This window comes from Roseateles sp. P4_D2 (genome assembly GCF_056401875.1).
In genome coordinates this window covers 1-110,596 of sequence record NZ_JBFUIM010000014.1, presented here as the reverse complement: position 1 = coordinate 110,596, position 110,596 = coordinate 1, and the positions used below count along the sequence as shown (strand labels likewise).

Genomic DNA, 110,596 nt, shown 5'->3' with positions numbered 1-110,596 from the left:
GACGGCGGCAACGCGGTGGATGCGGCCGTGGCGGTGGGGTATGCGCTGGCGGTGGTCTACCCCGCGGCGGGCAACCTTGGCGGCGGCGGCTTCATGACCGTGCAGCTGGCCGATGGCCGCAAGACCTTCCTGGACTTCCGCGAGAAGGCACCGCTGGCTGCCACGGCCAATATGTACCTCGACAAGGACGGCAACGTCATCAAGGGCCTGAGCACGCTGGGCCATTTGGCGGTGGGCGTGCCGGGCAGCGTGTCGGGGCTGGAGTACGCACTGGGCAAGTACGGCACGATGAAGCGCGCCGCGGTCATCGCGCCGGCCATCCATTACGCGGAGCTGGGCTTCGTGCTCGACCAGGGCGACATCGACATGCTGCACGCCGCCACCGACGATTTCCGCAAGGACCCGGCCACCGCGGCCATCTTCCTGAACAAGGGCGAGCCTTTCCAGGTCGGCCAGAAGCTGGTGCAAAAGGACCTGGCCACCACGCTCAAGGCCATTCGAGACAAGGGCGAGGCGGGCTTTTACAAAGGCCCTGTGGCCGCCGCCATCGTCGCCTCCAGCCAGGCGGGCAAGGGCATCCTGAGCGCCGCCGACCTCGACCAGTACAAGACGCGCGAACTGCCGCCTGTGGAATGCAATTACCGGGGCTATCACGTCGTCTCAGCGCCGCCACCCAGTTCGGGCGGCGTCATCATCTGCGAGATCCTGAACATCCTGGAGGGCTACCCGCTCAAGGAACTGGGCTTTCGCTCCGCGCAGGCGGTGCACTACCAGATCGAGGCGATGCGCCACGCCTACGTGGACCGCAACAGTTACCTGGGCGACCCGGATTTCGTCAAGAACCCGCTGGACCGGTTGCTCAGCAAGGACTACGCGGCCCAGCTGCGCGCCGTCATCGCGCCGAACAAGGCCGGCGTCTCCAAGGACATCAAGCCCGGCGTGTCGCCGCACGAGGGCAGCAACACCACGCACTACTCCATCGTCGACAAGTGGGGCAATGCCGTGTCGGTGACCTACACCTTGAACGACTGGTTCGGTGCCCGAGTCACCGCGGCCGGGACCGGCGTGCTGCTGAACGACGAGATGGACGACTTCACCGCCAAGGTGGGCGTGCCCAACCTCTACGGCCTGGTGCAGGGCGAGGCCAACCGCATCGAGCCGGGCAAACGGCCGCTGTCGTCCATGAGCCCCACCGTCGTCACCAAGGACGGCAAGACGGTGATGGTGGTCGGCACGCCGGGCGGCAGCCGCATCATCACCGCGGTGCTGCACACGATGATCAACGTCATCGACTACGGCATGGACGTGCAGGAGGCGACGGACGCGCCGCGCTTCCACCAGCAGTGGCTGCCCGAAGCGACCAACGTCGAGGCCTTCGCGCTGTCGCCAGACACGCGCAAGATCCTCGAGGGCTGGGGCCAGAAGTTCGCCGACCCGCAACCCGCCAACCACCTCGCCAGCATCCTGGTTGGCGCGCCCAAGCTGGGCGGCAAGCCGGTGGGCAAGAACCGCTACTACGGGGCCAACGATCCGCGGCGCAATTCCGGGCTGGCGGCGGGCTACTGAAGGGCCCTCACCGGCCCGCCCGACCCGCCGATACTTCCGGCTCCAAGAAGCCGCCCAAGCCCAAGCGTTGAAGCCTGCCGACACCACCACCCCCGCGCCCGCGCCTCAGCGCTGGCGCTGGCTGGCGGTTCTGCTTTTCGTGGTGCTGCTCTGGGGCGTCGTCGAGGTCACCGGCCTGCGCCAGCAGATCAGCCTGCAGGCCGTGCGCGAGGGTTTCGCCCAGCACCGGCTCTGGGGCTTTGCAGCCTTCACGGCGATGTTCGTGCTGGCCAACCTGGCACACATTCCCGGCGCCTTCTTCCTCGCCGCGGCGGTGCTGGCCCTTGGGCCGGCGTGGGGCGCGTTGACGACCTATGTCGCGGCCTGCATCGCCTGCACGGTGACGTTTGTCGTCGTGCGCGCCCTGGGTGCCGACGCGCTGCGTGAGCTGGACAACCGGCTGGCGCGCCGCCTGTTCGCGAAGCTGGACGCCCATCCCGTGCGCAGTGTCGTGCTGCTGCGCACGGTCTTCCACTCGGTGCCGGCGCTGAACTACACGCTGGCGCTGTCCGGCGTGCGGCTGCGCGACTATGTCATCGGCACGCTGCTGGGCCTGCCCCTGCCCATCCTGGTCATCACGACGCTGTTCGACACGCTCGCCGTCTGGATGGGGTGGGCCGCGCATTGACCCCGGCCTGGCAGGGCCTCGCGGCGCTGGCGATGATGGAGTGATGACCTCGTCCACCTCCCGCCAGCTCTGGCTGCTGGCCCTGGCCAATTTCGCCATCGGCATGGGCGCCTTCGTGGTCGTCGGCGTGCTGTCGCCGGTGGCGCTGGCCTTCGGCGTCGACCGGGCGCAAGCCGGTGCGCTGATGAGCGTCTATGCCGGCACCTATGCGGTCGCCTCGCCGCTGCTGGTGGCGGCCACTGGGAGGCTGGACCGAAGGCGGCTGATGTCCATCGGCCTGGCATTGTTTGCGCTGGGTGCCGTGATGGCCGCGCTGGCGCCCAGCTTTGCGCTGCTGCTGGCGGCACGCGCCGTGATGGCCCTGGGCGGCGGCCTGGTCACGCCGGTGGCCGCCTCGGTCGGCGTCGCGTTGGCCGGGCCGGGCCAGCAGGGCCGGGCCCTGGCTATCGTCTTCGGCGGGTTGACGCTGGCCCAGGTGCTGGGCATTCCGGCCGGCGCCTGGCTGGGCTATGCGCTGGGCTGGCAGGCGGCCTTTGTCGTCGTTGCCGTGCTGACCTTGCTGAGCCTCGCCGCTATGGTGGTGGCCCTGCCGGCCGGCATCGCGGTGCCGGTGGCCAGCCTGAAGAGCCTGGGCGCCGTGCTGCGCAGCGGCCGGCTGATGGGGGCAGTGGCCTTCACGGCACTCTTCATCGGCGCGCTCTATGTTTGCTACACCTTTGTGGCGCCGCTGCTGGAGTCCGTCTACGGTCTCAGCCGCGACGGCGTGACCGGCATGCTGCTGCTGTTCGGCCTGGGCGCCGTCGCCGGCAATGCGATGGGCGGCCGACTGACCGACCGCATCGGGTCGCGCCGCACGCTGGTGCTGCTGTGCCTGGCACAGTGCCTGCTGATGCCGGCGCTGACCCTGCCGACCTGGCCGCTGGCGGTGATGGGGGCGCTGGTCTTCACCTGGAGCGTGTTCGGCTGGAGCTTCATGGTGCCGCAGCAGGCGCGGCTGGCGGCGCTGGACCCAGCCCAGCTGCCGGTGCTGTTCGCGTTGAACGCCTCGGCCATTTATGTCGGTGCGACGCTGGGCGCCAGCGTGGGCGGCATGGTGCTGAAGGGGCTCGGCCTGCATGCGCTGGGCCTGTTTGGCGCCGCGCTGGCCCTGCTTGGTCTGGCGTCTTTGGCATTCCGTCGCTGACCTTGGACAGGGGCCGACGAGCACCGGATACTGGCTGTTCCACAAGGAGACACTCCCTATGAAGACTTGGCTGATCGCCACTCTCGCCACTTCCGCCATGTTTGCTGCTGCGGGCGCACAAGCTCACGACGCCGACCCGCTGAAGGCCGCCGTTGCCGCCGACAACCGCTTGGTGGGCAATGTCGCCCGCGATGCACAACGTCACCCCTACGAAACGCTGAGCTTCTTCGGCATCAAGCCGACCGACACCGTCGTCGAACTCGCCCCGGGCGGTGGTTGGTTCACCGAGATCCTTGCCCCCTATCTGCGCGAAGGAGGTCAGCTCTATGCGGCCGACGGCGGCAGCGCGCGCTTCAAGGCCAAGATGGATTCGATGGGCGTCTACGGCAAGGTCAAGATCACGACCTTCGACCCGGCCAAGGGCGTGTTTGACATCGCCCCGGCCGGCAGCGCCGATGCGGTGCTGACCTTCCGCAATGTGCACAACTGGATGAACGGTGGCACGGCCCAGGCCGTCTTCGACGCCGCTTTCAAGGCGCTGAAGCCTGGCGGCACGCTGGGGGTCGAGGAGCACCGCCTGCCGGTCTCGCGCACCCAGGACCCCAAGGCCCCGAGCGGCTATGTGCAGGAGGCCACCGTCATCAAGTTCGCCGAGAACGCGGGTTTCAAGCTTGCCGGCAGGAGCGAGGTCAACGCCAACCCCAAGGACACGGCCGACCACCCCGACGGCGTCTGGACGCTGCCGCCGACCTATGCGCTGAAGGACAAGGATCGCGCGAAGTACCAGGCCATCGGTGAGAGCGACCGCATGACGCTGAAGTTCGTCAAGCCCTGAGAAGGCATTCGCACCTTCTTCGCCCGCGCGTCCACTCATGAGACATGCCGTGATCGGATACGGCCGGCTGGCCAGGGCGCTGGTGCCGGCGTTCCGAGCGGCGGGCGAGGAGGTTGTCGTTGGTCGGCGCTCGCCGGGTGAAGGCGAGTTCGCAATGGCCGATGCCGCCCAGGCGGCCGACTGGGTCTGGCTGACAGTCCCCGACGATCAGATCGCCACGACCGCCGCCGCCTTGCCGTGGCGCGCCGGCCAACTGGGCCTGCATTGCAGTGGCGCGACGCCGCTGGCCGCGCTGGGCCCGGCGCCGGCCGCGGCAGGCTTTCACCCGTTGAAGTTGCTGGCGGGCGACGTGGGCCTTGCCGGCGTGCATGTCGGTATCGAGGCGGATGCAGCACACCGGCCAGCGCTGGAAGCACTCGCTCACGCGCTGGGCCTGGTGCCACTGGCGTTGCCGTCGCCGATGACAGCCCAGGCGCGGGCTGCCTATCACGCGGCGGCCAACCTGGCCGCCAGCGGCGTGCTGGCCGTGCTGGCCGAAGCCCAAACGCTGTGGGCGGCCGCTGGACTGGCGCGGGCCCAAGCCCTGCCGGCTCTGGTGCCGTTGACCCGCGGCGCGTTGGACACGGCTCTGGACCGTGGCCTGGCCGGTGCCGTCTCGGGGCCTGTCGCGCGCGGCGATACCGGCGTGCTGGGCCGCCATCTGCAGGCGCTGGCGTCTGCCGGGCTGGACGCCGACCTGCTGCTGGCCCTGGGCCGGCGCCAGCTCCTGCTGGCCGAGCAAGCCGGCCGCATGGACGTGACGCAGGCCGCGGCTTTGCGCGCACTGCTCGCGGCGCCCTGAATTGCAACCCGCGTGACAAAGGCCGCGTTCGGCCACCGACCGCGCAGTTGCGCACTGGGGAGGCGCTTCTAAACTGGTTGTAGCCCCGTCGCTGCTGCCGGGCCCATTCAGGGAGTTCCACATGTCCGACGCGTCCATCCAGGCCATGATCCGGGCCGACGCCGCCCAGATCCTGCATGACGTGGTTGACGAGTTGCCCGATGCGCGCGAGCGCCTGGCCTATGTGCGCAGCATGACCGAGCAGGCGGCCACCAAGGTGCTCAACCTGGTGGAAGCCGCCCAGGACGACGCCGAGGCCGTGCGCAAGAAGGGCCGCGAGCTGTCCGACGCGCTGAACCGCCTGGCCCTGTCCAGCAACATCAGCGCCGACCGCGCCCGCGCGCTGATGAAGCTGTGCGCCGCCTACGCCGCCGATGCCGCAAGCTTCGCCGCGCGCGAGAAGTCGCTGCACACCGAGATCATGATGTCGCAGGACTTCCAGGATCTCTCGGGCCAGGTCATCAACAAGGTCAGCAAGATGCTGGAGCGCGCCGAGCCGCCGCTCAAGGATCTTGTCCAGTCCCTGCCCGCACCGGCCGCTGCTGCCGTGTCCGCCGAGCTCGGTGGCGTGCAGACGCCCGACAAGGCGCTCAAGCAGGACGACGTGGACGATCTACTCGCCAGCCTCGGCTTCTAGTTCCAGCTCGCCGGGTCCAGCCGGTAGTAGCCACTGAGCTCGCTGTACAGCGCCGGGTGACCTGCGGCCAGCTCGATCGGCCGCTCGAAGAACAGCTCGCTGATCACCGCGAAGAATTCCGCCGGGTCGGTCGCACCATAGGCGTCGATGAGCCCCGGCTCGCCGCGGGCCAGCCGCCAGCGCAGTGCATCGAACTCGTTTTGCATCACCGTCGACCAGCGCCGGTAGGCCTCGGCTGACGGCAGTGCCGGCGCGCCATTGGCCGGGCCGCCCGCCTGGTCGAGCTGATGCGCGAACTCGTGGATGACGACGTTGTGCCCATCGCCCGGCGTGGCCGCACCACGCTTGACTTCATCCCAGGCCAGCAGCACCTGGCCCTGGCTCCAGCTCTCGCCGGCCAGCACGCGGCGCTGGTCTGACAGCACGCCGCCCGATTCGGTCACCGGCCGGTCGACGACGAAGGCGCCGGGGTAGACCAGCACCTGGCGCAGCTCCGGGTAGACGCCGCGCGCCGCACCCAGCAGCGGCAGGCAGGCCAGGGCCGCGACGGTGACGCGGATCTCGTCCGTCACGCGCAGGCCACGGCAGCCGAGGATGGGTTTCTCGGCGAGGAAGACCTGCATCAACCCTTTCAGGCGCAGTTGCTGGCGCGCCGGTAGCCGGGACACCAGCGGCACATGGCGGCGCAGCAGGCGCCGCCACGACTGCGGGAAGGGGCGGCTGGCGATGCGCTCGCGGCGGCGGCGCACCCACAGCGGCCACATCGCGATACCGGCGGCGGCGAGCAGGACGAGGCAAAAGCAGATGAACAGCGGCATGCTGGGCAACTGGGCCCGGCCGCACGCTTTGCAAGCCCCCCAGCGCCTGGGGTATGCCCGGCTCGCTTAACCTGCGGCCATGGCCGAGCCCGAATTCCGTCTGCGCGCCTGGCAGGTGCTGCTGGGTGGCATCTGTGCGCTGGTGCTGACCATCGGCCTCGCGCGCTTCGCCTACACGCCGCTGTTGCCGCAGATGCAGGCCCAGGCGGGCCTGGGCGTCGCCGACGGCGGGCTGCTTGCGGCCATCAACTACGCGGGCTATATGAGCGGCGCGCTGCTGGCGGCCTGGATCGAGAGCCCGACCTGGCGCCAGCGCCTGTACAGCTGGGGCCTGCCGACGGCTTTGGTCATCACCGCGCTGATGGGTTGGAGCACGAGCTTCGGCGCCTGGGCGTTGTCGCGCTATGTCGGTGGCCTGTGCGGCGCGGCCGGCATGCTGCTGGGCTCGGGCTTGGTGCAGGGCTGGTTGATCCGGTCGGGGCACCGGCCCGAGCTGGGTATCTACTTCATCGGCCTGGGGCTGGGCATCGTCGTGTCGGCCCTGGGTGCGATGGGCATGACGCAGTGGAATCTGAACTGGGCCCTGCAATGGCAGGGCTATGCCTTGCTCGGCTTGGTCTTCCTGATCCCGGCCTGGGCCTGGCGCCCGCCGGTGCCGCCGCCGGCCGCGAAAGCCGCGTCCGATGCAGCACCCAGCCGGCGTTGGATGGCGCTGATGGTGGCGGCCTATTTCTGCGCGGGCTGGGGCTTCGTCGTCAACGCGACCTTCACTGTCGCCATCGTCGAGGCTCAGCCGCTGCTGGCCGGACAGGGGCCTTGGGCCTGGCTGCTGGTGGGCTTGTCGGCGACGCCGGCTGTGTTCGTCTGGGATCGCATTGCGCGCCGCACGGGCGACGTTGGCGCGCTGCTGATCGCTTTCGGCGTGCAGATCTTCGCCGTGTTGCTGCCGATATTGGCCAGCGGTCTGGTGGCCGCGTTGGCGGGCGCGCTGCTGTATGGCGCGACCTTCATCGGTATCGTCAGCCTGACGCTGGCTCTGGTTGGCCGGCATTCACCCGCCAATCCAGGCAAGGCGATGGCCCGGCTGACGCTGAGCTATGGCATGGCACAGATCAGCGCGCCTGCGCTGACCGGTCGGATGGTCGAGGCCGGCGGCGGCTTCGATGTCGCGCTGTGGCTGACGGCAGCCGTGATGGCGGCCGGCATGGCCTGCCTGGCCGCGCTGCTGCGGGAATCGCGCTGAGCCTTTGCCTCAGCTGCCCTTGCCGGGAGGGGCGGAGCGTTGGTTGCGCACGGCCTCGCTGACGGCCTGGGTGCTGCGCTGCGCCGCCTCGCGTTCAGCGGCGGTGGTGCAGCGCGTCTTGGGCAGCATGCTGCCGGTGGGTGAGTCGCGCTCGCAGATGGTGCCGTTGTCGGCCGCAGCCTGGGCGCCGCTTTGGGCGGGCGGTGCTGTCGAAGCGCAGGCGGCCAGTGCGAGCGGCAGCAGCGTCAGGAAGATTCGTTTCATGTCGAAAGTCGGTTCGGGTGAAGCGCCGCAGAATACCGCGGGCCAGACCTCCTGATTCCCTCGTGATCCCGTGACATCAAGGCCGCTGTCAGCGATGCCGGCAGCGGCAACCCGCTCAGCAGGTTCGGCACCGACCAACACGCCGTGCAGTACGAACACGAGATGGGCCGGCCCAGGGTGCAGCGCGACCGAGACGCGTTTCATCGCCGGGATGGACTGCTATCTGAAGCCGCAGCAACAGTCCGCCACGGAGTAACTCTGTGTGACGCCGTCATCCGCCACGGGCTCGTGGCGGTTAGTGGGGCACGGCCGCGTATTTCGTGGCCTGGAGATCCTCATGAAACGACTGGCCCTGGCCATTGCCCTGATTTCTACCGCCCTGCTGTCGGGCTGCATCATCGTGCCGGCCCGCCACGGCGGTTACCACAGGGACGGCTATTACCGGGATGGCGGCCACCAACGTGACGGCGGTTACTACCGCGGCAGCGTCTACGTTCAGCCTGGCTCGAGGTAACCGAATGGGCCGTCTCCCTGAGGCGGCCTGGAGATTCCGATGAAACGACTCACTCTGGCGTTCGCCCTGGCTTCATCTGCACTGCTGTCGGCCTGCGTGGTCGTGCCTGCCCACCGGGCCGGCTACTACGACGGTGGCTCGGCCGTCGTGGTCGACGCGCCGCCTCCCGCACCCTATGCCGAGGTCGTGCCCGTCACGCCCTATACGGGCGCAGTCTGGGTCAATGGCTACTGGGGCTGGAACGGCGGCCGTCACCACTGGGTGCCCGGCTACTACGAGCGCCCGCGTGCCGGCTATCGCTATGAGCCTCACCGCTGGGAGAGCCGCGGTGGCCGCTGGCATTTGCGTGCCGGCGGCTGGATCAGGCTCTAGACGCGTTCGATGATGGTGGCGATGCCCATGCCGCCGCCGACGCACAGCGTCACGGCGCCGGTCTGGAGATCGCGTCGCTCCAACTCATCGAGCAAGGTGCCCAGCAGCATGGCGCCGGTTGCGCCCAACGGGTGGCCGAGCGCAATTGAACCGCCGTTCACGTTGACGCGATCCAGGTCCAGGCCCAGATCGCGCGCCGTCTTCATCGGCACCGCGGCGAAGGCCTCGTTGATTTCCCACAGGTCGATATCGGACGCCTGCATGCCGGCCTGGCGCAGTGCCTTCTGACAGGCTGGTGTCGTGCCGGTCAACATGATGGTCGGCTCGCTGCCGACGACGGCGGCCGCACGGATGCGCGCGCGGGGCTTGACTCCCGCCGCTTCGCCGCCGGCCTTGGAGCCCACCAGCACCAGGGCTGCGCCATCAACGATGCCCGATGAATTGCCGGCATGGTGGCGGTGTTCGATCACCGACGCCTGCGGGTATTTGCGCAATGCCAGGCCGTCGAACTTCGCGCCCAGCTTGATGAAGCTGGGGTTCAGCGCAGCCAGCGTGTCGATGGATGTCTGTGGGCGGATGGTTTCGTCCTCGGCCAGCAGCAGGGCGCCGGCTTCGTCATGCACCGGCACCAGCGCGCTCGCGAAGCGTCCTTCGGCACGCGCCGCGGTGGCTCGCTGATGGGAGCGCGCCGCGTAGGCGTCGAGCTCGTCGCGCGTGAAGCCCTCCAGCGTCGCGATCAGATCAGCGCTGATGCCCTGCGGCACGAAACCGATGGCGCTGACGACGCGCTCGTCCAGCATCCAGGCGCCGCCGTCGCTGCCCATGGGCACGCGGCTCATGCTCTCGACACCGCCGGCCACGACCAGGCGTTCGAAGCCGCTGGCCACCTTGGCCGCTGCGAGGTTGACGCTCTCCAGCCCCGAGGCGCAGAAGCGTGACTGCGTGACGCCGCCCACCGACTGCGCCCAGCCGGCGTCCAGCACGGCGATGCGGGCGATGTCGCCACCCTGCTCGGCGATGGGTGTCACGCAGCCAAGGATGACGTCGTCGACCAACGACGTGTCGAGCCGGGTGCGCTGCTGCAGGGCCTGCAGCACGCTGCGCACCAGCCAGATCGGCGTGGCCGCGTGCAGCGAACCGTCGGGCTTGCCCTTGCCGCGCGGCGTGCGGCAATGGCCGTAGAGATAGGCGTCGAACATGGGGGTCTCCAGGGGCCTCACATGGATCGCGAAGCCAGCTCTTTCATGATTTCATTGGTGCCGCCGTAGATGCGCGTCACGCGGGCGTCGGCCCACAGTTCGGCAATCGGCGTCTCCAGCATGTAGCCATAACCGCCGAAGAGCTGCAGGCAGGCGTCGGTCAGCCGCGAGGCGAGGTCGCTGCACCAGGCCTTCACCAGCGCCGCGCGGGCGGCGTCGAGCTCACCTTTCAGATGGGCCGAGATGGCGGCATCGAGCAGCGCGCGGGCGGCGAGCACGTCGCTCTGCGCCTGGGCCAGCACGAAACGGGTGTTCTGGAAGTTCCAGATCGGCTGGCCGAAGGCCTCGCGCTGCTTGGCGTAGGCCACCGTGTCGTCCAGCGCGCGTTCCGTCATCGCGACGGCCTGGCATGCGATGACGAGGCGTTCCTGCGGCAGTTCGCCCATCAACTGGCCAAAGGCCAGGCCCTCGCTTGACCCAAGCAGGTTGGCGGCCGGCACGCGCAGCTCATCAAAGAAAAGCTCGCTGGTGTCCTGGGCGTGCAGGCCGATCTTGTCCAGGCGACGGCGCGTCAGGCCCGTCGTGCCGGCATCGATCTCCGCGACGACCAACGACAAGCCCTTGGCACCCGGTGCGTCCCCGGTGCGGCAGACGATGACGATGAGGTCGGCGTTCTGTCCATTGGTGATGAAGGTCTTCTGCCCGTTGATGACGTAGTGGTCGCCCTTTTCGTCAGTGACGCGGCGTGCGCGGGTGCGGATGGCCTGCAGGTCAGAGCCCGTGCCCGGTTCCGTCATCGCGATGGCGCCAACGCGCTCGCCGGTGGCCATCGCTGGCAGCCAGCGCGCCTTCTGCCCGTCATTGCCGTGGCGCAGCAGATAGGGCGCGACGATGGCCGAGTGCACGCTGCCGCCGAAGCCGCCCAGGTTGGCCCGTGCAGCCGCCATGACGATGACGGCCTCATGGCCGAAGTCGCCGCCGCTGCCGCCGAAGGCTTCCGGCACGGCCGCGCACAGCAGGCCCTGGGCACCGGCTTCGTGCCAGGTGTCGCGCTCCATCAGGCCCGCCGCGCGCCAGCCAGCGGCGCGCGGTACCCAGCGCTCGCTGAAGAAGCGCGCGGCGCTGTCCTGAAGCAGGCGGTGCTCCTCGGTCATCCAGTTCGAGGGGAAGAGCGGAAGACTCATGAAATGCCGACGGCTTCTTCCAGCGTCGCGATCTCTTCCTCCACATAGGCCGCCAGCCGGCCCAGGTTGGGCAGGGCGTCGGTTGCAATCAGGCCGAAGTAAAGAGTGCCGGCATAGCTGAACAACGTGATGTTGAGCAGATGGGTGGCCGGCAGTGTCGACATGGGGTGCATCTCCAGCAACGGTGCGCCCTTGATGTACAGGCGCTCGGCCGGCCCGGGCACGTTGGACACCAGCGTGTTGCCCATGGGCGTGACAACATCGGCCAGCTTGAGCATGCCGGCGATCTGGCCGAGCAGGCCGGTCAGGATGGTGTAGGTCTCGACCGCCTCGGGCGCGACGGCGTCGATCATCGTGCGCACATTGCGCAGCGAATAGCCGACATTGCGCAGCCGCACATAGGCGTCGTCGGTGGGCGGCGACAGGTCGACCAGGATGATGCCGATCTTGTTGCCGCCGCTCTTTTCGCCTTCGCGGCGCAGGTTCACCGGCATCTGGATGGTGATGGGCCGGTCCAGCTCGATGCCCTCGTCGGCCAGGTAGCGGTGCATGGCGCCGTCCAGGCAGGTCAGGGCCACGTGGTTGAGTGTGGCGCGTGACACCTTGCGGATGGCGTCGATGCGCGCCATGGGCACGGCGGCGGTGGCGAACTGGCGGCCTGGCGTGGCATTGCCGGTGAAGGGTGTACCGCGGCTGGCCATGAAGGGCAGGGCGATGGCGTTCTTGGTCAGCTTGATGGCTTCCAGCGCCAGCATGGCCGTGAGCCGGCCGATGCCGACGGCGCGTTTGCTGTTGGCGGTGAGCTGCTTCCAGACGGTGCCGGCGACGGCCTGATCCAGCCGCTTCTTGCGCGACAGGCCGCTGGCGCGGCGCGCGTGCGACAAGGTCCAGACCGGCGTGACCGTGTCGTCGTCGGGCGTCGCGCGCAGGGACTCGACGCCCCAGCGCGTCATCGTGATGCCGTCGGCCACGGCATGGTGCATCTTGTAGTAGATGGCGAACTGCTTGTCCCACAGGCCGGCGATGACATGCACCTCCCACAGCGGCCGGCTGCGGTCCAGCACCGGTTCGTGCAACTCCGCGGCAAAGGCATAGAGGGCCTCGCGGTCGTTCTGGCCGGCCTTGAGCTTGTGGAAGAAGACGTGTTGCGCCAGGTCCACCGATTCGGCCGTGCTCCAGCTCGGCATCAGCGTGGGCGAGACGAAGTTGATGACGGCATCGAAGGGCGCTTGCACGTCGGTGTGGGTCAGGAACTCCTCATAGAGCTGCTTGGCGAAGTTGGCGCCGCCACCCTTGGGAATCTGGTGGATGTGCAGGCCCGCCACATGCTTGGGACTGGCCTCGCTTTCGGCGATGAAGAAGGCGAGGTCGAGCAGGGAGAGTCGGCTCATGATGTCTCGTGTCGTTCCGGGCGGCCCAGCATAGGCGCGCCGGTGAGACGGTCAAGGCCGGGAATTTACGCGCTTGTTTCCGCGTCCCCGCTGGAGGACTTTCGCTTGCCGCTGCGGCGTTCCTTGTCGGCCAGACGCGCGGCCTCTGCCTCGGCGGCCTTGCGCTCTTCCTCCTCTGCAGCGGCCCGGCGCCAGGCCGTCATCTCGTCAGGGGTTTCCAGCGTGATGCAGCCCAGCGCCCCGCCGCGGAAGTCCATCAGCAACGCTTCGGCGGCCTTGTGCATCAGCACGCCGCCGCCGCGCACCTTGGCGCCGCGTTTGGTGCCGATGGCCTCCAGCACGGCGTCGTCGGCGCCAAGCTCGGTGAGGCCGTAGCGCTGCTGCAGGCGCTCGGGGTAGTGGCGCTTGAGCACCGCAATCAGCTCCAGCGCCACCTCCTCCTCGTCGAAGGCATTGCGGCCGATGGCGCCGCTGGCGGCCAGGTTGTAGCCGCTCTGCTCGATGGCGATGCGCGGCCACAGCATGCCTGGCGTGTCGAACAGGTAGAAGCCGTTCTCCAGCACGAACTTCTGCTCGATCTTGGTGATGCCGGGCTCGTCGCCCGTCTTAGCGGCGCGCTTGCCGACCAGGGTATTGATCAGCGTGCTCTTGCCAACGTTGGGAATGCCGCAGATCAGCACGCGCAGCGGCTTGTGCATGTCGCCGCGCAGCGGTGCGAGCTCGCGGCAGGCCTTGATGAGGGCGCGCGCCGGCGCCTTGTCGCCGGCATCCAGCGGGATGGCGCGGGTGTGCGGCTGGGCGTTGTAGTAGTCCAGCCAGGCGGCGGTCTGGGCCGGGTCGGCCAGGTCCTGCTTGTTCAGTACCTTCAGCGACGGCCGGCCCGTCGTCAGTGCAGCCAGCAGCGGGTTGCTGCTGGAGCCGGGCAGGCGCGCGTCGAGCAGTTCAATGACCACGTCCAGCCCCGCCTTCACGCGATCCTTGATCGCCTGACGGGTGGAATTCATGTGGCCGGGGAACCAGTTGATGGGCATGCGCAGGGGAGGTGGGAACTTGGGAGGGCGGATTGTCGGTGGCTTACATCCGGTTGCGGCGATCTGCGCCGCATCCCCCAAGATCTGGGGGTAGTCGTTGAGGTGAATATGAGATTCGAAGGCGTACTGAGCGCGTGGAACCAGGATGCCGGCTACGGCACCATCCGGCCCTCTGGCGGGGGAGAGGAAGTCTTCGTCGGCTTGGCCGCGTTCCCGACAGACGGCGAGGGTCCTCGGATGGACGAGCCGCTGAGCTTTGAAATTGTCACGAGCCGTGACGGTCGCAAGCAGGCGGTGAATCTGAAGCGGCTGTCGCAGGCCCATCTCAGCCCGGCGCTGCGCGCATCGGCGGGCGGCACCCGCGTCCGCGCCCGTCAGGCCCAAAAGAAACGGCGCCTGGGCTTGCTGGCCGGGGGCGCCGTGGTCACGGTGATGCTGGTGGCGGGTGGGGTGCACTGGTGGCAGCCCGCGGACCGGACCGGCGAATTGCCGGTGATGAAGCGCTGAGGCGCTGCTCTCGGGCGCTGCTCATGCCAGCCGGCCTGCATGCCGGCTGTCCTGAAATCCGCGTCGCACAGTGCGCAGGCACTGTGCTCGGTCGGGTTTCAGTCCTCGTTCTTGAAGACGAGCTTGACTTCGTGAGTGGCCTTTTCGCCGGGCTCGAACTTCCACTCCATCAGCGCCGCCTTCACGGCGCGGTCGAAGACCCGCTTGGGTTCGGCTTCGACGATTTCGACGTCGCTGACCTTGCCGTCGGCTTCGATGGTCATCTTGGCCTTGACCGAGCCGGTGGAGATGCCCTTCTTGGAGGCCTCGGCTGGGAACTCAGGCGGCACCTTCTTGACGACCTTGGGTGCGGCCTGAGCGGCCAGGGCCAGCATCAGGCTGGCGGCCAGGATGGTGGCGGAACGCAGGAATGACATGGCGAGCCTCGGAAAGTAATTGATGGGGTCAGGCGGCGCGGAAGAAGCCGACCGCCTCGATCAGCCGCGTCGAGCTGTCGCGCAGGGCGTCGGCCGAGCGGCTGAGGTCGCCGACCAGGCTGGTGTTTTGCTGCGTGGCCTTGTCGAGCTCGTTCATCGCGCCGTTGACGACGCCGACGCCCGTGGCCTGCTCTTGGGCCGAGTGCGAGATTTCCTCGATCAGCTGACCCATGTTGTTGACTTCGTCGACGACGCTGCGGATGGTGACGCCGGCGTTGTTGACCAGCGTGGTGCCGTTTTCGACCTTGACGGTCGATTCCTGGATCAGCACCTTGATTTCCTTGGCGGCGCCGGCCGAGCGCTGAGCCAGCGCACGCACTTCGGCGGCCACCACGGCGAAGCCGCGGCCATGTTCGCCGGCCCGGGCGGCCTCCACGGCCGCGTTCAGGGCCAGGATGTTGGTCTGGAAGGCGATGCCGTCGATGACGCCGATGATGTCGCCGATCTTCTTGGAGCTGGCGCTGATCTCTTCCATGGTCTCGACGACCTTGGAGACGACGGCGCCACCATTGCTGGCGGCCTGGCGGGCCGTCACGGCGATGCCAGCCGCGCGGCGGGTCAGATCGCTGGCGCCCTTGAGCGTGGAGGCGATCTCTTCCACCGAAGCGGCGGTGTTCTGCAGGCTGGCGGCGGAACGCGTGGTGCGCTCGGCCAGATTGGAATTGCTGTCGGCAATGGAGCCGGAGTTCTGGGCCACCTCGCTGGCGGCGGTGGACACATCGCGCACAACGCCCGAGAGAGCCTGCTGCATGTCCTTCATGGCCTGCAGCATCTGGCTGAGTTCGTCGCGGCCTTCGACCTGGATGTCCTGCGTCAGATCACCGGCGGCAATGGCCTCGGCGGCCAGCTGGGCCTTGCGGGCCGGGGCGACGATGGAACGGGTGATGACGAGGCCGCCACCGATGCCGATGACCACGGCCACGACCAGCAGGACGATGGTCACCCAGACGGAGAAGCGGGCCAGTTCGACACCGGACGTGGCCAGTGCCTTGCCGCTTTCAAACTGGATGTCGACCAGCTTCTTCAGGCCTTCCTGCAGGGCCGCCTGGGCGGGGCGCAGGTCGGTTATCAGGCTTTCACGAGCCTCGTCGGGCGTGCCGTCGGTCTGGATCTTCTGAAATTTTTCGAGTGCAGCCAGGAACTTGGCCTTGTGACCCCGCACCTCGGCGATGGCGGCCTTTTCTCCGTCACCCGAGACAGCGTCTTCCAGGCTCTTGAGCTGCTTTTCGCCTTCTTCAAGCGCGTCGGTGACGGCCTTCTTCTGCTTCTTGATGGCACCAGCGGTATCCAGCAGCAGCAAGTCACGCACGGCGCGGGAAATGATGTTGACCTGGCTTTCCAGACCGTTGGCTGCGCCAATCTTGAAGAGGCTGGAGTTGGCGGTGCGGTCCAGATCCTTGGCCAGGCCGTTCGCATTCTTCGCGCCGTAAATGCCGATCCCCACCAGCAGCAAAATGAGCAGGCCAAAGCTCAAGGCCAACCGATGGCCGATGCGCAATTGCGTCAGGAAGTTCATCTGTTCAGGTCCTTGTCCGGTGATCGGGTATCGGCGGCGGGCTGCCGCTCTTGAATTCAACGACGACTGTAGGGCTCTCGGCCCTGTTTTTGACGGCCCTACCCGGGAGCCGCGCGCAGTGTGTCGCGACCTGTGACCATTTGCTACCTGCCTGCGGCAGGCTTGCGTGAAGTCGTTCACGTCGGCCCCCCGCGCCCAGGGGCTTGTGGGTTCAACGGGCCGCCACGGCGCGCAGCCTCAGCACCTCGACGGCATCGACTTCGCCGGCAGCGTGGCCGAAGGATGCCCGCAGATGGCTGGTCAGCGCGGCCAGGTCTTCGGCGCCCAGCACGCCCGCGAAGGGCGGCATGCCGTAGGGGCGCGGGTTGCCGGGCGTCGCCGGCGCGAAGCCGCCGCGCTCGATGAGGCGGATCAGGTTGGCGGCACTGGCCTGGGTGACCAGGCGGCTGCCGGCCAGCGCAGGGTAGGCGGGGGCACCGCTCGCGTCGCGCCGCCCCTGGCCCTGCTCGCCGTGGCAGGCTGCGCAGTGCTCGCGGTAGAGGCCGGCGCCGCGCTTGCGGCGGCGCGCATCCGGCTCGGCCGGCTCGGAGCGGGCAACGGCCTGCTCGGGCAAGGCACGCAGATAGCTGCTCATGGCGGCGAGGTCGGCATCGTCCAGCGCCGCGGTGCTGCCGATGACGACCTCGGCCATGGGCCCGAGCGCCACATGACCTTGCGCCTTGCCGTCGCGCAACCAGCGTTGCAGCACCTCAGTCGGCCAACGCTGCACACCGGCCTCGGCCGGGTCATGCAGCGAAGGGGCCACCCAGCCCAGGCCGGCCAGAAGGCCACCGCGGAAATCCGCTGCACCACGGTCGCCACCCAGGGCATCGCGGCCGGCGTGGCAGGCGCTGCAATGGGCCAGGCCCTGGCTGAGATAGGCGCCGCGGTTCCAGGCCGCGTCCCGGGCCGGGTCGGATTGATAGACCCCGGGCCGGAAGTACAAGGTCCGCCAGACGGCGACGGCCAGCTGGCTCCCGTAAGGCCAGCGCAGCTCATGCTCGCGGCGTGGCGCGGTCGCGGGCGGCTGGGCCTGAAGCCAGGCATACAGGGCGTCGGCGTCCTCGCGGTTGACGAGGGTGGTGTTGGTGATCGGGTGAGCCGGCACCAACAGCCGACCGTCGCGGCTGCGGCCGAAATGCAGCGCCTGCCAGAAGTCGTTGCTGGTCCAGCCACCCAGGCCGGTGGCGGCGGGCGTCAGATTGGATGAGAAGGCGGTGCCAAAAGGCGTCGGGATCGCCCGGCCTCCGGCCAGGCGTTCACCACCGCGGGCCGTGTGGCAGCCGGCGCAATTGCCCACGGCAGCGAGGTAGGCGCCGCGTTCCAGGCTGACGGGTGCGGCGGAGGGCGGCGTTGCGTCGCCCAGGGCGCGTTGCCAGGCCAGCAACCCGAAAGCGGTGGCAATGGCCAGCAGGGCCAGCAACGCGAGGCCGATCAAGAGGCGCTTCATGGCGGCAGGCCGCCGCAGCGCAACGGCGGCGGGGCAGCCAGGGTGGGCGCGGGATGCGGGTCGGCCGGCAGGGCCCGGCCGGCGAGGAATTGGGTGATCGCGTTGATCTCAGGCTCGGTCAGGGTCTTGGCGATATGCGCCATGCAATCCGGCGCCTGGGCGCGGCGCTGTCCGCTGCGCCAGGCGCCGAGCTGGCCGTTCAGATAGTCGCGTGACAGACCGAGCAGGCCCGGTATGGCGGGCTGAGTCCCTGTCAGGCGCTCGCCATGGCAGGCGGTGCAGGCCGGCAGGCGGCGGGCGGCGTCGCCGCGGTTGACCAGCGCCTCGGCGCGGGCCAGCTCGGTAGCCGGAAGGCCAGACTTCTGCGGCGGCGCATAGGGCAGGTCCAGCGATGCGAAATGACCGGCCAGCTCCTCCAAATAGGCGTCGGACAGTGGCGCGATGAGTTCGCTCATCAAACCGTAGTCGCGCCGGCCGTCGCGGAAGTTCAGCAACTGGTTGTAGAGATAGCCGGCCGGCTTGCCGGCCAGACGGGGGTAGTAGCCGTCGGGTGCGGCGCGCCCCTCCTTGCCATGGCAGCCGGTGCAGGCCAACGCTCGCTGCGCGAGCGTGTCAGGGACGGGCTGGGCCTGGGCCGCGAGCGCGGTCAGGGTCAGCAGCCAGGCGGCCTTCACCCCCGCGCTCCGAAAATGGCGCTGCCGACGCGCACCATCGTCGAGCCGGCCGCGATGGCGTCCTCAAGGTCTGCGCTCATGCCCAGCGACAGCGTGTCCAGGGCCAAGCCGGCCTGCTTCAACGTCTCGAACAGCGCGGCCATGGCCCGATGCTGCGCCAGCGCTTCGGGGCCGGGTTCGGGCACCGCCATCAGGCCACGCAGCTGCAGCCGGGGCAAGGTTGCGACCTCGCGAGCCAGCGCCGCCACGTCATCGGGCAGCAGGCCGCTCTTGCTGGCCTCGCCGCTGATGTTGACTTGCAGGCAGACATTGAGCGGCGCCAGCTCGGCCGGCCGTTGCTCGGACAACCGCTGGGCGATCTTGAGCCGGTCTACGCTGTGCACCCAATCGAACTGTTCGGCCACGGGCTTGGTCTTGTTGGACTGCAGCGGGCCGATCAGATGCCATTCGATCTGGCCGCGCAGATCGCTCAGCTCGCCGACCTTGGCCAGGCCTTCCTGCACATAGTTCTCCCCGAAGGCGCGGGCGCCGGCCTCAAAGGCCTCGCGCACGGCGTAGGCCGGGAAGGTCTTGCTGACGACGAGCAGACGGACCGCCTGGGATGGGCGGCCGGCCGAGGCACATGCCGCAGCGATGCGATTTTTGGTGGCTTGGAGGGAGTCGGAGATCGCCATAATGGTCCGAGCACTCCACAGATCATCATGGACATCACTCAGCTGCTGGCATTTTCGGTCAAGAACAAGGCGTCGGACCTGCACCTTTCGGCCGGCCTGCCGCCGATGATCCGGGTGCATGGCGACGTGCGCCGCATCAATGTCGAGGCCCTGGACCACCGCGCGGTCCACGACATGGTGTACGACATCATGAACGACTCCCAGCGCAAGATGTACGAGGAGACGCTGGAAGTCGACTTCTCCTTCGAGATCCAGGGCCTGGCGCGCTTTCGCGTCAACGCCTTCAACCAGAACCGTGGCGCGGGCGCCGTATTCCGGACCATTCCAAGCAAGATCCTCAGCCTGGAGCAGCTCAACGCGCCCAAGGTCTTCGCCGAACTGGCGCTCAAGCCGCGCGGCATGGTGCTGGTGACCGGCCCGACCGGCTCGGGCAAGAGCACGACGCTGGCCGCCATGGTCAACCACCTCAACGAGAACGAGTACGGCCACATCCTCACCATCGAGGATCCGATCGAGTTCGTGCACGAATCCAAGAAGAGCCTGATCAACCAGCGCGAGGTCGGCCCGCACACGCACTCGTTCGCGAACGCGCTGCGCTCGGCGCTGCGCGAAGACCCGGACTGCGTGCTGGTGGGCGAAATGCGCGACCTGGAAACCATCCGGCTGGCGCTGACCGCCGCGGAAACGGGCCACCTGGTGTTCGGCACGCTGCACACCTCGTCGGCCGCCAAGACGGTGGACCGCATCGTCGACGTCTTCCCCGCGGCCGAGAAGGAGATGGTGCGGGCGATGGTGTCCGAATCGCTGGTGGCCGTCATCTCGCAGAGCCTGTGCAAGCTGAAGGACGGCACCGGCCGCGTCGCGTCGCACGAGATCATGCTGGGCACCTCGGCCATCCGCAACCTGATCCGCGAGAACAAGGTGGCGCAGATGTACTCGTCCATCCAGACGGGCAACTCGCAGGGCATGCAGACGCTGGACCAGAACCTGACCGACCTCGTCCGCCGCAACATCATTTCGCCCGCCGAAGCTCGCTCGAAAGCGAAGTTTCCGGAAAATTTCCCGGGCTAGTCCCGGGGAATTTGACGTCACTCATGTGGCTCGCCACGTGAGTGACGGCAAAACGCCGCACACATAGAAAGCCATTCATGGAACGCGATCAGGCCTCCAAGTTCATCAACGATCTGCTGCGGCTGATGCTGTCGCGCAAGGGCTCCGACCTCTTCCTGACGGCAGAGTTCCCGCCGGCCATCAAGGTGGACGGCAAGCTGACCAAGGTCTCGCCTCAGCCCTTGACCGGCCAGCACACGCTGCAGCTGGCGCGGGCCATCATGAACGACAAGCAGGCGGCCGAGTTCGAGCGCACCAAGGAGTGCAACTTCGCGATCTCGCCGCATGGCGTCGGGCGCTTTCGCGTGAACGCCTTCCTGCAGCAGGGCCAGGTCGGCCTGGTGCTGCGGACGATTCCGTCGACGCTGCCCACCATCCAGTCGCTGGACCTGCCGGTCATCCTGCGCGAGGTGGTGCAGCACAAGCGCGGCCTGGTCATCGTCGTCGGCGCCACCGGCTCGGGCAAGAGCACGTCGCTGGCCGCGATGATCGACGAGCGCAACGAGACGACCTACGGCCACATCGTCACCATCGAGGACCCGATCGAGTTCGTGCATCCGCACAAGAACTGCATCGTTTCGCAGCGCGAGCTGGGCCTGGACACCGACAGCTGGGAGGCCGCGCTGAAGAACTCGCTGCGCCAGGCGCCCGACGTCATCCTGATGGGCGAGCTGCGTGACCGCGAGACCATGGAGCACGCGGTGGCCTTTGCCGAGACCGGCCACCTGTGCATGGCGACGCTGCACGCCAACAGCGCCAACCAGGCGCTGGACCGCATCATCAACTTCTTCCCCGAGGACCGCCGCCAGCAGCTGCTGATGGACCTGTCGCTGAACCTGCGCGCGCTGATCAGCCAGCGCCTGCTGCCGCGCCGCGAAGGCAAGGGCCGTGTCGCCGCGGTCGAGATACTGCTGAATTCGCCGCTGATCTCAGACCTGATCTTCAAGGGCGAGATCACCGAGATCAAGGAGCTGATGAAGCGCTCCCGCGAGCAGGGTATGCAGACCTTCGACCAGTCCCTCTTCGACCTCTACGAGGCCGGCAAGGTCACCTACGAAGACGCACTGCGCAATGCTGATTCGGTCAACGACCTGCGCCTGCAGATCAAGCTCAACAGCGAACGCGCTCGCAGCGGCGACCTGTCCAGCGGCACCGAACATCTGACGATTCTTTGACCCATTGCTCATGACCACCCGCAGCTACGACCCCGTCCCCGCCCGCCGCGTCGCCTTCCTGGGCCTGGGCGTCATGGGCCATCCGATGGCCGGCCATCTGGCGCGCGCTGGCCACCAGGTCACCGTCTACAACCGCACCCAGTCCAAGGCCGAGGCCTGGGTCAAGGAATACGGAGGTGCCTTTGCCTCCACGCCAGCTGAGGCCGCCCGGGGCGCGGAGTTCGTGTTCTGCTGTGTTGGCAACGACGATGACCTGCGCTCGGTGGCGCTCGGCGACGAAGGGGCACTCGCCGGCATGACCTCGGGAGCCGTCTTCGTGGACCACACCACAGCCTCGGCGGCCGTGGCTCGCGAGCTGCACGACGAGGCAGCCAAGCGGGGCGTCGCCTTCGTTGATGCGCCGGTATCCGGTGGCCAGGCCGGTGCAGTCAACGGTGCGCTGACCATCATGTGCGGCGGCGATGCGGCCCCTTTTGACATGATGAAACCCATCGCCCTGGCCTTCGCCAAGGCCGTGACCCTGCTCGGCGGCCCGGGCTCGGGGCAGCTTGCCAAGATGGTCAACCAGATCTGCATCGCCGGTGTCGTGCAGGGCCTGTCCGAGGCCGTGCGCTTTGGCCAGAACGCCGGCCTGGACATGGCCCAGGTGCTCGAGGTCATCGGCAAGGGGGCGGCCCAAAGCTGGCAGATGGACAACCGCGGCAAGACCATGGTCGAAGGCAAGTTCGACTTCGGCTTCGCGGTCGACTGGATGCGCAAGGATTTGGGCCTCGTGCTCGACGAGGCGCGCCGCAATGGCTCACGCCTGCCGGTGACGGCGCTGGTGGACCAGTTCTATGCGGACGTGCAGGCGCTGGGCGGGAATCGCTGGGACACGTCCAGCTTGATCAAGCGTCTCTGACCCAACAAAGCCACAGAGTCACAGAGGCACGGAGAAAGCCTCAGCGAATTCCTCTGCGTCTCCGTGCCTCTGGGGCTGTGCTCGGAGCTACTGCTTTTTCGGTGTGAGGCGAGCGAGTTCGTCTTCGCTGATGATCTCGAACGCCCGGATCACTTTCTTGACGCCGCCGACCTGGCGCGCGATCTCGGTGGCGCGATTGGCCTCGCGTTCGGTCACGCGGCCCATCAGGAAGACCTGGCCGCGCTCGACGACAACGTAGAAGGCATTGCTCAGCAGGTCGCGCGCGTCGATGAACGAGGCCTTGACCTTGCCCTGGATGACGACGTCGTTGGAGCGACCGCTCAGTGCGCTGTGCATCGTGACCGCAGTCTCGTTCAGCACCTTGGTGACGTTCTCGACGCCGGCGACGATGCGCTCCACCTGAGCTTGGTCGGCTTCGTTGCGGGCCTCGCCGGTGATCAGCGCGACGCGGTTGTAGCTGTTGACGTTGATGTGCACCTTGTCGCCCAGCTGCTCGCGGATGCGGGCGCCGGCCTTGATCTCGATGGTCTCGTCCTCAAGCTGGGTGGCCGAGGTGCGGCGGTCGGTGGCGACACTGACGCCACCCACCATCGCGCCGCCGATCAGCAGTGGCGCGCACCCGGTGGCAAGCGTGCTGGCGAGGATGGCGGCGGTCAGGGTGAGGCTGAGTTTTTTCATCGGGGTTCCGTCAAGGAGGTTATTCGTCGCTGCCGAGCAGTTGCAAGTCGACAGCGTCGACCAGCGCATGCAGCAGCACGCGCTGGGCTTCCACAACGCGTGGCTCGCGGCCGTGGCTGACGCGGATCTGGATATCGGTGTCCTGCAGCAGGCCGCGCCATTCGTCGGCGGCGCCCGGTGGCTGGGCGGTCAACGCGATGATGCTCATCTCCTGCGCATGGGCCACGGCCACGGCTGACTGCCAGGCGTCGCGCTGCTCGCGCAGGGGCTCGATCATGACGAGGACGTCACCCGGGTGGCCATGGGCCTGCAGGAGGCGCGCCAGGTCCACGCCCGCGGCGTCACGGGCCTGGGCGGACAAGCTCCAGGCGGCCAGGCCTGGCCTTTCCTGCTCGAAGCGGCCGGCCAGGCGGGCGGCCAGGTAGTCGGCGTCCATGCTGGCCAGGCCCTGGCCGGCACACAGGATGCGGCTGCCGCCAGTGACGGCGTCCACCACCATCTGCGCGGCCATCGCCAGGGGCCGCGCCAGTTGCTCGGCGGCTTGGTAGAGCAGGTCGGCGCTCTCGAAGAATTGCTGCTGGATGCGTTGCTCGATCATTGGGGCGGGATCATAGTCAGCGCAGCAGCAGTGTCGGTATCAACCCGCATCGAAGGCGGCCTGCAGCCAGGTGAGTTCAGCGCCATCGATGGCAACGACATCGAAGCGGCAGGGCGGCGGGCTGGCATGGCGCAGCAGATAGTGCTGGGCGGCGTAGATGAGGCGCTGCTGCTTCCTGACCGTTACGCTGGCGGCGGCGCCGCCGTGCGAGGCGTCGCCGCGCGCCCGCACTTCGACGAAGACCAGCGTGCCATCGCGGTCGAGCAGGATCAGGTCGACTTCGCCGGCATGGCGGTTGGGGCCGCCGCCGACTCGATAATTCCTCTCCACCAGGCGCAGGCCGGCGCGCTGCAGATGTGCAAGCGCCGCGTCCTCGCCCGCCAGGCCGATCTCGGCCCGGTCAGGTTTTGAACGAGAGCCCCACTTGAACATTGATGCCTCTGTGCTTCGTCAGGCCGCACAAGCCGCAGCCGGCGGCCAGCAGTATCCGGCCGCCACGCTCTATCTCGTCGCGACGCCGATCGGCAATCTGGCTGATATCTCCTTGCGCGCCATCCATGCCTTAAGCCTGGCCGATGCCCTGGCCTGCGAGGACACGCGCCAGGGCGGCGGCCTGCTGCGTCATCTGGGCCTGCACAAGCCGCTGATCGCGCTGCACCAGCACAACGAGCGTGAGGCCAGCGCCACGGTGCTGGCGCGATTGGCTGCCGGTGAGCGCGTGGCCTATGCGTCGGACGCCGGCACGCCGGCCATCTCGGACCCCGGCGCCGTGCTCGTGCAGGAGGTGGTCGCAGCCGGCTACCGCGTGCTGCCCCTGCCCGGGCCGAGCAGCGCGGTGACGGCCCTTAGTGTGGCTGGCGACACGGCGGCCCGGGGCTTTGCGTTTGCCGGCTTCCTGCCGACCAAGGCCGGCGAACGCCGCACGGCGCTGCAGGCGGTGCTGGCTGTGGAAGGCCAGAGCCAGGTCGTGTTCGAGGCGCCGCACCGTATCGTCGAGGTGATTGCACTGCTGGCCGAACTGGCGCCGACGCGCCGCGTGACGGTCTGCCGCGAGCTGACCAAGCAGTTCGAGAGCATCCACACCGCCGAGGCTGCGACGCTGCCGGCCTGGCTCGCGGCCGACGCCCAGCGCCAGCGTGGCGAGTTCGTCCTCGTGCTGCATGCCTTGGCGCCGCAGGCCGCGGCGGACGATGAACTGCCCACTGAGGCCCTGCGCGTGCTGGCCCTGCTCGTCGCCGAATTGCCGCTCAAGCAGGCCGTCGCCCTGGCCGCGCAGATCAGCGGCGCGCCGCGCAACCGCCTCTACGACGCCGGTCTGGCCCTCAAGCGCGGCGGCGACGAGTGAAGAGGCTGCCGGCCGCCAGGCCCAGGGCCAGCAACAGCGCGGGCGCGGGCTCGGGCACCGCGGCAGCGAGCAGATAGACATTGCCGTCAATGCCGACGGCATAGAGGGCGCCATTGCCTCCTTCGCCGAAGCTGGTCAGCGTCGAGCCGCCGAAGGGCGAGGCCAGTGGCGTGGCGGTACCGCCGTTCAGGGTCCAGATGCGGCCGGAGATGTAGTCGCCGAACACGTATTTGCCTTCGAGGCTGGCATCCGCGCCGCCGCGGTAGACATAGCCGCCAATGACGGTGGCATCGCCGTTGGCGCGGCCGTAGTCGTAGATCGGCTCGGTCAGGTTGGGCGGCGTGGGGTCGCTGATCCCGGGCGTAGCGATCGTGCCCTCGCGCACCCGCCAGCCGTAGTTGGCGCCGCGGCCGAGGCCCGAGGCAGCGGAAGCGAAATCCACTTCTTCCCGCGCGCCCTGGCCCACGTCGCCAATCCACAGGTCGCCCGTCTGGCGGTCGAAGCTGTTGCGGTAGGGATTGCGCAGGCCATAGGCCCAGATCTCGTCATTGCCGGCCACGCCGACAAAGGGGTTGTCCGTTGGCACCGTGTAGCCGCCCGCGGCGCTCGGTGTGATGCGCAGCAGCTTGCCCAGGTTGCTGGACAGGTTCTGGGCGTTGTTGTCGGGATCGTTGGAGCTGCCGCCGTCGCCGGTGGCGACGTAGAGGTTGCCCGGGTCCGCGGCGTTGAAGCCGATCCAGCCGGCCTTGTGGTTGCTGCGCCCGGCCGGCTGGGCCACCGTGATGACCGTCTTGGCGCTGGCCAGGTCCACGGCACCTGCGCCGTTGACGGTATAGCTCGCGACGACGGTGCTCAGCGTCGTCTTGTCGATGTAGTCGACATAGAAGCGGCCGTTGTTCGTGAAGCCGGGGTCGAAAGCCAGGCCCAGCAGGCCGCGCTCGCCGCCGGTGTCGACCTGCCCCGACAGGTTGAGCCAGGTCGAAACAGTGCCGCCGCTGTCCTGCACCTTGATGCGCCCGGTCTTCTCAACGATGAAGAGCCGCGAATCGCCGCTGGGGGCGGTCAGGAAGACGGGCTGCTCATAGCCCGAGCCGACCAGGGTGGCGGCGAAGGCAGGACCGGCAGCAGCGGCCAGGGCCAGCGTGGCGAGCGGGAAAAGCTTCATGCGGCGCTCCAAATCCGTGAAGGACGGATACGCCGCATGCTGTGCGGGGCCTCGCCTCGCCGGCCATCCCTAGCAGGCCACCGCCAGGGATGGATTTGTTAGCAGGCGTAATGCATGGGTCATCTGGCTCGACACGCGGCTGCGTTGCGTCACTGCTCCCGGGCGTTGTGCTTCTTGCGGTGGATGTCGCGGCTGGCGCCGTCTTGCATGGCGGTCAGGCGGCGGCGCTCTTTGGCGGTGACGGTGCCGTCGGCCTTGGCCTTCGCCTCGGCGTGGTCGACGCGAGCCTGTTCCTTCTCCAGGCGCTGGGTCTCGTGGGCCGTCAGGCTGCCGCTGGCGGCGCCTTGCGCGATCCGGGCCTGCTGGTTCGCCTCGCGCTGGTCGATGCGAGGCGTGTTGGTGCCGGGCGTCTGTGCGAAGGCGCTGGCACCGGAGAGGGTCAGCAGGGCAATCAGGGCTTTGTGAAAGGTCTTCATCGGGGACTCCTTGGGGACGTCGGGTTGCAAGGTCTGTCCACAACGACGCCTTTTTCCGCGCGGCTGACACCCTGCCGGTAAAGAAGGATGTCCATGTCTTCCAATGCCTGACGCCCGACTTCCTAGAATCAAGCCATGATCGCCGTCGAACCCACCCTGGCCCGCCTGGCCACCGCCCGCTCGCAACTGCTGGAGCCCTTCGGCCTGACCGAGGCCTCGCTCTCGCAGGCGTTGCGCCTCATCACCGAGCATCGCGTCGACGACGCCGACCTCTACTTCCAGACCACGCGCGCCGAGGGCTGGAGCCTGGAGGAGGGTATCGTCAAGAGCGGCAGCTTCAGCATCGACCAAGGCGTCGGCGTGCGCGCCGTGGCCGGCGAGAAGACGGCATTCGCCTACTCGGACGACATCTCGCTCGATTCGCTGCTGGATGCCGCGCGCACCGTGCGCACCATCGCCGCGGCTGGGCAGAGCAAGAAGGTCAAGGTGCCTTCGCAGGGTCGCGTGGCCGGCAGCCGCGAGCTGTACGGCGTGTCCGACCCCATTGCCAGCCTCGACAGTGCCGCCAAGGTCGCGCTGCTGGAGCGCGCCGAGAAGATGGCCCGCGCCAAGGATCCGCGCGTCGCGCAGGTCATGGCCGGCCTGGCCGCTGAGCACGAGGTGGTGCTGATCGCGCGTGCCGACGGCACGCTGGCAGCGGACGTGCGCCCGCTGGTGCGCCTGTCCATCACCGTCATCGCCGAGAGCAATGGCCGCCGCGAGGTCGGCTCGGGCGGCGGCGGGGGGCGTTTCGGCCTGGCCTATTTCACCGACGAGATGATCGCCAGCTATGTCGAGCAGGCCGTGCACGCGGCGCTGACGAATCTGGAAAGCCGCCCGGCACCGGCCGGCGAGATGGTCGTCGTGGTCGGCCCGGGCTGGCCCGGTGTGCTGCTGCATGAAGCTGTTGGCCACGGCCTGGAGGGCGACTTCAACCGCAAGGGCTCGAGCGCCTTTGCCGGCCGCATCGGCCAGCGCGTCGCGTCCAAGGGCGTCACGGTGCTGGACGACGGCACCATCCCCGACCGCCGCGGCTCGCTGAACGTCGACGACGAAGGCTGCGCCAGCCAGCGCAATGTGCTCATCGAGGACGGCATCCTGAAGGGCTATATCCAGGACGCGATGAATGCGCGGCTGATGAAGGTCGCCCCGACCGGCAACGGCCGCCGCGAGAGCTATGCCCATGTGCCCATGCCGCGCATGACCAACACCTACATGCTGGGCGGCAAGGACGATCCCAAGGAGATCGTCGCGTCGATCAAGAAGGGCCTGTACGCCACCAACTTCGGCGGCGGCCAGGTCGACATCACCAGCGGCAAGTTCGTGTTCTCGGCCAGCGAGGCCTACTGGGTGGAGAACGGCAAGATCCAGTACCCCGTCAAGGGCGCCACCATCATCGGCAACGGCCCGGACGCGCTGACCCGCGTCAGCATGATCGGCAACGACATGGCGCTGGACACGGGTGTGGGCGTCTGCGGCAAGGAAGGGCAGAGCGTGCCGGTGGGCGTGGGGCAGCCGACGCTGCGGATTGAGGGGCTGACGGTGGGCGGTACGGCTTGAAAGCTTGCCTTGGCGTCTCGCGAAAGCCCGCGTTCGTCGCCGTGCTAGATTCCACTCCCATGTCCCGCGCTGCTTACTTTAGCTTTTGGTTTTTTCCCCGCCCCGGCGGTGGAGAGTCCTGAGCGCGCGCGCTGAACCCAGACTCCCTACAAACCGCCGGGCCTCCAAAGCCCGGCGGTTTTTTGTTTTCTGAAAGGCTGATCCGATGAACGCCAAAGTCTCTTCCGTCGAACCCGAAGCCCAGCGCTGGTACTCCCAGGACGACAAGACCAGTGCCACCGACGACGAGCGCATCGTCGACGTCACGCCGCTGCCGCCGCCGGAACATCTGATCCGTTTCTTCCCCATCCGCGGCACGGCGATGGAGAACCTGATCGGCCAGACCCGCCAGCGCATCCGCAGGATCATGAACGGCGAGGACGACCGGCTGCTCGTCGTCATCGGCCCCTGCTCCATCCACGACCCGACGGCCGCCATCGAGTACGCCCGCAAGCTCAAGGAGCAGCGCGAGAAGTACGCCGGCACGCTGGAGATCGTCATGCGCGTCTATTTCGAGAAGCCGCGTACGACGGTGGGCTGGAAGGGCCTGATCAACGACCCCTACCTGGACGAGAGCTACCGCATCGACGAGGGCCTGCGCATCGCCCGCCAGCTGCTGCTGGAGATCAACCGCCTGGGCGTGCCGGCCGGCTCTGAGTTCCTGGACGTCATTTCGCCGCAGTACATCGGCGACCTGATCGCCTGGGGCGCCATCGGCGCGCGCACGACCGAAAGCCAGGTGCACCGCGAGCTGGCCTCGGGCCTCTCGGCGCCCATCGGCTTCAAGAACGGCACCGATGGCAACATCAAGATTGCCACCGATGCCATCCAGGCCGCCGCCCGCGGCCACCATTTCCTGTCGGTGCACAAGAACGGCCAGGTCGCCATCGTCGAGACGCGCGGCAACGCCGACTGCCACGTCATCCTGCGCGGCGGCAAGGCGCCCAACTACGACGCCAAGAGTGTCGCCGAGGCCTGCGCTGACCTGGCCAAGTCCAAGCTGCCGCAGCGCCTGATGGTGGACTGTTCGCACGCCAACTCCAGCAAGCAGCACCAGCGCCAGCTGGACGTGGCGCGCGACATTGCCGGCCAGATGCGTGAGGGCGGCAAGAGCATCTTCGGCGTCATGGTGGAAAGCCACCTGCATGACGGCGCCCAGAAGTTCACGCCCGGCAAGGACGACCCGGCCGCACTCGAATACGGCAAGAGCATCACCGATGCCTGCCTGGGCTGGGACGACTCCCTGGCCGTGCTGGACGTGCTGTCCGAGGCGGTTCGCGCGACACGGGCCTGATCGCACTGGCGCTTGAGTGCGGGCCCCCGAATCAAGGGGTAAATCAAGGGGTCGGGGGCGCGGCCCGGCGCGCCCGGGAGTAGCCTGAGCCTTTGGGCATCCTGAGGATCAGCACCATGCGACATCTACTGCTTGCGGCCGCTTTCTCTGCCCTGCTCGCCGCCCCCGCGCAGGCGGTGGTGGTCATTGGGTTCGAAGGCGTGAACGCCACTTATCCCAGCACCAGCTACGCCGACATCCTGAGCTTTTACAGCGGCGGCACCAGCAGCCAGGGCACGACGGGCGCCAATCTGGGCGCGACCTTCGCGAGCAACGCGGTGGCAGTTTGCCTGAATGCGCTGGGCGGAAGCTGCTCGAATGCCTCGCGCGGCGGCCTGTCGGTGACCTCGTCGCAGGGCGGTATGGGCATCGGCAGTGGCACCTCAACGTATTTCGACTTTCCCAGCGGCTTCAGCTTCGCGATCGGCTTCAGCTACGCGGTGGCGCCTGGCTCGGTGGCAACTATTTCTGCCTACAGCGGCCTGGGCGGCAACGGTGCACTGTTGGCGCCGCCGCTGGTGCTGCTGCCGGGCTCGCCAGGTTGCGCGGCCTACAACGCCAGCCGGTGCCCCTTCGGGCCGGGCGGGTACTCCTTCTCGGGCGTGGCGAAGTCGGTGGTGTTTACCGGGCAGCCGGGCAAGGTGGTGTGGGACGACCTGACCCTGGGCGCCAACGACCCGCAGTCTCCCGTGCCGGAGCCCGCAGCCTGGCTGAGCTTGATGCTCGGCCTTGCATCGCTGACTGTCCTGGGGCGGCGCCAAGCCCTGCCCCGGCCGCGTGACTGAGCGCGGGTCCTCCAGCAGTCGTCCTCGACCCGGATCGTCGGTCCACTGACACAATCCGGGCCATGCAAGCCCGGATCACCGTCATCTTCGCCACCGGCGCGCCGGTCGACATCCAGCTCGACGGCACCGAGGTGCTGGGCTTCGAGGCCGCCCGCCGCTGGCTGGACGAGAACTTCGTCCGCCTGGAGTGCGAGCCCCTGCGAGGCTCGGGCAAGGTGCTGCTGGCCGACAAGCTGGTGGGCGTCGCGCTGGCCGCAGGGCCGGCTGCGTTTGCCGATGCCGCCTGGGCGCTGGACTACGCCCGCGCGGCGGCTGGTTCGCTGTCCAAGGCGCTGATCAAAGTCGATGTGCCACGGCTTGCAGTTTCCTACTGACGCCCCCACTTGAACTCCTGCCGCGCGGCCCGACCTGAGGCCGCGTTTTGTTTTGATGGACACCTCACCATGACCAAGCAAACCCACGCCTTCCAGGCCGAAGTCAAGCAGATCCTGCACCTCGTCACGCATTCGCTGTACTCCAACAAGGAGATCTTCCTGCGTGAGCTGGTGAGCAACGCCAGCGACGCCTGCGACAAGTTGCGCTTCGAGGCGCTGGACAACGCGGCGCTGTTCGAGGACGCACCCAACCTGGAAGTGCGCGTCAGCTTCGACGAAGAGGCCAAGACGCTGACCATCAGTGACAACGGCATCGGCATGAGTGCCGAAGAGGCCGCCTCCCACCTGGGCACCATCGCCAAGAGCGGCACGCGCGAGTTCATGGCCAAGCTGGAAGGCGACCAGAAGAAGGACGCCCAGCTGATCGGCCAGTTCGGCGTGGGCTTCTACTCCGGCTTCATCGTCGCCGACCGCATCACCGTCGAGACCCGCCGTGCCGGTCTGCCGGTGGACCAGGCCGTGCGCTGGAGCAGCGAAGGCACCGGCGAGTACGAGCTGGAGACCATCACCAAGGCTGGCCGCGGCACCGACGTCATCCTGCACCTGCGCGACGGCGAGGAAGAGTTCCTGAAGACCTGGCGCGTCAAGTCGACCATCAGCAAGTACAGCGACCACATTTCGCTCCCCATCCTGATGAAGAAGGAAGAGTGGGACGCGGACAACGCCAAGCAGGTCGTGCTCGACGAATGGGAGCCGGTCAACAAGGCTTCGGCGCTGTGGTCGCGTTCCAAGAGCGAGGTCACGCAAGAACAGTACGAAGAGTTCTACAAGCAGATCAGCCACGACAGCGAGGCGCCGCTGGCCTACACGCACAACCGCGTCGAGGGCCGCAGCGAGTACACCCAGCTGCTCTACATCCCGCAGAAGGCGCCCTTCGACCTTTGGAACCGCGACAAGCGCGGCGGCGTGAAGCTCTACGTGAAGCGCGTCTTCATCATGGACGACGCCGAGGCGCTGATGCCGGTCTACCTGCGCTTCGTCAAGGGCGTGATCGACTCGGCCGACCTGCCGCTGAACGTCAGCCGTGAGCTGCTGCAGGAAAGCCGCGACGTGAAGGCCATCCGCGAGGGCTCCACCAAGCGCGTGCTGGGCATGCTGGAAAGCCTGGCCAACAGCGAGGAGCAGGCCGACAAGGACAAGTACGCCGCCTTCTGGAAGGACTTCGGCCAGGTGCTCAAGGAAGGCATCGGCGAAGACCACCAGAACCAGGAACGCCTGGCCAAGCTGTTCCGCTTTGCCTCGACGCATGCCGACGCCAACGTCAGCCTGGTCGACTATGTGTCGCGCCTGAAGGACGGCCAAGACGTCATCTACTACATCACCGCCGATTCGCTTGCCGCTGCCAAGCACAGCCCGCAGCTGGAAATCTTCCGCAAGAAGGGCATCGAGGTGCTGCTGCTGGTGGACCGCGTCGACGAGTGGATGCTCAGCCACCTCTACGAGTTCGAAGGCAAGACGCTGCAGTCCGTCGCCAAGGGCGCCGTGGACCTGGGCAAGCTGCTGGACGAGGACGAGAAGAAGAAGGCCGACGAGACGGCAGAGAGCCTGAAGCCGCTGCTGGACAAGCTGAAAGAAGCGCTGAAGGACCGTGCCAAGGACGTGCGCGTGACAACCCGCCTGGTCGACTCGCCCGCCTGCATCGTCGTGGAAGAGGGCGACATGAGCGGCCATCTGGCGCGCCTGTTGAAGCAGGCCGGCCAGGCCGCGCCTGAGAGCAAGCCAACGCTGGAGATCAACGCCGAGCACGCACTGGTGAAGAAGCTGGATGGCAGCGATCACTTCGACGACCTCGCCCAGGTGCTGTTCGACCAGGCCGTGCTGGCCGAAGGCGGTCACCTGGAAGACCCGGCGGCCTATGTGAAGCGCGTCAACGCGCTGCTGACGGGTTGACCGTCGCGGCGCTGCAGTTCAGCGCCAGGCCCGGTCCTTGAGTCCGGGCCGGTCTGGGCGCCGGCGGCCTTGCTGGGGCGCCGAGTCGGCCCTGCTTCTGCGCTCTTTACGTGGCTTTGTGACGGTTTTGCGACAGGTTCCGTGCCCCCGGGCTTTCGCCTCGGCCGGCTCGCGGCTACCCTCCTAGGGTTTCCACCGAGTTTGCGTCGTACATGGTTCCGAGTGAGTTCTGCGCCTCTGTTGCGGCCGTGCCAGCGGCCATGGTGACCCGACGCCTCGTGTTGAGGCCACCGCGGGAAAGCGATCTGGATACCCTGACGGCGCTGCATGCCGACCCAGCGGTGAACCGCTTCTGCGCCGCCGCGACGCCGCACGGCCGCTCGGCCACCGAAACCCAGTTGCAGGCCTGGCTTGCTCACTGGCAGACGCGGGGTTTTGGCCACTGGGCCATCGCCGAGCGCGAACAACCTGAGACGCTGATCGGCTTTGGCGGCCTGATGCACCGCAGCGTTGCCGGCCACGCCGGCCTCTACCTTTACTACCGCATCACGCCCCAGGCCTGGGGCCGCGGCCTGGCATCGGAAATGGCCCAGCATGCGATGAGCCAGGCTTTCGAACAGCACCACGAAAGTACCGTCGTCGCTGCCGTTTTGCCCAGCAATGCGCCAACGCGCAAGACGCTGGAGTGTCTGGGCCTGCGCATGAAAGGCACATTGGCCGATGGCCCCGGCAGCGCCGCTGCGCTGCTCTATGAGCTGGGTGCCGACCGTTGGGCTGCCCTGCCCAAGGTCGAACCTGAAGCCATCGCCTTCGCGGCCTGAGCCTGAAACTCAACCCGCAAACCGCCTCAGGCCGACGAGGTCCAGCACCCGCAGGCCGCCATATTCGATGCGGATCAGGTTGGCATCGCTCAAGCGGTGCAGCGCCTGGTTCACCCGCTGGCGCGACAACCCCACCAGATAGCCCAGCTCCTGCTGCGTGATGCGCAGCCAGTTGCCCACGCCTGGGTAGAGGGTCGGGTGGAAGAGGGCGGCGAGGTTGCGGGCGACGCGCACGTCGGGGTCGTGGATGCGGTCGGTCTCTCGCGCAGCGATGAACTGGCCCAGGCGTTCGTTCAGCTGGTCCAGCACGAAGCGGTTGAAGGCGATGCTGCCGTCGAGCAGCGCATGGAAGCTCTCGATGGGCAGGCCGGCCACGACGCTGGGCCGCAGGGCCTGGATGTTGTAGCGGTAGACCTCGCGCTTGAGCAGGGTGCCCTCGCCAAACCAGCCGCCCGGCGGGATGCCGGTGAAGGTGACGGCTGCGCCCAGCGAGTCGTCGTTGTTCATCTTCAGCAGGCCGTCGACGACGCCAAACCACAAGGTGGCTGGTCGGCCGATGCGGCACAGCCGCTCGCCGGGCTCGGCATCGCCGACCTCCAGCGTCGTGAGAGCGCGCTCGCGCAACGGGCCGTCGAGCAGCTTCAGCCAGGGGATGGCATCCAGCTCAGCCGGCGCTGGCCGGCGTGTGCGTTGTCTGAGCGGCAGCGGCGTGTTGGCCATGGGGGCGGGAAAGTCTGGGCCGTGAAGACCCCTAAATTGTCGTCGTACGGACAGATGGGCGTCAAAGTACTGACCAGAATGGGGCTCACAGACGCAGGCTCCAGCCCGCGCATTGGAGACAGGCTTGACGACCTTCCCCCGGCTCTTGCTCGACCACGCCGCCCGCCGGCCCGACGCGCCCGCGTTGCGCGAGAAGGCGTACGGCGTTTGGCAGACGCTGAGCTGGGCGCAACTGGCGGCGCTGGTGCAGGAGTTGGCGCTGGGCCTGGCTGCGGCCGGCTTGCGGCGCGGCGAGCACATCGTCGTCGTGGGTGAAAACCGCCCCCGCCTGTACGCCAGCATGCTGGCCGCGCAATGCCTGGGCGCTATTCCCGTGCCGCTGTACCAAGACGCCGTCGCCGCCGAGTTCGTATTCCCGCTGAACAACGCCGAGATCGCCTTCGCCATCGTCGAGGACCAGGAACAGGTCGACAAGCTGCTCGAGCTGCGCGAGCAGTGCCCGCAGCTCAGGCGCATCTGGTTCGACGACCCACGCGGCCTGCGCAACTACGACGAGCCGGGTCTGACCTCGTTGGACGAGTTGGCCGCGCGGGGGCGCGCCTACGCGGCCGAGCGCCCCGAGTTCTTCGCCGCGGAGGTGGCGGCCTGCCTGCCCGGTGACGTCGCGGCGCTGTTCTTCACCTCGGGCACGACGGGCAACCCCAAGGGCGTCATGCACACCCATGCGACGCTGATCGACCGCGCCCAGGCCGGCCAGCGCTTCGACAAGCTGACGTCCGACGAAGAGGTGCTGGCCTATCTGCCGCCGGCCTGGGTGGGCCAGAACATCTTCAGCTATGCGCAGTGGCTGGCCGTGGGCTATGTCGTCAACTGCCCGGAGTCAGCGTCCACCGTCAGCATCGACCTGAAGGAGGTCGGCCCGACCTACTACTTCGCGCCGCCGCGGGTCTTCGAGGGCCTGCTGACGACGGTCATGATCCGCATGGAGGACGCCTCAGCGCCAAAGCGCTGGCTGTTCGAGCGCTGCATGACGCTGGCCCGCCGCGTCGGCCCGCGCCTGATGGACAAGCAGCCGGTGGGCCTGCTGGACCGCCTGGCCTACGCCGTGGGTGACGCGCTGATCTATGGCCCGCTGCGCAACACCCTGGGCTTCTCGCGCGTGCGGGTCGCCTACACGGCGGGCGAAGCCATCGGGCCCGACCTGTTCAGCTTCTATCGCGCCATCGGCATCAACTTGAAGCAGCTCTACGGCTCGACGGAAACCGCCGTCTTCGTCTGCCTGCAGCCCGACCACGAGGCCCGCGCCGACACGGTGGGCGTGCCCATCGACGGCGTGGAGATCAAGCTGACCGACAGCGGCGAGCTGCTGGTGCGCTCGCCCGGGCTGCTCAAGGGCTACTACAAGAACGACGCCGCGACGGCCGAGGCGCTGACGCCGGATGGCTGGTTCCACACGGGCGACGCCGGCTTCCTGACGCCCGGCGGCCACCTGAAGATCATCGACCGCGCCAAGGATGTCGGCCGCCTGATGGGCGGCGCTTTCGACGGCGCGATGTTTGCGCCCAAATACGTCGAGAACAAGCTGAAGTTCTTCCCGCACATCAAGGAGGCGGTCTGCTTTGGCGACAAGCGCGACAAGGTCTGTGCGTTCATCAACATTGACTTCGAGGCCGTCGGCAACTGGGCCGAGCGCCGCAACCTGCCCTACGCCGGCTACACCGATCTGGCCCAGCGCGCCGAGGTCTATGAGCTGATCCTGGACTGCGTCGAAAAGGTCAATGCGGACCTGGCGCAGGACGAGCTGCTGGCCGGCAGCCAGATCAGCCGCTTCCTCGTGTTGCACAAGGAGCTGGACGCCGACGACGGTGAGCTGACGCGCACCCGCAAGGTCAGGCGCGGTGCGATTGCCGAGAAATACAGCGTGCTCATTGATGCGCTGTACGACGGCAAGGTGTCGCAGTACATCGAGACCCAGGTGAAGTTCGAGGATGGCCGCACGTCCATGGTCGCGGCGGATCTGCGCATCGTCGAGGCGCGCACCTTTCCGGCCGTGAAAGGCCAAGCCGCATGAAGAAGATCGGCGACGTCGTCCTTGAGGTGAAGAACATCTCGCTGGCCTTTGGCGGCGTGAAGGCGCTGACCGATATCAGCTTCGATGTGCGCGAGCACGAGGTGCGCGCCATCATCGGCCCCAATGGCGCGGGCAAGAGTTCGATGCTGAACTGCATCAACGGCGTCTACCAGCCGCAGCAGGGTGCCATCACGCTGCGCGGCAAGACCTTCAAGGGCATGAGCCCGCGCCAGGTGGCCGAGATGGGTGTGGCGCGCACCTTCCAGAACCTGGCCCTGTTCAAGGGCATGAGCGTGCTGGACAACATCATGACCGGCCGCAATCTGCGCATGAAGCGCGGCCTGTTCTGGCAGGCCCTGCACCTCGGCCCTGCGCGGCGCGAGGAAACGGAGCAGCGCGAGGCGGTGGAGCGCATCATCGATTTCCTCGAGATCCAGGCCTATCGCAAGACGCCGGTCGGCCGCCTGCCCTATGGCCTGCAAAAGCGTGTCGACCTCGGCCGCGCGTTGGCGATGGAGCCCAGCCTCTTGCTGCTGGACGAGCCCATGGCCGGCATGAATGTCGAGGAGAAGCAGGACATGTGCCGCTTCATCCTGGACGTGAACAACGAGTTCGGCACCACCATCGTGCTGATCGAGCACGACATGGGCGTGGTGATGGACATCTCGGACCGCGTCGTCGTGCTGGACTACGGCAAGAAGATCGGCGATGGCGCGCCAGACGACGTGCGCAAGAACGAAGACGTCATCAAGGCCTACCTCGGAGCAAGCCACTGATGGGCCCATTCCTCGAAACCCTGATCGGCGGCCTGATGGCCGGCATGCTGTATTCGCTGATCGCCCTCGGCTTCGTGCTGATCTTCAAGGCCAGTGGCGTCTTCAACTTCGCCCAGGGCGCGATGGTGTTGTTTGCAGCGCTGGCGATGGCGCGCTTTGCCGAGTGGATTCAGAAATACACAGGCCTGGACGGCAAGGTCGTCGTCAACCTGCTGGCCTTCGTGGGCGCGCTTGCGGTGATGGTCGTTGTCGCCTGGCTGGTGGAGAGGTTGGCGCTGTCCAAGCTCGTCAACCAGGAAGGCGTGACGCTGTTGATGGCCACGCTCGGCATCGCCTATCTGCTCGAGGGCCTGGGTCAGACGCTGTTCGGCAACGACATCTACAAGATCGACATCGGGCTGCCCAAGGACCCGATGTTCCTGTTCGAGGACGTCTTTCAGGGCGGCATCCTCGTCAGCAAGGAAGACCTCTACGCCGCGCTGATCGCAGCGGCATTGGTCGCGGGGCTGTCGCTGTTCTTCCAGAAGACCGCCACCGGCCGCGCGCTGCGCGCCGTGGCCGATGACCACCAGGCCGCGCAGAGCATCGGCATCCCGCTGTCGCGCATCTGGGTCATCGTCTGGAGCGTGGCGGGCTTTGTCGCGCTGGTGGCCGGGATGATCTGGGGCAGCAAGCTGGGTGTGCAGTTCTCGCTGTCGCTGGTGGCGTTGAAGGCCTTGCCGGTGGTCATCCTGGGCGGGCTGACCAGCGTGCCGGGTGCGATCGTGGGCGGGCTGCTGATTGGCGTGGGGGAGAAGCTGTCGGAGGCCTATCTCGGGCCCATGCTTGGGGGCGGCATCGAGTACTGGTTTGGCTATGTGCTGGTGCTCGTGGTGTTGCTGGTGCGACCACAAGGGCTGTTTGGGGAGAAGATCATTGATCGCGTCTAGGCCCAATCCAACACAGCCACAGAGGCACAGCGGCACAGAGGAAGTTCAAGTGCCGTGTCTCTCTGTGCCTCTGTGCCTCTGTGTCTCTGTGGCTTTGTTTCCTCATCAGTGAAGCGCTGACGCAATGCTCTACCGCGAAAACGGCCAGTTCAAAACCTCTTACTCGGCGGACAGCCAGATCCTGCCCATCCGCCAGGACCGCATTGCCATGGCGATGCTGCTGGCCGTCGCCTTCGTCGTCATCCCGATGGTGTCCAGCGAATACCTGCTGCGCGCCATCTTCATCCCCTTCCTGATCCTGTCCCTCGCCGCGCTGGGCCTGAATGTCCTCGTCGGCTACTGCGGCCAGATCTCGCTGGGCTCTGGCGCCTTCATGGCCGTGGGCGCCTACGTGGCCTACAACTGCCAGGCGCGTTTCGAGGGCATGCCGCTGATCGTGTCGCTGCTGGCCGGCGGCCTTGGCGCCACGGTGCTGGGCGTGGCCTTTGGCCTGCCGTCGCTGCGCATCAAGGGCCTCTACCTGGCGGTCGCAACGCTGGCGGCGCAGTTCTTTGTCGACTGGGCCTGTCTGCGCCTGCCCTGGGTCACCAACGGTTCTTCCTCAGGGTCGGTCAGTGTGGCGGGGCTGAGCCTCTTCGGCTTCAGCGTCGAGTCGCCGGCATCGCGCTACTTGCTGTGCCTGGCCTTCGTCGTCGTCTTCTCGCTGGCAACCAAGAACCTCGTGCGCGGCCACATCGGCCGCTCGTGGATGGCCATGCGCGACATGGACGTGGCGGCCGCCGTCATCGGCATCCGCCCCATGCAGGCCAAGCTCAGCGCCTTTGCCGTGTCGAGCTTCATCATCGGCGTGGCCGGTGCGCTGTGGGGCTTCGTGCACCTGGGCTCGTGGGAGCCGGCCGCCTTCGGCATCAACCGCTCGTTCGACCTGCTCTTCATGGTCATCATCGGCGGCCTGGGCTCGATCTCGGGTGCCTTCTTCGGCGCGGCCTTTATCGTCGTGCTGCCGCTGATCCTGGACAAGCTGCCCTACTGGACCGGCCTGCCCATCGACACGGCCACCGCCTCGCACCTCGCGCTGATGATCTTCGGCGCCCTCATCGTGTTCTTCCTCATCAAGGAACCACACGGCCTCGCGCGACTCTGGGCGACCGCCAAGGAAAAGCTCAGACTCTGGCCCTTCCCGCATTGATACCCACAACGACAAGGAGACAGCCCCATGAAGATTCTCATCACCTGCGCCGCCCTGGCCGCCCTGCAACTCTTCGCGGCCCCCGCGGCTGTGGCGCAAGCCAAGGAGCAGTTCTTCCCGTTGCTGGTCTACCGCACCGGGCCTTACTCGCCCAACGGCACGCCGTGGGCCAATGGCAAGCAGGACTACATCAAGCTCATCAACGCCCGCGACGGTGGCGTCAACGGCGTGAAGCTGACGTTTGAGGAATGCGAGACCGGCTATGCCACCGACAAGGGCGTGGAGTGCTATGAGCGCCTGAAGGGCAAGGGCGCGACGCTGTTCGACCCGCAGGCCACCGGCATCACCTTTGCGCTGACCGACAAGGTGCCCAACGACAAGATCCCGCTGATCACACTGGGCTACGGCCTGTCGGCCTCCGCCGATGGCGGCGTGTTTGCCTGGAACTTCCCGCTGATGGGCAGCTACTGGACGGCGGCCGACATCCTCATCCAGCACATCGCCAAGAAGGAAGGCGGCCTGGACAAGCTCAAGGGCAAGAAGATCGCGCTGGTCTATCACGACAGCCCCTTCGGCAAGGAGCCCATCCCGCTGCTGGAAGAGCGCAGCAAGATGCATGGCTTCGAGCTGGTGAAGATCCCGGTCACCGCACCCGGCGTGGAGCAGAAGAGCGCCTGGCTGCAGGTGCGCCAGCAGAAGCCTGACTACACGCTGCTGTGGGGCTGGGGTGTCATGAATTCCACCGCGCTGAAGGAGGCCCAGGCCACCGGCTATCCGCGCGACAAGATGTATGGCGTCTGGTGGTCGGGCGCCGAGCCCGATGTGAAGGACGTGGGCGAGGGCGCCAAGGGCTACAACGCGTTGAACCTGAACACCTCCGGCCAGACCCCGAAGGTCATCCAGGACATCCTCAAGCTCGTGCACGAGAAGGGCCAAGGTACGGGGCCGAAGGACGAGGTCGGCTCGGTGCTGTACACGCGCGGCCTGGTCATCCAGGCGCTCGGCGTGGAGGCCGTGCGGCGTGCGCAGGAGCGTTTCGGCAAGGGCAAGGTCATGACCGGCGAGCAGGTGCGCTGGGGCCTGGAGAACCTGGCGCTGGACGACAAGAAGCTGGCCTCGCTGGGCCTGACCGGCGTGATCCGCCCGATCAGCACCAGCTGCTATGACCACCAGGGTTCGACCTGGGCGCGCATCCACACCTGGGACGGCGCGAAGTGGAGCTTCAGCAGCGATTGGTACGAGGCGGACGCACAGATCATCAAGCCGATGGTGAAGGCGGCGGCGGACAAGTACGCCGGTGAGAAGAAGCTGACTCGCCGCACGCCGGCGGAATGCCAGAGCTGAGCCGCGCGGCGGCTCAGCTCTTCGAGCTGGCAATGCCCCGCTCCCACCCCTTCCCCGCCCTCCGTGAGGGCGGGGTGCTGAGGCCCCACCCCTGTCCCCTCCCCCACGGGGAGGGGCGCCACCCGCGAGAGCATCCATGCTGAGGAAAGAGTTGCGATGACAGCCCCCCTCCTGAACGTCAACGGCATCGAAGTCATCTACAACCACGTCATCCTCGTGCTCAAGGGCGTGTCCCTGCAGGTAGCCGAGGGCCAGGTGGTGGCCTTGCTGGGGGGCAATGGCGCCGGCAAGACCACCACGCTGCGCGCGGTGTCCAACCTGCTGGAAGGCGAGCGCGGCGAGGTCACCAAGGGCAGCATCGAGCTGCGCGGCGAGCGCATCGAGAAGCTGTCCACCTCGGCCATGGTGGAGCGCGGGGTGGTGCAGGTCATGGAAGGCCGCCACTGCTTCGCCCACCTGACCATCGAGGAGAACCTGATGACCGGCGCCTACACGCGCAAGGACGGGCGCGCCGCGGTGGCGGCGACGCTGGACAAGGTCTACACCTACTTCCCGCGCCTGAAGACGCGCCGCACCAGCCAGGCGGCCTACACCTCGGGCGGCGAGCAGCAGATGTGCGCCATCGGCCGCGCGCTGATGGCCAACCCGAAGATGGTGCTGCTGGACGAGCCGTCGATGGGCCTGGCGCCGCAGATCGTCGAGGAGGTGTTCGAGATCGTGCGCGACCTCAACACCAAGGAGAGGACGACCTTCCTGCTGGCCGAGCAGAACACCAGCATGGCGCTGCGTTATGCCGACTACGGCTACATCCTGGAGAACGGCCGCGTCGTCATGGACGGCGCTGCCAGCGCATTGCGCGAGAACGAGGACGTCAAGGAGTTCTATCTCGGCGTGGGCGGGGAAGGGCGACGCAGTTTCAAGGACGTGAAGAGCTACAAGCGAAGGAAGAGGTGGCTGGCATGAGTGACGACAACTGGGAGATGGCGCCGCCACCTTTTGATGCGGACTCGGCGCTGCTGACGATGAAGCGCTTCGCGCGCGACCAACGCGTGCTGGCCGAGCGGGGCGAAGGCTGGATGCTCGGCGCCGACGTGGTGCTCAAGCTAGCGGTGGAGGGTGCGACCGTCAAGGTCCAGCTCACCAAGCGCCCGGCGCGCACGCCCGAGTGGGACACCTTCACGCTGAAGTCGGCGACCGAGCTGCGCAAGTTGCAGGACGAGATCAAGCGCCGGCTCACGCGTTGGAAGGACGAGGAGTGAGCGCCGCGCCGGGCCGCCCCAAGCAAGCTCGCTCCCGCTTGGCGGGACAGGCCGTAGGCCGAAGGGTGCACCAATGAGCGACGAGTTCTTCGACGCGCTGGAGACGCGCGACCCGGCCGCGCGTGAGGCCGCGCTGATGGCTGCGCTGCCGGAACAGATCGCGCATGCCCAATCCAGCAGTCCGGCCTACACCGAGCTGTTGGTCGGCGTCGATGCGAACGCGATCACGTCGCGGGCCGCGCTGGCCACGTTGCCGCTGACGCGCAAGAGCAGCCTCGCCGCCGCCCAGGCCGCTCGGCGCGCACTGCGCTTGGGCGGATTTGCGGCCGGCATGCCGCGGCGCATCTTCCAGTCGCCCGGGCCGCTCTACGAACCCGAGCCCGATGCCGACGGCGCCGACCCCTGGCGCGTCGCCCGCGCACTGCATGCGGCGGGCATCCGCGCCGGCCAGCTCGCGCATGTGGGCTTCAGCTATCACCTGACCCCGGCTGGCGCCATGATGGAAGCGGGCCTGCGCGCCATCGGTGCTGCCAGCTTTCCCGGCGGCATTGGCAATACCGAATTGCAGCTGCAGGCCCTCCTGGACCTGCAGCCCGAGGCCTATGCCGGCACGCCCAGCCTGCTGCGCATCTTGCTCGAGAAGGCGGCCGAGGGCGGGCACGTGCTGCCTTATCTGCAGTGTGCCCTGGTCAGCGGTGAGGCCTGCCCGCCGGCGCTCGTTGCATGGTTTTCCGCACGCGGCGTCGATGCCTACCAGTGCTATGCGACGGCCGACCTCGGCCTCATCGCCTACCAGACCACGGCGCGTGAAGGCCTGGTCGTCGACGAAGGCGTCATCGTCGAGATCGTGCGGCCCGGCTCTGCTGAGCCTGTGCCGGACGGCGAGGTCGGCGAAGTCATCGTGACGACGCTGAGCGCCGGCTACCCGCTGATCCGCTTTGCCACCGGCGACCTCTCTGCCGTGCTGGCCGGTGCCAGTCCTTGTGGCCGCACCAACCAGCGCCTGCGCGGCTGGCTGGGCCGGGCCGACCAGTCGGCCAAGGTGCGTGGCATGTTCGTGCATGCCGGCCAGGTGGCCGAGGTGCTGGCGCGCTGTGGCCAGCGCGGCCGGGCCCGCCTCGTTGTCGACGGGGAGCTGGCCAACGACCGCATGTGCCTGCAGCTCGAGGCCGCGCCGGCCGAGGGCCTTGTCGAGCAGTTGCAGATGGCGCTGCGCGACATCACCAAGCTGCGCGGTGAGGTCGAGCTGCTGGCCCCGGGCAGCCTGCCCAACGATGGCCTGGTCATCGAGGATCGCCGCCCCGTGTGACGCGCGTTTGAAGGCCTCGGGCCCGACCTGAGCCTGAATCGGTGACAGGAAGGCCCGCATGGACTGAGCTTGGCGGGGCCACCACAGTCCGCCGCTTTGCCGGCCACCGCTGGCACCAGCCGAGGACGCGACATGACCCTTGCCCGCCATCTTCTGCCCACCCTGCTCGTGCTGCTGCTCGCAGCCTGCGGTGGTGGCAGCAACGACCCCCAAGTCTCTTCCCAAGCTTCCCAGGCCGAAAGCGAGCTGGCCAAAGCCGCCGCCGCGCGCCCGCGCGCCAAGGACCCTGACCATCACGAGTTTTCGGCCACGCTGTCCGCGCCCTTCGCGGTCACCGCCGCCAGCGGCGAGCGCGTGTTCAGCGTGCAGATGGACCACCCCGGCATTGCCGACGGCCAGGTCTTTGCGTGGGCGCTCAGCCTCGTCGACGCGCAGGGCCACGTGCTGCAGCGCTGGAGCGGCGAATCGCGCTATGCCGGTGCGCCGGTGGTGGCCAGCGTGCGCTGGGCCGGCCGCGGCACCGGCGGCACGGCACTGGCCGATGGCCTCTACCAGCTCAAGCTTGAGGCCGCCAGCCTCGACGCCGCCACCGCGCTGAGCCAGGGTGCGACCACCGGCCGCGCCGAGCGCCTGCTGGCCGCTGCCGCGCCGTTGGACCATGCCGAGCAGCAATGGCCGGTTGCCCTCGGCCAGCCGGCCAGCGTCGACCTGCCGCCCTATGCGGCCATGCCCACGGCCGCCGGCCGCGGCCTCGTCAAGGCGCAATCGGCACCGGCCATCAACAGCCTGCCCTACACGGTCTACTACGCCAATCTGCACAGCCAGACGAATGACTCCGACGGCGGCGGGGCACTGGGCAGCTGCTCGTCTTCGCAGCCCGCGCAGACGGGCGCCTTCGGCCCGGCAGACGCCTTCGCCTATGGCAAGACGGCGGGCCTGGACATCCTGATGTCGTCCGAGCACAACCACTACTTCGACGGCTCCTCGAGCACCAACGCCAGCGGCAGCGCTGCCACCGCCAAGAGCCGCTACCAGGCCGGCCTGTCCGCCGCCACCGCCGCGACGACATCGAACTACCTCGCGATCTACGGCATGGAGTGGGGCGTCATCAGCAATGGCGGCCACATGAACATCTTCAACAGCACCGAGTTGTTCGCCTGGGAATACAACAGCAGCAACCAGCTCTTCGGCGACCGCTTCACGGCCAAGAGCGACTACGCGGCCTTGTACGCGACGATGCGCCAGCTCGGCCTCGTCGGCCAGTTCAACCACCCTGACACGGCCGGCCAGTTCCTGGTCGGCGGCACGGCGCTGGGCTACAGCGCCGATGGCGACGAGGTCATGGTGCTGAGCGAGATCCTGAACAGCTCGGCGTTCTCGTCCAACACGACCGAGACCGAGACGGGCCTCAGCAACTTTGAAGACGCCTTCAACAAGATGCTGGAGCGCGGCTTTCACGTGGCGCCCGCCAGCAACCAGGACAACCACTGCGCCAACTGGGGCAAGTCGTACACCAACCGCACCGGCGTGCTGATCCCGAATGGCACGGCGCTCAGCAAGGCCAGTTTCATCGATGCCATCAAGGCCCGCCGCGTCTTCGCGACGATGGACAAGACGGCGCAGATCGCGCTGACCGCCAATGGCCACGTCATGGGTGAGCGCTTCACCAACAGCGGCACGCTCTCCTTGAGCGTCGGTTATGCCAGCAACAGCGGCAAGACGGCCACCAGCGTGCAGATCTACGAGGGCGTGCCCAAGCGCAATGGCACCGTCACACTGCTGGCCAGCAGCGGCACGGCCAGCACCACGCCGGCCATCGGCGAGCACTTCTACTACGCCAAGATCACGCAGAACGACGGCAAGATGCTGTGGACAGCGCCCGTCTGGGTCACGCAGTCCAACGGGCCGGTGGACACCACGCCGCCGACCGCGACGGCCAGCGAGAGCGGCACGTCCGGCACCGTCACGCTGTCGGCCACGGCGAGCGACAACATCGGCGTGGCGCGCGTGGACTTCGTCGTTGATGGCACGGTGAAGGGCAGCGACAGCAGCGCGCCCTATTCGCTGTCGCTGGACTCGACGACGCTTGCCAACGGCAGCCACAGCCTGGTCGCCCGCGCCTACGACGCCGCCGGCAACTCGGGCGCCTCGTCGGCCGTCAACTTCAGCATCAGCAATGCCAGCGCGGCGCTGAACGAGACCGAGTCCAACGGCACCATCGCCACCGCCAACGTCGTCACCAACCAGACGACGATCAGCGGCACCATGGCCACCACGAGCGACAAGGACTACTTCAAGGTCACGCTGGCCGCAGGCAAGACGCTGCGTGTCGACATGAGCTGCCCGGCGGCCTATGACTACGACATCTACTTGCACAACGCCAGCGGCACGACGCTGACCTCGTCGGAGAGCGCCACCTGCACCGAGTCCCTGAGCTACAAGAACACCGGCAGCTCGGCGCTGGCGGTCTACATCCGCGTGGGGGCCTACTCAGGCAGCAGCGGCACCCAGGGCTATACGCTGACGCTGAGCTACCCCTGATGGCGCTGGCTTGGGGCCATCCCGGAGACGCCGGGGGCGGTACTCTGCCTAAGATCGTGCGCACACATCCTGGAGACAAGCCCATGCGCACGACCTTGATTGCCCTGGCGGCCCTGCTGGCCGCCGGCACCGCTGCCGCCGACTATCCCGACAAGCCGGTCACCGTGATCGTGCCGTTTGCAGCCGGCGGGCCGACCGACAAGGTCGCTCGCGACCTCGCCGAGGCGTTGCGCAAGCCCCTGGGTGCCACCGTCATTGTCGAGAACGTCGGCGGTGTCGGCGGCACGCTGGGCGCCAACAAGGTGGCCAAGGCCGCGCCGGATGGCTACACGCTGCTGCTGCACCACATCGGCATCGCCAGCGCGACGGCCCTCTACCGCACGCTGCCCTACAAGACGCTGGAAGACTTCGAATATCTGGGCATGGTCAACGAGGTGCCGATGACGCTGATCGGCCGCCCCAATCTGCCGGCGGCCAACTATGCCGAGCTGGCCAAGTGGCTGGAGTCCAACAAGGGCAACATCAACCTCGCCCACGCCGGGGTCGGCTCGGCCTCGCATCTGTGCGGCCTGTTGTATCAGTCGGCCATCAAGATCGACATGACGACCGTGCCCTACAAGGGCACCGCGCCGGCCATGAACGACCTGCTCGGCGGCCAGGTCGACATCATGTGCGACCAGACCACCAACACCACCGGACAGATCGAGGCCGGCAAGGTCAAGGCCTATGCGGTGATGTCGGCCAAGCGCCTGCCCAGCGGCCCGCTGGCCAAGCTGCCGACGGCCGACGAATCAGGGCTGAAGGGCTTCAATCTTGCCGTCTGGCACGGCATGTATGCACCCAAGGGCACGCCCAAGGCCGTCATCGACAAGGTCAACACGGCGCTGCGCGCAGCCCTGAAGGACGCCGACTTCCACAAGCGCCAGGAGGCCCTGGGTGCGGTCATCATCAGTGACGCGCGCCTTGCGCCGGCAGAGCACAAGAAGTTCGTCGAGGCCGAGATCAACAAACTCACCCCGGTCATCAAGGCGGCAGGGATCTACGCCGACTGAGATGGAGCCCCTCGTCTGGTCTCGCCATGCTGAACGCAGGCGAGTCCAGCCGGTCCCCCTGGGGGACGGCGATGCTTGCCGGATTGACCAGCAAGCACATCGCCAAAGGCGGGCCTGCTTGGGAGCGGCCCGGCGCTCGGCCCGCAAGCCAGCAAGCAAGCGTTGTTTCGAACGTCGGCCGGGGCGGCGCTCAGCCTTGTGTGCGGGCGTGCACGCCGCTTGGCCGTCAGTGGGGGTGGGCCTTTTCGCGCTTGTTCGCGTACATGCCCTGGTCACTGCGGCTGAGCACGGTGCGCAAGGTGTCGGTCGGCAGGACTTCGGCGAGCCCCAGGCTCACCGAGACCGACAGGCCGGCAGCGATGGCGCTCCAGGCATGGCGGGACACCGCGTCCGCGATCCGCTCGGTCAGCGCTTGGGCTGCCTGCGCACCGGTATCGCGCAGGATGATGACGAACTCGTCGCCGGCCAGCCGCGCGGGAAAGTCCTTGTCGCGCACGCATCTTCGGATCTGCGCCGCGATGGCCCGCAGCACCGCGTCGCCCGCGTTGTGCGAATGGCCGTCGTTGATCTGCTTGAACTTGTCGACGTCGATCATGACGAGGCAGGCCGTGCTGCCCTGGGTGCGCACCTCCTCCAGCAGGCCTTGCAGCTGAAGTTCGAAATGGCGGCGGTTCGGCAGGCCGGTCAGGCCATCCTCGAGCGCCAGTTGCTGGAAGTGCGCGCGTCCGGCCTCGGAGGCGTGCAACTGCCGGGTCCGGCTGCGCAGTTCCAGCTGTCGTTCGACGTCGGCGACGCGGCCGCGCAGGCTGGCAGACCGGGCCAACTGCTCGCGCTCGGCCAGTTCGCGCAGGGCCTGCGCGGCCGCGGCGTGGTCGCCCGCGGTGGACGCCAGATAAGCCAGCTGGCCCAGGCCAATGCTGACCAGCCCTTCATGGTTCTGCGCCAGGGCGATGCGAATCATCTGCTCGGCGTGATTGCGGGCCAACGGCAGGTCATCTTCGGCCAAGGCCAGTTCGGACCCGGCCCAAAGCACGAGGGCTTGCAGCCAGGGCCGGCGGGAAGATTCCACCGCCTCGCGCAGCCGGCGCACCTGCGCCGCGGCACCCACAAGGTCGGCCTGCCAGATCAGCAGCATGGCCTTGTTGAAGGCATGGGTGAGGGCGCTGCTGCTGCGGCTGCCAATGCCGATGCTGGCCAATGGCGCTGCATCGTGCAGCAGTTCGTCGCAACGGCGCAGGTGTTCGCGCAGCAGTTCCAGGCTGGTCGTGCCTGCCGTGGTGGCGCTGCGTGCGCTGAGCGTGCGCATGACCTCGGTGGACCCCAGGTCGGCATGCAGCACATAGGTGTCAACCGGGGGATCGCACTGGTAGGCCAACTCGATGGCGCGCTGTGAAGCCTCGCTGGCCTCGGCGTAGGAGCGGCCGATGAACATGGCGACACCCAGTGCGTGGTGGGCCACGACCTGCTCCACGCTGGCTCCGTCGCCCGACGTGCCGGCACACAGCTTGACCGCCAGCAGGGCGCAATCGACCGAGGTTTCGTAGTAGCCCAGGCGTGCAGCGGCCATGGCTTGGGTGGCGAGTGCGCGGCATTCGCCCTCGGGCATCTCGGCCTGCTGGAACTGGAATGCCGCCTGGCGTGCGGATTCCAGCGCCGCAGCGAAATGACCCAGCAGGCGCAGCTCGACGCTGGCAATGCAGTGCGTGGCTTCCGCCTGGGCGGCCACGTTCCCTCGTTGAAGTGCGGCGTGGTGGGCGCGGCGCGCTGCATCCAGCGCGGCCTCGGCGCTGCCGGCATCGGCATGGGCCCTGGCTTGGGCCAGCGTGGCGTCGATCTGTGCTTGATCCATCCCTTGCCTCTGCTTCTGGTGGCGGGCGAAGCGGCGGAGTCTGAGGTGCGAGCGCGACGCTCCGGGGTAAACACGCTGTTGACTCGTCAAGTAATCACGGAAAGAATGCATGTAAACGTTTACATGACGACACAACGACCGACCCGCGCAAGCGGAGTTGGCACACGGATGAGACAACCGTTCCCGCCCGGCTTCCTTTGGGGCTGTGCGACTTCCGCCTATCAGATCGAAGGCTCGCCGCTGGCCGATGGCGCCGGCGTCAGCAACTGGCATCGCTTCGTGCGCACGCCGGGCCGTGTGCTCGGCGGCGATACCGGCGACATGGCTTGCGATCACTACCGCCGCATGAAGGACGACGTCGCGTTGATGCGCGAGCTGGGGCTCACGGCCTATCGCTTCAGCATTGCCTGGAACCGCGTGTTGCCTGAAGGTCGCGGCGCCGTGAATGCGGCCGGCCTGGGTTTCTACGAGCGCCTGGTCGACGAACTGCTGGCCGCGGGCATCCAGCCGATGGTGACGCTGCACCACTGGGACCTGCCCGCGGCGCTGGACGACCGTGGCGGCTGGCTCAACCCCGACATGCCCGACTGGTTTGCCGATTACGCGCAGGTCTGTTTCAAGGCGCTGGACGACCGCGTGCCGATGTGGGTCACGCTGAATGAACCCTGGGTTGTCGCCGACGGCGGCTTCATGCATGGCGCGCTGGCGCCCGGTCACAAGAGCGCCTTCGAGGCGGCCATCGTCGCCCACCGCCTGATGCAGTCACACGCCAAGGGCGTGCAGGCCTACCGCGCGACCGGAAAGAACAGGATCGGCCTGGTCGTCAACATCGAACCGAAGCATCTGCCGGCCGACGCCAGCGAGTACGACCGCCACGCCGCCGGGCTCGCCGACGCCTACATGAACCGGCAATACCTCGACCCGGCCCTGCTTGGCAGCTACCCGGCCGAGTTGCGCGAGGTCTTTGGTGAAGCCTGGCCCGACTGGCCGGCCGCCGAGGTCGAGGCACTCAAAGTCCCCGTCGACTTCCTCGGCCTGAACTACTACACCCGCGCCGTCGTGCGCTTTGATCCCAAGGCATGGCCGGTGCCGGCGGTGCCGCAGCGCCAGCCCGGCGGCATCTACACCGAGACCGGCTGGGAGCTGCACCCGCAAAGCCTGGCCGACACCCTCGTGTGGATGCACGAGCGCTACGGCGGCCTGCCGCTGTATGTGACCGAGAACGGCGCGGCGTTCTACGACCCGCCGGTGGCCATTGACGGCCGCGTTGACGATCCGCTGCGCGTGCACTATCTGCGCACCCATATCGCCGCCGTGCAGGACGCTATTCAAAGGGGCGCCGACGTGCGCGGCTACTGCGCCTGGTCGCTGTTCGACAACCTCGAATGGGCGCTCGGCTTTGCCAAGCGCTTCGGCCTCGTGCATGTGGACTTTCAGACACAGCAGCGCACCCCCAAGGCCAGCGCGCGCTTCTATGCTGAAGTCATCGCTTCCCACGGCGCCAACCTCTGACAGCAAGATGACGGTCACCCCCGCCACGATCAAGGACGTCGCCCGCGTTGCCGGTGTGTCGGTCGCCACCGTTTCGCGCGCGCTCAACGGCGCCGAGAACGTGCTGCCGCACACGCGCCAGCGCATCGTCGAGGTCGCCCGCGAATTGCGCTATTCGCCGTCGGGGGCGGCGCGCAGCCTCATCACGCGACGCACCGACACCATCGGCGCCCTGCTGCCCGATCTGCATGGCGAGTTCTTCTCCGAGCTGATCCGCGGCATCGACCAGGCCGCCCGGGCGCGCGGCCTGCATCTGCTGCTGTCGAGCTCCCACGACGATGCCAACGAGGCCGCGGCCGCGCTGCGCGCGATGAACGGCCGCGTTGACGGCCTCATCGTCATGTCGCCGCACGCCGACGACGATTTCCTGTCGCAGAACCTGCCGCCTGCCCTGCCGGCCGTGCTGCTGAACTCCGGCGTGCGGGGCGCGAGCCAGCGGGTCTTCGCCGTCGACAACTTCGGCGGTGCGCGCGCGATGACCGAGCACCTGGTGCGCAGCGGCCGGCGACGCATCGCTTTTCTCGGCGGCCCGCAGGCCAACTTCGAGGCGCGCGAACGCGAGCGCGGCTACCGTGCCGGCTTGGCCGTGGGGGCCGAGGCATGGCTGCTGGAGGGCGACTTCTCCGAAGCAGGCGGCCAGCGCGCCGCGGCCGAGCTGCTGGCCCTGCCGGCGGGCCAGCGGCCCGATGCCGTCTTCGCCGCCAACGACATCATGGCCATCGGCCTGCTGGGTGCGCTGCAGGCCGGCGGTGTGCGCCTGCCCGAAGACATCGCGCTTGCCGGCTTCGACGACATCCCCATCGCCCGCTACGTCAGCCCGGCGCTGACGACCATGCACGTGCCCATTGCCGCGCTGGGCGGCCAGGCACTCGATGCGCTGGCCGACACCCTGGAGCGCAACGCCACCGACGCCGGCGCCACCGTGATGCCGGTACAGCTCGTTGTGCGGCAGTCGTGCGGCAGCGCCAAGACCTGATCCCGTCCAAACCACAGCACAACACAGGAGACAAGGACATCATGAGCACCCCGACCCCCCGCACCAAACCCAGGCTTCTCACCCGCCATCTCTGCGCCGCCGGCCTGATCGGCGGGCTGCTGATGGCGGCCCTGCCCGCGCAGGCGCAGAGCGCCAGCGCCACCGTGCGCGGCACCATCACAGCGGCTGGCGCCACGGCGCCGGCAGGCACTGATGTCGTCGCCGTCAACAAGGCCAACGGCAATACCTACCGGACCAAGACCCTGCCCGACGGCAGCTATGTACTCGTCGGCCTGAACCCCGGCAACTACGAGGTCCGGGTGGCCGGTGCTGCCACCGGCAGTGTGGTTACGCTGTCCGTCGGCCAGAACGCGACGCTGGACCTCGGCAGCACGGACGCCAAGCTCGGCACCGTCGTGATCCAGGGCAGCGCGCAGCGCCAGGGCGTCATCGATTCGCAGGTCGGCACCACGGTGTCTAACAAGATGATCGAGGCCATCCCGCAGGCCACGCGCAACTTCCTGTCGGCAGCGGACTTCGCTCCCGGCGTGCGCTTCGACACCGACGCCAGCGGCAATACGCGTCTGCGCGGTGGCTCGCAAAACATTGACGCTGTAAACGTTTTCATCGACGGCGTCGGCCACAAGAACAACATCCTGCGCGGCGGCCTCACCGGTCAGGACACCAGCCAGGGCAACCCCTTCCCGCAGACGGCCATCGCCGAGTACCGCGTGCTGACGCAGAACTACAAGGCCGAGTTCGACCAGGTCTCCAGCGTCGCCATTTCCGCCGTCACCAAGTCCGGCGGCAACGAGACCCATGGCAGCGTCTACGTCAACCGCACCGGGAGCAACTGGACGTCGCTGAGCCCCATCCAGGAGAGGGACAAGGCGAATCACATTGATCCCCCCTCGTACAAGCAGATCGAAGGCGGCTTCAGCATCGGTGGCGCCATCAAGCCCGACACGCTGCACTACTTCGTCGCCTACGACGGCAAGTCCATCGACAAGCCGCGCCAGTTGACTGCGATGAACCTGGAAAAGTACCCCAACAGCCCCGGCATCGTCCCCGCCATCGCTGCGCAGCAGGGCTCGTTCAAGGGCCAGTTCAAGGAGCATCTGCTGTTCGGCAAGCTTTCGGCCGAGATCGATGACCGCCAGCGGCTGGACCTGTCCACCACGCTGCGCAAGGAAACCAGCTACTCGGTCGACGGTGACCGCTTCGCGCCGAGCACGGCCATCAACAACAACAACAACGAGTACCGCGTCGACCTCAGCCACGAATACACCGGTGACACCTGGCTCAACGAGGCGCGCGTCGGCTGGGAAAGCTCGAAGTGGAACCCGCAGTCGGACTCCACCGATCCGCTGGTGCGCTACAAGTACTCGCCCACCAACGCGATCAACAACGTCCAGGACGTCTTCTTTACCGGCGGCTCGCCCAATGCGCAGGACCGCCGCCAGAGCGGCATCTACCTGAAGGACGACCTCAGCTACACGGGCCTTGCCGGCCATGTCATCAAGGGCGGCGTCCAGTTCAAGGCCATGAAGTACGACCTCAGCGGCACCGCCTTCCGTGTGGCGGCGATCGACACCGTGCTGAACACGACGACCGGCCAGCCCTACTTCAACGGTCTCAGTTGCACCGGCACCAACGTCAGCAGCAGCGGGCTGTCCAGCGACCAGTGCAACATCCGCCTGCCCATTCCCACCGCGTCGGCGAACTTCAAGAACAACCAGTACGGCATCTATCTGCAGGACGACTGGAAGGTCAGCAAGCAGCTGGAATTGAACCTCGGTGCGCGCTGGGACTATGAAGACAACATGCTGAACAACAGCTATGTGACGCCAGCCGACCGCATCGCCGCGCTGAACGCGCTGGATGGCCGGACCGTCGATGGCATCACCGCGCCGCCGGGGCAGACCTACGCCCAGACCTTGGCCAAAGGCGGCATCAACATCGCCGACTACATCTCCACCGGTGATTCGCGCAAGCCGTTCAAGAAGGCCCTGGCACCGCGCCTGGGCGCGTCCTACGACGTGTTCAGCAACAAGGCCACGGTGGTCTACGGCGGCTGGGGCCGTAGCTACGACCGCCGCATGGCCAACAACGCGCTGGACGAGCTGCAGAAGAACGCGGCGCCCAACGGCGAGATCTGGCTGATCCGCAACAAGTTCAAGATGCCCTTTGCCGACCAGATGAGCCTGGGCGTGCGCCAGGCCGTGGGTGAATGGAATCTGGACGTCGCGGTGTCGAACATCCACGCGAAGAACCAGTTCTTCTGGTCCAACGGCAACCGTGATCCCAACGGCGGCTTCGGCAACTCCAACAACGTGGACCCGCTGTGGGGCGGCGCCCCGCGCAACTACGGCACCATCGTGCTGGGTGACTTTTCCGGCGAGAACAAGGCGACCAGCATCTTCCTGTCATTGGAGAAGCCCTACACCCAGGCCAGCGGCTGGAGCATGACGGTGGCCTACACCCACACCGACGCGAAGACCACCAACAACGAATGGTCGGATGACATCTTCGACTGGACCTACGGCAAGGCCAATCACGGGTTCCACCCGACCAAGGATGCAGAGAAGAACCGCCTGGTCGTTGGCGGCCTGATCGACAGCCTGCCCTGGGGCATGCAGCTTTCTGGCAAGTTGACCGTGGGTGACGGCCAGCCGCGTCGGGTGGTCGATTGCCATACCGGGTTCAGCGGCCCCACCGGCTGCAGCGCCGTGGCGCGCGGCTCCGACACCTACAAGCAACTCGACCTGGCGCTTTCCAAGAGCTTCAAGGTCTATGGCGGCGACCTGCAGATTCGTGCCGATGTGCTCAACCTGTTCAACACCGCCAACTGGGGCTACTACGACGACTGGGTCGGCGGCCCGTCCACGCCGCCGAAGAACGCCCTCGGTGGCGACAACGACCACTTCGACACCCGCACCGGCGTGCGCGGCTCGATGCGGCAGTTCAAGCTGGGCGTGAGCTACTCGTTCTGATCCTGAAGACCGGAAGCCGGCCGCGCCGAACGCGCGGCCGGCTCCCACAATCACCTCCATCATGAGTTTGCTGACCCGACGCGCCGTCCTGGCCCACGGCGCCGGCCTTGCCCTGGCCGCCAACCTGCCCAGCTGGGCGGAGGCGCCGGCGCAGGCCGCCGACGCCTTCCTCGCCGACCTCGAGCGGCGCACCTTCGACTTCTTCTGGGAGACGACCGATGCCCGCACCGGCCTGGCGCCCGACCGCTGGCCCACCCCTTCATTCGCCAGCATCGCGGCCGTCGGCTTTGCGCTGAGCGCCTATCCCGTCGGCGTGGCGCGCGGCTACATCACGCGAGCGCAGGCCGCCCAGCGCACGTTGACGACGCTGCGCTTCTTCGCCGGCCTGCCCCAAGGCCCGGGCAAGACCGGCGTGGCGGGCCACAAGGGCTTTTTCTATCACTTCCTCGACATGAAGGAGGGCCTGCGCTTCGACCGCTGCGAGCTCTCCACCGTCGATACGGCTCTGCTGCTGATGGGCGCCCTGCATGCCCAGAGCTTCTTTGACGGCGAACATGCCGACGAGGCCGCCATCCGCAAACTGGCGGACGAGCTCTATGGCCGCGTCGACTGGACCTGGGCCCAGGTGCGCCCGCCCTCCATCAGCCACGGCTGGTCGCCGGAGAAGGGCTTCATCCGCAGCGACTGGAAGGGCTACAACGAGGCGATGCTGGTCTATCTGCTGGCACTCGGTTCGCCGACCCATCCGGTCAAGCCCGAGGCCTGGGACGCCTGGACCAGCACCTACGACCAGCAGAGCTGGGGCGATAGCTACGGGCAGACGCTGCTGCGCTTCCCGCCGCTGTTCGGCCACCAGTTCACGCACTGCTGGGTGGACTTCCGCGGTATCCGCGACGCCTACATGCGTGACAAGGGCTTGGACTATTTCGAGAACTCGCGTCGCGCCACCTATGTGCAGCAGGCCTATGCCCAGGACAACCCGCTCGGCTGGCAGGGCTACGGCGGCGAGGTCTGGGGCGTCAGCGCCAGCGACGGCCCGGCCGACATCTCGCTGCAGTACACCACCACCGCCGGCAAGACAGTGAAGCGCCGCTTCATCAGCTATGCCGGCCGCGGCATGGGCCTGCATGACGACGGCACGCTGGCGCCCTATGCGGCTGGCGGCTCCATTGCTTTCGCGCCCGAGATCGTCATCCCGGCGCTGATGGCCATCAAGGAGCGCTACCCGCACACCTGGGGCCGCTACGGCTTCTGGGATGCCTTCAACCCCAGCTTCAACTTCCCCGATGTGCGCCTCACGCATGGCCGCATCGAGCCCGGCAAAGGATGGGTGGACACCGACATGCTGGGCATCGACCAGGGCCCGCTGCTGGCGATGATGGGCAACCACCGCGGCGAGCTGGTGTGGCAGGCGATGCGCAAGAACGCCCACCTCATCAAGGGCTTGAAGCGGGCTGGCTTCACCGGAGGCTGGCTCGGCTGACATGCGCCGCCGTGACCTGCTCAGCGCTTCCGCCGCCGCGGCCCTGACCGGCTGTGCGCGTCACGATGGCACGACGACACTGCGTTTCTGGGCCATGGGCCGCGAGAGCGAGGTCGTGGCTGAGCTGATGCCCGGCTTCGAACGCGAACACCCCGGCGTGCGCGTCAAGGTCGAGCAACTCCCCTGGACGGCCGCGCACGAGAAGCTGCTGACGGCATTCGCTGGCGACGCCACGCCCGATCTGGCCCAGGTCGGCAACACCTGGCTGCCCGAGATGCAGGCCCTGGGCGCGCTGGAGCCGCTGGAGCCTTGGCTGGCGCGCACGCCGGCACTGCAGGCGACGGACTATTTCGAAGGCGTCTGGGCCACCAACCTGGCCGGTGGCCAGCGCGTGGGCCTGCCCTGGTATGTCGACACGCGGCTGATGTTTGTGCGCCAGGATCTGCTGGCCAAGGCCGGCATCAAGGCCATGCCTGTGAGTTGGGATGACTGGCGCGCCGCGCTGGCCCGGCTGCGCGAGCAGGGCATGGACAAACCCATCCTGCTGCCGACCAACGAATCCGCGCCGCTGCTTGCCTTGGCCCTGCAGCAGCCGGGCGAGGTGCTGCGCGACGGCGGCCGCTATGGCAACTTCTCAGGCCCGGGCTTTCGCAAGGCTTTGTCCTTCTACCTGGAGCGCTTCCAGCGCGGCGAGGCGCCCGGCGTCAGCGAGGTGCAGATCGGCAACCTCTGGCAGGAGTTCGGCCGCGGCAACTTCGCCTTCTACATGTCGGGGCCCTGGGACATCGGCGAGTTCAAGCGCCGCCTGCCGGCCGAACTGGCCAATGCCTGGATCACCGCCGAGCTGCCTGGCCCGGACGGCCCCGGCGTCTCCATCGCCGGTGGTGCCAGCCTCGCCATGTTCAAGCGCTCGCGCCACAAGCCCGAAGTCTGGGCGCTGATCAGCTACCTGAGCCGGCCCGACGTGCAGCTCGAGTTCTACCGCCTGACGGGCGACCTGCCGGCGCGGCGCAGTGCCTGGGCCCTGCCTTTGAACGGCGCCACGCTGGCCGAGGACCGCCACGCCGCCGCCTTCCGCCGCCAGCTCGAGCGCGTGCGCGCGGCGCCGGCCGTGCCGGAATGGGAGCGCATCGAGAAGGAGATGCAGCTCGCGGCCACGCGCGCGGTGCATGGCGTCACCGATCTCGACACGACGGTGCGTTCGCTGGATGCCCTCGTCGACGGCATCCTGGAAAAGCGCCGCTGGATGCTGGACCGAAAGACCGCCGCATGAAGCACAGTGGCCGCGAGTCCCTCGCCGCCTGGGCCTTCGCCGCCCCGGCGCTGATCGTCATCGCGCTGTTCTTTGGCGTGCCCGTCTTCGCCGGCCTTGCGTTGAGCCTCACCGATTTCGACATCTATGCGCTGGCCGACCTGCGCAACCTGCGCTGGCAAGGCTGGGACAACTACGTCCACGTGCTGAGCCTGCCGCTGTTCTGGAAGGCCCTGGGCAATACCCTCTACTTCGTCGTGCTCGGCGTGCCGCTTTCGATCGGCGTGTCGCTGGCCGCGGCCGTGCTGCTGCAGTCGAAGCTAGTGCGTTTCAAGCCGCTGCTGCGCACCGCCTTGTTCGCCCCCGTGGTGACTACGCTGGTGGCCGTCGCCGTCATCTGGCGTTATCTCTTCCACGTCAAATACGGTCTGGTGAACTACACGCTGCAGTCCCTGGGCCTGGACCCCGTCGACTGGCTGGGCGACCCGCACTGGTCCATGCCCACCATCATCCTGTTCGCCGCCTGGAAGAACTTTGGCGGCAACATGATCATCTTCATCGCGGCGCTGCAGGCCGTGCCCCACGACCTGTACGAGGCCGCGCGGCTGGACGGCGCGCGCAGCTGGGCCCAGTTCCGCTACATCACGCTGGCCAGCATCGCGCCGACGCTGCTGATGGTCACCATCCTGACAACGGCCGGCTATTTCCAGCTCTTCGCCGAGCCCTATGTGATGACCCAGGGCGGGCCACTGCAGAGCACGGTCAGCGTGCTCTACCTGATGTACGAAGAGGGCTTCAAGTGGTGGAACCTGGGCCTGGCCTCGGCGGTGGCCTTCGTGCTCTTCGTCGTCATTGTGGTGGTCAGCAAGGGCCTGATCGTCGTGCAGCGGCGGCTGACGGGGGAGGGCGCATGAAGCCCAGGACCCTTCTGGTCAATGGCCTGCTGTGGGCCTTTGCGGCGCTGGCGGCCTTCCCGCTGGTGTGGATGGTGTGTGTGTCGCTGATGCCGGCCGGCAGCGCCTCCAGCCTGCCGCCGCCGCTGGTCCCGCACGACCCGACGCTGGTGCACTACCGCCAGTTGCTCGGCGACGGTGGCTTGAAGCGAGCCTTCGTCAACAGCCTGGGGCTGGCCGTGGTGAGCACGTTGATGTCGGTGAGCTTCAATACGCTGGCGGGCTACTCGTTCGCCAAGCTGCGCTTTCGCCACCGCGAGCGGGTGTTCGGGCTGCTGATCGCGGCGCTTGTCATCCCGGGGCAGGTGGCGATGCTGCCGCTGTTCCTGATGCTCAAGGGCATGGGCCTGGTGAACACATGGATGGGCGTGCTGATTCCCAGCATGGCGGGGATCTTTGGCATCTTCCTTGTGCGGCAGTACGCGCGAGGGGTGCCGGATGAATTGCTGGAGGCGGCTCGGTTGGATGGGGCAGGGGAGGGGCGCATCTTCTGGAACATCGTGCTGCCGACGTTGAAGCCGGTGTTGGTGACGCTGGCGGTGTTTGCCTTTTTAGGAAGTTGGAACGACTTCATGTGGCCGTTGATCGTGTTGACGGATGGCGAGATGCACACGCTGCCAGTCGCATTGGCTGCGTTGTCGCGGGAGCATGTGAACGACAGCGAGCTGATGATGGCGGGGGCGGTGATCACCGTGCTGCCGGTGCTGGGGTTGTTTGTGGCGCTGCAGAGGTATTACATGCAGGGGCTGTTGATGGGGAGTGTGAAATGACGGCCCGTTGCAGTGGCTTTGTGCCTATGCCCAGCCGGGAGTTCGCCCCGGCGGGCGACCTTCTTTTTGAGCGACCAAAAAGAAGGCAAAAAGTCGCCCCTGCGAAACCGCCCCTGCGGGGTTCCCTGCGATGCTCTGAACCCGGGGCCGCGCCCAACTCACTTCGCTACGCTGCGTTCAAACAAAGGGGCGCGAAGTCAGAGCTTGAGGCTCGCTGCGCTCGCGCCCCGGGCTCCTGCGCTTCTCGGCGGTTTAGAAGGGGAGTTCTCGAAACAGCCGAACAGCCAACAGCCAAACCCGAAAGCCGTTCGCACCGAGGTGGTTTTCTCCCCCCCTTTGAGCCCGCCGAGGAACGCAAGACCTTGAGGCCGCGCGCGCAGCGCGCCTCAAGAACTGACTCCGCGCAACTGTTTGACCGCAGCGTAGCGAAGGGAGTTTTGCGCGGGGCCTCAAGGGCTGAGTACCGCAGGGCACCCCGCTGCGAAGCAAAGGGGCGGGCGGTTCGGGGGCGACTTCTTTGCCTACTTTCTTGTTCGCACAAGAAAGTAGGTCGCCCGCCGGGGCGAACTCCCGGCATGGGCCTTACCTCTCAACCTGCAGCCGCCAAGCCATGAGAAGGTTTCTCTACGTCTTGCTGACTTGCACCCTACTCGCGTGCCTTGCGTCTCACGCCGCCATCCTCGATGACATGAAGGACGCCACCCGCTGGAAAGCCACCGCCTCCGACCAGGTCAAGGCTACCCTTCGACAAGACTCTCGCGACGACTCCCTCTGCCTCGACTACGACTTTGCCGGCGTGTCGGGCTATGCCGTCCTGCGCCGCGAACTGCCGCTGGACTGGCCGGCCGACTTCGCGCTGACGACCCAGCTCAAGGGCAAGACCACCGGCAACGACGTGCAGATCAAGTTCGTCGACGCCAGCGGCGACAACGTCTGGTGGATCAATCGCCCGGCGCTGACCCTACCCGACACGCTGACCGAGACGCGCTTCAAGCGCCGCCACGTCGCCTTCGCCTGGGGGCCGACCGAGGACCGCGTGCTCAAGCGCAGCCAGTTCATCGAATTTGTCGTCGTCGCCGGCCAGCAAGGCGGCGGGGCAGGCGCCCTGTGCGTCGGCGCCCTGGGCCTGGAGCCGCGCGAGCCCGCGCCCAAAGCCTGGCCGGAGCCGCGTCGCAGGCTGGGTGCCAGCGAGATGACGCTGGACTTCCAGTCCTTGCGCGAGTTCAACGGCCTGTGGTTTGCCAGCGGCGCGGCCATGCGCATCGAGGTCTCCGACGACAACCGGCGCTGGAAGACGCTGTCCACCCAGCCCGGCCGCGCGCTGTTCTTCGGCGAGCAGGAATGGCGCTGGCTGCGCCTGCGTTACGAAGGAAAAAAGCCGCCTGAGGTCGAGTTGCGCGACGCCGCGCAATGGCCGGACCGCAACGCCGCCGTCGCTGAGCTGGCCAAGTCCCTGCCGCGCGGCGAGCTGCCGCGGGCCTTCCTCGGCGAACAGAATTACTGGACCGTCGTCGGCGTGGATGGCGGTGCCCAGCGCTCGGGCCTGGTCAGCGAAGACGGTGCCATCGAGCTGACCCGCGGCGGCCCCAGTATCGAGCCGACCGTGCGCCTGGCTGATGGTCGTCTCGTCACTTGGGCTCAGGTGCGCACGGGGCACAGCCTCATCGAGCACGCCTTGCCCGTCGTGCGGTGGCAGCATGCAGACGTCGAGTTGCGTGTCGAAGCCGGCGCCGACGGCCCGGCCAAGGCGCCGCAGCTGCTGGCCCGCTACACGCTGCGCAACCCGACCAGCAAACCGCAGCGCTATTCGCTGCTGCTGGCATTGCGCCCCTGGCAGGTCAACCCGCCGCAGCAATTCCTGTCGACACAAGGAGGCATCAGTCCTCTGCCCACCGTGGCCTGGGCCGATGGCAAGTTGACTGCTGCCGGCCTGGCCATCCAGCCACGCGAGACGCCGGTCGAAGTGCGCGCCGCATCGTGGAGCGCCGGCCCCGGCTTCGCCACGCTGCTGCAGGCGCCGCCCCTCACGCAACTGGCGGACGCCGAGCTACTGCCCTCCGCGCTGATGCGCTTCGACATCGAACTCGCACCGGGCGAGGCACGCAGCCTGGGCTGGGTGACGGGCGGTGATGCGGGGGCCCTCGACACCCGCCTGGCCGTCGCCGCCGCGCAATGGCGCGACCGCCTCGGCGTGCTGGAACTGAACCTGCCGCCCCAGGCCCAGCCCATCGCCGACACCATGCGCAGCGCGCTGGCGCAGATCCTCGTGTCCCGCGACGGCCCCGCACTGCGCCCCGGCACGCGCTCCTATGCCCGCTCGTGGGTGCGCGATGGCGCCATGATGGTGGCCGGCCTCGTGCGCATGGGTGAGGCCCAGGCCGCGCGCGAGTTCGTCGACTGGTATGGCGGCTATATCTTCGAGTCGGGCAAGGTGCCCTGCTGCGTCGACCAGCGCGGCGCCGACCCCGTCGTCGAGAACGACAGCCACGGCCAATACCTGTTTGCCGTCGCCGAGCTCTGGCGTCACACCCAGGATCGCGCGCTGCTGGAGCGCCACTGGCCCAAGGTGCAGCGCGTCGTGGCGTGGATGGAGGCCCTGCGCCAGAGTGAACGCAAGCCGGGTGCCGACCCGCGCTTCAAGGGGCTGATGCCGCCGTCCATCAGCCACGAGGGCTACAGCGACAAGCCGGCCTATTCCTATTGGGACGACTTCTGGGCCTTGCGCGGCTACAAGGATGCGGTGCAGATCGCCCAGGCCCTGGGCGACACGAGCAACGCCGTGCGCTGGGCCGTGTCACGCGACGAGTTCGAGGCCGACCTGAGTGCTTCCATCGTCGCGACCGCGAAGCACTACCAGCTGAACCACATCGCCGGCGCCGCCGACCGCGGCGACTTCGACGCGACGTCGACGACCATGGCCCTCAACCCGGCCCAGGCCGACAAGCTGCCACCCGAGCTGTTGCGCGGCACCTTCGACCGCTATGTGTCGGAAGCCGAGGCCCGCATCACGGGTCGCAAGGCCTGGGCGGACTACACGCCCTACGAACTGCGCAATGTCAGCGCCCTGGTGCGCCTGGGTCGGGTGGATGAAGCGCACCGGCTGCTGGCCTGGTTCTTCACGCACCAGCGCCCGATGGGCTGGAACCAGTGGGCCGAGGTGGTGCGGCCCGATGCGCGCGAGGCCCGCTTCCTGGGCGACATGCCGCATGCCTGGATCTCGTCCGACTACCTGCGCGCGGCCCTGGACCTGCTGGCCTACGAGCGCAAAGCCACCGGCAGCCTCGTGCTCGGCGCTGGCCTTTCGCCCGCCTGGCGCATGGCGGGCGACATCGGCGTGGCCGGCCTGTCCACGGCCTGGGGGCGGCTGGACTATCGCTTGCTCAAACGCGCCGATGGCGGCTGGACGCTGCATATCGACCGCCGGCCCGAACGACTGCCTGGTGATTTGCGCCTGGCCTGGCCGGGTACGGAGCGGTTGCCGCGCGCTAACGTCGAGACTCAGGGCCTGAGCTGGCAGGATCGCGAACTGCCCCTGCCCGCCAACGCCACCACCATCCAGCTGGAGCCCACGCCATGACGATGAACCGCCGCCAGTTGCTGTTGACGACGCCGGCTCTGCTCAGCGCCTGCGCGGCCTTGCCGCCCACGCCTGCCGGCCTGGCCGCCGGCGAGCAGCGCGCCTGGGAGCCCGAAGGCCAGCGCTTCTGGATCTGGCTGCCGCGCGAATACAGCCAACGCACCGAAGCCTGGCCGCTGGTTGTCTTTCTGCACGGCTCGGGCGAGCGTGGCACCGACCTGGAGAAGGTCAAGGTCCACGGCCCGCCCAAGCTGGTCGCCGTCGGCGCCGACTATCCGTGCATCGTTGTCAGCCCGCAGCTCGAGGACAACCTGCGTTGGGACCCCGAGCGATTGCACAAGCTGCTCGGCGCCCTCAAGGCCAGGCTCAATATCGATCCGCAGCGCTGCGTCGGTACCGGCCTGTCCCTCGGCGGCTTCGGCGTGTGGCACTGGGCCACGGCCTTCCCGCGCGACCTCGCGGCCATCGCACCTGTCTGCGGCTTTGGCGACCCGGCCAAGGTGTCCGCCATGCGCGGCGTGCCGGTGCGCGGCTATCACGGCGAGCAGGACCAAGTCGTGCCGTTGGCGCCGCACATCGCCTGTGTCGAGGCGCTGCGCGCGGCCGGTGGCACTGCATCACTGACCATCTACCCCGGTGTCGGCCACGACTCCTGGACGCCGGCCTATCAAGATCCTGGACTGCTGCCCTGGCTGTTGGCGCAGCGACAAACATGACCGTTCACTCCCTTGGCAACAAAGTCGGCCTTGAGGCCGAGCTGCTGTCCCATGGCGCGCTGCGCCGCCTGATGTTCGGGCCGGCGCTGATGCTCAACCTCTTCCCCGGCAACGAGCTGGAAGGCGGGCCGGCCAATGTCTGGCTGCGCCGGCGCGATGCGGGCGGCAATTGGCGCATCGCAGCGCTGCTGGGGCCGCTCTCGCCGCTGAGCGCGCACACCGACGAAGGTGCCTTCGAGATGCGCGGTGAGTGGGACGGCCTGGCCCTGCGCCTGCAACTGCGCCTGGCCGCAGATGAGCCCGTGCTGTTCTGGCATCTGCAGGCCGCGAACGTTAGCGACACCGCCTGCGAGATCGCACCCGTGCTGGTGCAGGACGTGGGCCTGGCCGACTATGGCGCCGCGCGCACCAACGAGTTCTATGTCAGCCACTACATCGACCTGCAGCCGCTGCAGCACCCCGGCCACGGCGTGCTGCTGGCCGCACGCCAGAACCAGGCGCAGGGCGGCAAGCACCCCTGGCTGCTGGCCGGCTCGTTGCGCCGCGCGGAGAGTTTTGCGACCGATGCCAGCCAGGTCTGGGGCCATGCCGCGCGTGAGGGCGCCTTGCCGCCAGGGCTGTTGAGCGGCCTGCCGGGTCAGCGCCTGCAGCACGAGCACGCCCTGGTCGGGTTGCAGGACGAGGCCCTGCCGATCGCGCCCGGTGAGCGCGCGGCGGCGGGCTTTTTCCTGGCGCTGCAAGCCCATCATCCCGGGGCCAGCAGCGACGCCGACCTGGCCCGGCTGCCCACGCTGCTGGCGCTGCCCGAGGCCCAGCCATCCAACATGCTGGACGCACCGGGCCTCTTGCCGGCGCCCAGCCTGTTCGCCAGCGCATCGATGCTGGCCAGCCGGGACTTCAGCGACGAGGACCTGGCCGCCTACATCCCCGGCGAGCGTCGCCATGAGGAATGGCAGGGCAACCAGCGCTTGAGTTTCTTCACCGGCGAGGCGACCCACGTCGTGTTGCGCGCCAAGGAACTGCTGGTGCGGCGGCCCCACGGCCACATCCTGCGCAGCGGCGACCATCTCGTGCCTGACGAAGGCGCGCTGACTTCCACCTGCTGGATGGGCGGTGTCTTCCATTCCATGCTGACCCAGGGCCATGTCAGCATCAACCGCCTGCTGTCCACGCAGCGCAGCCTGCTCGGCCTGTTCTGCACGGCCGGCCTGCGGTTGTTCGTGCAGCCACAGGTGAGCGACTGGCTGCTGCTCGGCCTGCCGTCGGCTTTCGAGATCCAGCCGCAGCGTTGCCGCTGGCTCTATGCCTTTGATACCAGCGTCATCGAGGTCGTCGCGTCGGCCGGCGCCACGCCGGATGCGATGGCGCTGAGCGTGCGCATGCTCAAGGGCCGGGCGCTGCGCCTGCGCGCCAGCCTCAATCTGGCCGTGGGCGGTGACGATGGCGCCGCGCCATTCAAGCCCGTGTGGGAGCACAGTGGCAGCCGGCTGCGCATCACGCCGCCCGAAGGCAGCGAGCTGGCGGAACGCTTTCCCGGTGGCGGCCTCGTCATCGACGCGCCGGGCCTGGCCATCGTGGGCGACGACGGCCGGCTGTTCGACGACGGTGTCAGCCGCGGCGAGCCGCTGGTCTGCCTCGACTTCTCGCCCGCCCAGGCCTTCTTGCTGACGCTGCGCGGCGAGCTGCTCGAGACCGTGCCGCCGGCCGCCCAGCCCCTCGCGCTGCCGCAGTGGCAGCACCCGGCCCTGGCACAGTTGAGCGACATCCTGCCCTGGTATGCCCACAACGCCCTGGTGCACTACCTGTCGCCGCGCGGTCTGGAACAGTATTCGGGCGGCGGTTGGGGCACGCGCGATGTCTGCCAGGGGCCGCTGGAAATGCTGCTGGCCCTGGGCCAGACCGCACCGGTGCGCGATCTGCTGCTGCGTGTCTTCAGCAACCAGAACCCGGATGGCGATTGGCCGCAGTGGTTCATGTTCTTCGAGCGCGAGGCCAAGATCCGTGCCGGCGACTCGCATGGCGACATCGTCTTCTGGCCGCTGCTGGGCCTGGCGCAATACCTCATCGCCAGCGGCGACGCCGGCCTGCTCGACGAGGTGCTGCCCTTCCATGGCGGCGAGCCGGCCCCGCTGGCGGCGCATGTGGAGCGGGCGCTGGCGCTGATCCGCCAGCGCGTCGTACCCGGCACGGGGCTGGCCGCCTACTGGCATGGCGACTGGAACGACTCGCTGCAGCCGGCTGACCCGGCGCTGCGCGAGCGCCTGTGCAGCGCCTGGACCGTGACGCTGCACCACCAGATGCTGCACACGCTGGCGACGGCCTTCACGCAGATCGGCCGAGGCCATGACGCCGCCGCGCTGACCGCCGAGGCCATGGGCGTGCGCGCCGAGTTCCAGCGCCTGCTGGTGCAGGACGATGTCGTCGCCGGCTACGCCCTCTTTCCCGAGCAGGGCGAGCGTGAGCTGTGGATCCACCCGCAGGACACCCGCACCGGCCTGCGCTACAGCCTGCTGCCGATGATGCATGCCGTCATCGACGAGCTCTTCACCCCTGAACAGGCCGCCATCCAGGCCGCGCTGATCGAGCAGCATCTGAAGGGCCCCGATGGTGCCCGCCTGTTCGACGCGCCGCTGCCCTATCGCGGCGGCCCGTCGCAGCTGTTCCAGCGCGCCGAGACCAGCACCTTCTTCGGCCGCGAGATCGGCATCATGTACATGCACGCCCATCTGCGCTATGCCCAGATGCTGGCCCATCTCGGTCACGCCGAAGCCTTCCTGCAGGCGCTCGCGCTGGCCCACCCGATTGCACTGACCGACCGCGTGCCCAGCGCGAGCCGCCGCCAGGCCAATTGCTATTACTCCAGCTCCGACGCTGCCTTCGCCGACCGCTACGAGGCGCAAGCTCACTACGGCCGCGCGTTGGTGGGTGAGGTGGCGCTGGACGGTGGCTGGCGCATCTATTCCAGCGGCCCGGGCATCGCGCTGGGTCTGGTCATCAACTCGCTGCTCGGCCTGAGGCTGGAGCAGGGCGCCCTCGTCGTCGATCCCGTCATGCCGCCGTTGCTGGACGGGCTCACCGTGCAGCTGGTGCTGGCGGACTTGCGCTTCGAGCTGACCTACCGCGTCGGCTCGCGCGGATATGGTGTGGAGCGAGTGCGGGACGAGGCGGGTGCCGAGCTGCCGGCCATGCGGCGCGCGAACGCCTACCGCATGGCTGGACTGGCGCTGGCGCGGCCTGTGCCAGGCAGCCTGTCGCGGCTGACGATAGAGATCGGGTAGGAGATCCTCGTGGTGAAGATCCTTGCGAAGTTCTGGCTCTTGCGCTTCCTGCAGGTGTTCGTGCTGGCATGCGCCGTGCTGGGCGGCATCGAAGCCCTGCAGCATGGCGGACAGGAGGCGTCCTACCGGTCCGTGCTGACTTGGGCGGCGCTCACGGCGTTGATGACGGCGACGGTCTCGGCCTGGTGGGCCTACAAGCGCCAGTGCAAACTCGTCTTCAAGGACCCCTAAACCATCCGTATCGGGATGGTGACGGGGCCGTCGTTGATGAGGTGGACCTGCATGTCGGCACCGAACTCGCCATTGGCGACGACAGCGTGCTGGCTTCGTGCAAACGCCAGCGCATGCTCGTAGAGCCGGCGCCCCTGCTCGGCGGGCGCGGCGCCCGTGAAGCTCGGCCGGTTGCCGGCACTCGTGTCGGCCGCCAGCGTGAACTGGCTGACGATGAGCAGGCCGCCGGCCACGTCCTGCAGGCTGCGGTTCATCTTGCCGGCGTCGTCGCTGAAGACGCGCAGCTTCAGCACCTTGGTGATCAGCTTTTCGGCGGTCACCTCGCTGTCGGTGGGTTCGGCGCAGACCAGCATCAGAAAGCCGTGGCCGATGGCGCCGACGACCGCGCCGCCCACCTCCACGCGTGCCTCGCGCACCCTTTGCAATACCGCGATCACACCAGGTCCTCCTCGTCCATGTTGTGCGCCTCGACGTCCATGGGCAGCAGCTGGATGCTGGCGCGCAGCCCGGGCACGGCACTCATCAGCGCCTGCTCGACATCCACGCGCAGCGCCGCGGCGCGGCCCAGCGTCCAGCTGGCCGGCATGTGCATGTGCAGGTCGATGAAGCGACGCTGGCCGGCCACGCGGCTGGCGATGTGGTCGAAGCGGATGGCGTGCGGATGGATAAAGCCGTCCAGCACCGCCGTCACCTGAGTCATGGATTCGGCGTCCAGGGCCTGGTCCATCAGGCCACCGGTGGACTCGCGCATCAGATGCACGCCTTCGCGCAGGATGTTCAGCGCCACGATGACGGCCAGCAACGGGTCCAGCCATTGCCAGCCAGTGGCCATGACACCCAGCAGCCCGGCCACGACACCGGCCGAGGTCCAGACGTCGGTGATCAGGTGGCGCGCATCGCCCTCCAGTGCCACCGAGCGCACCTCGCGCGCCTTGCGCAGCATGGCCCAGGCCATGGCACCGTTCAATGCCGAGCTGACGACGGCCAGCGTGACGCCGACGCCGATGGCTTCCAAGGCCTGGGGGTGTTGCCAGCGGTCCGCAGCGCCCCACAGGATGCCCAGGCCGGCCGCGATGATGAGGATGCCCTCGAAGCCGCTGGAGAAGTATTCGGCCTTGTGGTGACCATAGGGGTGGCCCTCGTCGGGGGGCTGGGCCGCGAGGGTCACCATGGCCAGGGCGAACACGGCGCCGGCCAGGTTGACGAGGGACTCCAACGCGTCGGCCGCCAGGCTGACCGAGCCGGTCCACCACCACGCGGCGGTCTTCAGCGCAATGGTCACGAGGGCGACTGCGACCGAGAGCTTGAGATAGGCGCTGGCTTGCATGGCGGCATTGTCAGTGGCGCGCAGCAGGCCCCCGCAGAATGGGTGCCATGATGAATGCCGCTTTGATACGCGTTGCGGCCAGCCTGCTGGCCATGCTGTTGCTGGCGTTGCCGTTCGCGACGCCGGCCCAGGACCTGAAACCCGATACGCAGGGGCGCATCGACTTCGACAGCTTCACGCCCAAGACCATGTTCGACCTCGCCCGCGAGCGCCGCCAGAACTGGGCGGCGCAGCGCGTCTGGGGCGAACTGAGCCTGCCCAGGGGCGCCGGCGACAAAGTCCCGGCCATGGTGCTGATGCATGGCAGCGCCGGCGTGGAGGGCAGCATGTCGCAATGGGTCGACGCCTTGAACGACATCGGCGTCGCTACCTTCGTCGTCCACGTCTTTGAGGCGCGCGGCGTCAAGCGCACGGCGGAGAACCAGACGCTTGTTCCCTACTCGGCCGACCTGATGGACGCCTTCCAGGCGCTGATGCTGCTCGCCGGTCATCCGCGCATCGATGCTTCCCGTATCGGCATCATGGGCTTCTCGCGCGGCGGAAGCGTGGCCTTCCAGACCGCCATCGAACCGCTGCGCCGTGCCGTGGTGAAGAGTGAACTGAGCTTCGCCCTGCACATCCCGGTGTACGCGGGATGCAACCAGGTCTACTGGTCGCCGCGAGTGACGAAGGCGCCGCTGCTCAACCTCGTCGGCGCTGAAGACGACTACGCCACGGCGCGGCCCTGCGAGCAGTTGGCCGAGCGCTACGCCGAGGCGGGCACGCCGGCTCGCACCATCAACTACGCCGGGGCGCCGCATTCCTGGGACGCCATGTACCAGCCCTTCCTGCTGGAGGGGGCCACGTCGGCAGCGCCCTGCGGCGTGCTGCGCTGGGACATCGAGGCGTGGAAGATCACGGCCGAGCGCACCGGCGCGACCATCGACGCGGCGAGGCTTGGGGAGTTCTTCGACAGCTGCGTCATCCGGGGCGTGCATGTCGGGCGCAACGAATCGGCCTTCCGGCAATCGCGAGCGGATGTGAAGGCCTTCGTGCGGCAGGTGTTTTTCGCCGGCAAGTGACCCGCGGGCATGCGCCGGATGCATCCTCAAGCTGGCGGGTCGTGGGAGCGACCGCCATGGCGGCGTCCCTAGAATCCGCCTGCTGCTTTCCGGAGTCCGCCGCATGACCACCCCCCATACCACCGACGTCTCCCACATCGCCCCGCGCGAGAAGGCCGAGATCCTTTCCCAGGCCCTGCCCTACATCCGCAAGTTCCACGGCAAGACCATCGTCATCAAGTACGGCGGCAATGCCATGACCGACCCGGCCCTGCAGCAGGACTTCGCCGAGGACGTGGTGCTGCTCAAGCTCGTCGGCCTGAACCCCATCGTCGTGCACGGTGGCGGGCCGCAGATCGAAGGCGCCTTGAGCCGCCTGGGCAAGAAGGGCGAGTTCGTGCAGGGCATGCGCGTCACCGACGAGGAAACCATGGAGGTCGTCGAGTGGGTGCTGGCCGGCCAGGTGCAGCAGGACATCGTCGGCCTCATCAATGCCGCCGGCGGCAAGGCCGTGGGCCTCACGGGCCGCGACGGCGGCATGATCCGCGCGAAGAAGCTCAAGATGATGGACAAGGACGACCCGGCCAAGGAGCACGACGTCGGCCAGGTCGGCGACATCGTCGCCATCGACCCCAGCGTCGTGAAGGCCCTGCAGGACGACCAGTTCATCCCCGTCGTCAGCCCCATCGGCTTTGGCGAGCACAACGAGAGCTACAACATCAACGCCGACGTCGTCGCCGCCAAGCTGGCCACGGTGCTGCAGGCCGAGAAGCTGCTGATGCTGACCAACATCCGCGGCGTGCTGGACAAGAACGGCGAGCTGCTGACCGAGCTGACGCCGCGCCGCATCGACGAGCTGGTGGCCGACGGCACCATCAGTGGCGGCATGATCCCCAAGATCGCCGGCGCCATTGACGCGGCCAAGAGCGGTGTCAATGCCGTGCACATCATCGACGGCCGCGTGCCGCACGCCATGCTGCTGGAAATACTGACCGATCAGGCCTACGGCACGATGATTTCGTCTCGATGAGACGGAATGCTCGTTCCGCGTCTGAGCCGAAGGCGAGGACTTGCGATGATCAGTGGGTGACGAAATCTCGCGACCCGGTCTGGCTGTTCGACCTCGACGACACCCTGCACAACGCTTCGCATCGGGCGTTCACCGAGCTGAATGCGTCGATGGCGGCCTATATGGTCACCTACCTCGGCCTGACGGAAGAGCAGGCCGCCGCTCTGCGCAACCGCTACTGGCAGCGCTATGGCGCAACGCTGACGGGGCTGCAGCGCCACCATGGCGTGAAGCCGGCGCATTTCCTCAGCGAGACCCATCGCCTGCCCGGGCTGGAGGCCCATCTGCATGGCCACGGCCATGACCTGGCCGCGCTGCGCCGCCTGCCGGGGCGCAAGCTGCTGATGACCAATGCGCCGCGCAGCTATGCCGAGCGCGTGCTGGCGGCCATCGGGCTGTCCGGCGTCTTCGAGCGCCTGATCTGCGTCGAGGACATGATCATCTTCGGCCACTCCCGCCCCAAGCCCGATACGCGCATGTTCCGTATCGTGCTGGCACGCCTGAAGCTGAAGCCGGAACGCTGCATCCTCGTTGAAGACACGCTGATCCACCAGAAATCGGCCCGCAGCCTGGGGCTGCGCACCGTCTGGATGCAGCGCTGGCTGCGCAAGGCGGCCGATGGCCGGCGCCTGCAGCACCGCCCGGCCTACGTGACCCAGCGGGTGCGTTCCCTGGCCGCCTTGTTACGCTACCCCCTGTTCTGAAGGAAGACGCTCATGGATGAGGGGGTATCCTCACCTGACAATGCGGCTTCCGCGCGTTTGGAAAGTCCACAGAGTCCATGTCCCCGTTCTCGGTCCTGATCGTCGAAGACCAAGCCCGCTTCCGCGAGGCTTTCACTCACGCTCTGGGCAGCGTGCCCGACATCGAGCTGCTGGGCATCGCGCCCGACCTGCCCCAGGGCCGGCGCATGTTCGATCAGTTGCAGCCCGACGTCCTGCTCGTTGACCTGGACTTGCCTGGCGGCAGCGGCATCGAGCTGATCCGCCATGCGGCCCAGACCCGGCCGCAGTGCGAGGTCATGGTCATTTCCGTCTTCGGCGATGAGCAGCATGTGGTCGCCAGCATCGAGGCTGGCGCCACCGGCTATCTGCTGAAAGACAGCCTGGCGCTGGACCTGCCCGGCCAGCTGCGCTCTCTGCGCGCCGGCGGCAGCCCCATCAGCCCCGTCATCGCCCGCCGCCTGCTGGTGCGTCTGGCCCCCGGGTCGCAGAACTCGACCGGCCCCTCGCCGGAGGCCATGGCCGCGACGATGGCCGACGAGGAAGTTGTCGCCCTGTCCGAGCAGGAATCGCGCGTGCTGCACCTGGCGGCCAAGGGCTTCACCTTCGATGAGATCGCGCAGTTCATGCAGGTCTCGCCGCACACGGTGATGACCTACGTCAAGCGGGTCTACCGCAAGCTGCACGTGCGCTCCAAAGTGGAAGCGATCTACGAAGCTCGCCGCCTGGGCTGGCTGCGCGACTAGGGCTGTAACAGGCCCTAACATCGCCGGCATGGACGCCGACCAGCCCGCCGCCGACAGCCCCGCTGCCAACCCCAAGAAGCGCCCCAAGCCCGGCGAGCGCCGCACGCAGATCCTGCAGGTGCTGGCCGGCATGCTGGAGCAGCCGGGCGCCGACCGAATCACGACGGCGGCGCTGGCAGCCAAGCTCGACGTCAGCGAGGCGGCCCTGTACCGCCACTTCGCCAGCAAGGCGCAGATGTTCGAGGCGCTGATCGATTTCATCGAGAGCAGCGTCTTCGGCCTGGTCAACCAGATCGCCGACTCGCCGCATCCCCTGCCGCCGCCTGGCAAGGCCGCGCGCATCGCCAGCGTCATCCTGCAGTTCGGCGAAAAGAATCCCGGCATGGCTCGGGTGATGGTGGGCGACGCCCTGGTCTACGAGAACGAGCGGCTGGTGGCCCGCATGAACCAGTTCTTCGACCGCATCGAATCCTCGCTGCGCCAGGTACTGCGCGCCGCAGCCGAGGCGCAGGGTTCACTGACGCCGACCGTGCAGGCCAATGCTCAGGCCTCGGTCTGGGTCAGCTTCATCATTGGCCGGCTGCAGCGCTATGCCCGCTCGGGCTTCAAGCGGCTGCCGACGGAGCAGCTCGAAGCCTCGCTCAAGGCGATCGCCTGAGCCTGCCCGCCTAAACTGCGGCGATGTCTGCCGCTCTGGATTCCTTCCTCACCCGCGCCGAGGGCCTGCTGACCCGGCTCGAAGCCGTTCTGCCCCACGCCGCCACGCCGCCCGACTGGGCTGCTTCCACCGCCTTTCGCGCCCGCCGGCGCCATGGCGCCCTGGTGCTTGAGCCGGTGCGCGCCGTCAGCCGCATCCGCCTGTCAGACCTGCAGGAAGTCGAGCCGCAGAAGGAGCGGCTGCTGCGCAATACCGCCCAGTTCGTCGCCGGCAAGCCGGCCAACAACGTGCTCCTGACGGGCGCCAAGGGCACGGGCAAGAGTTCGCTGATCAAGGCCGTGCTCAACGAGTTTTCGAGCCAGGGCCTGCGCCTCATCGAAGTCGACAAGGCCGACTTGGTGGACCTGCCGGACCTGGTCGAACAGGTCGCGGCTCGCCCGGAGCGCTTCGTGGTTTTCTGCGATGACTTGAGCTTCGACGAAGGCGAGGCCAGCTACAAGGCGCTGAAGAGCGTGCTCGACGGCTCCGTCGCTGCCGCCACCGACAACGTGCTGATCTACGCCACCAGCAACCGCCGCCACCTGCTGCCCGAGAAGATGGTCGACAACCTTGCGGGCACCCATGGCGAGCATGGCGAAATCCATCCCGGCGAGGCCGTGGAGGAGAAGATTTCGCTGTCCGAGCGCTTCGGGCTGTGGATCAGTTTCTACCCCTTCAGCCAGAACGAATACCTGGCCATCGTGGCGCAGTGGTTGCGCCACTTTGGCGTGGACGACGCCGCCATTGAAGGGGCACGCCAGCCGGCGCTGATCTGGGCGCTGGAGCGCGGCTCGCGCTCGGGCCGTGTGGCTTACCAGTTCGCGCGCGACATGGCAGGGCGTGCCGAATGACTGAACGTCCCATCACCGAAGTGGCGGTTGGCGTTCTCGTCGCGCCTGACGGCCAGTTCTTGCTGACCTCGCGCCCCGAGGGCAAGGTCTACGCCGGCTACTGGGAATTCCCGGGCGGCAAGGTCGAGCCGGGCGAAAGCATCGAGCAGGCGCTGGCGCGTGAGCTGCGCGAGGAGATTGGCATCGAGATCGGCGCCGCGCATCCCTGGAAGACGGAAATCTTCGACTACCCGCATGCGTTGGTGCGCTTGAACTTCTGCAAGGTCTTCGAGTGGACCGGCGATTTCCAGATGCTGGAGAACCAGCAGATGGCCTGGGCCAGCCTGCCGGTGCAGGTCAAGCCTGTGCTGCCGGGCACCATCCCGGTCCTGAACTGGTTCGCGGCAGAACGCAACCACGTCGGCCCCACTCACCTAGACTGAAACCATGGAAACGCAGCCCCCACGTTCACTTCGTTCTCTGTCCCCCGAGGGGGCGCCATTGCCCTTCGGGCGGCCGGGCGGGCAATGAACTGGCTGGACGAAATCAAATGGGACGACAAGGGCCTGGTGCCTGTCATCGCCCAGGAGCAGGGCACGGGCGACGTGCTGATGTTCGCGTGGATGAACCGCGAGGCCCTGGCCCTGACGGCCGAGCGCGGCCAGGCCGTCTACTGGAGCCGCTCGCGCGGCAAGCTCTGGCACAAGGGCGAGGAGAGCGGTCATTTCCAGCAGGTGCATGCCATTCGCATGGACTGCGACAACGACGTCGTGCTGCTGACCATCACCCAACTCGGGCACGAACCGGGCATCGCCTGCCACACCGGCCGGCACAGCTGCTTCTTCCAGAAGCTGGAGAACGGTGTCTGGAGCGCCACCGAGCCGGTACTGAAGGACCCCGCAAAAATCTATGAGTGACGACATCCTTTCCCGCATAGGCGCGGTCATCGACTCCCGCAAGGGTGCCGACCCGAGCACTAGCTACGTCGCCAAGCTCTTCGACAAGGGCCTGGACGCCATCCTGAAAAAGGTCGGCGAGGAAGCCACCGAGACCGTCATGGCCGCCAAGGATGGCGACGCCCAGAAGGTCGTCTATGAAGTGGCCGACCTGTGGTTTCACAGCATGGTGGCGTTGGCCCACTTCGGGCTGAAGCCCGAGGACGTGCTCCGGGAACTTGCGCGTCGCGAGGGCTTGTCTGGCCTGGAAGAATTCGCGTCCCGCAACAAGCTGCCGAAAGAAGCCCCATGAACAACGATCCGAGCCCCGCGGCGCTGGATGTCGGCGCGCCTGCCGAGAAGCTGGCCAGCCTCAAGCAGCTGACGATGGTGGTCTATGTCCTCTATGCCCTGAGTGCCTTCACCGGCTTCACCGGCATCGTGGCCATCATCATCAACTACATCAAGCGCGAGGACACCGCGGGCACCGTCTACGCCAGCCATTTCACCTGGCAGATCCGTACCTTCTGGTGGAGCCTGGTATGGGGCATCCTGGGCTTTGCCACCTTGCTGCTGGGCGTGGGCTTCGTGATCCTCGCCGTGGACGGCATCTGGTTCCTCTATCGCCTCGTCAAGGGCTTCTTGAACTGGAACGACGGCAAACCCATGCCGGTCTGAAGCGAGCAAAAAGATGACTCACGATCCCAACTGCCTGTTCTGCAAGATCGTCGCCGGCCAGATTCCGAGCAAGAAGGCCTATGAGGACGAGGACGTTCTGGCCTTCCATGACATCCACCCCTGGGCGCCGGTCCACGTGCTCATCGTCCCTAAGCGCCACATCGCCTCCATGGCGGACGTGACCGAGGCCGAGGCTGCGCTGCTGGGCAAGATGACGGCCCTGGGCCCGCGTTTGATGAAGGAACTGGGTGTTACCAACGGCTTCCGCCACGTCATCAACACGGGTCCGGACGGCGGTCAGGAGGTGTTGCACCTGCATCTGCATGTGATGGGCGGGCCTCGGCCGTGGTTGAAAGGCTGAGTTGTGACCAAACCTAAGGGCTGAGCACGATCGCACCGGAACGCGATCGACCTCGAAATGACCCGGGATGCTAGGGTCATCCCTCACCTAGAATTTGAGCCAGTCCACAAGGAGTCAACATCATGGGTTCATTCAGTATTTGGCACTGGCTGATCGTCCTCGTCGTCGTCATCGCCATCTTCGGCACCAAGAAGCTGCGCAATGTCGGTTCCGACCTCGGCGCTGCCGTCAAGGGGTTCAAGGATGGGGTGAAGGACGGCACGACTTCCGAAGAGCAAGCCGCTGCGCCCCAACAGGTCACCGCCCGCAAGGTCAATGACCCGAACACGGTCGACGTCGACGCGAAGACCAAGTCCTAAGTGCTTGACTTCGGCTTCGACAAGATCGCGCTGATCGGCGCGGTGGCCTTGATCGTCATCGGCCCCGAGAAGCTGCCGCGCGTGGCTCGCACGGTGGGCACCTTGCTGGGCAAGGCACAGCGCTATGTGGCGGACGTGAAGGCCGAGGTCAACCGCTCCATCGAACTGGAGGAGCTTCAGAAGATGAAGACCCAGTTCCAGACGGCGGTCCAGGACGTCGAGCAGAGCGTGCGCCAGGAGGTGGACACCGCAACGCAGGCGATGAACCAGACCTGGCAGGACGTGACCAGCGACTCATCCTACGAAGCCGGCACGACGATCGCACCACCGCCGCCCGAGTACCGCCACCCCAAGAAAAACTGGCGCCTCAAGCGCGGGTCGACGCCGATGTGGTTCAAGCAGAAGGCCGGTGTGAAGCGTCATACCCAATCGGGAGCTGCCCGCGTGGCGCGATTCCGCCCACCAGGCCTGAACCGATGAGCTCCTTCCAGAACCCCGACCACGACGAACTGGCCGGTACCGAACAGCCCTTCGTCACCCACCTGATGGAGCTGCGCGACCGGCTGCTGCGCGCCGTCATCGCCATCGCGGTCTGCTTCGGCGTGCTGTGCCTCTACCCCGGGCCGAGCCAGCTTTACGACTGGCTGGCGGCGCCGCTCGTGGCCAACCTGCCCGAAGGCACCAAGATGATCGCGACCAACGTCATCGCGCCCTTCTTCGTGCCGATCAAGATCACCATGCTGGCCGCCTTCATGCTGGCTTTGCCCATCGTGCTCTACCAGGCCTGGGCCTTCGTCGCGCCGGGCCTGTACTCGCACGAGAAGCGCCTGGTGATGCCGCTGGTCGTGTCGAGCACGCTGCTGTTCTTCGGCGGCGTGGCCTTCTGCTACTTCTTCGTCTTCAAGAAGGTCTTCGCCTTCATCCAGAGCTTTGCGCCCAAGAGCATCACGGCGGCGCCTGACATCGAGGCCTATCTCGGCTTCGTGATGAACATGTTCATCGCCTTCGGTGCGGCCTTCGAGGTGCCCATCGTCGTTGTCGTGCTGGTGCGCATGGGCATCGTGTCCGTGGAGAAGCTGCGCGAATGGCGCGGCTACTTCATCGTCGTGGCCTTCATCATCGCCGCCGTCATCACGCCGCCCGACATCGTTTCACAGCTCGCACTGGCGATCCCGATGTGCCTGCTCTATGAGGTGGGGCTGTTTGCGTCCACCTACTTCGTGCGCCATACCAAGGCGCCCGACGAGGCCGAGCAGACCACCCCCGATCAGTCGTCCTGATCGCGCTGCGGCTTGGGCCGCTGAGCCACGGCGAGCTGGAAGTGCATGGCCTTGCCGGCGCGCTGCACAGCGACGTCGACCTGGCTCCTGGGCTTGAGAGCCGCCACGCTGGCCAGCAGTTCGGCTGGCGTCGTGACGGCATGCTCGCCGATGCGGGTCAGCACGTCGCCCGGCTTGATGCCAGCCTTGGCCGCCGGCGCGTCGTTGACGACGCCGCCGATCAGCACGCCCTTGGCGTCGCCCAGCTTCAGCGCCTCGGCCAGCTCGGGCGTCAGCTCGCGCGTCTGCACACCGATCCAGCCGCGCGCGACGACACCGTCCTGCAGCAGCGAGGCCGCCACCTGGCGGGCCACGTCGACCGGGATGGCGAAGCCAATGCCCAGGGACCCGCCGCTGCGCGAGAAGATCGCCGTGTTGATGCCCACCAGCCGGCCATCGGCGTCCACCAGCGCGCCGCCCGAGTTGCCGGGGTTGATGGCGGCATCGGTCTGGATGAAGTTCTCGAAGGTGTTGATGCCCAGCTGATTGCGGCCCAGCGCCGACACGATGCCGGACGTGACCGTCTGGCCGACATTGAAGGGGTTGCCGATGGCCAGCACGACGTCACCGACCGCCAGACTGGCCGCATCGCCCATCGCGATGACCGGCAGATCGGGCAGGCTGATCTTCAGCACGGCCACATCGGTCTCGGGATCGGTGCCGATGAGCTTGGCCTGGGCCTGGCGGCCGTCGCTGAGCATGACCTCGATGTCGGAGGCGCCCTCGACGACATGGTTGTTGGTCAGCAGCACGCCGTCGGCCGAGATGATGACGCCCGAGCCCAGGCCAAGCTGGGGACTGCCGCGGGGCTGGCGCAGCCCGAACGGGAAGCCGAACAGCTGCTCGTGTGCCCGGCCCGCGCGCGACGGCGCCTTGCTGGCCGTGATGCTGACGACGGCCGGCGCTGCGACGCGAGCGGCCTGCGAGAAACCGGCCCGCACGACGGAGGCGGCAGGCGAGGAGGGCAAGGCGATCTGGCGTGCGGTCTGGGCGACGGTGGCATGGGGTAGCCGTGCCTCGTGCAGCCATTGCGGCTTCAGCGTCGAGACGACGAAGAGGGCGGCCAGGGCGACGGTGACCGCCTGCGCGAAAATCAGCCAGAGCCGTTTCAACACCTACATCCCCATCAAGCCATGACCGATCGCGCCGCGCTGGAACTCCGCCTGAACCAGCTGCTGGAGCCCGCGCGCTTCAAGGATTATGGGCCGAACGGTCTGCAGGTCGAGGGGCGCGCCGAGGTGGGTCATCTCGTCTGCGGCGTCACAGCCAGCCTGGCCCTGATCGACGCGGCCATTGCCGTCGGGGCGGGTGCCATCCTGGTCCATCACGGCCTGTTCTGGCGTGGACAGGATGGCCGCGTGACGGGCTGGATGAAGCAGCGCCTGGCGCGGTTGATCCAGCATGACATCAACCTCTTTGCCTATCATCTGCCGCTGGACGCTCACCCGACATTGGGCAACAACGCGCAGCTTGGTGCGCAATTCGGCTGGACTGCGGACAGCCGCTTCGGCGAGCAGGATCTCGGTTTCAGCGCGGCCATCGAGCCCACCGACCTTGCCGCGCTGACGGTGAGGCTTCGCGATGCGCTGGGCCGCAACGTGACCGCCGTGCCGGGCGACGGCCGCCCGCTGCGCCGCGTCGCCTGGTGCACCGGCGGCGCCCAGAGCTATTTCGAGTCGGCCATCGCGGCGGGCGCCGATGTCTTCATCACCGGCGAGATCTCCGAGCCCCAGGCCCATTACGCCCGTGAGACCGGCGTCGCCTTCATCGCGGCCGGCCACCATGCCACCGAGCGCTACGGCGTGCAGGGCGTCGGTGCCCAGGTCGCGCAGGATCTGGGCCTCACCTGGCAGTTCATCGACGTGGACAACCCGGCCTGACCTAACCCTGGCGTAACCCGGCGCGGGGCCGCGGCTCCTAGCATCCGGCATGCCTTCCTGCTGCTATTGCGTTGCCCGCTCGCCCACTCGTGTCCTTGGGATGCTTGGCCTTCATCCGGCCGGCGCGTGAAGGCCGCGGAGGCCGTCACGCGGCCAGGCCGCTGGCGCCTGGCTTCGTCCCGGCGTCGGCAGATGGCGGTCTGGGCCGTGCTGTTGGGGCATGCGGCGTTGCTGCTGCTCATCTGGCAGGCGCGGCGGTGGCCAGCGGCAGGCGAAGAAGCGCGGCGTTCAGTGGTGCTGCGCCTGCTGCCCCCGCCGCCTCAGTTGCACCAGCGTGCGGCGCGCGTGCAGGCGCGGCAGCCCACCGCCCCATCACCGGGCATCAGCCCAAGACCCACACCAACCCTGCCGGGCGCACCGGACGGCGAGGGCGCGCCCGTGGTCGCGGCGACGGGTGCGGCCCTGTCGCCCGGTGCGGCGGCGTCTGCACCCGGCGCGCTGAACCTGAGGCCCAGCCCCGAAATCCTGCGCGGCGCCCTGGTCAACCCGGCAACGACCGACCCGCGCAGCAATTCACCCAGGCCCACCTTCGAGGAGCGCATCGCGATGGGGCTGGACCCCGACCTCTGCGTCAAGCTCGAGCGTGATGCCGAGGGCGTCGTGCGGCGCCGGATGGGGCGGCTGGTAAATGCCACCTCTTTGCTGCAGTCCACGCATGGGGTGGGTGCCAGAGGGCTGCTGGTCTGCGAATGACGCCGCCTGAGGTTCAGATCTCGGCCGCCAGCGCGTAGCCGATCGCGGCACGGGTGGCCGCGACCTGCGCCGCATTGCATTGCTCGGGCGTGGCGCGCGCGCTGTCCGGATAGACCTCGGTCGTCGTGCTGAAGCGAGCGCCGGTGATGGCTGCGCACAGGAAACGGCTTCGCACCGCGAAGCTGATGACGCCGGGCGACTGCAGCGGGCAGCCGATGATCTGGCCGTTGGCATCGGGCTCGGCGATGTGGGTGACCTGGGCCACTGCGGCGATGACGGCCTTCTGGAACTCCGGTTGCGGGTGCTCGGCGTCGTCGACGAGGTAGAAGCCGTCGGGGATCAGCCCGGGCTCGAACACCTCGCCATCGCGCGCCGCCAGGGCAGGGCGGAACTCTGATTCGTCCGTGTCGGTGGTCTCGTGCAGGTCGATGTGCATCAGCACGCGGCCGCGCAGCGGCGCGAGCAGGGCCACCAGGGCCGTGGACTCCGGCACGGGGCTGCCCTCGCGGAAGTTGCGATTCGGGTCCAGCGCATCGAAGTTCCAGCGCTGGATGCGCTCATAGGCCCAGGGGCTGACGCAGGGCACCACCAGCAGGTTGGCCTGGCCGGCAGCTTCCTGCCCATGCTCGCGGACGAACTGCAGCGCACCATGCACGCCGCTGGTCTCGTAGCCATGCACGCCGCCGGTCACGACGAGGACGGGCAGGTCCTGGCGCCAGCCGCGGCCGCGGATGGCCAGTAGCGGGAAGCGTTCGCCGTCACAGACCACGGCGCCGTATTCGCTGACGTCGAAATCCTGCTTCAGAGGCTCGATGGTGGCGAGCACGTCAGCCGCAAAGCTGCGCTGCTTGACGAGGCGCCCGCGCCAGGCGGCGACCTCGCCCGGGCCCCAGGGCTGGCCGGGAATGCCGATTGCGTAGCTCATGGCCGTGCCTTTTCGCTCAAGATCCAGGCATTGATGCGCTGCTCCAGCAGCGGCAAAGGCATGGCGCCCTGATCGATGACGGCCATGTGGAAGCGGCGCTGGTCGAACTTGGCCCCCAAGGCGGCTTCAGCCCGGGCGCGCAGCTCCTTGATCTTCAGCTCGCCCATCATGTAGCTGAGCGCCTGGCCGGGCTGGGACAGGTAGCGGTCGACCTCGGCCGTCATGAAGGTGGCGTCGTGGCCGGTCTGCTCGATCATGTAGGCGATGGCCTTGTCGCGGTTCCAGCCCAGGGCATGCAGACCGGTGTCGACGACCAGGCGCGCGGCGCGGAACATCTGCGCCTGCAAGTGGCCAAAGCGCGTGTAGGGGTCGCGGAACAGGCCGATCTGCGGGCCCAGCGTCTCGGCATACAGCGCCCAGCCCTCGCTGAAGACCGAGTACTGCGACTGGCGGCGGAAGTTGGGCAGCTCGCCCAGCTCGACCTGGCGCGAGATCTGCAGATGGTGGCCTGGCACGGTCTCGTGGGCCACCAGCGTCTCCATCGCCCATTTGGGCCGGCGCTTGAACGAGATCGCGTTGGCGTTGAACCAGCCGGGGGTCGTGCCGTCCAGCGAGGGGCCGTTGTAGTTGTCGGCCGCGCCTTCGCCGGTATAGGGCGGCATGCCGCGAATGCCATAGGGCGAGCGCGGCAGCTGGGCGAAGAGCTTGGGCAGCTCGGGGTCGATGCGTTTGGCGATGGCGCGGTAGCCGTCCAGCAGCTCGTCGGCCGTCTGGTTGAAGAACTTGGGGTCGCTGTAGAGGAATTTCTTGAAGGCGGCGAGGTCACCGTCGAAACCGGCCTCGGCCTTGACCTTCTCCATTTCGGCGCGGATGCGCGCGGCCTCGCGCAGGCCGGTGGTGTGGATGTCGCCCGCCGCCAGCGGCAGCGTCACATGGCGCTGGATCAACGCCTCGTAGACCTTGTCGCCGCCGGGGTAGCTCGACAGCGAGCCGCTGTCGGGGGCCTTGGCCATCAGCTCGTCTTTCATGACGGCGAGCAGCTTGCGCTGGGCCGGGTAGAAGATCTCGCGCATGGCCGCCTGGCCCTGTGCCTGGTAGTTGACCTTGACGCTGGCGTCCACCGTCATGCGCGTGAAGGGTTCGTAGACCGGGCTCTTGGTGACGTCCTCGGTCAGTTGCCCTTCCACCTGGGCAATGGCACGCGCCAGCACCGGCTTGGAGGTGACCCAACCCAGGGTCAGACCCTGGCGCAGGATGGCGATTTCCTGGTCGACCCGCGCCGGGTAGGCGGCCAGGCGCGTCAGCCACTGCTTGACCTGGGTCTCGTTGTTGACCGGCACATTGCGCGCAAAGCCGGCCAGGGCCGATTGCGCGCCGTACAGGGTGCCCAGCGTCAAGGTGCGCCAGCCGGCGAAGCCTTGCATGGCCACCTCCTGCTGGTAGCGGTTGATGAAAAGGGCCAGCGAGACACGGTCGGTGTCGCTGAGCTGGGCCGCGTCCACCGCACGGGCGCGGGCCAGCATGTCGCGGGCAAAAGCGTCGCGGGCGGCCAGGCCGGCCGCGGAACGGTCGCTCAGCTTGTCGTTGAAGCGCAGGTCACCGCGCAGCGTGGCCCATTCCGGCGCCGCATGGGCCTCGGATTCCCAGGCTTCGTCGAACAGGGCCAGCAGGGCCTGATGGGCTTTGGCGACAGCGTCGGTAGCGGCTGCATTGGCCTTGGGTGCCGGCTGGGTGGCGGCGGGGGCGGTCAGATGCAGACCGGCGATCAGGGCGGCAACAAGGGTCTTGCGCAAGAAAGTCTCCACGGCGTGATGAGCCGGTGGGCAGTCTGCCAGCGCGCTGCCGGGGTGATGAAAGAATGCGGCATGACCCCGGAAAACTCCCTAGGCCAGCCCCTGGTCCTCAGCATGGGTGATGCCTGTGGCATCGGCCCCGAGATCATCGCCAAGTTGTGGCGGCACGAGATGCCGCGGGATGCCCTGGTGGTCGGCGACGTTGCCGTCATGAGGCGCGCGGTCGCTGCTGCCGGCGGTGGCCTGGCGGTCGCCGAATTGCATGGGGCCTATGAGTTAGGCCGCGTACCGCTGCGCTGCCTGCCGGTCTGGCAGCCCGCTGGCCTGCCCGCAGGCTTGATCGATGCCCCCTTGGGCCAGGTCGATGCCCGTGCCGGCGCGGCCGCAGCCCTGTGCATCGAGGCTGCTGTTGGCCTGATTCAGGCGGGCCATGCGCGCGCCCTCATCACGGCACCCATTCACAAGGAAGCCCTGCATGCGGCCGGCTCGCCCTACCCGGGCCATACGGAAATGCTGCAGGCCCTGGCGGGGGGCGTGCCGGTGCGCATGATGCTGGCCAACGAGGAGCTGCGCACGGTGCTCGTCACCATCCACTGCTCGCTGCGCGAAGCCATCTCGCGTGTGACCCGCGAGGCGGTGGCAGAGACGCTGCGTATCACCCAGGCGGCGCTGCAGCGCATGGGCATCGCCGCGCCGCGCATTGCCGTGGCCGGGCTGAACCCGCATGCCGGCGAAGGCGGCCTGTTCGGTGATGAAGAGATCCTGCATATCGCGCCCGCCATTGCCGACGCACGTGCGGCCGGCATGGACGCCAGCGGCCCTTATGCGCCCGACACCATCTTCATGCGGGCCCGGCGCGGCGAGTTCGACGTCGTCGTGGCGATGGTGCACGACCATGGCTTGATCCCGGTCAAATACCTCGGGGTGGAGCAGGGCGTCAACGTGACGCTGGGCCTGCCCTTCGTGCGCACCAGCCCCGACCACGGCACGGCTTTCGACATCGCGGGGCGAGGCCTGGCCGACCCGGCCAGCCTGGGCGCGGCACTGGCAATGGCACGCCGGCTGGCTGGGGTTAGATCCTTCGGGCCGAGCGCTGGGCCGCTCCCGAGCCGGCCCGCCTGACGACGCTTGCGGCTCAATGCTGCAAGGGGCGGCGTCCCCGCGGGGGACCGACTAGGCTCGCGGGCGTTCAGCAGCGCGAGCCTGGGCGAGGGGCATATGTTCTAGCGGCCGCCGAGCGCCGCCAGTTGCGCCCGGGCACGAGCCGTCGCGCGCTCCAGCAGCAGGCCGTGTTCATAGGCGCGCATGCGGTCGGCCTCGCAGAGCTTTCGCAGCATGCGGGCCGTCATCGTCACCGTCTCCTGGTGGCGGTTGCCGTGCGTGAAGATGAAGAAGCTGCGCCCGGCGCTGACATGGGCCAGGCGCACCTTCTGCCATTCGTTGCCGGTGTGCATCTGGTAGGCGAAGCCGAGCTGCATGTTGTCCACCAGCAGGGCGCCGCTGCTGGCCTCGGGCGCGCCCTCGGCGGCGGGCAGGCCGTCGATGGAGATGTCCACGGCCTGCAGCGGTTCGGCCGCGGCCGCGGCGTCGTTGCCTGACAGGTCGAGGTCCAGCTCGCCGTTCCAGTCGACGCTGGCTTCCTCGACGAGGCCCAGGCTCTTGGCTTCGGCCGGCGTCAGGCGCTGGCTGGCGTCGAGATCGCCGGGCGCCGTCTCGCCGGCCATGGGCCTGGCGAGGTCGGCCTCGGCTGGTGGCGCGACGCCGAAGATCTGGTCGAGCTGCTTGATCAGCAGGTTGGTGTCCAGGGCGCTGGCTGCCTGGCCCTTCAGCGATTCGGCATGCGCGGGCAGCAGCACGCCGAAGAAGTCCTTGCGCGGGCCGTCCGGCCAGCGGATCAGATCCATGCCCTCGTTGAGGGTGCGCATCAGATTGGGCAGCTCGCGCAGGAAATCGGCGCGCGCGGCCGTGCCGCCCTTGGGCTGCACGCTCATGACCAGGGTGCGGCCGAGGGTGCGCAGGCGCAGGGCCCGCTCCGGCGCGCCCTCGCGCGAAGCCAGCACGATGGCCTGGGACCAGACTTGAGCCAGGAAGGTGCGCAGGAAGTCCTGCATGGGCACACGGGCGAGCTGCTGCTGCAGTTGCAGGGCGTAGCGCTGCTGCAGGCGCAGGTCGGTCTCGCGGCGCTCGACGACGGCGGCGGCGTCGCCGGCAGCCTTCAGCGTGCTGCGGGTCTGCTCGGTGATGAAGGCTTCCAGGGCGTCCAGCTTGGACGTGTAGACGTCCATGCGGTCGAAATCGCCCTGGGCGACGTCCTGCACGAGGTCGCGCACATGGGCCAGGAAGGAGCGGCCGGGATCGTCGCTGAAGTCCTCAAAGGCGCAGGCGAGGGACGCCATGCGGTTGACGAACACCCGCACCGGATGGCGGCGCGAGGAGAAGAAGGTTTCGTCGCCCAGGGCCACGCGCAGCACGGGCAGCTGCAGGCGGGCCAGCAGGCGCGCCATCTGCGGCGGCACCTTGGGGTCGGACAGGATCTGGTCGAACAGGCCGGCGACGACGTCGATGACCATGTGGTCCAGCCGGCCCGTGGCCATCTGACGCAGTTCGTCGCGATGCTGGTTGATCAGGTTGGGCGGCAGCGGCATCTGCCCCCAGGCGCTGGGCTCGCCGCTGAGGGTGTCAAGGCCCATGCGGCTGGAGTTGCCGTGGCTGTCATAGGCCGGCTCGTAGGCGCCGGGCGTCTGCGCCAGGCGGCGCAGCAGGTCCATCATCTGGGGGTCGACCCGGCCAATGCCGCCGCTGCCTCCGCCGCCGCCGCGGCTGCCAAAGCTGCCGCCGGCTCCGCCGAAGCCGCTGTTGCGGCCGCCGCCAGGGCTTCCCTGGCCACCCAGGCCGCCATGCCCTGAGCCACCGTAGCCACCGCGCGAGGACATGCCGCCAAGGCCCGAATCGAGATCGCCAGGCTGGGTGGCTGCACCCAGGCCGCCGAGGCGCGAGGCGGCGCCATCCGGCGATGCGCGCACGCGCAAGTCCTGGGGCCGCAGGCCGCGCGAGCGCAGCAACTCGGCAATATCGGCATAGCAGGCGCGCATCTCCTGGGCCAGCGCGCGAGTCAATTCGTCAGTCAGCGTCTGGCGGGTGACAGGGTCGTCGGTGATGGCCTGGATGGCATCAAGCAGGCCCTGGCCGATGAGCTCGGGCCGCAAGGGGTTGCGTTCACCGACCTGGATGCCGGCGACATAGGATTCGACCTCGCGCAGCTCCCACTCGCAGTGGTGGCCAATGGCCAGGCCGATGCGGTCCGCGGCCACCAGGTTGTTGACCTGGTCGTCGTCCATCAGCGAAAGCTCGCCCCAGGCCTTTTTGGCCGTGGGCGCCGCCTGCGGCGGCTTGGTATCGGATTGTTCGGCCGACACCTGTTTGCGCAAGCTCTGCACAAAACGCTGCGAGAACACGCCTTGTTGCTGGCGGAACACGAATTGAGCCGCGAGCAGGGTGTCGCGGCGCTTGACCTGCCCGGAGGACAACGCCGACAGCCCCAGACCCTCCGCGCAGCGCTCGGCCGCCTGCTCACCCGCCAGACGAATGCGGGTCAGCGAGGCTTCGAGGTGCGGGTTCAGGCGTATCTCTGGCGCGTTCATCAACTGGTGGCACGAGCTGCATTGAAAGTATCGCGCCTGCAACAGGCGCGGGTTTTCAACCAGTTGCCAAATTCCTGGCACAAAAAAGCCCGGTAACCATTGCTTACCGGGCGACGGGCGGCGCGAGAGCTTAGCGCTTCAGCGAATCGCGAATCTCCCGCAGCAGTTGAATGTCTTCCGGCGTGGCCGGCGGCTCGGCCGGCGCGGCCGCGGCTTCAGGTTCGCGCTTGAGGCGGTTGATCTGCTGAATCATCAGGAAGATGACGAAGGCCAGGATGATGAAGTTCAGCGACACGGTCAGGAAGCTGCCGTAGGCCAGCACGGCGCCGGTTTTCTTGGCTTCGGCCAGCGTCGTGGCCGTCTGGCCGGCCAGCGGGATGAAGTAATTGCTGAAATCCAGGCCGCCGAAGATCTTGCTGACGACCGGCATGATGACGTCGCCGACCAGGGAGTCGACGATCTTGCCGAAGGCGCCGCCGATGATCACGCCGACCGCCAGGTCGACGACATTGCCTTTGACGGCGAACTCCTTGAACTCGGAGAAGAAACTCATGCGGGGCTCCTGGATGGCGATGTCTGTGAGATGACTCGGACGGATGTTGGCGCCAAGTCCGGCGAGCTAGAAGGCGGGTAAACCTGCGGTCGGTCGTCGCTTGGCCGAGCCTCGGGTAAGCGTCCGTTAGAATCCTGGGCTGCCCCTGATCAGAAGTCTCTTTAGAGGACCCTCATGAGTGACCAGCAAGTGGACCAAGGCAAGCGCACCTGGTTGATTGCAACCGGTTGCGCCGGCGCCGTTGGTGGCGTTGCGACTGCCGTGCCCTTCGTCAGCACTTTTGCGCCGAGCGAGCGCGCCAAGGCCGCTGGTGCCCCCGTCGAGGTCGACATCTCCGGCATCAAGCCCGGTGAGAAGCTGACCGTCGAATGGCGTGGCAAGCCGGTCTGGATCGTGCGCCGCACGCCGGAACAGCTCGAGGCCCTGAAGAAGAACGACGGCCAGCTGGCCGACCCGAACTCAGACCGCAAGGCCTTCCCCATCCCCGACTACGCCAAGAACGAGAACCGCTCGATCAAGCCCGAGTACCTCGTCGTCGTCGGCATCTGCTCGCACCTGGGCTGCTCGCCGAGCGACAAGTTCGCAACCGGCGCCCAGCCCTCGCTGCCGGATGACTGGGCGGGCGGTTTCCTGTGCCCCTGCCACGGTTCGACCTTCGACATGGCCGGCCGCGTGTTCAAGAACAAGCCCGCGCCCGACAACCTCGAAGTGCCGCCATACATGTATCTGTCGGACACCCGGCTGGTCATCGGTGAAGACAAGAAGGCCTAACGGAGCACGGGACGAGACATGGCTGAATTCAAAGAAGCACCCGCAGGCGCCTCGGCAGGCGTGAAGACCATGACCTGGCTGGAGAACCGGTTCCCGACCGCGTTCGACGCCTACAAGGTCCACATGTCGGAGTACTACGCGCCGAAGAACTTCAACTGGTGGTACATCTTCGGCTCGCTGGCGCTGCTGGTCCTCGTGATCCAGATCGTCACCGGCATCTTCCTGGTGATGCACTACAAGCCCGACGCGGGCCTGGCCTTCGCGTCGGTCGAGTACATCATGCGCGATGTGCCCTGGGGCTGGCTGATCCGCTACATGCACAGCACGGGCGCCTCGGCCTTCTTTGTCGTTGTCTACCTGCACATGTTCCGCGGCCTGATCTACGGCAGCTACCGCAAGCCGCGTGAGCTGGTCTGGATCTTCGGCTGCGCGATCTTCCTGTGCCTGATGGCCGAAGCCTTCATGGGCTATCTGCTGCCATGGGGCCAGATGAGCTACTGGGGCGCCCAGGTCATCGTGAACCTGTTCGCTGCCGTGCCCTTCGTCGGCCCGGACCTGGCGCTGATGATCCGCGGCGACTACGTGGTTGGCGACGCGACCCTGAACCGCTTCTTCAGCTTCCACGTCATCGCCGTGCCGCTGGTGCTGCTGGGCCTGGTGGTTGCCCACCTGCTGGCCCTGCACGACGTCGGTTCCAACAACCCCGACGGCGTCGAGATCAAGAAGCACAAGGACCCGAAGACCGGCATCCCGCTGGACGGCATCGCCTTCCATCCGTTCTACACGGTGCACGACATCTACGGCGTCTGCATCTTCCTGATGGCCTTCACCGCCATCCTGTTCTTCGCGCCGGAACTGGGCGGCTACTTCCTGGAGTACAACAACTTCATCCCGGCCGACCCGCTGAAGACGCCGGCGCACATCGCCCCGGTCTGGTACTTCACGCCGTTTTACTCGATGCTGCGCGCGACGACCGACACCATGGTCAACGTGCTGTGCGGCGTCGTCGCCGTCGCGGCCGTCGTGAGCTTCCTGAAGGGCAAGTTCGGCGGTGCCGCCAAGGTGGCCCTGCTGGTGGCGGCCGCCGTGCTGATCTTCCTGCTCAAGGTCTTCGACGCCAAGTTCTGGGGCGTGGTCGTCATGGGTGGCGCGGTCATCATCCTGTTCTTCCTGCCCTGGCTGGATCACAGCCCGGTCAAATCGATCCGCTACCGCCCCGACTGGCACAAGTATGTGTATGCCGTCTTCGTCGTCTTCTTCCTGTGGCTGGGCTACCTCGGCATCCAGCCGCCGAGCGACGTGGGCACCTTGGTCGCCCAGGTGGGCACCTTGTTCTACTTCGGCTTCTTCCTGCTGATGCCCTGGTGGAGCCGCCTCGGCACGCCCAAGGCAGTGCCGGACCGTGTGACCTTCCACGCCCACTGAGCCGCGGAGCAACAACACCAATGAAAAAGCTGATCGCTCTCCTGCTGGCCACCCTGGGCTTCGTGGGTGCCGCCCAGGCCAACACCGGCGGCATCGAGTGGGACAAGTTCCCCAAGGAAAAGATGTCGGACATGGCGGCGCTGCAAAGCGGTGCCAAGCTGTTCGTCAACTACTGCCTGAACTGCCACTCGGCCGCCTACATGCGCTACAACCGCATGCGCGACATCGGCCTGTCCGAGGCCGACATCAAGAACAACCTGCTGTTCGCGGCCGAGAAGGTCGGTGAGACCATGAAGGTCAGCATCGACCCGAAGGACGCCAAGGCCTGGTTCGGCGCCAACCCGCCCGACCTCAGCGTCATCGCCCGCTCGCGTGCCGATGGTGCCAAGGGCTCGGGTGCGGACTATCTCTACACCTACATGCGGAGCTTCTACCGCGACGACACCAAGGCCACCGGTTGGAACAACATGGCCTTCCCCAGCGTCGCGATGCCGCATGTGATGTGGGAGCTGCAGGGCCAGCGCGCCGCCAAGTTCGAGGAAGTGGCCGACCCGCACGACCACGACAAGAAGACCCACGTCTTCGCCGGCTACCAGCAACTGACGCCCGGCACGCTGTCCGAGCGCCAGTACGACGAAGCCGTGGCCGACCTGGTTGCCTATTTGCAGTGGATGGGCGAGCCCGCTCAGGGCCAGCGCTTTCAGCTCGGCGTGATCGTGCTGATCTTCCTGTCCATCCTGACCGTGTTTGCCTGGCGACTGAACGCCTCGTACTGGAAGGACGTGAAGTAAGCCCGTCCATCCCGGCACCGCTCTCGGGCGGTGTCGAAACACGCAGTGGGGCGCGCTTGTAGCCACCCACTGCGTTTGCTTTTTCAGCGCGGCCCCAGCCGTCGCGCGTTTTTGATTGACTGACCCCTCGGGAGCCCAAGCCATGATGGTCCTTTACTCCGGTACCACCGACCCCTACTCGCACCGCTGCCGCTTCGTGCTGTTCGAGAAAGGCATGGACTTCGAAATCCGTGACGTTGACCTGTTCGCGAAGCCCGAAGACATCGCTTTGATGAACCCGTACAACGAGGTGCCCATCCTCGTCGAGCGCGACCTCATCCTGTACGAGTCGCACATCATCAACGAGTACATCGACGAGCGCTTCCCGCACCCGCAGCTGATGCCCGGCGATCCGGTGGCCCGTGCCCGCGTGCGCCTGTTCCTGCTGAACTTCGAAAAGGAGTTGTTCGCCCACGTGAACATCCTCGAGGGCCGCGGCACGACGACCAAGGCGACCGACAAGCAGCTCGAAAAGGCCCGCTCGCAGATCCGTGACCGCCTGACCCAGCTCGCGCCGATCTTCCTGAAGAACAAGTACATGCTGGGCGACGACTTCTCGATGCTCGACGTGGCCATCGCCCCGCTGCTGTGGCGCCTGGACTACTACGGCATCGACATGTCCAAGAACGCACTGCCGCTGCTCAAGTACGCCGAGCGCATCTTCAGCCGCCCGGCCTACATCGAGGCGCTGACGCCCTCGGAAAAGGTCATGCGCCGTTGATTGCCCACCCCGAAGCGCTGTGCGCTTCCCCCTCAAGGGGGCGCCGTCAGTGGCCCGGCAAAACCGGTTCCATGGCGGCCGCGGGGTCTACAGACCGTATTGCACCCTGACCGGGTTGACTGTCGTACATGGATAAATCGCAAGGAGTTGAAGGTGGCGCGGGCAATGGCACGTCCACCCGCCCGTACCTGATCCGCGCGCTGCACGACTGGTGCACGGACAACGGCTTCACGCCCTATATCGCGGTCCACGTCGATCGTTCGGTGCAGGTGCCGATGGAGTACGTGTCCAACAACGAGATCGTGCTGAACGTCGGCTTCGATGCCACCAGCGGACTGGATCTCGGCAACGAGTTCATCCAGTTCAAGGCGCGCTTCGGCGGCGTCGCGCGAGAGATCGTCGTGCCGGTGGACCATGTTGTCGCGATCTACGCCCGCGAGAACGGCCAGGGCATGGCCTTTCCGGCGCCCGAGGCGCTGGCCGAAGGTGCACCGCTGCCCAGCCCGGCGCCGCCGGAGCCGCGCCGCAGCGGCCTGCGTCTGGCCAGCGAAGCCAGCGACGACGAGGGCGATGACACGCCCCCGCCACCCGACGCGCCCAGCGGTGGCCCGCGGCCTTCACTCAAACGGGTGAAGTGAGCGACTAGAATCTCGCCTGTTTTTCGCCGGCTTAGCTCAGTTGGTAGAGCAACCGCCTTGTAAGCGGTAGGTCATCAGTTCGAATCCGATAGCCGGCACCAATCAAAAACCCACTGTCTCGCGACAGTGGGTTTTTTCATGTGCGCCTATTTCTGGATCAGCTTCACGCGGATATGTCCGGGCAGCCCGGCCTGGGCCAGCAGGGCTTCCAGCCGGGGCAGCAGATGGCGCAGCTTGGCGGCGACGGCCGCGTTGGCGGCCAGCAGGCTCCAGCCTTCTTCGTCCAGCGGCCCGGGTTGCAGGCTGGCCAGCAGATTGCCCGGCAACGCGGGCCCGATGATGCGCAGCCGCCGCCGTGACGCCTCCAGGCGCGCGTTGAGCTGACTCAGGCCCTCGTGAGCACGCAACGCGTCGGCCACCGGTGTCGGCGACGGGACGCTGACGCGCACGCTCTTGGGAGCAAGGTAGCGGGGCGGGTTGGCCATAGCCGCAGTGTAGTGAGGCGGCGATCCTGGCCAAAAGCCCACTGCTAAACTGCGCCGTTTTGCGCGGCCGGGCAAGTCCGTCTTGCAATGCCTCGCCGTGCCCTCAGATTCGCGCCTCCCACCGGTTGGACAGCCCGCCCGGTGCCGCGCAGCTCCTCATTCCTCGCAGCATGTTGCCCAAGCTTCTCACCTCGATTTTCGGTAGCCGCAATGAGCGTTTGCTCAAGCAGTACCGCCGCACCGTGCAGCAGATCAACGCGCTGGAGCCGAAGTACGAGGGCTTGAGCGACGACGAATTGCGCGCCCAGACGGCTGAATTCAAGCAGCGCATCGCTGCCGGCGAGACGGTCGACGACATCCTGCCCGAAGCTTTCGCCGTCTGCCGCGAAGGCAGCAAGCGCTCACTGAAGATGCGCCACTTCGACGTGCAGCTGATCGGCGGCATGGTGCTCAACGACGGCAAGATCGCCGAAATGCGCACCGGCGAAGGCAAGACGCTGATGGCCACGCTGCCGGTCTACCTGAACGCGCTGACGGGCAAGGGTGTCCACGTCGTCACGGTGAACGACTACCTGGCGCGCCGCGACGCCGAGTGGATGGGCAAGCTCTACACCTTCCTCGGGCTGTCGGTCGGCATCAACCTGCCGCAGATGCCGCGCGAGCAGAAGCAGACGGCCTACGCCGCCGACGTCACCTACGGCACCAACAACGAGTACGGCTTCGACTACCTGCGCGACAACATGGTCTACGAGACGGCCGATCGCGTGCAGCGCGGCCTGTCCTACGCCATCGTCGACGAGGTGGACTCGATCCTCATCGACGAGGCTCGCACACCGCTGATCATCTCGGGCCAGGCGGACGACCACACCGACGTCTACAAGCGCATCAACGCCGTCGTGCCCAAGCTGAAGAAGCAGATCGGCGAGCTCGACCCGCGCACCGGTGAAGGCGTCATCGAGCCGGGCGACTTCACGGTGGACGAGAAGTCGCACCAGATCCACCTGACCGAAGACGGCCACGAGGTTGCGGAGGCGCTGCTGACCGAGGCCGGCCTGATCCCGGAAGGCGCGAGCCTGTACGACGCGGCCAACATCACGCTGATGCATCACCTGAATGCAGCGCTGCGGGCCCACCACGTCTATCACCGCGACCAGCATTACGTCGTGCAGAACGGCGAGGTCACCATCGTCGACGAGTTCACCGGCCGCCTGATGAGCGGGCGACGCTGGAGCGACGGCCTGCATCAGGCTGTCGAGGCCAAGGAAGGCGTGGAGATCCAGGCGGAGAACCAGACGCTGGCCTCGATCACCTTCCAGAACTACTTCCGCATGTACGGCAAGCTGTCGGGCATGACGGGCACGGCCGACACCGAGGCCTATGAGTTCCAGGAGATCTACGGCCTCGAGACCGTCGTCATCCCGCCGAACCGCCCGACCATCCGCAAGGACGAGCTGGACCTGGTCTACAAGACCGACAAGGAAAAGTACAACGCCGTCATCGAGGACATCCGCGCCTGCCACACGCGCGGCCAGCCGGTGCTGGTGGGCACGACGTCCATCGAGAACTCCGAGCTGATCTCCAAGCTGCTGGACCAGGCCAAGCTGCCGCACAACGTGCTGAACGCCAAGCAGCACGAGAAGGAAGCGCAGATCGTCGCCCAGGCCGGCCGCCCGGGCGTCATCACCATCGCCACCAACATGGCCGGCCGCGGCACCGACATCGTGCTGGGCGGCAACGTCGAGAACCAGGTCAAGTTCCTCGAGGCCGACGAGGCGGTCCCCGCCGACGAGAAGGCGCGCCGCATCCAGCAGCTCAAGGACGAGTGGCAGGGCCTGCATGACAAGGTGCGGGCCGAGGGTGGCCTGCGCATCATCGCGACCGAGCGCCACGAGAGCCGCCGCATCGACAACCAGCTGCGCGGCCGTGCCGGCCGCCAGGGCGACCCGGGTTCTTCGCGCTTCTACCTGTCGCTGGACGACCAGCTGATGCGCATCTTTGCCGGTGAGCGCGTGCGCGCCATCATGGACCGGCTCAAGATGCCCGAAGGCGAGGCCATCGAGGCCGGCATCGTCACGCGCAGCATTGAAGGCGCCCAACGCAAGGTCGAGGCGCGCAACTTCGATATCCGCAAGCAGTTGCTCGAGTACGACGACGTCTCGAACGACCAGCGCAAGGTCATCTACCAGCAGCGCAACGACATTCTCGAGGCCGATAGCCTCATCGCCCAGATCGCTTCGCTGCGCGAGTCCACGCTGAGCGATGTCGTGCGCACCTTCGTGCCGGCCGAGAGCGTGGAAGAGCAGTGGGACCTGCCCGGTCTGGAGCAGGTGTTGCAGGGCGAATGGCAGATTGGCCTGTCACTGACCGAACTCGTCAAGAAGAGCGACTCGATCACCGACGACGACATTCTGGAAACCGTCACCAAGGCCGGCGACGAGCTCTTCCAGGACAAGCTCGAGCGCGTCGGCATCGATCAGTTCAACCCCTTCATGCGCATGGTGCTGCTGCAGAGCATCGACCAGCGCTGGCGCGAGCACCTGGCGGCCCTGGACTATCTGCGCCAAGGCATCCACCTGCGCGGCTATGCCCAGAAGAACCCCAAGCAGGAATACAAGCGCGAAGCCTTCGAGCTGTTCTCCCAGCTGTTGGACCTCGTGAAGATGGAAGTCACCCGCACGCTGATGAATGTGCGCATCCAGAGCCAGGAAGAGGCCAGCCAGGCCGCCGAGGCCATGGAGCGCCGTGCCGAAGCGGTGTCCAACGTGACCTACCAGCATCCCAACGAGGACGGCTCCATCAGCCAGGACGTCGACCCCGCCACGCTGCTGGCCGAATACGGCCACGTGGGCCGCAACGACCCCTGCCCCTGCGGCAGTGGCAAGAAGTTCAAGCTCTGCCACGGCAAGCTGGCCTGAGTTTTCCTGGTCGCATCCCGCCACGGGCCGGCTTTGCCGGCCCGTTTTCATTGGTGGCTCACCCCGCGCAGCCCACCCATGTGGGGGGAAAAGCGTGCGTTTGGGCACATCCCGCCGCCTGCGCCACGCGCATGAGGGGTGCTCGGACCGCTCTCACCCCCCTAGAGTGCAGTCATTCCCCGGCGAAACTCCGGGTAGACCCGAATAGAGAACCTGAAAGTACGTGATGAAAACGTTGTCTAAAGCGCTCGCCGCCCTCAGTCTGGTTGCCGCTGCATGCAATGCGACCGCAGCGGTGACGCCGGTGTCGTTCAGCTTTTCCAACGACGCCATCATGTCCAACGGCGCAGGTGCCGCGCAGTTCAACGACATCTTCGGTTTCACCTTGAACGGTGTGACGCTGATGGGCGGCAGCGTCATCACGTTCTCGGCCGAAGACCAGGCCAGCGTCGACATCACCTCGGCCTACCTCACCCAGGGTGGCACGTCCGTCGCGCTGACGCCGGTCGGCGCCGGCATCGACGTGGACAACGACATCTTCGGCATCGAGACCTGGACGCTGGGCCAGCAATGGCTGTCGGCGGGCGCCTGGCAACTGCACGTCCTTGGCGCCGGCTTCAGCGCCAAGGGCTTCGAGGGCTACACCGCCACGCTGGAAGGCAGTACGTCGACCACCGAGTTGCCCGAGCCCACCGCCCTGGCCCTGGTGGCGGTGGCCCTGGCCGGAATGAGCCTGTCCCGTCGCCGCGCTCGCTGAGCCGCGCCCAGCCGCCCCAATCACGAAAGCAGTCCAACCATGTTCAAGCCTCTGACCCTCGCCGCCGCCCTGCTGATGAGCGCTTCGGCATTCGCCGCCGACACCGTCAGCATCCGCTTCGTCGACCGTGATGCCGGCGATCCGGCGCTCACCACCTCGCTGACGACCAACTACGTCACCGGTGGACTGAACTTCACGGATGCCGCCACCGGCAGTTTCCTGGCCTACTGCATCGAGCCGACCCAGTCCTTCGCGCTGAGCTTCAAGAGCGACGGCGTGACGCCCAACTTCAAGACCTACACGGTCGGCAGCTTCAGTGGCAGCCAGGACACACTGCTGCAGGCGCTGTACTCCAGCAAGTTTGCTTCGGTCCACTCCGGCAACCAGCAAGCCGCCTTCCAGCTCGCAGTCTGGGAAATCATGCGCGAGAGCAGCGGCACGCTCAGCGTTGCCCAGGGTAGTGGCAGCTTTTTCCTGAAGACGGAAGGTGCCACCGGCCAGCAAAATGGCATCAACAATTCGGTGCAGGCCCTGGCCACCAACTACCTGGCCGCCGCTCAGAGCTACGAGGGTCCGGCGCTGTACAGCCTGACCAAGCTCAGCAACGCCAGCTACCAGGACCTCGTCGTCGCAAGCGCCGTCAACGCGGTCCCCGAGCCCGAGACCTATGCCCTCTTCCTGGGCGGCCTGGGCGTCATCGGTCTGCTGGCCCGCCGCCGCCTGCCGCGCTGAAACGCGTTGCGCTCCCTTGCAAAGGCTCCTTCGGGAGCCTTTCGCGCTTCTTAGAATCTGCGCGCTTTCCCTGACCAACCGAGCGCGCCATGCCCGTCAATCTCACCGCCCCCGATCCCGCCTCCCTGTTGCCCGTGCCGGGCGTGCGCCTTGGCGTGACCATGGCCGGCGTGCGCAAGGCCAACCGGCGTGACCTCAGCGTCATCGCGCTGGAAGAGGGCGCCGCGGTCGCCGGCGTCTTCACGACCAACCGCTTCTGCGCCGCTCCCGTGCAGCTTTGCCGCGAGCATCTGGCCGGCGGCTCGGCCATCCGCGCATTGCTGATCAACACCGGCAATGCCAACGCCGGCACCGGTGCCGACGGCCTGGCCCGTGCGCGCCAGACCTGCCAGGCCCTGGCCGGCTTGATCGGCTGCCAGCCAGAGCAGATCCTGCCTTTCTCGACCGGCGTCATCATGGAGACCCTGCCGGTGGACCGCATCACCGCCGGCCTGCCCGCCGCCCTGGCCGCGCTGAAGGCCGACAACTGGGCCGAGGCTGCCGCCGGCATCATGACGACGGACACCCTGCCTAAAGCCGCTTCACGCCGCATCGAGATCGGCGGCGTGCCCGTCACCCTGACCGGCATCTCCAAGGGCGCCGGCATGATCCGGCCGAACATGGCCACCATGCTGGGCTTCGTCGCCACCGACGCCAACGTCGCCCCGGCCCTGCTGCAGCCGCTGGTGAAAGAAGCGGCCGACGCCTCCTTCAACCGCATCACCATCGACGGCGACACCTCCACCAACGACTGCTTCATGCTGATTGCGTCGCGCCGCGCGGCGCATGCCGAGATCACGTCGCTGGACAGCGCCGAGGCCAAGACGTTGCGCGAGGCGCTGATCGCGCTGGCCCAGGAACTCGCGCAGGCCATCGTGCGCGACGGCGAGGGCGCGACCAAGTTCATTGCCATCACCGTCGAAGGCGGCCGTGACGAGGCCGAGTGCAGGCTGGCGGCCTATGCCATCGCCCACTCGCCGCTGGTCAAGACGGCCTTCTTTGCCAGCGACCCGAACCTGGGCCGCATCCTGGCGGCCGTCGGCTATGCCGGCATTGGCGACCTGGACCAGGGCCTGATCGACCTGGACCTGGATGACGTTGCCGTGGTGCGCCAGGGCGGGCGCCTGACGACCTATCGCGAGGAAGACGGCCAGCGCGTCATGAAGCAGTCCGAGATCACCATCCGCGTCGGCCTGAACCGCGGTTCGGCCAGCGCCACCGTCTGGACCTGCGACCTCAGCCACGACTACGTCAGCATCAACGCGGACTATCGAAGCTGAGGGTTATTGCTGTCAGGGCTTCATCGCATGACGATCGGCGCCGGGTTGGCCGGCGCCGAGAATCCCGGCCTTACCGAACCCAGGACTCCGCCTGATGAAGCTTCCCCTGTCCGCCCTCGCCCTTGCTGCCGCCGTGCTCGCTACCAGCGCCCAGGCCCAGTCGCTGACCTACCCCGTCACGCGCAAGGCCGACCAGATCGACGCGTATCACGACACGGCCGTCGCCGACCCCTACCGCTGGCTGGAGGACGACAACAGTGCCGAGACCAAGGCCTGGGTGATCGCCCAGAACGAGGTCACCGACAAGTTCCTGGCCGCCATGCCGCAGCGCCTGCCGGCGCGCCGCATCTACACCGAGCTCTACAACTTCGAGCGCTTCGGCATCCCCTTCAGCGAAGGCGGCCGCTATTTCTGGACCCGCAACGACGGCCTGCAGCAGCAGAACGTCCTCTACACGGCCAAGTCCCTGGCCGACACGCCGGTCGTGGCGCTGGACCCCAACCTGCTGTCCAAGGACGGCACCGTGGCACTGAGCGGCGTCGTGCCCTCGCGCGACGGCAAGTTGCTGGCCTATGGCATCGCCGGTGCCGGCTCCGACTGGCAGACCTGGAAGGTGCGTGACCTGGCCACCGGACAGGATCTCGCCGACACCATCGAATGGGTCAAGTTCAGCGGCGCCGCCTGGACGGCCGATGGCAAGGGCTTCTTCTACGCCCGCTATGACGCGCCCAAGGAAGGCGACAAGCTCAAGGGCGCCAACTACTTCCAGAAGCTCTATTACCACCGCCTCGGCACGGCCCAGAGCGAGGACCTGCTCGTCGCCGAGAACCGCGACGACAAGGAGTGGGGCTTTGGCACCGAGGTGTCGGACGACGGCCAACTGCTGGTCATCAGCGTCTGGAAGAGCGCCGGCAGCAAGAACGGCCTGATGGTGCTGCCCCTGCCCAAGGGGGCTTTTGCCGGCGGCAAGCCCCAGCCCATCACGCTGGACTTCGACGCCCAGTACACCCCTGTCGCCGCCGTCAACGGCAAGCTGATCGTCAAGACCGACAAGGGCGCCCCGCGCGGCAAGCTCGTCGCTGTCGACCTGAAGAACCCGGCGCAGGCCAATTGGAAGACGCTGGTGCCCGAGGGCCCGGATGCGATGACGGCAGCCTCTGCCGTCGGCGGCCGTTTCCTGTTGAGCTATCTGCATGACGCTGCGACCCTCGTGCGCGTGCATGGCGCCGACGGCAAGCAGCTCAGCGAGGTCAAGCTGCCCGGCATCGGCACGGCTGGCGGCTTCGGCGGGCGCTGGAGCGACAGGGAAACCTTCTTCAGCTACACCAGCCTGACCACCCCGGCCGAGATCCATCGCTACGACGTCAAGACCGGCAAGATCAGCCTGTTCAAGCGTCCCAAGACGGCCTTCAACCCCGATGAGTTCGAGACCCGCCGCGAATTCGTCACCAGCAAGGACGGCACCCGCTTCCCCATCTTCATCGCCGCGAGGAAGGGCCTGAAGTTCGACGGCAGCAACCCGACCCTGCTCTACGGCTATGGCGGCTTCGACATCTCCATCACCCCGGGCTATGGCGTGACGGCCGCGACCTGGATGAGGATGGGCGGCGTCTACGTCATTGCCTCCATCCGCGGCGGTGGCGAATACGGCTCGGCCTGGCACGAGGCCGGCACCAAGCTGAAGAAGCAGAACGTCTTCGACGACTTCATCGCCGCCGGCGAATGGTTGATCAGCCACAAGGTCGCCAGCCCCGCGACGCTGGCCATCAACGGTGGCAGCAACGGCGGCCTGCTGGTCGGCGCGGTCACCAACCAGCGCCCCGACCTGTTCGCGGTCGCCGTGCCGCAGGTCGGCGTGATGGACATGCTGCGCTACCAGAACTTCACCATCGGCTGGGCCTGGGCTACCGACTACGGCACCAGCGCCGACAGCCCGGAGATGTTCAACGCGCTGCGCGCCTACTCGCCGGTGCACACCATCAAGAGCGGCGCCAAGTACCCGGCCGTGCTGATCACGACCGGCGACCATGACGACCGCGTCGTGCCGGCGCACAGCTTCAAGTACGCCGCCACGCTGCAGGCCGCCGACACGGGTGCGGCTCCGAAGCTGATCCGCATCGAGGTCAACGCCGGCCACGGCGCGGGCAAGCCGACATCCAAGATCATCGAGGAGCGCAGCGACATCCTGGCTTTCATTGCCAACACGATGAAGTTGGAAGTCAAATAATGAGACCCCTCGTCCGGCCTCGCGCCGCTGAACGCGGGCGAGTCCAGCCGGTCCCCCGAGGTGACGGCGATGCTTGCGGCGTCGAGCCGCAAGCACATCGCCAGCGCGGGCCGGCTCGGGAGCGGCCCAGCGCTCGGCCCGCAGGGCGATGAGCAGTGCTGTGGTGATCCGTGACCTGGGCGTCGGCGATGTCGACGCTCTGCTTGATCTCTATCAGCATCTGAACGCCGGCGATGCGCCGCCTTCGCAAGAGGCGGTACACGCCGTGTTCGCACATCCGTGGCTGCGCCATTTCGGGCTTTTTGACGGTGAGACGCTCATCGCCAGCTGCAACCTCGCCGTCATCCCCAACCTGACGCGCGGCGGCAGCAGCTATGGCGTCATCGAGAACGTCGTCACCCATGCGGACCATCGCGGCCAGGGGCATGGCCAGGCCGTCGTCCGGCATGCGATTGATCAAGCCTGGGGCGCAGGTGCCTACAAGGTCGTGTTGACGACCAGTCGCAAGGACCCCGCCGTCTGGGCCTTCTACGAGCGCTGTGGCTTTGACAGCGGCGACAAGCGCGCCTTCGTCATACGCCGGTCCTAGAAGTTAACGGCCTTGGTCTTGAGGCCGCGCGCCACCAGGGTCGCATTGATCAGCTGGGCCTGCTCCCTGCTCGGGAAAGGCCAGACCGTTGCGCGCCAGCCCTCGGGCGTCTGGATGACATCGGCCTGCAGCGCGTCGGGGTTGCCGTGCACGCCGACCAGGCCCGCCTTCATCTTCCCCAGCAGCGCCTCGGCCTCGGCCTTGCTGCCCGGCGGGCCGACCAGGGCGACGACGACCTTGTCCGATGACTGGGCCAGGCGAGCCAGGCGTGGGTCGACGGGCTCGGGCTTGCTGGCGGCAGGCTCGGGCTTGTCGACCGTCTTTTCGCCCGGCTTTTCCGCAGGCGCCTCGGCGGGCTTGTCCGAGCGCAGGATCGGCGGGCGCTTGATGCCATCGGTGCGCTCCACGAGGCGGGGGCGAATATCGGGCGGTGGCGCGTCGCTTGCGGCCTCGCTGGCGGGCGCTTGCGCGGCTGAAGCGGCCGCAACGGCCGACTCTGGAACGGAGGCGGGCGCAGAAGCGGCTGAGGCGGAGGCAGCCAGGGCCGGCGCTGATGCCGCCGACGCTGCCGTCGGGGGCGGCGCAGCGGCCGGCTCGGCCGCGCGTTGGGGCCACAGCATCCAGGCACCCACGGCGATCAGGACCGCCAGCACGGCACCCGCTGCGCCCAGGCGGATCGGGTCCCACAGCCGGCGGCCAATGATTTCCGAAGGGATGCCGCGGCCGGCCAGCACGCGGGTGCGGGCGCTGCCCACATCGACGCCCGCCGTCATCACATAGAGCTCGAAAGGCCAGCCGCCGTGGGAGCTGGCCAGGGTCTCGTCGATGACGATGACGCGCCAGGGCCGGCTGTCGGGGGTGGCCGGCGGCTCGGCAAAGCCATGGGCCAGCGCAAAGCGCTCGACCTGGGCCGGGCTCAGGCCGGGCAGGAATTTCTCGCTGAAGGCGCGCCACTGCGTGCGCGGGCGTCGGGCGATCAGACGTGGCAGATGCGTCAGGCGCTGCTTCCATGCCGCCCAGCGTGACAGAGGGGGCGAGCCATGCAGTGCGTCGAAGGCGCTGACCACATCGGTCAGCACGGGCTCGACCAGGCCGCCCGCCTCGGCGGAGGCGCGCACAAAGGGCAGGGCCACCACGCCCACGGTGTGCACATCGCCCACGGCGATGCGCCGCGCAAGCGGGTGGCGGTTGTGCCAGTCAACGATCTGTTCGGCCAGGCGCTCCATGACTACTTGATCTTCCCCGACGAGCCCATCCGTCGGTGATGGAAACAAGCCCCCGAATTCAAGCCAGTTGCTTCAGCAGCCAGGCGTTCAGGTCTTCGATCTCCTCCATGCAGACCGAGTGCGGCATGGGGTAGTCATGCCATTCGACCTCATGGCCCAGAGTTCGCAGAGCGTCGCGGCTGGCCGTGCCGCGGGCGGGCACGACGATGGTGTCCTGGCTGCCATGGCCCATGAAGATGGGCAGGTCGGCGTTCGCCGCCGAGCGCTCGGTGGCCGTCGTCGCAGCCAGCGGCAGATAACCCGACAAGCCGACGGCGCCGCCCAGGCGCTCGGGGTAGCGCAGCGCCGTCATCAGCGCCATTGCGCAGCCCTGCGAGAAGCCGACGAGGACGATGCGGTTCGCTGCCACGCCGCGTTGGCGCTCGCTGTCTATGAGTTCGGCAATCTGCCGCTGCGACTCGCGCAGGCCGGCCTCGTCCTCGCGCTTGACGAGGTCGGCGCCGAGGATGTCGTACCAGGCCCGCATCACATACCCGCCGTTGATCGTGACGGGCCGTTCGGGCGCGTGCGGGAACACGAAGCGCACGGCGCCCAGGCTCTTCAAATCAAGCTCGCCGCAGATGGGCACGAAGTCATGGCCGTCGGCCCCCAGGCCGTGCAGCACGATCAGCGTCGCGCCGGGATTGGGGCCGGTCTCGACGACATGGGTTTCAAGCATGGGGGTTCCAGTTCTCGATGCGAAGTTCAAAGCGTTTGTCGCCGTAGACGTCCAGGCCTTCGTCGGTCGGCGTCCAGCCGGCTCGACGGTAGAAGGCCTCGGCGCGCGAATCGGGCTGGGTGCCCAGGTCCAGGCGCCCGTGGCCCTGAGCGAACAGCCAGTTCACCATCACGTCGTGCAACTGGCGGCCGTAGCCCTGCCCATGCAACGCCGGGTCCACGAACATCGCCCAGATGTGGCCGTCGCGGGCGTCGCCGATGGCAAAGCCCGCAATGCGCCCGGGCTCCAGTTCGACAACCCAGCCACGGCCGAAATCTTCCAGATAGACATGCAGTTCGGCATCCGAGATGCGGCCCGGGGTCAGCTTGTTCTCGGTGACGGCATAGCGCACGCGCCAGATCTCGGCAGTGTCGTCGCGCGTGGCGATTCGAAGTGTCATGGCGTCATTGTCGCGACAGCGGGCGCTGCCCTTGCCGTTCATGATCACGTTCATGGGAAGCCTTTATCTCGTCCGCCACGGTCAGGCCAGCTTTGGTGCGGCCGACTATGACCAGCTCAGCGCCAAGGGCCATGAGCAATGCCGCCATCTCGGCGCTTACTGGCGCGAACGCGGCCAGCGCTTCGATGCCGTGTTCACCGGCACGCTGCGGCGGCACAAGCAGTCGCTGGCGGGCATCGTCGAGGGCTACGGTGAGGATCTGCCCGCCGTCGCACTGCCGGGGCTGAACGAGTACGACAGCGAGGCCGTCGTGCGCGCCATCCACCCCGGCCCCATCGATGCCCCGACGACCCCCGAGGCCGTCAAGCACCACTTCCGGCTGCTTCGCCAGGGCCTGCTGGCCTGGATGAGCGGCGAGACGGCACCGGTGGGCATGCCGGCGCACGCGGATTTCGCCGCCGGCGTGGCCGATGCGCTGGCACGCGTGCTGGCTTTGGGTGTGGGCAAACAGGTGCTCATCGTCTCCAGCGGTGGGCCTATCGCCACGGCCGTGGCCCAGGTGCTGTCCACGCCGCCCGAGACTTTTGTGGAACTCAACCTGCGCATCCGCAACTCGGCTGTCACCGAGTTTGCCTTCAACCCGAAGCGCCACCACCTCGTCACGTTCAACACGCTGCCGCACCTGGATACGGCGGAGATGCGGGCGCACATCACGCACGCCTGAGCGCGCCGGCCCCAAACGGGCCAATACCGACGGCACTGGGCATGGCTCTCCTGGGCGAAGCGGCCGTGCGACCCGGTCGGCAGCATGACGACTCCTCAACCCCCGATGGAGTTCCGTCATGTCTTCACCCCGCCTTTTTGCCTTCGCCACCCTGATCAGCCTGGCCGCCACCTTCGTTGAACCGGCCCAGGCCCAGAGCTACAGCTTCAACCAGACCGGCTACGCCGATGGTGCCACGCTGAGCGGCCATTTCGCCGGCAGCGACCTCGACGGCAATGGCTGGCTCTATGCCTATGAGCTGACCGAGTTTGAGCTGAACTGGTCCGGCAACCGCGCCGTGCAGGCCTTCAACCTCGGCTTCAGCGAACGCGCCGGCCTGGAGTTCGAACTCTCCAGCGGCACGCTCTCGCACATGGCCGCCTTCAGCCAGAACGAGGAGGGCGTGCGCTTCTTCAGCTTCGACAGCAAGGGCTGGCCCAGCTACATGATCCCGGGCGTCGTCACCGACGAGCGCCTGGGCTTGGTGTCCATGAGCTGGGAGCCGTTGCGGGTCACGGCCGCCGTGCCGGAGCCGCAGAGCCTGGCACTGCTGATGGCGGGCATGGGCTTCATCGGCCTGTGGAGCCAGCGCCGACGGGCTCACTGACAATGCGCGGCTATGGCCGCGCCCTTGTTCACGTCCCTCATCACGCCGCCGCCGGCCGCCACCGCGCCGGCCCACGAGCGCTTTTTGCACCTCATCCGCCTGGCCCTGGCTGGCGGGCAGTTTGGCAAGTTGCTGCTGTCCGGCCCCGTGGGTGATGACGAGGACGTCGAGCGCCTCACCGTGCGCCTGGTCGAACTGCGCGGTGAGCCGGCCTTGAGCTTTCTCTGGCGCCACCGCACCAAGGACGTCACCAAGAACCACGCCCCCGAGGCGGGCCTGGCCGAGATCGCCACGCTGCTGGGCGCGCGCTTTCGCAATGCCCATCTGCACACGGCGACCGAAGAGGTGCAGTTCGCCGTCAGCCGCAAGGGCCGCGAAACGCTGCGGGTGACGCGCGTCGATGGGTCTGAAGCGGTTGCTCCCGCTGCCCACGACAAGGCCAAGCAGCGCCCGCTGGACATGGGCAACCCCGTGTGGTCGGCGCTGGGGCTGACCCACCTTGTCAAGGGCGAGCCGGCGCTGGTGCCGGCGATGGCGCGCAAGTGGAAGCAGATCAACCGCTTCGTCGAGATCCTGTCCTCGGCCGTCGACGAGGCCGAACTGCAAGGCCCCGTGCGGGTGGCCGACTTCGGCTCTGGCAAGGGCTACCTGACCTTCGCCGTGCATGACTGGCTGCAGTCCCACGGCCTCAGCCCCCGCGTCACGGGCATCGAGCTGCGTGACGACATGGTCAAGTTGTGCGGTGCCATCATCGACAACGAGGGCCTGACCGGCCTGCGTTTCGACCAGGGCGATGTGCGCACGCAAGCCGTGCAGCCGCTGGACGTCATGATCGCGCTGCATGCGTGCGACATCGCCACCGACCATGCCCTGCACGTCGGCCTGCAGTCCGGCGCCAAAGTCATCATGAGCTCGCCCTGCTGCCACAAGGAACTGCGCCCGCAGATGACGCTGCCCGCCGTGCTGAGACCCATGCTGCAGCACGGCATCCACCTCGGTCAGGAGGCCGAGATGGTGACCGACTCGCTGCGCGCCCTGCTGCTGGAGAGCCAGGGTTACCGCACCCAGGTCTTCGAGTTCATCGCGCTGGAGCACACCAGCAAGAACAAGATGATCCTGGCCGTGAAGGCGCAGGGCCTGGCCGCCGAGGCATTGGCTGCGCGCCGGCCCGAGCTGCTGGCGCAGATTGCCGAGATCAAGCGCTTTTATGGTCTGCGCGAGCAGCGGTTGGAGCAGTTGCTGGCGGGGTGATGAATCGGCCTGCGCCGCTCCGGCAGTGCGGCCTCAGCCGCTTAGCCCGCCTTGCCAAATAGCGACTGCAGCAGGGCCTCCGCCCTCTGCAGGCCTTCATCGGTGAGAGCCACGGACGTCGCCTTGCCGACCGGGTCGCTGATCAACCCCTTCTCGTGCAGCCGGCCCATCGCATCCCAGTCGAAGGACTTCCACGCCCGATGGCCGTCATGCAGGCCCAGTAGCAACAAGGCCAGCACGGCGTCGTCGATCCGTTCGGTGTCCAGGTTCATGAAGCCTCCTGTCGAGCCATGGCCAGTGCATCCAGTGGCGAGCGCACGGCACCGCCGCCGAGCTTGAGCACATGGGTGTAGATCATCGTGGTGGCCACGTCGGAGTGGCCGAGGAGTTCCTGCACGGTGCGGATGTCGCTGCCGGCTTGCAGCAGGTGGGTGGCAAACCGAAGGTTCAGTGAAGACTGACTTGTACCCAAGTCATGTCGTAGCTAAAACAATGGCGCAGCGTGTGAGGCGTGGCGGGCTTGGCGACGCCGGCGGCCTGGACGGCCCGTTTGAATGCACGCTGGAAGGTCTCGTGATAAAGGTGGTGCCGGCGGAACACGCCGGTGCGCGGGTCCGTGGCGTGATGGTCTTGCGGGAAGACCCAGAACCAGCCCCAGCTCGCACCCGCCCTGGGGTATTTGCGGGCGAGCGCGTCGGGCATCTGCTCAGCCGCAACTGCGAGTACGCCACAGATGTTCCCGCGTTTGAAGCGCCGTTCGAAAAGGAGTTCGCGTACGTTGCAGACCTATGGGAGTCAGCCGCAAGCCGAGCCGAGTTCGAGTCTAAGTACAGTCGTGCAGTCTCAAATCAACATGATGCACGGTACTGCTAACCTTTTGCTGCAGCGGGCGGCTTCGCCGCCCGCTGAGCGCACACGTTATGGCTCAGATGACCATTGAGAACGCCTTCTTGACCTTGTGTGGATTCCTCGCGATCTACATCGGTTGCCGGTTTATCGTGGCGAGGAAGATTCCAATCGTCAGCGAAGACGATCGCGAAACACATGGTTGGCTTCGCGGGAAGGAGGCTGTCATCGCAGGCCTTGCGGTTGTCGCTCTGGGGCTTGCACTCTTGGCTGCCGCGATTGGCCTCATCAAGCTACGTGCCTAGCCACATGAATATCCTGAGCCGGCCAGCTACTTCCGCAGTGATCCATAACCTGCCATTGGAGCGGACCGCCTTCGGCGTCCGCTCACTTTCACGTTCGGCCTCACCAATGCCGCCATGCCCCGCGATTGGCGGCCGCATTTAATGTAGCTACACTAAAGCGTGCAAGTTGAGTTCGACCCTGCCAAAGACGCGAGCAATCTGGAGAAGCACGGGGCTATCGCTGGCATTGGCCGCCGGACTCGATTGGGATGCATCACTGGTGTGGGTTGATGAACGGTACGAGTACAGCGAGCTGCGCATGATCGCGTTAGCGCCGGATACCGGGATCCTGTACTACGTGGCATTTGTAGGTCGTGGCGAAACGCGAAGGATCATCAGCTTGCGCAAAGCCAACCGACGCGAGGTGAAGCACTATGTCCAAAGTTTCTAAGCGCCCGGCCATCGTCATGCCGACGGTGGCGGAAGACAAAGGGATTACGGCAGCCGCAAAGGCCGATCCGGACGCGCACCCCCTGACTCCGAAGCAGTTGCAAGCCATGGTTCCGATGAAGGCTGTACGTGGTCGGCCTAAGTCTGAGAACAAGAAGCTGTTGGTGTCCGTCCGCTATAGCCCGGAAGTCGTGGCGTATTTCAAGTCAACCGGCGAGGGGTGGCAGTCTCGTATGGACGGTGTGCTTCAGCAGTACGTAGCGCGTCACTCGCGGCGAGCGTGAGGCCGAACCAGCCTCTCGAGCCGACTCGCGTCGGCAGGCCGCCGCTATCGGCTCAGCTTCAACGTCAGGCGTCACTCAAGCGGCATCGCGTACGTCTGACCATTCTTCGAAAGAACAGGAGACCCCAAATGTCCACATCGGTGCTCTTCATGTCTATGTCACTCGACGGATACATCGCTGGCCCGAACGACGAAGTGGGCAACCCCGGCGGCGACGGATTCGACCGGTTGCACGAGTGGTATGGGGACTTCTCCCGTCCATCTGGGGCGGTCGGGCAATTGTGGGACGACTGGAACTCACCTGGCGCGATTCTGGCGGGGCGGCGCACTGTGGAGCAGGTCGATCACTGGGGCGGTGACAACCACGGTGTCCCGATCATCGTGCCCAGCCACCGGCCGCCGGGCCCTTCGGTAGCGAACTATCCGTTGGTGACCTACGTGCCCGACGGCATCGAGCGCGCAATGGCGCAGGCAAAGGCCGCCGCCGGGGATCGCATCGTGCTGATGCTTGGCGCGTACACGGCGCAACGGGCGCTCGAGGCTGGTGTGCTGGACGAGTTGCAGATCCACCAGATCCCGGTCCTGCTCGGTGGTGGCCGCCGGTTATTCGAGATGTTGCCTTCGCGCGTCGAGTTGGAGATTGTCCGGGTGATCGACACCCCGGAAGCCACCCACATCCGCTACCGCGTTCGTCGCTGAGTGGGGTGACGCCTAACCACGTGCCGCCCATGAGTTCAGCGCCCGCCATCGAATACAAGCTCTCGCCACCCCTGGGTGACTTGGAACTGAACGAGTTGTTTTCCGCATCTTGGGCGAACCATTGCCCTGCGACATTTCAACCCGTCTTGCGCTCCAGCATGGCTTACGTCTGCGCGTACCGGGGGGCCGAACTTGTCGGCTACGTCAACGTCGCCTGGGACGGCAAGACGCATGCGTTTGTCCTGGACCCCACGGTTCATCCCAGTTGCCGGCGGCACGGTATCGGAACGGCGTTGGTTCTTGCCGCGCTGGAGCAAGCCAGGGCGCGCGGGGTCACTTGGGTGCACGTCGACTTCGAGCCTGACCTGCGGGAGTTCTACAGCCGTTGTGGCTTTCGCCTGTCCGAGGCAGGTGTCTACAACGTCGCGGCCGAGGCGTGACAGTCAAAGGGCGTCCCGCAGGCGGGCCGCGGGCCGAGGGCAGCGACTTGGATCACGTCAACGCGCGCGGCGGCGCCGGGCCAGCATGCCCAGACAGGCCAGGCCGGCCAGGATCAGGGTCCAGCTGCCCGGCTCGGGCACCGGCACGGCCGAGGTGATGAAGTGGCCGTCGGTGGCCAGGCCGTTGGCAGCCGTGAAGCCGTAGAACACCGGCGTGCCGACAAGGCCCAGCTGGTCAAAGCTGACCTGGGCGCTGACCGTAAAGGTGCCGAGGTTGAGGTGCTCGATGGTGCCGGTCAGCATGCCGGCGTTGTCGTTCAACCCCGAGGGGGTGTACTGCACCGAGGCATACCACTGGAAGTCAGGGTCGCGGATGGCGTCGCCCAGGCCGGTTTCGGTAGCAGCCAGCGGCGCCACTGAGCCGCCGGACAGGATCTGCAGGCTGGGCGACACCGGTTCGCCGTTGAAGTGGAAGGTGTCGATGGCAAAGGCCACGCTGGCCGGACTCAGCCCGTCATAGCCGAGGCCCGAGCCTGCGCCGCCGACGCCGGCCGTGTCGCTCAGCGTGAAAGTGAGGCCATCGCCGCGCAGGCCCTGGCTGACGGGGATGAAGAAGTGGAAGTCGAAAGCGAAGCCCTGGTTGAAGTCCAGCGTGATGGCATTGGGCGCGAAGCCGGCGCCGCCCTGGCCGCCGACGCCCGGTGCCGTCAGCATCAAGTCGCTGTAGGTGAAGCCGTTGCCCGGCGTCATGTTGGACGCCGTCGCGCTGCCGTACAGCGACCAGGTCGTGAAATCGGTGAATCCGGTCGCCAGGCTCACGCCCTGCTGGGCATGGGCGCCAAGGCTGGCGGCAAGGGTCAGGGGCAGCAGCAGTCGGGCAAGCTTCATGGTGGGGTCTCCGATCAGGTTGTGCGCCAGTTTTGAGGGCGACCGTTAGGCAATCGTTAGCCGATGGAGCCATCTCACCCCCTCAAGCCCGGGGTCTGTGAACTAGCATCCGCGCCCATGGCTCTCGCCCACACCAAGACCCGTGCGCCGCGCCCGCGTGCCGGCCTGCTGCTGCCACGCCCGGCCCTGCTGGCCGGCGTGCAACGCGCGCTGGATGCTCACCGCGTGCTGTTGATCTGCGCGCCTGCCGGCTATGGCAAGACGTCCTTGCTGACCCAGGCCCTGGCCGATGCCGGCGCCGACACGGCCATTGCCTGGGTGGCCCTGGACGAAGGCGACGACCTCGGCCGCCTGCTGGACTGCCTGTTCGCCGCCTTCGAGCCCTATGACCCGCCCTGGCGCACGGCGCCCGAGGGCCTGCGGGACGCGGCCCTGCGCGGCGGCACCGAGATCGTCACCGTGGCCGACGCGATGCTGAATGCGCTGGAGGCCTGCGAGGTCGAGCATGGCCTGATCGTGCTGGACGACGCCCACCACCTCGTCGACCCCGCCTCCTTGCAGTTCCTGGACCGCTGGCTGGCCCGCATGGGCGAGCGCTGGCGCCTGGTGCTGGCCGCCCGCCACGAACCCGCGCTGCGCCTGGCGCGGCTGCGGGCCGCCGGCGAGCTGGCTGACCTCGGCCCCGTCGAGCTGGCGCTGGCGCGCGGCGAGGTCGAGCAACTGGCCCAGGCCGCGGGCCTGGACGAAACCGCTGCGGCGGGGCTCTATGAGCGCTGCCAGGGCTGGCCCGCCGGGCTGCGCCTGGCTTTGGGCGCGGGACAACAGCGCCTGCCCGCAGCCATCGACCGCGCCACCTTCGACTACCTGGCCGCCGAGGTACTGGACCGGCTGGAACCCGGCCTGCGCGGCTTCCTGCTGCGCACCAGCGTGCTGCACGAACTGGACGCCGAGCGCTGCCAGGCGCTGGGCGAGGACGCCCACGCGGCCGGCTGGCTGGCCGAGATGGAGCGCCTCTCGCTCTTCGTGACCGTCGTCGACCTGGCGCCCCACACGCTGCGCCTGCACCAGCTCTTGCGCGACATGCTGCAACAGCGCCTGCGCCAGGAGCAGCCCGAGGTCTACCGCCAGCAGCTGGAGCGCGCCGCGATGCTGGAGACGGACGCGGTGCGCCGCCAGAGCCTGCTGCTGGCCGCCGGCCGCCCCGAGCGCGCTGCCGAGCTGCTGCTGGGCGATGGTGGGCTGCTGATGAACCAGCTCGGCGCCCAGGGCCTGCTGGACCTGACCCGGCGCTTCGACCCTGCCTTTGCCGAGTCCAGCCCGGAACTGCACCGCGTCAAGGCGCTGGCGCTGTGGGTGCTGTGGGAGGCCCAGCAGGCCGAATGGCATCAGAGCCGCGCCGAGGCGCTGTTCGACGCGCGCGGCGACGAGGCCGGTCTGCTCGCCGCGCGCGGCCATCGCAGCATCCTGCTGATCGCGCAGGGCCGCCTCCAGGAGGCTGAAGCCCTGCTGCGCGACCTCGACCCGTTTGCGCTGAGCGGCGAGCTGCGCCGCGTGACGCTGCTGGGCCGTACCTGGCATGCGATGGAAAGCTGCCGCTTCGATGCCGTTGCGCCGCTGTTCGACGCCCTTGTCACCGAGCTGCTGAACACGACCACGCTGGAGAGCTGGTACATCTGCTCGCCGTCGCCGCGCCAGATCAGCTGCGTCGGCGTGTCGCCGGTGGCCGACCGCTGGTACCGTGGCGCGATGCAGGTGCTGGGCAACCGGTCGCTGCCCTTCGGCGTCAACGCGCACACGTCCCAGGCCTGGAACCTGTTCTGGCAGGGCCGCCTGGCCGAATCCCGGCAGATGCTGGCTCATGCCGAAGCCGATGCAGCCTGGTTGGGTCGCATCGTCATCGCGCGCAACCAGGGCCAGGCCCTGCATGCGATGTTCGACCTGATCGCCGGCCGCCATGACGAGGCCCTGGCCCTGATGCGGCTGCGCCTGGCCGAGCATGTGCCGGGCTATGGTGCCTGGGGCGCTTGGCATGCGACCTTTGCCATGTCGCGCATGGCGGCCGCCATCGGCAACCTTGAGGCGCTGGCCGAGGGCCTGGAGTGTCTGGTGCGCATCGGTGCGGACCTGCCCGACCTCGTCATGCCGCACCGGCCACGGCCGCTGCTGGGCCTGCAGGCCCAGCTCGCCGCGCTGCAGGGCCGGCGCGACGAAGCCATCGCCGCCTGGCGCGGTCTGCTGGCGGACGGCGAAGGCGGCGACCTGCTCGGCCAGCTGGCCGAGGCGCGCCTGCGTCTGGCCGCGCTGCTGCTGGAGGGCGGCGACCGTGGCGGCGCGGCCCGGGCACTGGCGCCGGCGC

General features: G+C 67.5%; 111 protein-coding genes and 1 tRNA gene (1 of these 112 cut by a window edge). 79 read left to right on the top strand and 33 right to left on the bottom strand.

The genetic code is table 11. From position 1 onward, the window contains the following. The 6 genes from ggt to AC1DW0_RS23100 all read left to right on the top strand — a co-directional run. Positions 1–1,566, top strand: the 3' portion of a protein-coding gene (ggt, locus tag AC1DW0_RS23125; RefSeq protein WP_477948497.1) for a gamma-glutamyltransferase. Its footprint begins 126 nt before the window's first position; the window shows 1,566 of its 1,692 coding nt (coding positions 127–1,692); the start codon falls outside the window, past its left edge; it ends in the stop codon at positions 1,564–1,566. Positions 1,567–1,633: 67 nt separating this feature from the next. Next, a complete protein-coding gene (locus AC1DW0_RS23120; protein WP_082532430.1) occupies positions 1,634–2,233 on the top strand; it encodes a TVP38/TMEM64 family protein in 600 nt (199 codons plus the stop codon). A 43-nt stretch (positions 2,234–2,276) separates the two neighbouring features. Then, positions 2,277–3,416, top strand: coding sequence for an MFS transporter (locus AC1DW0_RS23115; protein ID WP_457390284.1), 1,140 nt, complete (start codon positions 2,277–2,279; stop codon positions 3,414–3,416). A gap of 58 nt (positions 3,417–3,474) precedes the next feature. Continuing rightward, positions 3,475–4,251, top strand: a complete 777-nt coding sequence (locus AC1DW0_RS23110) for a class I SAM-dependent methyltransferase (protein ID WP_477948242.1) — start codon at positions 3,475–3,477, stop codon at positions 4,249–4,251. A 49-nt stretch (positions 4,252–4,300) separates the two neighbouring features. After that, positions 4,301–5,092 carry a DUF2520 domain-containing protein gene (locus AC1DW0_RS23105; protein WP_477948240.1) on the top strand — a complete coding sequence of 264 codons (792 nt, stop codon included), beginning with the start codon at positions 4,301–4,303 and terminating at the stop codon, positions 5,090–5,092. Between the two features lie 121 nt (positions 5,093–5,213). Continuing rightward, the gene (locus AC1DW0_RS23100) at positions 5,214–5,768 is read left to right on the top strand and encodes a protein phosphatase CheZ (RefSeq protein ID WP_056193051.1); all 555 of its coding nucleotides are present in this window, start codon (positions 5,214–5,216) and stop codon (positions 5,766–5,768) included. Here AC1DW0_RS23100 and AC1DW0_RS23095 read toward each other — a convergent pair. After that, positions 5,765–6,586 carry a M90 family metallopeptidase gene (locus AC1DW0_RS23095; RefSeq protein ID WP_056193048.1) on the bottom strand — a complete coding sequence of 274 codons (822 nt, stop codon included), beginning with the start codon at positions 6,584–6,586 and terminating at the stop codon, positions 5,765–5,767. The genes AC1DW0_RS23100 and AC1DW0_RS23095 overlap by 4 nt on opposite strands. A gap of 79 nt (positions 6,587–6,665) precedes the next feature. Here AC1DW0_RS23095 and AC1DW0_RS23090 point away from each other — a divergent pair, with 79 nt between their 5' ends. Further along, positions 6,666–7,829 carry a YbfB/YjiJ family MFS transporter gene (locus AC1DW0_RS23090; RefSeq protein WP_477948238.1) on the top strand — a complete coding sequence of 388 codons (1,164 nt, stop codon included), beginning with the start codon at positions 6,666–6,668 and terminating at the stop codon, positions 7,827–7,829. A gap of 9 nt (positions 7,830–7,838) precedes the next feature. Here the strand turns inward: AC1DW0_RS23090 and AC1DW0_RS23085 are convergent, their stop codons facing one another. Next, positions 7,839–8,093 carry a hypothetical protein gene (locus AC1DW0_RS23085; protein WP_477948236.1) on the bottom strand — a complete coding sequence of 85 codons (255 nt, stop codon included), beginning with the start codon at positions 8,091–8,093 and terminating at the stop codon, positions 7,839–7,841. A 337-nt stretch (positions 8,094–8,430) separates the two neighbouring features. Here AC1DW0_RS23085 and AC1DW0_RS23080 point away from each other — a divergent pair, with 337 nt between their 5' ends. After that, positions 8,431–8,607 (top strand): hypothetical protein, encoded by a 177-nt coding sequence (locus tag AC1DW0_RS23080; RefSeq protein WP_200955217.1) that lies wholly within the window; start codon positions 8,431–8,433, stop codon positions 8,605–8,607. A 39-nt stretch (positions 8,608–8,646) separates the two neighbouring features. Then, a complete protein-coding gene (locus tag AC1DW0_RS23075) occupies positions 8,647–8,979 on the top strand; it encodes a hypothetical protein (protein ID WP_477948234.1) in 333 nt (110 codons plus the stop codon). Here the strand turns inward: AC1DW0_RS23075 and AC1DW0_RS23070 are convergent. From AC1DW0_RS23070 to ylqF, 4 genes are all read right to left on the bottom strand, one after another. Beyond that, positions 8,976–10,178 carry an acetyl-CoA C-acetyltransferase gene (locus tag AC1DW0_RS23070; protein WP_477948232.1) on the bottom strand — a complete coding sequence of 401 codons (1,203 nt, stop codon included), beginning with the start codon at positions 10,176–10,178 and terminating at the stop codon, positions 8,976–8,978. The two genes, AC1DW0_RS23075 and AC1DW0_RS23070, sit on opposite strands and share 4 nt — an antisense overlap. A gap of 17 nt (positions 10,179–10,195) precedes the next feature. Further along, the gene (locus AC1DW0_RS23065) at positions 10,196–11,362 is read right to left on the bottom strand and encodes an acyl-CoA dehydrogenase family protein (RefSeq protein WP_477948230.1); all 1,167 of its coding nucleotides are present in this window, start codon (positions 11,360–11,362) and stop codon (positions 10,196–10,198) included. Next, positions 11,359–12,753: a wax ester/triacylglycerol synthase domain-containing protein gene (locus tag AC1DW0_RS23060; RefSeq protein WP_477948228.1), complete on the bottom strand. Its 1,395-nt coding sequence runs from the start codon at positions 12,751–12,753 to the stop codon at positions 11,359–11,361. The genes AC1DW0_RS23065 and AC1DW0_RS23060 overlap by 4 nt, the downstream gene beginning before the upstream one ends. A gap of 65 nt (positions 12,754–12,818) precedes the next feature. Next, on the bottom strand, positions 12,819–13,784 hold the full coding sequence (gene ylqF / locus AC1DW0_RS23055) for a ribosome biogenesis GTPase YlqF (protein ID WP_457323993.1): 966 nt from the start codon (positions 13,782–13,784) through the stop codon (positions 12,819–12,821). Positions 13,785–13,892: 108 nt separating this feature from the next. On the opposite strand from ylqF, the gene AC1DW0_RS23050 reads away from it, so the two are divergent. Continuing rightward, positions 13,893–14,291, top strand: coding sequence for a cold-shock protein (locus AC1DW0_RS23050; RefSeq protein ID WP_157281153.1), 399 nt, complete (start codon positions 13,893–13,895; stop codon positions 14,289–14,291). A 98-nt stretch (positions 14,292–14,389) separates the two neighbouring features. Here the strand turns inward: AC1DW0_RS23050 and AC1DW0_RS23045 are convergent, their stop codons facing one another. From AC1DW0_RS23045 to AC1DW0_RS23025, 5 genes are all read right to left on the bottom strand, one after another. Beyond that, on the bottom strand, positions 14,390–14,707 hold the full coding sequence (locus tag AC1DW0_RS23045; RefSeq protein ID WP_056193025.1) for an energy transducer TonB: 318 nt from the start codon (positions 14,705–14,707) through the stop codon (positions 14,390–14,392). Positions 14,708–14,735: 28 nt separating this feature from the next. Continuing rightward, entirely contained in the window at positions 14,736–16,283 is a 1,548-nt protein-coding gene (locus tag AC1DW0_RS23040; RefSeq protein ID WP_056193022.1) for a methyl-accepting chemotaxis protein, read from the bottom strand. A gap of 211 nt (positions 16,284–16,494) precedes the next feature. After that, complete coding sequence (locus AC1DW0_RS23035; protein WP_056193019.1) at positions 16,495–17,772, bottom strand: c-type cytochrome; 1,278 nt, start codon at positions 17,770–17,772, stop codon at positions 16,495–16,497. After that, positions 17,769–18,446, bottom strand: coding sequence for a c-type cytochrome (locus AC1DW0_RS23030; protein ID WP_056193016.1), 678 nt, complete (start codon positions 18,444–18,446; stop codon positions 17,769–17,771). Before AC1DW0_RS23030 ends, AC1DW0_RS23035 begins: the two co-directional genes overlap by 4 nt. Further along, the gene (locus tag AC1DW0_RS23025; RefSeq protein ID WP_457443923.1) at positions 18,443–19,120 is read right to left on the bottom strand and encodes a YggS family pyridoxal phosphate-dependent enzyme; all 678 of its coding nucleotides are present in this window, start codon (positions 19,118–19,120) and stop codon (positions 18,443–18,445) included. Before AC1DW0_RS23025 ends, AC1DW0_RS23030 begins: the two co-directional genes overlap by 4 nt. A 27-nt stretch (positions 19,121–19,147) precedes the next feature. Between AC1DW0_RS23025 and AC1DW0_RS23020 the strand changes: the two genes are divergently transcribed. The 3 genes from AC1DW0_RS23020 to AC1DW0_RS23010 all read left to right on the top strand — a co-directional run bounded on the left by AC1DW0_RS23020 (position 19,148) and on the right by AC1DW0_RS23010 (position 22,306). Continuing rightward, complete coding sequence (locus AC1DW0_RS23020; RefSeq protein WP_056193010.1) at positions 19,148–20,191, top strand: type IV pilus twitching motility protein PilT; 1,044 nt, start codon at positions 19,148–19,150, stop codon at positions 20,189–20,191. Between the two features lie 77 nt (positions 20,192–20,268). Then, the gene (locus tag AC1DW0_RS23015; protein ID WP_056193006.1) at positions 20,269–21,405 is read left to right on the top strand and encodes a PilT/PilU family type 4a pilus ATPase; all 1,137 of its coding nucleotides are present in this window, start codon (positions 20,269–20,271) and stop codon (positions 21,403–21,405) included. 10 nt (positions 21,406–21,415) lie between these two features. Continuing rightward, positions 21,416–22,306, top strand: coding sequence for an NAD(P)-dependent oxidoreductase (locus AC1DW0_RS23010; protein WP_457351538.1), 891 nt, complete (start codon positions 21,416–21,418; stop codon positions 22,304–22,306). Positions 22,307–22,393: 87 nt separating this feature from the next. Here AC1DW0_RS23010 and AC1DW0_RS23005 read toward each other — a convergent pair whose 3' ends face one another. From AC1DW0_RS23005 to AC1DW0_RS22995, 3 genes are read right to left on the bottom strand one after another with little or no spacing between them, the layout of a single operon-like run. Then, positions 22,394–23,005 (bottom strand): BON domain-containing protein, encoded by a 612-nt coding sequence (locus AC1DW0_RS23005; protein ID WP_457323941.1) that lies wholly within the window; start codon positions 23,003–23,005, stop codon positions 22,394–22,396. Positions 23,006–23,024: 19 nt separating this feature from the next. After that, positions 23,025–23,603: an SIS domain-containing protein gene (locus tag AC1DW0_RS23000; protein ID WP_056192992.1), complete on the bottom strand. Its 579-nt coding sequence runs from the start codon at positions 23,601–23,603 to the stop codon at positions 23,025–23,027. A 39-nt stretch (positions 23,604–23,642) separates the two neighbouring features. After that, the gene (locus tag AC1DW0_RS22995) at positions 23,643–24,035 is read right to left on the bottom strand and encodes a YraN family protein (RefSeq protein ID WP_477948223.1); all 393 of its coding nucleotides are present in this window, start codon (positions 24,033–24,035) and stop codon (positions 23,643–23,645) included. Here AC1DW0_RS22995 and rsmI point away from each other — a divergent pair. Then, positions 24,028–24,948 (top strand): 16S rRNA (cytidine(1402)-2'-O)-methyltransferase, encoded by a 921-nt coding sequence (rsmI, locus tag AC1DW0_RS22990; protein WP_457443928.1) that lies wholly within the window; start codon positions 24,028–24,030, stop codon positions 24,946–24,948. The two genes, AC1DW0_RS22995 and rsmI, sit on opposite strands and share 8 nt — an antisense overlap. On the opposite strand, the gene AC1DW0_RS22985 is transcribed toward rsmI, so the two are convergent. Beyond that, on the bottom strand, positions 24,926–26,113 hold the full coding sequence (locus AC1DW0_RS22985; protein WP_477948221.1) for a PQQ-dependent sugar dehydrogenase: 1,188 nt from the start codon (positions 26,111–26,113) through the stop codon (positions 24,926–24,928). The genes rsmI and AC1DW0_RS22985 overlap by 23 nt on opposite strands. 149 nt (positions 26,114–26,262) lie before the next feature. Beyond that, positions 26,263–26,589: a hypothetical protein gene (locus tag AC1DW0_RS22980; RefSeq protein WP_056192984.1), complete on the bottom strand. Its 327-nt coding sequence runs from the start codon at positions 26,587–26,589 to the stop codon at positions 26,263–26,265. Between the two features lie 135 nt (positions 26,590–26,724). Between AC1DW0_RS22980 and tldD the strand changes: the two genes are divergently transcribed. From tldD to AC1DW0_RS22950, 6 genes are all read left to right on the top strand, one after another. Continuing rightward, positions 26,725–28,188: a metalloprotease TldD gene (gene tldD, locus AC1DW0_RS22975; RefSeq protein WP_056192981.1), complete on the top strand. Its 1,464-nt coding sequence runs from the start codon at positions 26,725–26,727 to the stop codon at positions 28,186–28,188. A gap of 205 nt (positions 28,189–28,393) precedes the next feature. Further along, positions 28,394–29,521 carry a 3-deoxy-7-phosphoheptulonate synthase gene (locus AC1DW0_RS22970; RefSeq protein ID WP_477948218.1) on the top strand — a complete coding sequence of 376 codons (1,128 nt, stop codon included), beginning with the start codon at positions 28,394–28,396 and terminating at the stop codon, positions 29,519–29,521. Positions 29,522–29,637: 116 nt separating this feature from the next. Further along, positions 29,638–30,345: a PEP-CTERM sorting domain-containing protein gene (locus AC1DW0_RS22965; protein WP_457390300.1), complete on the top strand. Its 708-nt coding sequence runs from the start codon at positions 29,638–29,640 to the stop codon at positions 30,343–30,345. A 62-nt stretch (positions 30,346–30,407) separates the two neighbouring features. Further along, on the top strand, positions 30,408–30,719 hold the full coding sequence (locus AC1DW0_RS22960) for a hypothetical protein (protein ID WP_056192972.1): 312 nt from the start codon (positions 30,408–30,410) through the stop codon (positions 30,717–30,719). Positions 30,720–30,788: 69 nt separating this feature from the next. Beyond that, entirely contained in the window at positions 30,789–32,669 is a 1,881-nt protein-coding gene (gene htpG, locus AC1DW0_RS22955; protein WP_477948216.1) for a molecular chaperone HtpG, read from the top strand. 260 nt (positions 32,670–32,929) lie between these two features. Continuing rightward, positions 32,930–33,490 carry a GNAT family N-acetyltransferase gene (locus AC1DW0_RS22950; RefSeq protein ID WP_457351524.1) on the top strand — a complete coding sequence of 187 codons (561 nt, stop codon included), beginning with the start codon at positions 32,930–32,932 and terminating at the stop codon, positions 33,488–33,490. 9 nt (positions 33,491–33,499) lie between these two features. On the opposite strand, the gene AC1DW0_RS22945 is transcribed toward AC1DW0_RS22950, so the two are convergent. Then, positions 33,500–34,210 (bottom strand): Crp/Fnr family transcriptional regulator, encoded by a 711-nt coding sequence (locus AC1DW0_RS22945; RefSeq protein ID WP_457351522.1) that lies wholly within the window; start codon positions 34,208–34,210, stop codon positions 33,500–33,502. Positions 34,211–34,334: 124 nt separating this feature from the next. Between AC1DW0_RS22945 and AC1DW0_RS22940 the strand changes: the two genes are divergently transcribed. The 10 genes from AC1DW0_RS22940 to AC1DW0_RS22895 all read left to right on the top strand — a co-directional run bounded on the left by AC1DW0_RS22940 (position 34,335) and on the right by AC1DW0_RS22895 (position 46,680). Further along, on the top strand, positions 34,335–36,281 hold the full coding sequence (locus AC1DW0_RS22940; protein ID WP_477948213.1) for an AMP-dependent synthetase/ligase: 1,947 nt from the start codon (positions 34,335–34,337) through the stop codon (positions 36,279–36,281). After that, complete coding sequence (locus AC1DW0_RS22935) at positions 36,278–37,057, top strand: ABC transporter ATP-binding protein (RefSeq protein WP_457351518.1); 780 nt, start codon at positions 36,278–36,280, stop codon at positions 37,055–37,057. Before AC1DW0_RS22940 ends, AC1DW0_RS22935 begins: the two co-directional genes overlap by 4 nt. Continuing rightward, entirely contained in the window at positions 37,057–37,986 is a 930-nt protein-coding gene (locus AC1DW0_RS22930) for a branched-chain amino acid ABC transporter permease (RefSeq protein ID WP_056192957.1), read from the top strand. Before AC1DW0_RS22935 ends, AC1DW0_RS22930 begins: the two co-directional genes overlap by 1 nt. Positions 37,987–38,110: 124 nt before the next feature. Then, positions 38,111–39,175 (top strand): branched-chain amino acid ABC transporter permease, encoded by a 1,065-nt coding sequence (locus AC1DW0_RS22925; RefSeq protein ID WP_477948210.1) that lies wholly within the window; start codon positions 38,111–38,113, stop codon positions 39,173–39,175. A 27-nt stretch (positions 39,176–39,202) separates the two neighbouring features. Next, complete coding sequence (locus AC1DW0_RS22920; protein ID WP_477948208.1) at positions 39,203–40,519, top strand: ABC transporter substrate-binding protein; 1,317 nt, start codon at positions 39,203–39,205, stop codon at positions 40,517–40,519. Between the two features lie 156 nt (positions 40,520–40,675). Further along, positions 40,676–41,482: an ABC transporter ATP-binding protein gene (locus tag AC1DW0_RS22915; RefSeq protein WP_477948206.1), complete on the top strand. Its 807-nt coding sequence runs from the start codon at positions 40,676–40,678 to the stop codon at positions 41,480–41,482. Next, positions 41,479–41,778, top strand: coding sequence for a hypothetical protein (locus tag AC1DW0_RS22910; RefSeq protein WP_057300574.1), 300 nt, complete (start codon positions 41,479–41,481; stop codon positions 41,776–41,778). The genes AC1DW0_RS22915 and AC1DW0_RS22910 overlap by 4 nt, the downstream gene beginning before the upstream one ends. A 73-nt stretch (positions 41,779–41,851) precedes the next feature. After that, positions 41,852–43,087 carry a phenylacetate--CoA ligase family protein gene (locus tag AC1DW0_RS22905; protein WP_457351507.1) on the top strand — a complete coding sequence of 412 codons (1,236 nt, stop codon included), beginning with the start codon at positions 41,852–41,854 and terminating at the stop codon, positions 43,085–43,087. Between the two features lie 132 nt (positions 43,088–43,219). Continuing rightward, a complete protein-coding gene (locus AC1DW0_RS22900) occupies positions 43,220–45,628 on the top strand; it encodes a CehA/McbA family metallohydrolase (RefSeq protein ID WP_477948204.1) in 2,409 nt (802 codons plus the stop codon). A gap of 83 nt (positions 45,629–45,711) precedes the next feature. After that, positions 45,712–46,680 carry a tripartite tricarboxylate transporter substrate-binding protein gene (locus AC1DW0_RS22895; protein WP_457351503.1) on the top strand — a complete coding sequence of 323 codons (969 nt, stop codon included), beginning with the start codon at positions 45,712–45,714 and terminating at the stop codon, positions 46,678–46,680. A gap of 226 nt (positions 46,681–46,906) precedes the next feature. Here the strand turns inward: AC1DW0_RS22895 and AC1DW0_RS22890 are convergent, their stop codons facing one another. Further along, complete coding sequence (locus AC1DW0_RS22890; RefSeq protein ID WP_477948201.1) at positions 46,907–48,529, bottom strand: GGDEF domain-containing protein; 1,623 nt, start codon at positions 48,527–48,529, stop codon at positions 46,907–46,909. A gap of 168 nt (positions 48,530–48,697) precedes the next feature. Here AC1DW0_RS22890 and AC1DW0_RS22885 point away from each other — a divergent pair, with 168 nt between their 5' ends. The 11 genes from AC1DW0_RS22885 to AC1DW0_RS22835 all read left to right on the top strand — a co-directional run bounded on the left by AC1DW0_RS22885 (position 48,698) and on the right by AC1DW0_RS22835 (position 66,309). Continuing rightward, the gene (locus AC1DW0_RS22885; RefSeq protein WP_457390311.1) at positions 48,698–50,041 is read left to right on the top strand and encodes a GH1 family beta-glucosidase; all 1,344 of its coding nucleotides are present in this window, start codon (positions 48,698–48,700) and stop codon (positions 50,039–50,041) included. A 7-nt stretch (positions 50,042–50,048) separates the two neighbouring features. Beyond that, entirely contained in the window at positions 50,049–51,056 is a 1,008-nt protein-coding gene (locus AC1DW0_RS22880) for a LacI family DNA-binding transcriptional regulator (protein ID WP_457351498.1), read from the top strand. Positions 51,057–51,097: 41 nt separating this feature from the next. Continuing rightward, entirely contained in the window at positions 51,098–54,049 is a 2,952-nt protein-coding gene (locus AC1DW0_RS22875; RefSeq protein ID WP_477948199.1) for a TonB-dependent receptor, read from the top strand. Between the two features lie 61 nt (positions 54,050–54,110). After that, positions 54,111–55,532 (top strand): glucoamylase family protein, encoded by a 1,422-nt coding sequence (locus AC1DW0_RS22870; protein WP_477948197.1) that lies wholly within the window; start codon positions 54,111–54,113, stop codon positions 55,530–55,532. A 1-nt stretch (position 55,533) separates the two neighbouring features. Next, positions 55,534–56,805: a sugar ABC transporter substrate-binding protein gene (locus AC1DW0_RS22865; protein WP_477948195.1), complete on the top strand. Its 1,272-nt coding sequence runs from the start codon at positions 55,534–55,536 to the stop codon at positions 56,803–56,805. Continuing rightward, positions 56,802–57,698, top strand: coding sequence for a carbohydrate ABC transporter permease (locus tag AC1DW0_RS22860; protein ID WP_457351491.1), 897 nt, complete (start codon positions 56,802–56,804; stop codon positions 57,696–57,698). The genes AC1DW0_RS22865 and AC1DW0_RS22860 overlap by 4 nt, the downstream gene beginning before the upstream one ends. A gap of 89 nt (positions 57,699–57,787) precedes the next feature. Then, positions 57,788–58,507: a carbohydrate ABC transporter permease gene (locus tag AC1DW0_RS22855; protein WP_235531826.1), complete on the top strand. Its 720-nt coding sequence runs from the start codon at positions 57,788–57,790 to the stop codon at positions 58,505–58,507. A gap of 688 nt (positions 58,508–59,195) precedes the next feature. Further along, positions 59,196–62,084, top strand: a complete 2,889-nt coding sequence (locus AC1DW0_RS22850) for a glucosidase family protein (protein ID WP_477948193.1) — start codon at positions 59,196–59,198, stop codon at positions 62,082–62,084. Then, entirely contained in the window at positions 62,081–62,800 is a 720-nt protein-coding gene (locus tag AC1DW0_RS22845) for a carboxylesterase family protein (protein WP_477948191.1), read from the top strand. The genes AC1DW0_RS22850 and AC1DW0_RS22845 overlap by 4 nt, the downstream gene beginning before the upstream one ends. Further along, complete coding sequence (locus tag AC1DW0_RS22840; RefSeq protein WP_477948189.1) at positions 62,797–66,078, top strand: hypothetical protein; 3,282 nt, start codon at positions 62,797–62,799, stop codon at positions 66,076–66,078. The genes AC1DW0_RS22845 and AC1DW0_RS22840 overlap by 4 nt, the downstream gene beginning before the upstream one ends. 12 nt (positions 66,079–66,090) lie before the next feature. Further along, positions 66,091–66,309, top strand: coding sequence for a hypothetical protein (locus AC1DW0_RS22835; protein ID WP_477948187.1), 219 nt, complete (start codon positions 66,091–66,093; stop codon positions 66,307–66,309). Here AC1DW0_RS22835 and dtd read toward each other — a convergent pair. Both dtd and AC1DW0_RS22825 read right to left on the bottom strand, forming a co-directional pair. Further along, positions 66,306–66,746, bottom strand: a complete 441-nt coding sequence (gene dtd / locus AC1DW0_RS22830; protein WP_477948185.1) for a D-aminoacyl-tRNA deacylase — start codon at positions 66,744–66,746, stop codon at positions 66,306–66,308. The two genes, AC1DW0_RS22835 and dtd, sit on opposite strands and share 4 nt — an antisense overlap. Next, the gene (locus tag AC1DW0_RS22825; protein WP_477948183.1) at positions 66,743–67,636 is read right to left on the bottom strand and encodes a cation diffusion facilitator family transporter; all 894 of its coding nucleotides are present in this window, start codon (positions 67,634–67,636) and stop codon (positions 66,743–66,745) included. Before AC1DW0_RS22825 ends, dtd begins: the two co-directional genes overlap by 4 nt. A 47-nt stretch (positions 67,637–67,683) precedes the next feature. Between AC1DW0_RS22825 and AC1DW0_RS22820 the strand changes: the two genes are divergently transcribed. The 14 genes from AC1DW0_RS22820 (at position 67,684) to tatC (ending at position 76,353) form a co-directional block, all read left to right on the top strand. Then, positions 67,684–68,697, top strand: a complete 1,014-nt coding sequence (locus AC1DW0_RS22820; protein WP_477948181.1) for a dienelactone hydrolase family protein — start codon at positions 67,684–67,686, stop codon at positions 68,695–68,697. A gap of 103 nt (positions 68,698–68,800) precedes the next feature. After that, entirely contained in the window at positions 68,801–69,706 is a 906-nt protein-coding gene (gene argB, locus AC1DW0_RS22815) for an acetylglutamate kinase (RefSeq protein WP_056192901.1), read from the top strand. 56 nt (positions 69,707–69,762) lie between these two features. After that, complete coding sequence (locus AC1DW0_RS22810; RefSeq protein WP_056192898.1) at positions 69,763–70,449, top strand: pyrimidine 5'-nucleotidase; 687 nt, start codon at positions 69,763–69,765, stop codon at positions 70,447–70,449. A gap of 77 nt (positions 70,450–70,526) precedes the next feature. Further along, the gene (locus AC1DW0_RS22805; RefSeq protein WP_056192896.1) at positions 70,527–71,213 is read left to right on the top strand and encodes a response regulator; all 687 of its coding nucleotides are present in this window, start codon (positions 70,527–70,529) and stop codon (positions 71,211–71,213) included. A gap of 28 nt (positions 71,214–71,241) precedes the next feature. Further along, positions 71,242–71,871: a nucleoid occlusion factor SlmA gene (gene slmA / locus AC1DW0_RS22800; protein WP_056192893.1), complete on the top strand. Its 630-nt coding sequence runs from the start codon at positions 71,242–71,244 to the stop codon at positions 71,869–71,871. Between the two features lie 23 nt (positions 71,872–71,894). Then, entirely contained in the window at positions 71,895–72,761 is an 867-nt protein-coding gene (locus AC1DW0_RS22795; protein ID WP_056192890.1) for an ATP-binding protein, read from the top strand. Next, positions 72,758–73,183 carry an NUDIX domain-containing protein gene (locus AC1DW0_RS22790; RefSeq protein ID WP_457351477.1) on the top strand — a complete coding sequence of 142 codons (426 nt, stop codon included), beginning with the start codon at positions 72,758–72,760 and terminating at the stop codon, positions 73,181–73,183. The genes AC1DW0_RS22795 and AC1DW0_RS22790 overlap by 4 nt, the downstream gene beginning before the upstream one ends. An 84-nt stretch (positions 73,184–73,267) precedes the next feature. Next, positions 73,268–73,657, top strand: coding sequence for a phosphoribosyl-AMP cyclohydrolase (gene hisI, locus AC1DW0_RS22785; protein WP_477948178.1), 390 nt, complete (start codon positions 73,268–73,270; stop codon positions 73,655–73,657). After that, positions 73,650–73,988, top strand: a complete 339-nt coding sequence (locus tag AC1DW0_RS22780; RefSeq protein ID WP_477948176.1) for a phosphoribosyl-ATP diphosphatase — start codon at positions 73,650–73,652, stop codon at positions 73,986–73,988. The genes hisI and AC1DW0_RS22780 overlap by 8 nt, the downstream gene beginning before the upstream one ends. Then, positions 73,985–74,353: a DUF4870 family protein gene (locus tag AC1DW0_RS22775; RefSeq protein WP_457326339.1), complete on the top strand. Its 369-nt coding sequence runs from the start codon at positions 73,985–73,987 to the stop codon at positions 74,351–74,353. The genes AC1DW0_RS22780 and AC1DW0_RS22775 overlap by 4 nt, the downstream gene beginning before the upstream one ends. 13 nt (positions 74,354–74,366) lie before the next feature. Continuing rightward, a complete protein-coding gene (locus AC1DW0_RS22770; RefSeq protein ID WP_477948174.1) occupies positions 74,367–74,714 on the top strand; it encodes a histidine triad nucleotide-binding protein in 348 nt (115 codons plus the stop codon). 122 nt (positions 74,715–74,836) lie between these two features. Further along, a complete protein-coding gene (tatA, locus tag AC1DW0_RS22765) occupies positions 74,837–75,073 on the top strand; it encodes a Sec-independent protein translocase subunit TatA (RefSeq protein WP_056192876.1) in 237 nt (78 codons plus the stop codon). Then, complete coding sequence (gene tatB, locus AC1DW0_RS22760; RefSeq protein WP_457324414.1) at positions 75,074–75,553, top strand: Sec-independent protein translocase protein TatB; 480 nt, start codon at positions 75,074–75,076, stop codon at positions 75,551–75,553. It abuts the gene before it with no gap. Beyond that, positions 75,550–76,353 carry a twin-arginine translocase subunit TatC gene (tatC, locus tag AC1DW0_RS22755; RefSeq protein WP_457351473.1) on the top strand — a complete coding sequence of 268 codons (804 nt, stop codon included), beginning with the start codon at positions 75,550–75,552 and terminating at the stop codon, positions 76,351–76,353. The genes tatB and tatC overlap by 4 nt, the downstream gene beginning before the upstream one ends. Here tatC and AC1DW0_RS22750 read toward each other — a convergent pair. Beyond that, positions 76,341–77,507: a S1C family serine protease gene (locus AC1DW0_RS22750; RefSeq protein ID WP_477948172.1), complete on the bottom strand. Its 1,167-nt coding sequence runs from the start codon at positions 77,505–77,507 to the stop codon at positions 76,341–76,343. The two genes, tatC and AC1DW0_RS22750, sit on opposite strands and share 13 nt — an antisense overlap. 18 nt (positions 77,508–77,525) lie before the next feature. Here AC1DW0_RS22750 and AC1DW0_RS22745 point away from each other — a divergent pair, with 18 nt between their 5' ends. After that, a complete protein-coding gene (locus tag AC1DW0_RS22745) occupies positions 77,526–78,272 on the top strand; it encodes a Nif3-like dinuclear metal center hexameric protein (protein ID WP_457351469.1) in 747 nt (248 codons plus the stop codon). A gap of 192 nt (positions 78,273–78,464) precedes the next feature. Beyond that, positions 78,465–79,025: a hypothetical protein gene (locus AC1DW0_RS22740; protein ID WP_477948169.1), complete on the top strand. Its 561-nt coding sequence runs from the start codon at positions 78,465–78,467 to the stop codon at positions 79,023–79,025. A 13-nt stretch (positions 79,026–79,038) separates the two neighbouring features. Here AC1DW0_RS22740 and AC1DW0_RS22735 read toward each other — a convergent pair whose 3' ends face one another. Together AC1DW0_RS22735 and AC1DW0_RS22730 are read right to left on the bottom strand one after the other, a co-directional pair. Next, positions 79,039–79,950, bottom strand: a complete 912-nt coding sequence (locus tag AC1DW0_RS22735) for a M14 family metallopeptidase (protein ID WP_457351466.1) — start codon at positions 79,948–79,950, stop codon at positions 79,039–79,041. Next, positions 79,947–81,743 (bottom strand): DUF885 domain-containing protein, encoded by a 1,797-nt coding sequence (locus AC1DW0_RS22730; protein WP_477948166.1) that lies wholly within the window; start codon positions 81,741–81,743, stop codon positions 79,947–79,949. The genes AC1DW0_RS22735 and AC1DW0_RS22730 overlap by 4 nt, the downstream gene beginning before the upstream one ends. A gap of 72 nt (positions 81,744–81,815) precedes the next feature. On the opposite strand from AC1DW0_RS22730, the gene pdxA reads away from it, so the two are divergent. After that, positions 81,816–82,865 (top strand): 4-hydroxythreonine-4-phosphate dehydrogenase PdxA, encoded by a 1,050-nt coding sequence (pdxA, locus tag AC1DW0_RS22725; protein ID WP_457351462.1) that lies wholly within the window; start codon positions 81,816–81,818, stop codon positions 82,863–82,865. Positions 82,866–82,966: 101 nt separating this feature from the next. On the opposite strand, the gene AC1DW0_RS22720 is transcribed toward pdxA, so the two are convergent. Together AC1DW0_RS22720 and mscL are read right to left on the bottom strand one after the other, a co-directional pair. Further along, positions 82,967–85,384 (bottom strand): DUF1631 family protein, encoded by a 2,418-nt coding sequence (locus tag AC1DW0_RS22720; RefSeq protein ID WP_457351460.1) that lies wholly within the window; start codon positions 85,382–85,384, stop codon positions 82,967–82,969. A gap of 130 nt (positions 85,385–85,514) precedes the next feature. After that, positions 85,515–85,937 carry a large conductance mechanosensitive channel protein MscL gene (gene mscL / locus AC1DW0_RS22715; protein WP_056192848.1) on the bottom strand — a complete coding sequence of 141 codons (423 nt, stop codon included), beginning with the start codon at positions 85,935–85,937 and terminating at the stop codon, positions 85,515–85,517. Positions 85,938–86,111: 174 nt separating this feature from the next. On the opposite strand from mscL, the gene petA reads away from it, so the two are divergent. From petA to AC1DW0_RS22685, 6 genes are all read left to right on the top strand, one after another. Next, positions 86,112–86,708: a ubiquinol-cytochrome c reductase iron-sulfur subunit gene (gene petA / locus AC1DW0_RS22710; RefSeq protein WP_056192837.1), complete on the top strand. Its 597-nt coding sequence runs from the start codon at positions 86,112–86,114 to the stop codon at positions 86,706–86,708. A gap of 18 nt (positions 86,709–86,726) precedes the next feature. Then, positions 86,727–88,133, top strand: coding sequence for a cytochrome b (locus AC1DW0_RS22705; RefSeq protein WP_056192833.1), 1,407 nt, complete (start codon positions 86,727–86,729; stop codon positions 88,131–88,133). A gap of 20 nt (positions 88,134–88,153) precedes the next feature. After that, positions 88,154–88,924 (top strand): cytochrome c1, encoded by a 771-nt coding sequence (locus tag AC1DW0_RS22700; protein ID WP_056192823.1) that lies wholly within the window; start codon positions 88,154–88,156, stop codon positions 88,922–88,924. A 142-nt stretch (positions 88,925–89,066) separates the two neighbouring features. Continuing rightward, positions 89,067–89,684: a glutathione S-transferase N-terminal domain-containing protein gene (locus tag AC1DW0_RS22695; protein WP_056192820.1), complete on the top strand. Its 618-nt coding sequence runs from the start codon at positions 89,067–89,069 to the stop codon at positions 89,682–89,684. A gap of 128 nt (positions 89,685–89,812) precedes the next feature. Continuing rightward, on the top strand, positions 89,813–90,322 hold the full coding sequence (locus AC1DW0_RS22690; protein WP_457443975.1) for a ClpXP protease specificity-enhancing factor: 510 nt from the start codon (positions 89,813–89,815) through the stop codon (positions 90,320–90,322). A gap of 25 nt (positions 90,323–90,347) precedes the next feature. Further along, positions 90,348–90,423 (top strand) — tRNA-Thr (locus AC1DW0_RS22685). A gap of 45 nt (positions 90,424–90,468) precedes the next feature. Here the strand turns inward: AC1DW0_RS22685 and AC1DW0_RS22680 are convergent. After that, positions 90,469–90,807: a hypothetical protein gene (locus tag AC1DW0_RS22680; RefSeq protein WP_157281141.1), complete on the bottom strand. Its 339-nt coding sequence runs from the start codon at positions 90,805–90,807 to the stop codon at positions 90,469–90,471. 170 nt (positions 90,808–90,977) lie between these two features. On the opposite strand from AC1DW0_RS22680, the gene secA reads away from it, so the two are divergent. The 6 genes from secA to AC1DW0_RS22650 all read left to right on the top strand — a co-directional run bounded on the left by secA (position 90,978) and on the right by AC1DW0_RS22650 (position 99,346). Beyond that, the gene (gene secA / locus AC1DW0_RS22675) at positions 90,978–93,722 is read left to right on the top strand and encodes a preprotein translocase subunit SecA (RefSeq protein ID WP_056192814.1); all 2,745 of its coding nucleotides are present in this window, start codon (positions 90,978–90,980) and stop codon (positions 93,720–93,722) included. 226 nt (positions 93,723–93,948) lie between these two features. Continuing rightward, positions 93,949–94,479, top strand: coding sequence for a PEP-CTERM sorting domain-containing protein (locus AC1DW0_RS22670; protein WP_157281139.1), 531 nt, complete (start codon positions 93,949–93,951; stop codon positions 94,477–94,479). A 39-nt stretch (positions 94,480–94,518) separates the two neighbouring features. After that, the gene (locus AC1DW0_RS22665) at positions 94,519–95,211 is read left to right on the top strand and encodes a PEP-CTERM sorting domain-containing protein (RefSeq protein ID WP_457351452.1); all 693 of its coding nucleotides are present in this window, start codon (positions 94,519–94,521) and stop codon (positions 95,209–95,211) included. Between the two features lie 89 nt (positions 95,212–95,300). Continuing rightward, positions 95,301–96,530 carry a bifunctional glutamate N-acetyltransferase/amino-acid acetyltransferase ArgJ gene (argJ, locus tag AC1DW0_RS22660; protein ID WP_457351450.1) on the top strand — a complete coding sequence of 410 codons (1,230 nt, stop codon included), beginning with the start codon at positions 95,301–95,303 and terminating at the stop codon, positions 96,528–96,530. A gap of 94 nt (positions 96,531–96,624) precedes the next feature. Continuing rightward, the gene (locus tag AC1DW0_RS22655; protein WP_477948161.1) at positions 96,625–98,757 is read left to right on the top strand and encodes a prolyl oligopeptidase family serine peptidase; all 2,133 of its coding nucleotides are present in this window, start codon (positions 96,625–96,627) and stop codon (positions 98,755–98,757) included. 163 nt (positions 98,758–98,920) lie between these two features. After that, a complete protein-coding gene (locus AC1DW0_RS22650) occupies positions 98,921–99,346 on the top strand; it encodes a GNAT family N-acetyltransferase (RefSeq protein ID WP_235531819.1) in 426 nt (141 codons plus the stop codon). On the opposite strand, the gene AC1DW0_RS22645 is transcribed toward AC1DW0_RS22650, so the two are convergent. From AC1DW0_RS22645 to AC1DW0_RS22635, 3 genes are read right to left on the bottom strand one after another with little or no spacing between them, the layout of a single operon-like run. After that, complete coding sequence (locus AC1DW0_RS22645) at positions 99,343–100,572, bottom strand: hypothetical protein (RefSeq protein ID WP_457323574.1); 1,230 nt, start codon at positions 100,570–100,572, stop codon at positions 99,343–99,345. The genes AC1DW0_RS22650 and AC1DW0_RS22645 overlap by 4 nt on opposite strands. Before the next feature lie 58 nt (positions 100,573–100,630). Next, on the bottom strand, positions 100,631–101,290 hold the full coding sequence (locus tag AC1DW0_RS22640) for an alpha/beta hydrolase (protein WP_477948158.1): 660 nt from the start codon (positions 101,288–101,290) through the stop codon (positions 100,631–100,633). Further along, on the bottom strand, positions 101,283–101,729 hold the full coding sequence (locus tag AC1DW0_RS22635; RefSeq protein ID WP_457443994.1) for a GNAT family N-acetyltransferase: 447 nt from the start codon (positions 101,727–101,729) through the stop codon (positions 101,283–101,285). The genes AC1DW0_RS22640 and AC1DW0_RS22635 overlap by 8 nt, the downstream gene beginning before the upstream one ends. Positions 101,730–101,781: 52 nt before the next feature. Here AC1DW0_RS22635 and AC1DW0_RS22630 point away from each other — a divergent pair, with 52 nt between their 5' ends. From AC1DW0_RS22630 to AC1DW0_RS22620, 3 genes are all read left to right on the top strand, one after another. Then, the gene (locus AC1DW0_RS22630) at positions 101,782–102,453 is read left to right on the top strand and encodes a histidine phosphatase family protein (protein WP_056193121.1); all 672 of its coding nucleotides are present in this window, start codon (positions 101,782–101,784) and stop codon (positions 102,451–102,453) included. A 118-nt stretch (positions 102,454–102,571) separates the two neighbouring features. Continuing rightward, positions 102,572–103,099, top strand: coding sequence for a PEP-CTERM sorting domain-containing protein (locus AC1DW0_RS22625; RefSeq protein WP_457351444.1), 528 nt, complete (start codon positions 102,572–102,574; stop codon positions 103,097–103,099). A gap of 12 nt (positions 103,100–103,111) precedes the next feature. Next, positions 103,112–104,350 carry a class I SAM-dependent methyltransferase gene (locus AC1DW0_RS22620; RefSeq protein ID WP_477948155.1) on the top strand — a complete coding sequence of 413 codons (1,239 nt, stop codon included), beginning with the start codon at positions 103,112–103,114 and terminating at the stop codon, positions 104,348–104,350. A gap of 41 nt (positions 104,351–104,391) precedes the next feature. Here the strand turns inward: AC1DW0_RS22620 and AC1DW0_RS22615 are convergent, their stop codons facing one another. The 3 genes from AC1DW0_RS22615 to AC1DW0_RS22605 are packed head-to-tail and all read right to left on the bottom strand — an operon-like array spanning position 104,392 to position 105,052. Continuing rightward, positions 104,392–104,622: a DUF6429 family protein gene (locus AC1DW0_RS22615; protein WP_056192786.1), complete on the bottom strand. Its 231-nt coding sequence runs from the start codon at positions 104,620–104,622 to the stop codon at positions 104,392–104,394. Further along, complete coding sequence (locus tag AC1DW0_RS22610) at positions 104,619–104,822, bottom strand: tyrosine-type recombinase/integrase (RefSeq protein ID WP_457351440.1); 204 nt, start codon at positions 104,820–104,822, stop codon at positions 104,619–104,621. Before AC1DW0_RS22610 ends, AC1DW0_RS22615 begins: the two co-directional genes overlap by 4 nt. Next, positions 104,798–105,052 carry a tyrosine-type recombinase/integrase gene (locus tag AC1DW0_RS22605; RefSeq protein WP_457351438.1) on the bottom strand — a complete coding sequence of 85 codons (255 nt, stop codon included), beginning with the start codon at positions 105,050–105,052 and terminating at the stop codon, positions 104,798–104,800. The genes AC1DW0_RS22610 and AC1DW0_RS22605 overlap by 25 nt, the downstream gene beginning before the upstream one ends. Positions 105,053–105,279: 227 nt before the next feature. On the opposite strand from AC1DW0_RS22605, the gene AC1DW0_RS22600 reads away from it, so the two are divergent. From AC1DW0_RS22600 to AC1DW0_RS22580, 5 genes are all read left to right on the top strand, one after another. Then, the gene (locus AC1DW0_RS22600; protein ID WP_457351436.1) at positions 105,280–105,501 is read left to right on the top strand and encodes a hypothetical protein; all 222 of its coding nucleotides are present in this window, start codon (positions 105,280–105,282) and stop codon (positions 105,499–105,501) included. Positions 105,502–105,667: 166 nt separating this feature from the next. Continuing rightward, on the top strand, positions 105,668–105,931 hold the full coding sequence (locus AC1DW0_RS22595) for a BrnT family toxin (protein ID WP_457351434.1): 264 nt from the start codon (positions 105,668–105,670) through the stop codon (positions 105,929–105,931). Next, on the top strand, positions 105,915–106,214 hold the full coding sequence (locus AC1DW0_RS22590; RefSeq protein WP_082532422.1) for a BrnA antitoxin family protein: 300 nt from the start codon (positions 105,915–105,917) through the stop codon (positions 106,212–106,214). The genes AC1DW0_RS22595 and AC1DW0_RS22590 overlap by 17 nt, the downstream gene beginning before the upstream one ends. 128 nt (positions 106,215–106,342) lie before the next feature. Further along, the gene (locus AC1DW0_RS22585; RefSeq protein WP_477948151.1) at positions 106,343–106,912 is read left to right on the top strand and encodes a dihydrofolate reductase family protein; all 570 of its coding nucleotides are present in this window, start codon (positions 106,343–106,345) and stop codon (positions 106,910–106,912) included. 29 nt (positions 106,913–106,941) lie between these two features. Then, positions 106,942–107,352 (top strand): GNAT family N-acetyltransferase, encoded by a 411-nt coding sequence (locus AC1DW0_RS22580; protein ID WP_056192776.1) that lies wholly within the window; start codon positions 106,942–106,944, stop codon positions 107,350–107,352. Between the two features lie 57 nt (positions 107,353–107,409). On the opposite strand, the gene AC1DW0_RS22575 is transcribed toward AC1DW0_RS22580, so the two are convergent. Next, positions 107,410–108,240: a PEP-CTERM sorting domain-containing protein gene (locus AC1DW0_RS22575; RefSeq protein WP_477948149.1), complete on the bottom strand. Its 831-nt coding sequence runs from the start codon at positions 108,238–108,240 to the stop codon at positions 107,410–107,412. A 117-nt stretch (positions 108,241–108,357) separates the two neighbouring features. Here AC1DW0_RS22575 and AC1DW0_RS22570 point away from each other — a divergent pair. Then, positions 108,358–110,596, top strand: a 2,239-nt coding sequence (locus AC1DW0_RS22570; protein ID WP_477948147.1) for a winged helix-turn-helix domain-containing protein, incomplete at its 3' end; no start/stop codon positions are given.

Coding starts and splice junctions, on each gene's coding strand:
- AC1DW0_RS23115 (WP_457390284.1), top strand. CDS start 2,277: ATGACCTCGTCCACCTCCCGCCAGCTCTGGCTGCTGGCCCTGGCCAAT.
- AC1DW0_RS23110 (WP_477948242.1), top strand. CDS start 3,475: ATGAAGACTTGGCTGATCGCCACTCTCGCCACTTCCGCCATGTTTGCT.
- AC1DW0_RS23100 (WP_056193051.1), top strand. CDS start 5,214: ATGTCCGACGCGTCCATCCAGGCCATGATCCGGGCCGACGCCGCCCAG.
- AC1DW0_RS23095 (WP_056193048.1), bottom strand. CDS start 6,586: ATGCCGCTGTTCATCTGCTTTTGCCTCGTCCTGCTCGCCGCCGCCGGT.
- AC1DW0_RS23090 (WP_477948238.1), top strand. CDS start 6,666: ATGGCCGAGCCCGAATTCCGTCTGCGCGCCTGGCAGGTGCTGCTGGGT.
- AC1DW0_RS23085 (WP_477948236.1), bottom strand. CDS start 8,093: ATGAAACGAATCTTCCTGACGCTGCTGCCGCTCGCACTGGCCGCCTGC.
- AC1DW0_RS23080 (WP_200955217.1), top strand. CDS start 8,431: ATGAAACGACTGGCCCTGGCCATTGCCCTGATTTCTACCGCCCTGCTG.
- AC1DW0_RS23075 (WP_477948234.1), top strand. CDS start 8,647: ATGAAACGACTCACTCTGGCGTTCGCCCTGGCTTCATCTGCACTGCTG.
- AC1DW0_RS23070 (WP_477948232.1), bottom strand. CDS start 10,178: ATGTTCGACGCCTATCTCTACGGCCATTGCCGCACGCCGCGCGGCAAG.
- AC1DW0_RS23065 (WP_477948230.1), bottom strand. CDS start 11,362: ATGAGTCTTCCGCTCTTCCCCTCGAACTGGATGACCGAGGAGCACCGC.
- AC1DW0_RS23060 (WP_477948228.1), bottom strand. CDS start 12,753: ATGAGCCGACTCTCCCTGCTCGACCTCGCCTTCTTCATCGCCGAAAGC.
- ylqF (WP_457323993.1), bottom strand. CDS start 13,784: ATGCCCATCAACTGGTTCCCCGGCCACATGAATTCCACCCGTCAGGCG.
- AC1DW0_RS23050 (WP_157281153.1), top strand. CDS start 13,893: ATGAGATTCGAAGGCGTACTGAGCGCGTGGAACCAGGATGCCGGCTAC.
- AC1DW0_RS23045 (WP_056193025.1), bottom strand. CDS start 14,707: ATGTCATTCCTGCGTTCCGCCACCATCCTGGCCGCCAGCCTGATGCTG.
- AC1DW0_RS23040 (WP_056193022.1), bottom strand. CDS start 16,283: ATGAACTTCCTGACGCAATTGCGCATCGGCCATCGGTTGGCCTTGAGC.
- AC1DW0_RS23035 (WP_056193019.1), bottom strand. CDS start 17,772: ATGAAGCGCCTCTTGATCGGCCTCGCGTTGCTGGCCCTGCTGGCCATT.
- AC1DW0_RS23025 (WP_457443923.1), bottom strand. CDS start 19,120: ATGGCGATCTCCGACTCCCTCCAAGCCACCAAAAATCGCATCGCTGCG.
- AC1DW0_RS23020 (WP_056193010.1), top strand. CDS start 19,148: ATGGACATCACTCAGCTGCTGGCATTTTCGGTCAAGAACAAGGCGTCG.
- AC1DW0_RS23015 (WP_056193006.1), top strand. CDS start 20,269: ATGGAACGCGATCAGGCCTCCAAGTTCATCAACGATCTGCTGCGGCTG.
- AC1DW0_RS23010 (WP_457351538.1), top strand. CDS start 21,416: ATGACCACCCGCAGCTACGACCCCGTCCCCGCCCGCCGCGTCGCCTTC.
- AC1DW0_RS23005 (WP_457323941.1), bottom strand. CDS start 23,005: ATGAAAAAACTCAGCCTCACCCTGACCGCCGCCATCCTCGCCAGCACG.
- AC1DW0_RS23000 (WP_056192992.1), bottom strand. CDS start 23,603: ATGATCGAGCAACGCATCCAGCAGCAATTCTTCGAGAGCGCCGACCTG.
- AC1DW0_RS22995 (WP_477948223.1), bottom strand. CDS start 24,035: ATGTTCAAGTGGGGCTCTCGTTCAAAACCTGACCGGGCCGAGATCGGC.
- AC1DW0_RS22985 (WP_477948221.1), bottom strand. CDS start 26,113: ATGAAGCTTTTCCCGCTCGCCACGCTGGCCCTGGCCGCTGCTGCCGGT.
- AC1DW0_RS22980 (WP_056192984.1), bottom strand. CDS start 26,589: ATGAAGACCTTTCACAAAGCCCTGATTGCCCTGCTGACCCTCTCCGGT.
- tldD (WP_056192981.1), top strand. CDS start 26,725: ATGATCGCCGTCGAACCCACCCTGGCCCGCCTGGCCACCGCCCGCTCG.
- AC1DW0_RS22970 (WP_477948218.1), top strand. CDS start 28,394: ATGAACGCCAAAGTCTCTTCCGTCGAACCCGAAGCCCAGCGCTGGTAC.
- AC1DW0_RS22965 (WP_457390300.1), top strand. CDS start 29,638: ATGCGACATCTACTGCTTGCGGCCGCTTTCTCTGCCCTGCTCGCCGCC.
- AC1DW0_RS22960 (WP_056192972.1), top strand. CDS start 30,408: ATGCAAGCCCGGATCACCGTCATCTTCGCCACCGGCGCGCCGGTCGAC.
- htpG (WP_477948216.1), top strand. CDS start 30,789: ATGACCAAGCAAACCCACGCCTTCCAGGCCGAAGTCAAGCAGATCCTG.
- AC1DW0_RS22950 (WP_457351524.1), top strand. CDS start 32,930: ATGGTGACCCGACGCCTCGTGTTGAGGCCACCGCGGGAAAGCGATCTG.
- AC1DW0_RS22945 (WP_457351522.1), bottom strand. CDS start 34,210: ATGGCCAACACGCCGCTGCCGCTCAGACAACGCACACGCCGGCCAGCG.
- AC1DW0_RS22935 (WP_457351518.1), top strand. CDS start 36,278: ATGAAGAAGATCGGCGACGTCGTCCTTGAGGTGAAGAACATCTCGCTG.
- AC1DW0_RS22930 (WP_056192957.1), top strand. CDS start 37,057: ATGGGCCCATTCCTCGAAACCCTGATCGGCGGCCTGATGGCCGGCATG.
- AC1DW0_RS22925 (WP_477948210.1), top strand. CDS start 38,111: ATGCTCTACCGCGAAAACGGCCAGTTCAAAACCTCTTACTCGGCGGAC.
- AC1DW0_RS22920 (WP_477948208.1), top strand. CDS start 39,203: ATGAAGATTCTCATCACCTGCGCCGCCCTGGCCGCCCTGCAACTCTTC.
- AC1DW0_RS22915 (WP_477948206.1), top strand. CDS start 40,676: ATGACAGCCCCCCTCCTGAACGTCAACGGCATCGAAGTCATCTACAAC.
- AC1DW0_RS22910 (WP_057300574.1), top strand. CDS start 41,479: ATGAGTGACGACAACTGGGAGATGGCGCCGCCACCTTTTGATGCGGAC.
- AC1DW0_RS22905 (WP_457351507.1), top strand. CDS start 41,852: ATGAGCGACGAGTTCTTCGACGCGCTGGAGACGCGCGACCCGGCCGCG.
- AC1DW0_RS22900 (WP_477948204.1), top strand. CDS start 43,220: ATGACCCTTGCCCGCCATCTTCTGCCCACCCTGCTCGTGCTGCTGCTC.
- AC1DW0_RS22895 (WP_457351503.1), top strand. CDS start 45,712: ATGCGCACGACCTTGATTGCCCTGGCGGCCCTGCTGGCCGCCGGCACC.
- AC1DW0_RS22890 (WP_477948201.1), bottom strand. CDS start 48,529: ATGGATCAAGCACAGATCGACGCCACGCTGGCCCAAGCCAGGGCCCAT.
- AC1DW0_RS22885 (WP_457390311.1), top strand. CDS start 48,698: ATGAGACAACCGTTCCCGCCCGGCTTCCTTTGGGGCTGTGCGACTTCC.
- AC1DW0_RS22880 (WP_457351498.1), top strand. CDS start 50,049: ATGACGGTCACCCCCGCCACGATCAAGGACGTCGCCCGCGTTGCCGGT.
- AC1DW0_RS22875 (WP_477948199.1), top strand. CDS start 51,098: ATGAGCACCCCGACCCCCCGCACCAAACCCAGGCTTCTCACCCGCCAT.
- AC1DW0_RS22870 (WP_477948197.1), top strand. CDS start 54,111: ATGAGTTTGCTGACCCGACGCGCCGTCCTGGCCCACGGCGCCGGCCTT.
- AC1DW0_RS22865 (WP_477948195.1), top strand. CDS start 55,534: ATGCGCCGCCGTGACCTGCTCAGCGCTTCCGCCGCCGCGGCCCTGACC.
- AC1DW0_RS22860 (WP_457351491.1), top strand. CDS start 56,802: ATGAAGCACAGTGGCCGCGAGTCCCTCGCCGCCTGGGCCTTCGCCGCC.
- AC1DW0_RS22855 (WP_235531826.1), top strand. CDS start 57,788: ATGCCGGCCGGCAGCGCCTCCAGCCTGCCGCCGCCGCTGGTCCCGCAC.
- AC1DW0_RS22850 (WP_477948193.1), top strand. CDS start 59,196: ATGAAGGACGCCACCCGCTGGAAAGCCACCGCCTCCGACCAGGTCAAG.
- AC1DW0_RS22845 (WP_477948191.1), top strand. CDS start 62,081: ATGACGATGAACCGCCGCCAGTTGCTGTTGACGACGCCGGCTCTGCTC.
- AC1DW0_RS22840 (WP_477948189.1), top strand. CDS start 62,797: ATGACCGTTCACTCCCTTGGCAACAAAGTCGGCCTTGAGGCCGAGCTG.
- AC1DW0_RS22825 (WP_477948183.1), bottom strand. CDS start 67,636: ATGCAAGCCAGCGCCTATCTCAAGCTCTCGGTCGCAGTCGCCCTCGTG.
- AC1DW0_RS22820 (WP_477948181.1), top strand. CDS start 67,684: ATGATGAATGCCGCTTTGATACGCGTTGCGGCCAGCCTGCTGGCCATG.
- argB (WP_056192901.1), top strand. CDS start 68,801: ATGACCACCCCCCATACCACCGACGTCTCCCACATCGCCCCGCGCGAG.
- AC1DW0_RS22805 (WP_056192896.1), top strand. CDS start 70,527: ATGTCCCCGTTCTCGGTCCTGATCGTCGAAGACCAAGCCCGCTTCCGC.
- slmA (WP_056192893.1), top strand. CDS start 71,242: ATGGACGCCGACCAGCCCGCCGCCGACAGCCCCGCTGCCAACCCCAAG.
- AC1DW0_RS22795 (WP_056192890.1), top strand. CDS start 71,895: ATGTCTGCCGCTCTGGATTCCTTCCTCACCCGCGCCGAGGGCCTGCTG.
- AC1DW0_RS22790 (WP_457351477.1), top strand. CDS start 72,758: ATGACTGAACGTCCCATCACCGAAGTGGCGGTTGGCGTTCTCGTCGCG.
- hisI (WP_477948178.1), top strand. CDS start 73,268: ATGAACTGGCTGGACGAAATCAAATGGGACGACAAGGGCCTGGTGCCT.
- AC1DW0_RS22780 (WP_477948176.1), top strand. CDS start 73,650: ATGAGTGACGACATCCTTTCCCGCATAGGCGCGGTCATCGACTCCCGC.
- AC1DW0_RS22775 (WP_457326339.1), top strand. CDS start 73,985: ATGAACAACGATCCGAGCCCCGCGGCGCTGGATGTCGGCGCGCCTGCC.
- AC1DW0_RS22770 (WP_477948174.1), top strand. CDS start 74,367: ATGACTCACGATCCCAACTGCCTGTTCTGCAAGATCGTCGCCGGCCAG.
- tatA (WP_056192876.1), top strand. CDS start 74,837: ATGGGTTCATTCAGTATTTGGCACTGGCTGATCGTCCTCGTCGTCGTC.
- tatC (WP_457351473.1), top strand. CDS start 75,550: ATGAGCTCCTTCCAGAACCCCGACCACGACGAACTGGCCGGTACCGAA.
- AC1DW0_RS22745 (WP_457351469.1), top strand. CDS start 77,526: ATGACCGATCGCGCCGCGCTGGAACTCCGCCTGAACCAGCTGCTGGAG.
- AC1DW0_RS22740 (WP_477948169.1), top strand. CDS start 78,465: ATGGCGGTCTGGGCCGTGCTGTTGGGGCATGCGGCGTTGCTGCTGCTC.
- AC1DW0_RS22735 (WP_457351466.1), bottom strand. CDS start 79,950: ATGAGCTACGCAATCGGCATTCCCGGCCAGCCCTGGGGCCCGGGCGAG.
- pdxA (WP_457351462.1), top strand. CDS start 81,816: ATGACCCCGGAAAACTCCCTAGGCCAGCCCCTGGTCCTCAGCATGGGT.
- AC1DW0_RS22720 (WP_457351460.1), bottom strand. CDS start 85,384: ATGAACGCGCCAGAGATACGCCTGAACCCGCACCTCGAAGCCTCGCTG.
- mscL (WP_056192848.1), bottom strand. CDS start 85,937: ATGAGTTTCTTCTCCGAGTTCAAGGAGTTCGCCGTCAAAGGCAATGTC.
- petA (WP_056192837.1), top strand. CDS start 86,112: ATGAGTGACCAGCAAGTGGACCAAGGCAAGCGCACCTGGTTGATTGCA.
- AC1DW0_RS22705 (WP_056192833.1), top strand. CDS start 86,727: ATGGCTGAATTCAAAGAAGCACCCGCAGGCGCCTCGGCAGGCGTGAAG.
- AC1DW0_RS22700 (WP_056192823.1), top strand. CDS start 88,154: ATGAAAAAGCTGATCGCTCTCCTGCTGGCCACCCTGGGCTTCGTGGGT.
- AC1DW0_RS22695 (WP_056192820.1), top strand. CDS start 89,067: ATGATGGTCCTTTACTCCGGTACCACCGACCCCTACTCGCACCGCTGC.
- AC1DW0_RS22690 (WP_457443975.1), top strand. CDS start 89,813: ATGGATAAATCGCAAGGAGTTGAAGGTGGCGCGGGCAATGGCACGTCC.
- AC1DW0_RS22680 (WP_157281141.1), bottom strand. CDS start 90,807: ATGGCCAACCCGCCCCGCTACCTTGCTCCCAAGAGCGTGCGCGTCAGC.
- secA (WP_056192814.1), top strand. CDS start 90,978: ATGTTGCCCAAGCTTCTCACCTCGATTTTCGGTAGCCGCAATGAGCGT.
- AC1DW0_RS22670 (WP_157281139.1), top strand. CDS start 93,949: ATGAAAACGTTGTCTAAAGCGCTCGCCGCCCTCAGTCTGGTTGCCGCT.
- AC1DW0_RS22665 (WP_457351452.1), top strand. CDS start 94,519: ATGTTCAAGCCTCTGACCCTCGCCGCCGCCCTGCTGATGAGCGCTTCG.
- argJ (WP_457351450.1), top strand. CDS start 95,301: ATGCCCGTCAATCTCACCGCCCCCGATCCCGCCTCCCTGTTGCCCGTG.
- AC1DW0_RS22655 (WP_477948161.1), top strand. CDS start 96,625: ATGAAGCTTCCCCTGTCCGCCCTCGCCCTTGCTGCCGCCGTGCTCGCT.
- AC1DW0_RS22645 (WP_457323574.1), bottom strand. CDS start 100,572: ATGGAGCGCCTGGCCGAACAGATCGTTGACTGGCACAACCGCCACCCG.
- AC1DW0_RS22640 (WP_477948158.1), bottom strand. CDS start 101,290: ATGCTTGAAACCCATGTCGTCGAGACCGGCCCCAATCCCGGCGCGACG.
- AC1DW0_RS22635 (WP_457443994.1), bottom strand. CDS start 101,729: ATGACACTTCGAATCGCCACGCGCGACGACACTGCCGAGATCTGGCGC.
- AC1DW0_RS22630 (WP_056193121.1), top strand. CDS start 101,782: ATGGGAAGCCTTTATCTCGTCCGCCACGGTCAGGCCAGCTTTGGTGCG.
- AC1DW0_RS22625 (WP_457351444.1), top strand. CDS start 102,572: ATGTCTTCACCCCGCCTTTTTGCCTTCGCCACCCTGATCAGCCTGGCC.
- AC1DW0_RS22620 (WP_477948155.1), top strand. CDS start 103,112: ATGGCCGCGCCCTTGTTCACGTCCCTCATCACGCCGCCGCCGGCCGCC.
- AC1DW0_RS22615 (WP_056192786.1), bottom strand. CDS start 104,622: ATGAACCTGGACACCGAACGGATCGACGACGCCGTGCTGGCCTTGTTG.
- AC1DW0_RS22605 (WP_457351438.1), bottom strand. CDS start 105,052: ATGCCCGACGCGCTCGCCCGCAAATACCCCAGGGCGGGTGCGAGCTGG.
- AC1DW0_RS22600 (WP_457351436.1), top strand. CDS start 105,280: ATGACCATTGAGAACGCCTTCTTGACCTTGTGTGGATTCCTCGCGATC.
- AC1DW0_RS22590 (WP_082532422.1), top strand. CDS start 105,915: ATGTCCAAAGTTTCTAAGCGCCCGGCCATCGTCATGCCGACGGTGGCG.
- AC1DW0_RS22585 (WP_477948151.1), top strand. CDS start 106,343: ATGTCCACATCGGTGCTCTTCATGTCTATGTCACTCGACGGATACATC.
- AC1DW0_RS22580 (WP_056192776.1), top strand. CDS start 106,942: ATGAGTTCAGCGCCCGCCATCGAATACAAGCTCTCGCCACCCCTGGGT.
- AC1DW0_RS22575 (WP_477948149.1), bottom strand. CDS start 108,240: ATGAAGCTTGCCCGACTGCTGCTGCCCCTGACCCTTGCCGCCAGCCTT.